The sequence below is a fragment of the Clostridium sp. Marseille-Q2269 genome (assembly GCF_943736985.1).
In the GTDB taxonomy this organism is placed as follows: Bacteria; Bacillota; Clostridia; order Clostridiales; family Clostridiaceae; genus Clostridium_F.
Window position 1 is genome coordinate 115,343 of the sequence record NZ_CALSFS010000006.1, and the last position, 101,880, is coordinate 217,222.

General features: G+C 28.1%; 83 protein-coding genes, 4 tRNA genes, 3 rRNA genes, 4 pseudogenes and 2 riboswitches. Of the genes and pseudogenes, 67 read left to right on the top strand and 27 right to left on the bottom strand.

What is annotated here, in order from left to right; all coding sequences use genetic code 11:
* Nucleotides 1-422: 422 nt before the first annotated feature.
* Genes NGI68_RS09440 through NGI68_RS09450 form a run of 4 tightly spaced genes read right to left on the bottom strand, consistent with a single transcriptional unit; the run spans nucleotide 423 to nucleotide 3,397 of the window.
* Nucleotides 423-1,151, bottom strand: coding sequence for a type 1 glutamine amidotransferase (locus NGI68_RS09440; RefSeq protein ID WP_251861224.1), 729 nt, complete (start codon nucleotides 1,149-1,151; stop codon nucleotides 423-425).
* Nucleotides 1,152-1,210: 59 nt separating this feature from the next.
* The gene (locus NGI68_RS09445; RefSeq protein WP_251861226.1) at nucleotides 1,211-2,572 is read right to left on the bottom strand and encodes a Mur ligase family protein; all 1,362 of its coding nucleotides are present in this window, start codon (nucleotides 2,570-2,572) and stop codon (nucleotides 1,211-1,213) included.
* A 56-nt stretch (nucleotides 2,573-2,628) separates the two neighbouring features.
* Nucleotides 2,629-3,039: a CapA family protein gene (locus NGI68_RS17085; protein WP_353505374.1), complete on the bottom strand. Its 411-nt coding sequence runs from the start codon at nucleotides 3,037-3,039 to the stop codon at nucleotides 2,629-2,631.
* A complete protein-coding gene (locus NGI68_RS09450) occupies nucleotides 3,014-3,397 on the bottom strand; it encodes a CapA family protein (RefSeq protein ID WP_251861316.1) in 384 nt (127 codons plus the stop codon). Before NGI68_RS09450 ends, NGI68_RS17085 begins: the two co-directional genes overlap by 26 nt.
* Nucleotides 3,398-3,782: 385 nt before the next feature.
* Between NGI68_RS09450 and NGI68_RS09455 the strand changes: the two genes are divergently transcribed.
* The 8 genes from NGI68_RS09455 to NGI68_RS09490 all read left to right on the top strand — a co-directional run bounded on the left by NGI68_RS09455 (nucleotide 3,783) and on the right by NGI68_RS09490 (nucleotide 11,426).
* A complete protein-coding gene (locus NGI68_RS09455; RefSeq protein ID WP_502799381.1) occupies nucleotides 3,783-4,856 on the top strand; it encodes a transglutaminase domain-containing protein in 1,074 nt (357 codons plus the stop codon).
* Between the two features lie 105 nt (nucleotides 4,857-4,961).
* Nucleotides 4,962-5,816, top strand: coding sequence for an undecaprenyl-diphosphate phosphatase (locus NGI68_RS09460; RefSeq protein ID WP_251861229.1), 855 nt, complete (start codon nucleotides 4,962-4,964; stop codon nucleotides 5,814-5,816).
* 402 nt (nucleotides 5,817-6,218) lie between these two features.
* Nucleotides 6,219-7,729: ribosomal RNA gene (locus tag NGI68_RS09465) — 16S ribosomal RNA — on the top strand.
* Between the two features lie 142 nt (nucleotides 7,730-7,871).
* Nucleotides 7,872-7,947, top strand: a tRNA-Ala gene (locus NGI68_RS09470).
* A gap of 5 nt (nucleotides 7,948-7,952) precedes the next feature.
* Nucleotides 7,953-8,029: transfer RNA gene (locus NGI68_RS09475), tRNA-Ile, on the top strand.
* A 128-nt stretch (nucleotides 8,030-8,157) separates the two neighbouring features.
* Nucleotides 8,158-11,058: ribosomal RNA gene (locus NGI68_RS09480) — 23S ribosomal RNA — on the top strand.
* 168 nt (nucleotides 11,059-11,226) lie between these two features.
* A 5S ribosomal RNA gene (gene rrf, locus NGI68_RS09485) occupies nucleotides 11,227-11,343 on the top strand.
* The 16S, 23S and 5S rRNA genes sit together here with 3 tRNA genes alongside, the layout of an rRNA operon.
* 8 nt (nucleotides 11,344-11,351) lie before the next feature.
* Nucleotides 11,352-11,426: transfer RNA gene (locus NGI68_RS09490), tRNA-Asn, on the top strand.
* Between the two features lie 176 nt (nucleotides 11,427-11,602).
* Here NGI68_RS09490 and NGI68_RS09495 read toward each other — a convergent pair.
* Nucleotides 11,603-12,454 carry a ComEC/Rec2 family competence protein gene (locus NGI68_RS09495; protein WP_251861230.1) on the bottom strand — a complete coding sequence of 284 codons (852 nt, stop codon included), beginning with the start codon at nucleotides 12,452-12,454 and terminating at the stop codon, nucleotides 11,603-11,605.
* 137 nt (nucleotides 12,455-12,591) lie between these two features.
* Between NGI68_RS09495 and NGI68_RS09500 the strand changes: the two genes are divergently transcribed.
* The 6 genes from NGI68_RS09500 to NGI68_RS09525 all read left to right on the top strand — a co-directional run bounded on the left by NGI68_RS09500 (nucleotide 12,592) and on the right by NGI68_RS09525 (nucleotide 21,525).
* A complete protein-coding gene (locus tag NGI68_RS09500) occupies nucleotides 12,592-13,329 on the top strand; it encodes a lysophospholipid acyltransferase family protein (protein ID WP_251861231.1) in 738 nt (245 codons plus the stop codon).
* A gap of 363 nt (nucleotides 13,330-13,692) precedes the next feature.
* Entirely contained in the window at nucleotides 13,693-15,054 is a 1,362-nt protein-coding gene (locus tag NGI68_RS09505; RefSeq protein ID WP_251861232.1) for a hydroxymethylglutaryl-CoA lyase-like TIM-barrel protein, read from the top strand.
* 175 nt (nucleotides 15,055-15,229) lie between these two features.
* Nucleotides 15,230-17,146 (top strand): aconitate hydratase, encoded by a 1,917-nt coding sequence (locus NGI68_RS09510; protein ID WP_251861233.1) that lies wholly within the window; start codon nucleotides 15,230-15,232, stop codon nucleotides 17,144-17,146.
* Nucleotides 17,147-17,164: 18 nt separating this feature from the next.
* Entirely contained in the window at nucleotides 17,165-18,163 is a 999-nt protein-coding gene (locus tag NGI68_RS09515; RefSeq protein ID WP_251861234.1) for an isocitrate/isopropylmalate dehydrogenase family protein, read from the top strand.
* A gap of 330 nt (nucleotides 18,164-18,493) precedes the next feature.
* The gene (locus NGI68_RS09520) at nucleotides 18,494-19,276 is read left to right on the top strand and encodes an amino acid ABC transporter ATP-binding protein (RefSeq protein ID WP_286010100.1); all 783 of its coding nucleotides are present in this window, start codon (nucleotides 18,494-18,496) and stop codon (nucleotides 19,274-19,276) included.
* Nucleotides 19,277-19,421: 145 nt separating this feature from the next.
* A riboswitch (Lysine riboswitch) is annotated at nucleotides 19,422-19,596 on the top strand.
* A gap of 165 nt (nucleotides 19,597-19,761) precedes the next feature.
* Nucleotides 19,762-21,525, top strand: a complete 1,764-nt coding sequence (locus NGI68_RS09525; protein WP_251861235.1) for a Na+/H+ antiporter NhaC family protein — start codon at nucleotides 19,762-19,764, stop codon at nucleotides 21,523-21,525.
* A 29-nt stretch (nucleotides 21,526-21,554) separates the two neighbouring features.
* Here the strand turns inward: NGI68_RS09525 and NGI68_RS09530 are convergent, their stop codons facing one another.
* From NGI68_RS09530 to panB, 4 genes are all read right to left on the bottom strand, one after another.
* Complete coding sequence (locus NGI68_RS09530) at nucleotides 21,555-21,764, bottom strand: DUF378 domain-containing protein (protein ID WP_251861236.1); 210 nt, start codon at nucleotides 21,762-21,764, stop codon at nucleotides 21,555-21,557.
* Nucleotides 21,765-21,844: 80 nt separating this feature from the next.
* Entirely contained in the window at nucleotides 21,845-22,228 is a 384-nt protein-coding gene (panD, locus tag NGI68_RS09535; RefSeq protein ID WP_251861237.1) for an aspartate 1-decarboxylase, read from the bottom strand.
* A 190-nt stretch (nucleotides 22,229-22,418) separates the two neighbouring features.
* Nucleotides 22,419-23,264, bottom strand: a complete 846-nt coding sequence (gene panC, locus NGI68_RS09540) for a pantoate--beta-alanine ligase (RefSeq protein WP_251861238.1) — start codon at nucleotides 23,262-23,264, stop codon at nucleotides 22,419-22,421.
* Between the two features lie 109 nt (nucleotides 23,265-23,373).
* Complete coding sequence (panB, locus tag NGI68_RS09545; RefSeq protein ID WP_251861239.1) at nucleotides 23,374-24,201, bottom strand: 3-methyl-2-oxobutanoate hydroxymethyltransferase; 828 nt, start codon at nucleotides 24,199-24,201, stop codon at nucleotides 23,374-23,376.
* Nucleotides 24,202-24,707: 506 nt separating this feature from the next.
* Here panB and addB point away from each other — a divergent pair.
* Complete coding sequence (gene addB, locus NGI68_RS09550; protein ID WP_251861240.1) at nucleotides 24,708-28,151, top strand: helicase-exonuclease AddAB subunit AddB; 3,444 nt, start codon at nucleotides 24,708-24,710, stop codon at nucleotides 28,149-28,151.
* Between the two features lie 284 nt (nucleotides 28,152-28,435).
* Here addB and NGI68_RS09555 read toward each other — a convergent pair whose 3' ends face one another.
* Nucleotides 28,436-28,876 carry a hypothetical protein gene (locus NGI68_RS09555; RefSeq protein ID WP_251861241.1) on the bottom strand — a complete coding sequence of 147 codons (441 nt, stop codon included), beginning with the start codon at nucleotides 28,874-28,876 and terminating at the stop codon, nucleotides 28,436-28,438.
* 222 nt (nucleotides 28,877-29,098) lie between these two features.
* Between NGI68_RS09555 and NGI68_RS09560 the strand changes: the two genes are divergently transcribed.
* Both NGI68_RS09560 and NGI68_RS09565 read left to right on the top strand, forming a co-directional pair.
* Nucleotides 29,099-29,749, top strand: coding sequence for a hypothetical protein (locus NGI68_RS09560; RefSeq protein WP_251861242.1), 651 nt, complete (start codon nucleotides 29,099-29,101; stop codon nucleotides 29,747-29,749).
* 2 nt (nucleotides 29,750-29,751) lie between these two features.
* Nucleotides 29,752-30,438 (top strand): hypothetical protein, encoded by a 687-nt coding sequence (locus tag NGI68_RS09565; protein ID WP_353505370.1) that lies wholly within the window; start codon nucleotides 29,752-29,754, stop codon nucleotides 30,436-30,438.
* Nucleotides 30,439-31,076: 638 nt separating this feature from the next.
* Here the strand turns inward: NGI68_RS09565 and NGI68_RS09570 are convergent.
* Complete coding sequence (locus tag NGI68_RS09570) at nucleotides 31,077-31,685, bottom strand: TetR/AcrR family transcriptional regulator (RefSeq protein ID WP_251861245.1); 609 nt, start codon at nucleotides 31,683-31,685, stop codon at nucleotides 31,077-31,079.
* 259 nt (nucleotides 31,686-31,944) lie between these two features.
* On the opposite strand from NGI68_RS09570, the gene hypB reads away from it, so the two are divergent.
* The 10 genes from hypB (at nucleotide 31,945) to pepT (ending at nucleotide 45,282) form a co-directional block, all read left to right on the top strand.
* On the top strand, nucleotides 31,945-32,616 hold the full coding sequence (gene hypB, locus NGI68_RS09575) for a hydrogenase nickel incorporation protein HypB (RefSeq protein ID WP_251861246.1): 672 nt from the start codon (nucleotides 31,945-31,947) through the stop codon (nucleotides 32,614-32,616).
* A gap of 99 nt (nucleotides 32,617-32,715) precedes the next feature.
* Entirely contained in the window at nucleotides 32,716-35,394 is a 2,679-nt protein-coding gene (locus tag NGI68_RS09580) for an FAD-dependent oxidoreductase (RefSeq protein WP_251861247.1), read from the top strand.
* A gap of 50 nt (nucleotides 35,395-35,444) precedes the next feature.
* On the top strand, nucleotides 35,445-35,786 hold the full coding sequence (locus tag NGI68_RS09585; RefSeq protein ID WP_251861318.1) for a hydrogenase maturation nickel metallochaperone HypA/HybF: 342 nt from the start codon (nucleotides 35,445-35,447) through the stop codon (nucleotides 35,784-35,786).
* A 39-nt stretch (nucleotides 35,787-35,825) separates the two neighbouring features.
* On the top strand, nucleotides 35,826-36,812 hold the full coding sequence (locus NGI68_RS09590; RefSeq protein ID WP_251861248.1) for a DUF5692 family protein: 987 nt from the start codon (nucleotides 35,826-35,828) through the stop codon (nucleotides 36,810-36,812).
* Nucleotides 36,813-37,171: 359 nt separating this feature from the next.
* Nucleotides 37,172-37,426, top strand: a complete 255-nt coding sequence (locus NGI68_RS17090) for a response regulator (protein WP_251861249.1) — start codon at nucleotides 37,172-37,174, stop codon at nucleotides 37,424-37,426.
* Nucleotides 37,427-37,564: 138 nt separating this feature from the next.
* Entirely contained in the window at nucleotides 37,565-37,774 is a 210-nt protein-coding gene (locus NGI68_RS17095) for a winged helix-turn-helix domain-containing protein (RefSeq protein WP_251861250.1), read from the top strand.
* Between the two features lie 295 nt (nucleotides 37,775-38,069).
* Nucleotides 38,070-38,234, top strand: coding sequence for a hypothetical protein (locus NGI68_RS09605; protein WP_251861251.1), 165 nt, complete (start codon nucleotides 38,070-38,072; stop codon nucleotides 38,232-38,234).
* 61 nt (nucleotides 38,235-38,295) lie between these two features.
* The gene (gene addA / locus NGI68_RS09610; RefSeq protein WP_251861252.1) at nucleotides 38,296-42,132 is read left to right on the top strand and encodes a helicase-exonuclease AddAB subunit AddA; all 3,837 of its coding nucleotides are present in this window, start codon (nucleotides 38,296-38,298) and stop codon (nucleotides 42,130-42,132) included.
* 155 nt (nucleotides 42,133-42,287) lie between these two features.
* Nucleotides 42,288-43,979, top strand: a complete 1,692-nt coding sequence (locus NGI68_RS09615) for a methyl-accepting chemotaxis protein (RefSeq protein ID WP_251861253.1) — start codon at nucleotides 42,288-42,290, stop codon at nucleotides 43,977-43,979.
* 76 nt (nucleotides 43,980-44,055) lie between these two features.
* A complete protein-coding gene (gene pepT, locus NGI68_RS09620; protein ID WP_251861254.1) occupies nucleotides 44,056-45,282 on the top strand; it encodes a peptidase T in 1,227 nt (408 codons plus the stop codon).
* 282 nt (nucleotides 45,283-45,564) lie between these two features.
* Here pepT and NGI68_RS09625 read toward each other — a convergent pair whose 3' ends face one another.
* Nucleotides 45,565-46,497 (bottom strand): patatin-like phospholipase family protein, encoded by a 933-nt coding sequence (locus NGI68_RS09625; RefSeq protein WP_353505375.1) that lies wholly within the window; start codon nucleotides 46,495-46,497, stop codon nucleotides 45,565-45,567.
* Between the two features lie 287 nt (nucleotides 46,498-46,784).
* On the opposite strand from NGI68_RS09625, the gene NGI68_RS09630 reads away from it, so the two are divergent.
* The 3 genes from NGI68_RS09630 (at nucleotide 46,785) to NGI68_RS09640 (ending at nucleotide 49,159) form a co-directional block, all read left to right on the top strand.
* Complete coding sequence (locus tag NGI68_RS09630; protein ID WP_251859887.1) at nucleotides 46,785-48,002, top strand: IS701 family transposase; 1,218 nt, start codon at nucleotides 46,785-46,787, stop codon at nucleotides 48,000-48,002.
* 271 nt (nucleotides 48,003-48,273) lie between these two features.
* Nucleotides 48,274-48,489: a hypothetical protein gene (locus NGI68_RS09635; protein WP_251861256.1), complete on the top strand. Its 216-nt coding sequence runs from the start codon at nucleotides 48,274-48,276 to the stop codon at nucleotides 48,487-48,489.
* 151 nt (nucleotides 48,490-48,640) lie between these two features.
* Nucleotides 48,641-49,159: a hypothetical protein gene (locus NGI68_RS09640; RefSeq protein WP_251861257.1), complete on the top strand. Its 519-nt coding sequence runs from the start codon at nucleotides 48,641-48,643 to the stop codon at nucleotides 49,157-49,159.
* A 421-nt stretch (nucleotides 49,160-49,580) separates the two neighbouring features.
* On the opposite strand, the gene NGI68_RS09645 is transcribed toward NGI68_RS09640, so the two are convergent.
* Nucleotides 49,581-50,216 (bottom strand): amino acid ABC transporter permease, encoded by a 636-nt coding sequence (locus NGI68_RS09645; protein WP_251861258.1) that lies wholly within the window; start codon nucleotides 50,214-50,216, stop codon nucleotides 49,581-49,583.
* 12 nt (nucleotides 50,217-50,228) lie between these two features.
* Nucleotides 50,229-51,032: an amino acid ABC transporter substrate-binding protein gene (locus NGI68_RS09650; RefSeq protein ID WP_251861259.1), complete on the bottom strand. Its 804-nt coding sequence runs from the start codon at nucleotides 51,030-51,032 to the stop codon at nucleotides 50,229-50,231.
* A 220-nt stretch (nucleotides 51,033-51,252) separates the two neighbouring features.
* On the opposite strand from NGI68_RS09650, the gene NGI68_RS09655 reads away from it, so the two are divergent.
* Nucleotides 51,253-51,981, top strand: a complete 729-nt coding sequence (locus NGI68_RS09655; RefSeq protein WP_251861260.1) for a class I SAM-dependent methyltransferase — start codon at nucleotides 51,253-51,255, stop codon at nucleotides 51,979-51,981.
* 288 nt (nucleotides 51,982-52,269) lie between these two features.
* Here NGI68_RS09655 and NGI68_RS09660 read toward each other — a convergent pair whose 3' ends face one another.
* The 4 genes from NGI68_RS09660 to thiD form a co-directional block, all read right to left on the bottom strand.
* Entirely contained in the window at nucleotides 52,270-53,478 is a 1,209-nt protein-coding gene (locus NGI68_RS09660) for an EAL and HDOD domain-containing protein (RefSeq protein ID WP_251861261.1), read from the bottom strand.
* Nucleotides 53,479-53,832: 354 nt separating this feature from the next.
* Nucleotides 53,833-54,450 (bottom strand): thiamine phosphate synthase, encoded by a 618-nt coding sequence (gene thiE, locus NGI68_RS09665; RefSeq protein ID WP_251861262.1) that lies wholly within the window; start codon nucleotides 54,448-54,450, stop codon nucleotides 53,833-53,835.
* On the bottom strand, nucleotides 54,441-55,232 hold the full coding sequence (gene thiM, locus NGI68_RS09670; protein ID WP_251861263.1) for a hydroxyethylthiazole kinase: 792 nt from the start codon (nucleotides 55,230-55,232) through the stop codon (nucleotides 54,441-54,443). Before thiM ends, thiE begins: the two co-directional genes overlap by 10 nt.
* 195 nt (nucleotides 55,233-55,427) lie before the next feature.
* Nucleotides 55,428-56,228 carry a bifunctional hydroxymethylpyrimidine kinase/phosphomethylpyrimidine kinase gene (gene thiD, locus NGI68_RS09675; protein ID WP_251861264.1) on the bottom strand — a complete coding sequence of 267 codons (801 nt, stop codon included), beginning with the start codon at nucleotides 56,226-56,228 and terminating at the stop codon, nucleotides 55,428-55,430.
* A gap of 112 nt (nucleotides 56,229-56,340) precedes the next feature.
* A riboswitch (TPP riboswitch) is annotated at nucleotides 56,341-56,446 on the bottom strand.
* Between the two features lie 322 nt (nucleotides 56,447-56,768).
* On the opposite strand from thiD, the gene NGI68_RS09680 reads away from it, so the two are divergent.
* From NGI68_RS09680 to NGI68_RS09695, 4 genes are all read left to right on the top strand, one after another.
* The gene (locus NGI68_RS09680) at nucleotides 56,769-57,671 is read left to right on the top strand and encodes a D-alanine--D-alanine ligase (RefSeq protein WP_251861265.1); all 903 of its coding nucleotides are present in this window, start codon (nucleotides 56,769-56,771) and stop codon (nucleotides 57,669-57,671) included.
* 225 nt (nucleotides 57,672-57,896) lie between these two features.
* Nucleotides 57,897-58,592, top strand: coding sequence for a YeeE/YedE thiosulfate transporter family protein (locus tag NGI68_RS09685; RefSeq protein ID WP_251861319.1), 696 nt, complete (start codon nucleotides 57,897-57,899; stop codon nucleotides 58,590-58,592).
* A 12-nt stretch (nucleotides 58,593-58,604) separates the two neighbouring features.
* Complete coding sequence (locus tag NGI68_RS09690; RefSeq protein WP_251861266.1) at nucleotides 58,605-58,832, top strand: sulfurtransferase TusA family protein; 228 nt, start codon at nucleotides 58,605-58,607, stop codon at nucleotides 58,830-58,832.
* A 21-nt stretch (nucleotides 58,833-58,853) separates the two neighbouring features.
* Nucleotides 58,854-59,381: a YeeE/YedE thiosulfate transporter family protein gene (locus NGI68_RS09695; protein ID WP_251861267.1), complete on the top strand. Its 528-nt coding sequence runs from the start codon at nucleotides 58,854-58,856 to the stop codon at nucleotides 59,379-59,381.
* A 25-nt stretch (nucleotides 59,382-59,406) separates the two neighbouring features.
* On the opposite strand, the gene NGI68_RS09700 is transcribed toward NGI68_RS09695, so the two are convergent.
* The gene (locus NGI68_RS09700; RefSeq protein ID WP_251861268.1) at nucleotides 59,407-60,297 is read right to left on the bottom strand and encodes a LysR substrate-binding domain-containing protein; all 891 of its coding nucleotides are present in this window, start codon (nucleotides 60,295-60,297) and stop codon (nucleotides 59,407-59,409) included.
* Nucleotides 60,298-60,880: 583 nt separating this feature from the next.
* Here NGI68_RS09700 and NGI68_RS09705 point away from each other — a divergent pair.
* From NGI68_RS09705 to NGI68_RS09725, 5 genes are all read left to right on the top strand, one after another.
* Nucleotides 60,881-61,639, top strand: coding sequence for a threonine/serine exporter family protein (locus NGI68_RS09705; RefSeq protein ID WP_251861269.1), 759 nt, complete (start codon nucleotides 60,881-60,883; stop codon nucleotides 61,637-61,639).
* A complete protein-coding gene (locus NGI68_RS09710) occupies nucleotides 61,633-62,079 on the top strand; it encodes a threonine/serine exporter family protein (RefSeq protein ID WP_251861270.1) in 447 nt (148 codons plus the stop codon). The genes NGI68_RS09705 and NGI68_RS09710 overlap by 7 nt, the downstream gene beginning before the upstream one ends.
* 20 nt (nucleotides 62,080-62,099) lie before the next feature.
* Entirely contained in the window at nucleotides 62,100-63,536 is a 1,437-nt protein-coding gene (gene pdxR / locus NGI68_RS09715) for a MocR-like pyridoxine biosynthesis transcription factor PdxR (RefSeq protein WP_251861271.1), read from the top strand.
* 74 nt (nucleotides 63,537-63,610) lie between these two features.
* On the top strand, nucleotides 63,611-64,180 hold the full coding sequence (locus tag NGI68_RS09720) for a LemA family protein (RefSeq protein WP_251861272.1): 570 nt from the start codon (nucleotides 63,611-63,613) through the stop codon (nucleotides 64,178-64,180).
* A gap of 165 nt (nucleotides 64,181-64,345) precedes the next feature.
* A complete protein-coding gene (locus tag NGI68_RS09725) occupies nucleotides 64,346-65,179 on the top strand; it encodes a TPM domain-containing protein (protein ID WP_251861273.1) in 834 nt (277 codons plus the stop codon).
* 102 nt (nucleotides 65,180-65,281) lie between these two features.
* Here the strand turns inward: NGI68_RS09725 and NGI68_RS09730 are convergent, their stop codons facing one another.
* Nucleotides 65,282-65,695 carry a hypothetical protein gene (locus NGI68_RS09730; RefSeq protein WP_251861275.1) on the bottom strand — a complete coding sequence of 138 codons (414 nt, stop codon included), beginning with the start codon at nucleotides 65,693-65,695 and terminating at the stop codon, nucleotides 65,282-65,284.
* Between the two features lie 392 nt (nucleotides 65,696-66,087).
* On the opposite strand from NGI68_RS09730, the gene NGI68_RS09735 reads away from it, so the two are divergent.
* Nucleotides 66,088-66,570 (top strand): DUF5673 domain-containing protein, encoded by a 483-nt coding sequence (locus NGI68_RS09735; protein WP_251861276.1) that lies wholly within the window; start codon nucleotides 66,088-66,090, stop codon nucleotides 66,568-66,570.
* Between the two features lie 148 nt (nucleotides 66,571-66,718).
* Here NGI68_RS09735 and NGI68_RS09740 read toward each other — a convergent pair.
* Nucleotides 66,719-66,826 (bottom strand): annotated as a pseudogene (locus tag NGI68_RS09740) (helix-turn-helix domain-containing protein); the annotation flags it as partial.
* A 379-nt stretch (nucleotides 66,827-67,205) separates the two neighbouring features.
* Here NGI68_RS09740 and NGI68_RS09745 point away from each other — a divergent pair.
* The 4 genes and pseudogenes from NGI68_RS09745 (at nucleotide 67,206) to NGI68_RS09765 (ending at nucleotide 74,222) form a co-directional block, all read left to right on the top strand.
* On the top strand, nucleotides 67,206-68,435 hold the full coding sequence (locus tag NGI68_RS09745) for a metallophosphoesterase family protein (protein WP_251861277.1): 1,230 nt from the start codon (nucleotides 67,206-67,208) through the stop codon (nucleotides 68,433-68,435).
* Nucleotides 68,410-71,937 (top strand): annotated as a pseudogene (locus tag NGI68_RS17250) (AAA family ATPase). The gene NGI68_RS09745 and the pseudogene NGI68_RS17250 overlap by 26 nt, the downstream one beginning before the upstream one ends.
* Before the next feature lie 28 nt (nucleotides 71,938-71,965).
* Entirely contained in the window at nucleotides 71,966-72,514 is a 549-nt protein-coding gene (locus NGI68_RS09760; RefSeq protein ID WP_251861281.1) for an NUDIX domain-containing protein, read from the top strand.
* 856 nt (nucleotides 72,515-73,370) lie between these two features.
* Nucleotides 73,371-74,222, top strand: a complete 852-nt coding sequence (locus NGI68_RS09765) for a YitT family protein (protein ID WP_251861282.1) — start codon at nucleotides 73,371-73,373, stop codon at nucleotides 74,220-74,222.
* A 59-nt stretch (nucleotides 74,223-74,281) separates the two neighbouring features.
* Here NGI68_RS09765 and NGI68_RS09770 read toward each other — a convergent pair whose 3' ends face one another.
* A complete protein-coding gene (locus tag NGI68_RS09770) occupies nucleotides 74,282-74,443 on the bottom strand; it encodes a DUF1540 domain-containing protein (protein ID WP_251861283.1) in 162 nt (53 codons plus the stop codon).
* 208 nt (nucleotides 74,444-74,651) lie between these two features.
* On the opposite strand from NGI68_RS09770, the gene NGI68_RS09775 reads away from it, so the two are divergent.
* The 3 genes from NGI68_RS09775 to NGI68_RS09785 all read left to right on the top strand — a co-directional run bounded on the left by NGI68_RS09775 (nucleotide 74,652) and on the right by NGI68_RS09785 (nucleotide 77,748).
* The gene (locus NGI68_RS09775; protein ID WP_251861284.1) at nucleotides 74,652-75,017 is read left to right on the top strand and encodes an ArsR/SmtB family transcription factor; all 366 of its coding nucleotides are present in this window, start codon (nucleotides 74,652-74,654) and stop codon (nucleotides 75,015-75,017) included.
* 57 nt (nucleotides 75,018-75,074) lie between these two features.
* Nucleotides 75,075-77,351 carry a heavy metal translocating P-type ATPase gene (locus tag NGI68_RS09780; RefSeq protein WP_251861285.1) on the top strand — a complete coding sequence of 759 codons (2,277 nt, stop codon included), beginning with the start codon at nucleotides 75,075-75,077 and terminating at the stop codon, nucleotides 77,349-77,351.
* A 322-nt stretch (nucleotides 77,352-77,673) separates the two neighbouring features.
* Nucleotides 77,674-77,748: transfer RNA gene (locus NGI68_RS09785), tRNA-Glu, on the top strand.
* Nucleotides 77,749-78,402: 654 nt separating this feature from the next.
* On the opposite strand, the gene NGI68_RS09790 is transcribed toward NGI68_RS09785, so the two are convergent.
* Nucleotides 78,403-79,611: a hypothetical protein gene (locus tag NGI68_RS09790; protein WP_251861287.1), complete on the bottom strand. Its 1,209-nt coding sequence runs from the start codon at nucleotides 79,609-79,611 to the stop codon at nucleotides 78,403-78,405.
* 262 nt (nucleotides 79,612-79,873) lie between these two features.
* Between NGI68_RS09790 and NGI68_RS09795 the strand changes: the two are divergent.
* From NGI68_RS09795 to NGI68_RS09820, 6 genes and pseudogenes are all read left to right on the top strand, one after another.
* A pseudogene (locus tag NGI68_RS09795) lies at nucleotides 79,874-80,062 on the top strand (DUF2935 domain-containing protein); the annotation flags it as partial.
* A 158-nt stretch (nucleotides 80,063-80,220) separates the two neighbouring features.
* Complete coding sequence (locus tag NGI68_RS09800; RefSeq protein WP_251861288.1) at nucleotides 80,221-80,403, top strand: hypothetical protein; 183 nt, start codon at nucleotides 80,221-80,223, stop codon at nucleotides 80,401-80,403.
* A gap of 329 nt (nucleotides 80,404-80,732) precedes the next feature.
* A complete protein-coding gene (locus tag NGI68_RS09805; RefSeq protein ID WP_251861289.1) occupies nucleotides 80,733-81,503 on the top strand; it encodes a recombinase RecT in 771 nt (256 codons plus the stop codon).
* On the top strand, nucleotides 81,484-82,287 hold the full coding sequence (locus NGI68_RS09810) for a PD-(D/E)XK nuclease-like domain-containing protein (RefSeq protein WP_502799382.1): 804 nt from the start codon (nucleotides 81,484-81,486) through the stop codon (nucleotides 82,285-82,287). Before NGI68_RS09805 ends, NGI68_RS09810 begins: the two co-directional genes overlap by 20 nt.
* A 10-nt stretch (nucleotides 82,288-82,297) precedes the next feature.
* Nucleotides 82,298-82,582 (top strand): hypothetical protein, encoded by a 285-nt coding sequence (locus tag NGI68_RS09815; RefSeq protein WP_251861291.1) that lies wholly within the window; start codon nucleotides 82,298-82,300, stop codon nucleotides 82,580-82,582.
* A gap of 522 nt (nucleotides 82,583-83,104) precedes the next feature.
* Complete coding sequence (locus NGI68_RS09820) at nucleotides 83,105-84,055, top strand: GH25 family lysozyme (RefSeq protein ID WP_251861292.1); 951 nt, start codon at nucleotides 83,105-83,107, stop codon at nucleotides 84,053-84,055.
* Between the two features lie 1,110 nt (nucleotides 84,056-85,165).
* Here the strand turns inward: NGI68_RS09820 and NGI68_RS09830 are convergent.
* Entirely contained in the window at nucleotides 85,166-85,348 is a 183-nt protein-coding gene (locus NGI68_RS09830; RefSeq protein ID WP_251861293.1) for a hypothetical protein, read from the bottom strand.
* A gap of 161 nt (nucleotides 85,349-85,509) precedes the next feature.
* Between NGI68_RS09830 and NGI68_RS09835 the strand changes: the two genes are divergently transcribed.
* The 13 genes from NGI68_RS09835 (at nucleotide 85,510) to NGI68_RS09895 (ending at nucleotide 99,018) form a co-directional block, all read left to right on the top strand.
* Nucleotides 85,510-86,886 (top strand): PhoH family protein, encoded by a 1,377-nt coding sequence (locus tag NGI68_RS09835; protein ID WP_251861294.1) that lies wholly within the window; start codon nucleotides 85,510-85,512, stop codon nucleotides 86,884-86,886.
* A gap of 259 nt (nucleotides 86,887-87,145) precedes the next feature.
* The gene (locus NGI68_RS09840) at nucleotides 87,146-88,150 is read left to right on the top strand and encodes a phosphodiester glycosidase family protein (protein WP_251861296.1); all 1,005 of its coding nucleotides are present in this window, start codon (nucleotides 87,146-87,148) and stop codon (nucleotides 88,148-88,150) included.
* A 9-nt stretch (nucleotides 88,151-88,159) separates the two neighbouring features.
* Nucleotides 88,160-89,179 carry a hypothetical protein gene (locus NGI68_RS09845; protein ID WP_251861298.1) on the top strand — a complete coding sequence of 340 codons (1,020 nt, stop codon included), beginning with the start codon at nucleotides 88,160-88,162 and terminating at the stop codon, nucleotides 89,177-89,179.
* 360 nt (nucleotides 89,180-89,539) lie between these two features.
* Nucleotides 89,540-89,698, top strand: coding sequence for a clostridiolysin S (gene closA, locus NGI68_RS09850; protein WP_251861299.1), 159 nt, complete (start codon nucleotides 89,540-89,542; stop codon nucleotides 89,696-89,698).
* A gap of 194 nt (nucleotides 89,699-89,892) precedes the next feature.
* Nucleotides 89,893-90,849 carry a SagB/ThcOx family dehydrogenase gene (locus NGI68_RS09855; protein WP_251861300.1) on the top strand — a complete coding sequence of 319 codons (957 nt, stop codon included), beginning with the start codon at nucleotides 89,893-89,895 and terminating at the stop codon, nucleotides 90,847-90,849.
* A 3-nt stretch (nucleotides 90,850-90,852) separates the two neighbouring features.
* Nucleotides 90,853-91,935, top strand: coding sequence for a streptolysin associated protein SagC (locus NGI68_RS09860; RefSeq protein WP_251861302.1), 1,083 nt, complete (start codon nucleotides 90,853-90,855; stop codon nucleotides 91,933-91,935).
* A 15-nt stretch (nucleotides 91,936-91,950) separates the two neighbouring features.
* The gene (locus NGI68_RS09865) at nucleotides 91,951-93,309 is read left to right on the top strand and encodes a YcaO-like family protein (protein WP_251861304.1); all 1,359 of its coding nucleotides are present in this window, start codon (nucleotides 91,951-91,953) and stop codon (nucleotides 93,307-93,309) included.
* On the top strand, nucleotides 93,284-93,922 hold the full coding sequence (locus NGI68_RS09870) for a CPBP family intramembrane glutamic endopeptidase (protein WP_251861305.1): 639 nt from the start codon (nucleotides 93,284-93,286) through the stop codon (nucleotides 93,920-93,922). The genes NGI68_RS09865 and NGI68_RS09870 overlap by 26 nt, the downstream gene beginning before the upstream one ends.
* A 7-nt stretch (nucleotides 93,923-93,929) precedes the next feature.
* Complete coding sequence (locus tag NGI68_RS09875; protein ID WP_251861306.1) at nucleotides 93,930-94,661, top strand: SagF family protein; 732 nt, start codon at nucleotides 93,930-93,932, stop codon at nucleotides 94,659-94,661.
* A 100-nt stretch (nucleotides 94,662-94,761) separates the two neighbouring features.
* Nucleotides 94,762-95,694 (top strand): ABC transporter ATP-binding protein, encoded by a 933-nt coding sequence (locus NGI68_RS09880; protein ID WP_251861307.1) that lies wholly within the window; start codon nucleotides 94,762-94,764, stop codon nucleotides 95,692-95,694.
* 11 nt (nucleotides 95,695-95,705) lie between these two features.
* Nucleotides 95,706-96,830, top strand: coding sequence for a SagH family ABC transporter permease subunit (gene sagH / locus NGI68_RS09885; protein ID WP_251861308.1), 1,125 nt, complete (start codon nucleotides 95,706-95,708; stop codon nucleotides 96,828-96,830).
* A 1-nt stretch (nucleotide 96,831) separates the two neighbouring features.
* Nucleotides 96,832-97,974, top strand: a complete 1,143-nt coding sequence (locus tag NGI68_RS09890) for an ABC transporter permease (protein ID WP_251861309.1) — start codon at nucleotides 96,832-96,834, stop codon at nucleotides 97,972-97,974.
* A gap of 393 nt (nucleotides 97,975-98,367) precedes the next feature.
* Nucleotides 98,368-99,018 (top strand): site-2 protease family protein, encoded by a 651-nt coding sequence (locus tag NGI68_RS09895; RefSeq protein ID WP_251861310.1) that lies wholly within the window; start codon nucleotides 98,368-98,370, stop codon nucleotides 99,016-99,018.
* Nucleotides 99,019-99,517: 499 nt separating this feature from the next.
* On the opposite strand, the gene NGI68_RS09900 is transcribed toward NGI68_RS09895, so the two are convergent.
* From NGI68_RS09900 to NGI68_RS09910, 3 genes and pseudogenes are all read right to left on the bottom strand, one after another.
* Nucleotides 99,518-99,988 carry a hypothetical protein gene (locus NGI68_RS09900; RefSeq protein ID WP_251861311.1) on the bottom strand — a complete coding sequence of 157 codons (471 nt, stop codon included), beginning with the start codon at nucleotides 99,986-99,988 and terminating at the stop codon, nucleotides 99,518-99,520.
* A gap of 97 nt (nucleotides 99,989-100,085) precedes the next feature.
* A complete protein-coding gene (locus NGI68_RS09905) occupies nucleotides 100,086-101,348 on the bottom strand; it encodes an ArsB/NhaD family transporter (protein ID WP_251861321.1) in 1,263 nt (420 codons plus the stop codon).
* 240 nt (nucleotides 101,349-101,588) lie between these two features.
* Nucleotides 101,589-101,880: pseudogene (locus NGI68_RS09910) on the bottom strand (hypothetical protein); the annotation flags it as partial.

The window sequence follows — 101,880 nt, forward strand, 5'->3', positions numbered from 1 at the left end:
TATGATTTATGAAATTTATACAAGTATTATTAATACTAAATATTTATGCGTTAGCAATGAAATTTCCTATGGATTAATTTCCTGGCTACGCAAATTATTTTATATTTAAATTTAAAATATTTATGTGAGACTAAAAATTTATATAACAGTCTTTAAGTGGATTAAAACAAGGAGTACTTTTAGGGAAAATAGATATCTAGAAAAATAATTAGAATACTTTATTTGTAAACTAAGATTTAAGCGTAAAGTAAACAGGACGTTTACTTAGGCCTAGTTGCCACAGGAAGTGGCATTAGGTCGTTAGCTTAAATCCCAGGATACAAATATTAGTATTCTTTATTTTTATAGCTATCTATTGACTAAAAGTATTCCTTGTTTTAATTTTAATCCTTTAAAGTCTGTTATGTCGTAATTTTATTATATTATGATTTACTTTCTCTATTTATTATAAATTCTTTTGCTTTAAATTCTAGCTTATCATCTAAAGGTTCTAGTTCTATATCTTCATCATATTTATTTTTTATTGCAATAGAAAGTAGTCTATCTGCTAATTCAGGATTTTTAGAAAGTAGAGAACCATGAAAATAAGTTCCGAATGTATTTTTGTAAATACAACCTTCTTGCTTATCTTCACCGTTATTACCATAACCAGCTATAACAGATCCTAAAGGTTTTAAATTTCCTATATAAGTTCTTCCAGAATGATTTTCAAAACCTACATAGGTTTCATTAAATTCCTCATTTTTTATTACTGTATTTCCTATAAATCTAGTGCTTCCACCTTCAGTGTATATATCTAATATATTTAGCCCTTCAAGTTTTTCACCTTCTGGAGTGGTATAATATTTACCTAATAATTGATATCCTCCACATATAGCCAATAAAACTTTACCTTGCTCTATATATCTACTAAGATCATCTTTTTTAGTTTTCATCATATCTTGTGAAACTATGGATTGCTCATAATCTTGGCCACCACCAAATAAAGCTATATCACAGTTATCTACAGGAAATTCATCATTAACAGAAATATTTGATACATTTAATTTTATGCCTCTTTGTTCCGCTCTATATTTCAATACTAAAATATTACCTATATCTCCATACACATTCAATAAATCAGGGTATAGATGACATATATTAAGTTCCATGTATTTCACCTTCTTTTTATATTATTAAAATATTTGATTCAAATTATTTTATATGAAAATTACCATAGTTTTTTTATATAACCTTTAGAATTCAAGAATTTTCTAAAGGATGTCATAGCTGTATATGTAGCTAAAATATATACAGTTTCTTCTTTACAGCTTTTTATATCTTCTAATAAATTTTCATAGTTTAGAGAAAGTTTGAATTTATCATATGAAAGACCACATATTTTTAATCTTATGGCCATATCATATAATCTAACACCTGATACTAATACATTATCTATATTTAAAGAATTTAGTTTTTCAAACTTAACATCCCATATCCAAGATACATCTCTACCATCTGCATAGTTATCATTTAATAGTAGGGCCAGATTAATTTTTCTTTTATCTAAAACTATAGTATTTATAGCTTGGTCATATCCAGCGGGGTTTTTAACTAATATTATTTTAACATCTTTACCTTCTATATTTATAGTTTCTTGTCTACCAAAACTGCTTTTCTGACTTTTTAGTGAATTAAATATGATAGATTTTTCTATACCTAATGTTTTAGCTAGAGAATATGCACATAGGGCATTGTAAACATTGTATAATCCAGGTTGATTTATGTAATATTCTTGATTATCTATTATAACTAAAGAACCTTCAGGAGTTAAATCTTCAACTTCATCTAAGGAGAAGGTTATGTCAGGCCTTTTATAGCCACAACTTTCACAATAATAGCTTCCTAAATGATTGTAAGTTAAAAATTCGTAGGAATATGGATGTTTACACTTTTTGCAAAATTTTGAGTCTGCATTTACATCTATTACAGTATCAGCATTTTTAAAGTGTGAAAAACCATAATATAAAATTTTGTTAGGAAGAGAAGTGCTTAAATCACCTAAAAGAGATTCATCTCCATTTAATATAAGTTTTGAATTAGGAGATTTCTCTATACCTTCTAATATTTTTTTTAAAGTTGTGTAAACTTCACCATATCTATCCAATTGATCCCTAAATAAGTTTGTTATAGTTATTATTTCTGGAGATACATATTCCGTAACCAATTTTACATTTGCTTCATCTACTTCTACAATTGCATATTTTTCTTCTTTATTACTGAAAGAAAAATTTTCTACAAAGCAAGCAACTATTCCTGGAAGCATATTTGCACCAGTATTATTTGATATTACAAATTTATTACTATCTTTAAGCATATTATATATCATACTAGTTGTAGTAGTTTTCCCGTTAGTTCCTGTAACAAGAATTATTTTATAATTCTTAGCCACTGTTTTTAATATTTTTCTATCTAATTTTAAAGCAACTTTCCCTGGAAAGTTGGTTCCTCCTTTAAAAAGTGTTTTACATAGCTTTAATACTATTTTCGAAGTTATTATACTGAAAAAAGATTTTATATTAATTTTACACACTTCCTTTTTAAGTTTTTAAATAAATAATATTACAATTAACTATTATAATATAATTTTTATTTTTTTACATTAATATTAATAAAATCATTATTCAAATTTTCCGGTAAATTTTTAGATAATCCGTTTATTTTTGTTAGAATTCTCTCCTTTTCATCATTTTCCACTGGCGTTGGACAATAATCATTTATATTATTAACAGATGATATTTTGCAAGGTATTATTCTTATTTTCCTATCATTTATATCATCATTCTTAAAGGCGTATTTTATTTGAAATATAAAAGTATCTTTATCTCTGGGATTAAAATTACCTAAGCTATAACATATAATCTTATTATTGTAAAGTTCTAATCCTTCAACTACATGTGGATGATGACCTATAATTAAATCAGCACCATTATCTATAGAAAAGTGAGCTAAATTTTTTTGAGTATCAATAGGATTATAGTTGCCTTCTACCCCCCCAATGAAAAGTAACTATAACAATTTTACAATTATTGTTCTTTAAATCTGAAATATGATTTTTTATTTTGCTTTTAATTTCATCTGTATTTTCAAAACCCATATAACCTAAAAATCCAAATTTGATACCTTTAATATCTTTAATTGTTTTATTTCCCTCACCGAAAAAGGTAATATTATTATTTTTTAGCGTATTCATAGTATCCTGGAGACCTTTTTCACCATAATCATGGATATGGTTATTAGAAATATTAACCATATCTATATTTCCTAAAGTCAAAGCTTTAGCATATTCAGGATCAGCTTTAAAATTAAAAGTTTTAGGAACTTTTTTTGTGGCATTAGTAAAAGTAGTTTCTAAAATTTACTATGGTATCATCATCACTTTTAAATATACTGGATACATTTTTAAAAAGGTATGAATAATCGTTACCATTATTTTGTAGTACTGCAGGCATACTTTGATTATAAGAAAATGAATTATTGGAAATTTCATAATATATTTATTAAAATCATGTATTGTATGAATACAAGCTCAATATATTAAAACGAAAATTTTTAGTGTATTGAATGATTTTTACAATACATTTTTGTTATAAAAGATATTATATATATTTTACAAATTAAAGAAAGACTAAATTAATTTTGTACACTTAATATACGATAAATATATTAATATGTTCATATTAGGACAGGAGGAATAAAAATTGTATAGAAAAAGATCAAAATTTAAAATTCTAAGCTTTTTTATGCTTATATTTTTCATTAATATATTTCTTGTTTCTTGTAAAGCTGGAGATAAAAATAAAGGTGTTATAGTAGAAAAATGGGATAATATTTATGAAGGAGATAATATACATTTCTATTATAGTGATGGTAAAAGCCCAAATACTCAACAATTAAAGTCAAAGTATTCTTTAGATAAGCTTGTAATAAAAGAAAAAGATGATATAGGAAAAGCTTTAAAAATAACTAATTGGTTAAATAATAAATTGAAGTTTGCTAAAAATAGTATAAAAAAAGAAGAGGATATTTTAACTATATTAGAAGAATATAAAGAAGGGGAAACTGTTTCAGACAAAGAGTTTAATGAAATATTTACAGAGGGTATTTCTTCGGTAGGAATATATTGTAGAATGGGACAATTTAGAGTTAAGGATGCCCAACATAGTAATAAAGACGATTTTTATATAGTTTCAGAAATTTGGAGTGACAAATATAAAAAGTGGATAATGATAGATGTAGTTAATTCATGTTATATTAGTAAATCTGGAGTGCCATTAAGTGCTGTAGAAATTTTAAAGAATGGTATAGATTCTGTAGAAATAAATGGAGTTGAAAATAAAAATAAATACAAAAAGAAAATGGAAAGATACTTTCATAGTTATAGTATAGCAATTGATAACAATATTCATGATGGAATTAAGAGCAATTCTTATATCACATATATAAAAAAGGGAGAACTACCAGAAATAAAAACTATTAAAGGATATATTAAGCCAAGTATTTTTGTAAATGATGATTCTTTATTTAATATATCTCCTAAATCTCAATACAAAGATACAGAAAATGATAAAAAGGCTACTATAATAATTTCTAAAAAAAATATGGAAGGAAAATCAGAAGTAAATCCAAGTTTTTATGTAGCTGCCTTTAAAAATAGTGTTATGGTTAGAGAATTTTATATAAGTGTTAATGGCGGAGATTTCGGCAAAGTAAATGCCATTTTTGAATTAAAATTAAAAGAAGGGCAAAATTCTATAAAGTTATCAGAAAACGGTAAGGATGTAATAAGAGAAGTAATAATAGATTATAAAAAGTAATAAAATTATTATTTTCTTATATATTTATTAATGTATTTGTACAAGTTATAAAAAATAGTATAATATAGTGGTATTAAATAAAAAAGAGAGTGAGGAGTTAGGTTAATGCTATTAATATTAAAAGCAATAATAATAGGAATAGTAGAAGGTATAACAGAATTTTTGCCAGTATCATCTACAGGGCATATGATAATAGCTGGATCCCTTATAGGATTTAATGGATCAATGTATAGAAAAGAGTATACAGATATGTTTAGTGTGGTTATACAATTGGGAGCTATACTGGCTATAGTAGTTTTATATCGAGAGAAAATACTTAGTACTTTAAAAAACTTTTTCCCTAGTAGTACAGTACCAGTAAAAAAATGTGGATTAAAATTTTGGATAAATATAGTGATTGCATCTATACCAGCAGCAGTTATAGGATTACCTCTTAATGATAAGATTGAAGAAAAATTATTTTTCCCATTACCTGTAACTATAGCTTTAATTGTAGGAGCTATATGGATGATATATGCAGAAAATAAATATAGAAATAATTCTAAGAGAATTAGTATAGATGATATAAATGCTAAACAAGCAATTATTATAGGATTATTTCAATGCTTATCACTATGGCCTGGTATGTCAAGGTCTGCATCTACTATAATAGGTGCATGGATAGTTGGGTTATCTACAGTGGTAGCAGCAGAATTTTCATTCTTTTTAGCTATACCAGCAATGATAGGGGCATCAGGTATATCATTAATAAAGCATAATGTGTTTAGTACATGCTCTTCTATAGAGCTAATAGCTTTAGCCGTTGGATTTATAGTATCCTTTGTAGTAGCTCTTGTAGTAGTAGACAAATTCATAGCATTCTTACAGAAAAAACCTATGAAAGTGTTCGCTATATATAGAATAGCTTTAGGAGTAATTTTAATTATTCTTTTCTATTTAAAGGTAATAAGTTTTCATTAAATGTCTAAAAGCATTGTTATTAAGACTGTTAGCAGAACTAGATTTGCTAATAGTCTTATATTTTTATGTGAAATTAAAGATAACTGTACCAAGTGTGTCAATATATAAAAACATAAAAAACATGAAGAGAAATGAAGAATTATAAAAATAATCTTACTATACTATATATTATGAAGTATACAAGCCTAAAGTTTGTGATAAAATACTAATTGTCGTCGAGAGATGGCAGGTCAACAAAAATAAAAAAGTGTTGACTTAATCACAAAAAATGTGCTATTATTATTAAGCACTGAGAAATGGTCTTTGAAAATTAAACAGAGAATTAACAAGAAACATTCTTGTAACAGCCAGTAAGATAAGGTAATAAACCTTGTCAATGAATTTGAGAAGAGATTAAACTTTAAAATTGAGAGTTTGATCCTGGCTCAGGACGAACGCTGGCGGCGTGCTTAACACATGCAAGTCGAGCGATGAAGCTCCCTTCGGGGAGTGGATTAGCGGCGGACGGGTGAGTAACACGTGGGTAACCTGCCTCAAAGTGGGGGATAGCCTTTCGAAAGGAAGATTAATACCGCATAACATAGGAGAATCGCATGATTTTCTTATCAAAGATTTATTGCTTTGAGATGGACCCGCGGCGCATTAGCTAGTTGGTAAGGTAATGGCTTACCAAGGCGACGATGCGTAGCCGACCTGAGAGGGTGATCGGCCACATTGGAACTGAGACACGGTCCAGACTCCTACGGGAGGCAGCAGTGGGGAATATTGCGCAATGGGGGAAACCCTGACGCAGCAACGCCGCGTGGGTGATGAAGGTCTTCGGATTGTAAAGCCCTGTTTTCTAGGACGATAATGACGGTACTAGAGGAGGAAGCCACGGCTAACTACGTGCCAGCAGCCGCGGTAATACGTAGGTGGCGAGCGTTGTCCGGATTTACTGGGCGTAAAGGGTGCGTAGGCGGATGTTTAAGTGGGATGTGAAATCCGCGGGCTTAACCTGGGGGCTGCATTGCAAACTGGATATCTAGAGTGCAGGAGAGGAAAGCGGAATTCCTAGTGTAGCGGTGAAATGCGTAGAGATTAGGAAGAACACCAGTGGCGAAGGCGGCTTTCTGGACTGAAACTGACGCTGAGGCACGAAAGCGTGGGTAGCAAACAGGATTAGATACCCTGGTAGTCCACGCCGTAAACGATGGATACTAGGTGTAGGGGGTATCAACTCCCCCTGTGCCGCAGTTAACACAATAAGTATCCCGCCTGGGGAGTACGGTCGCAAGATTAAAACTCAAAGGAATTGACGGGGGCCCGCACAAGCAGCGGAGCATGTGGTTTAATTCGAAGCAACGCGAAGAACCTTACCTGGACTTGACATCCCTTGCATAGCCTAGAGATAGGTGAAGCCCTTCGGGGCAAGGAGACAGGTGGTGCATGGTTGTCGTCAGCTCGTGTCGTGAGATGTTAGGTTAAGTCCTGCAACGAGCGCAACCCTTGTTATTAGTTGCTACCATTAAGTTGAGCACTCTAATGAGACTGCCTGGGTAACCAGGAGGAAGGTGGGGATGACGTCAAATCATCATGCCCCTTATGTCCAGGGCTACACACGTGCTACAATGGTAGGTACAGAGAGACGCAAGACCGTGAGGTGGAGCCAAACTCAAAAACCTATCTCAGTTCGGATTGTAGGCTGCAACTCGCCTACATGAAGCTGGAGTTGCTAGTAATCGCGAATCAGAATGTCGCGGTGAATACGTTCCCGGGCCTTGTACACACCGCCCGTCACACCATGAGAGCTGGTAACACCCGAAGTCCGTGAGGTAACCGTAAGGAACCAGCGGCCGAAGGTGGGATTAGTGATTGGGGTGAAGTCGTAACAAGGTAGCCGTAGGAGAACCTGCGGCTGGATCACCTCCTTTCTAAGGAGAATAGAAAGAAGAAAATTCTTTCTAAAAGGCTGAATTCTCTGTTTAATTTTGAGAGACCAATATCTTTTATATAATTAAAACAAGTTAAGATTAATTTATCTTAACTATTAGTTATGAAATATAACTTAAACGTGGGGGTATAGCTCAGTTGGGAGAGCACCTGCCTTGCAAGCAGGGGGTCAGGAGTTCGAATCTCCTTATCTCCACCATTTGAGGGTCTATAGCTCAGCTGGTTAGAGCGCACGCCTGATAAGCGTGAGGTCGATGGTTCGAGTCCATTTAGACCCACCATGTTCTTTGAAAATTGCACAGTGAATAAAGTAAAGGTATAAAATCCTTTGTAATTAAAATGAAACTCACTCAGTAATGCTGAGGAGTACAGAATTCTAATAAATCTAAGATTTAAAGAATTCTTAATAGGTCAAGCTACAAAGGGCGCATGGTGAATGCCTTGGCACTAGGAGCCGAAGAAGGACGCGATAAGCTGCGATAAGCCTTGGGTAGCCGCAAATAGGCTGAGATCCAAGGATTTCCGAATGAGGAAACTCACATGGGTAACCCCATGTATTATGCACTGAATACATAGGTGTATAAGGGTAAACCCGGGGAACTGAAACATCTAAGTACCCGGAGGAAGAGAAAGAAAAATCGATTTCCTAAGTAGCGGCGAGCGAACGGGAAAGAGCCCAAACCAGAAACTTGTTTCTGGGGTTGCGGATAGATCATAAAAGAAGAGGTATCTTAATCGAAAAGGGCTGGAACGCCCTACCACAGAAGGTAATAGTCCTGTAGATGAAAAGAGAAGACTTTAAGATCTAATCCAGAGTACCACGAGACACGTGAAACCTTGTGGGAAGCAGGGAGGACCACCTCCCAAGGCTAAATACTACCTAGTGACCGATAGTGAAGCAGTACCGTGAGGGAAAGGTGAAAAGAACCCCGGAAGGGGAGTGAAATAGAACCTGAAACCGTGTGCCTACAACCGATCGGAGCACGTTAAAGTGTGACGATGTGCTTTTTGTAGAACGAGCCAGCGAGTTACATTATGTAGCAAGGTTAAGTACTTAAGGTATGGAGCCGAAGGGAAACCGAGTCTGAAAAGGGCGAAAAGTTGCATGGTGTAGACCCGAAACCGGGTGACCTATCCATGGCCAGGTTGAAGCGAGAGTAAAATCTCGTGGAGGACCGAACCACGTTGGTGTTGAAAAACCATGGGATGAGCTGTGGATAGCGGAGAAATTCCAATCGAACTCGGAGATAGCTGGTTCTCCCCGAAATAGCTTTAGGGCTAGCGTCGTGTAATTAAGTAATGGAGGTAGAGCACTGAATGGGCTAGGGGCTATAGTAGTTACCGAACCCTATCAAACTCCGAATGCCATGTACTTGTATCACGGCAGTCAGACTGCGAATGATAAGATCCGTAGTCAAAAGGGAAACAGCCCAGACCATCAGCTAAGGTCCCAAAGTGTAAGTTAAGTGGAAAAGGATGTGGGATTTCTAAGACAACTAGGATGTTGGCTTAGAAGCAGCCACTCATTTAAAGAGTGCGTAATAGCTCACTAGTCAAGAGATCCTGCGCCGAAAATGTCCGGGGCTCAAACTTACCACCGAAGCTATGGATGTATACTACGTATATATGGTAGGGGAGCTTTCTGTATGGGTTGAAGTCGTACCGTAAGGAGCGGTGGACTGTACAGAAGTGAGAATGCTGGCATAAGTAGCGAGAAATAAGTGAGAATCTTATTGGCCGAAAACCTAAGGTTTCCTGAGGAAGGTTCGTCCGCTCAGGGTTAGTCGGGACCTAAGCCGAGGCCGAAAGGCGTAGGTGATGGACAATCGGTTGATATTCCGATACCGCCTATTTACGTTTGAGAAATGGGGTGACGCAGAAGGATAAGATGTGCGCACTATTGGATGTGCGTCTAAGCACTTAGGCATGCTTGATAGGCAAATCCGTCAAGCTAAGCTGAGGTGTAATGGGGAGCCATTATGGCGAAGTATCTGATTCCACACTGCCAAGAAAAGCCTCTATCGAGTGAATAGGTGCCCGTACCGCAAACCGACACAGGTAGGTGAGGAGAGAATCCTAAGGCCATCGGAAGAATTGCTGTTAAGGAACTCGGCAAATTGACCCCGTAACTTCGGGAGAAGGGGTGCCTACGAAAGTAGGCCGCAGAGAATAGGCCCAAGCAACTGTTTAGCAAAAACACAGGTCTCTGCTAAAGCGAAAGCTGATGTATAGGGGCTGACGCCTGCCCGGTGCTGGAAGGTTAAGGGGAACACTTAGCGTAAGCGAAGGTGTGAACTTAAGCCCCAGTAAACGGCGGCCGTAACTATAACGGTCCTAAGGTAGCGAAATTCCTTGTCGGGTAAGTTCCGACCCGCACGAATGGCGTAATGATTTGGGCACTGTCTCAACAGCAAATCCGGCGAAATTGTAGTGCAAGTGAAGATGCTTGCTACCCGCGATTGGACGGAAAGACCCCGTAGAGCTTTACTGTAGCTTAGCATTGAATCTCGGTATTGTCTGTACAGGATAGGTGGGAGACTTGGAAACTTGGGCGTCAGCCTGAGTGGAGTCAACCTTGGGATACCACCCTGACAGTACTGGGGTTCTAACCGGCGGCCATGAATCTGGTCACGGGACATTGTTAGGTGGGCAGTTTGACTGGGGCGGTCGCCTCCTAAAAAGTAACGGAGGCGCCCAAAAGTTCCCTCAGCGCGGTCGGAAATCGCGCGAAGAGTGCAAAGGCAGAAGGGAGCTTGACTGCGACACATACAGGTGGAGCAGGGACGAAAGTCGGGCTTAGTGATCCGGTGGTACCTCGTGGGAGGGCCATCGCTCAACGGATAAAAGCTACCTCGGGGATAACAGGCTGATCTCCCCCAAGAGTCCACATCGACGGGGAGGTTTGGCACCTCGATGTCGGCTCGTCGCATCCTGGGGCTGAAGTAGGTCCCAAGGGTTGGGCTGTTCGCCCATTAAAGCGGCACGCGAGCTGGGTTCAGAACGTCGTGAGACAGTTCGGTCCCTATCCGTCGCGGGCGTAGGAAATTTGAGAGGAGCTGTCCTTAGTACGAGAGGACCGGGATGGACCAACCTCTGGTGCACCAGTTGTCACGCCAGTGGCACAGCTGGGTAGCTATGTTGGGACTGGATAAACGCTGAAAGCATCTAAGCGTGAAGCCAACCTCAAGATTAGATTTCCCATAGCGTAAGCTAGTAAGACTCCTGGAAGAACACCAGGTTGATAGGTCAGAGATGTAAGCATGGCAACATGTTAAGTTGACTGATACTAATAAGTCGAGGGCTTGACCAAAATAAAATTCACTGTGTAATTTTGAAAGAACATTCTTTCAATAGAAACTCATTATATTAATGAGTACTAATTTAAAACGAAATCGTAGATTATAGAATTACGGGAAACTCCTCAGCGGAGCTGATGAGTATTTAACTTCTAGAAATCGAAGATTTAAGAATTTAAATATCTGGTGATTATGGCTTGAAGGTAACACCCGTTCCCATGCCGAACACGAAGGTTAAGCTTCAAAGCGCCAATGGTACTGCAGGGGAAGCTCTGTGGAAGAGTAGGTCGTTGCCAGATAAAAATATTCCGCGATAGCTCAACGGTGGAGCACTCGGCTGTTAACCGATAGGTTGAAGGTTCGAATCCTTTTCGCGGAGCCATTTTTATTTTTTGACTAATAATATTAATATAAAAAAGATGTTGGTGTATTTTATTCCAACATCTTTATTTGCATATAAAAGTTTAATTTTAATATTCATATTTAGAACTACTCAGAAGAATCAATAATTTATTAATCTGTTTTTTATTTTTAGGGTGTTAAAATTAAATCTATATTCTAATTCTTTTTAATATTCTTCCCATCACTTGTTAAAACTATATTATCATCTATATCTGTTCTATAAATTTTAATATTTCTTTTTTGTAACTCTTTCATAGTTTCTTTGTGAGGATGTCCATAATCGTTATTTTTGCCACAACTTATTATAGCTATTTTAGGATCAACTTTATCCAAAAATTCTTTAGATGATGATGAATGACTGCCATGATGACCTATTTTAAGTACATCTGAAGATAGATCAGCATTGGAATTTAACATGTCTTTTTCACTGTTTTTTTCTGCATCGCCTGTGAATAAAAATTTTGTATTGCCATCAATTATTTTTACTACTGCAGAGTAATCATTTAAATTATTATAATTATTCTTAACTGGAGCTAAAAAATTTAATATCACATTATTTGATAGATTTAAAGATACCCCAGCTTTAGCTACATTAATTTTTAAATTTTTCTTTTTAAGTCCTAATATCATGTCTTTAAAGATTTTAGTGTTTGTTGTTTTCTTAGGAGCATAAAAATTTTTTATTTCGAATTCATCAATAACTTTTGGCATTCCACCTATATGATCTTCATGAGGATGAGTAGCTATTACATAATCTAATTTTTTTATATTTTGTTTTTTTAAATAATCTATTACACTATGAGAATCCTTTCTGGTACCAGCATCTATTAATATGTTTTCATTCTTTGTTTGGATTAAGATACTGTCCCCTTGTCCAACATTTATATAATGAACTTTTAATTCAGATGTATTATTAGTGCTAATGGATTGTGGGGAACAAGCTGTGAATATAATTGATAAACATACCAATAAACATACAGTTATTAAATTTTTTTTCTTAAGTTTCATAAGTTCAACTCCTTGTGTTATGTTAAATAAAGCATATATTATTTAATTTTAACATAAATTAACCAGAAGTAGATAAGTTTTTACATATATATTATAATAATATAGGGAAATTACATAACAAAAGGAGAGAATTAAAAATGAAATCATTTATTTTATATTTGGGTTTTGGATTCTATATGCTTTTATCCCTTTTAAGGATAATAAAATTAAAATACTTGAAAATAAAAGGGAATAAAGAGGAAATAGATAAATACATTAATAAGAGCGTTTTAGGTTGGGCTAATTTTATAGTTAAAGGGATAGGGATAAAAATAAATAAAAAGGGATTAGAAAATATTCCAGAAGGTTCGTGTTTATATGTTGGAAATCATCAAGGATTGTTAGATATTCCAGTTGTAATTTCATCTTTAGATAAATATGTGGGTTTTGTAGCTAAAAAGGAAATGCTAAAGCTTAGAATACTAACATATTGGATGAGGCAAATGAAATGTGTATTTATTGATAGAGAAAATATTAGAGCAGCAATAAAAACCATAAATGAAGGTGTAGACAATTTAAAAAATGGATATAGTATGTTGATATTTCCAGAAGGCACAAGAAGTAAGGGTGAAAAATTAGGAGAATTTAAAAAAGGAAGTATGAAGTTAGGAATAAAAGCAGGAGTGCCTATAGTACCTATAGCTATTGATGGGACATATAAGGTAAGAGAAGTTAATGGCGGTAAAATAAAGGCCGCAGATGTAGATTTAATAATATGTCCACCAATAGATCCTAAGAAACTTTCTAAAGAAGAACAAAACAATTTATCTGAGACTATTAAAGAAATTATACAAAAAGAATTAGATAACGTAAGGAAAAAAAAGTGTAAGGATTAATCCTTATGCTTCTTTTTTTATTTTAAAGAAGAAATTTTGCAAGAATAAAATAAAAAATATCAATTGTAAGATTTTTAAAGCAAAAACATACAATTGCAATATAATTATTTTAAATTGCAAAATTGAAGAAAAAATATGGTTGATTAATTTCTGAACCAATGATAGAATACCAATTATACAAATAATATATGACTTTAGATTAGGTCTTTAATGGGAAGTGGTATTAATAAATATTTAATATGGTGTTTAATTATAATATGATATGTAAAATTCACAAAATGAATGAAAAAAAATAAAAAATTCATAATATAGCTTTAAGGAAGACATATAGGGGAATATGTATAAATAAATTTAGGGGGAATTATGATGGTTAAAGTAACTAAGTCTTCATATAATCACTGGCTTCAAAATATATCAAGTCCTAACTTGTATAAAGATTTGTTTCCATATGATAAAATACCCAAGGTAACTTTTAATGATATACAGGTGCCTATGGATTTACCAGACAATATATGGATTACAGATACAACATTTAGAGATGGACAGCAATCAATGCCACCATATACTACAGAGCAAATAGTAAAAATATATGATTATCTTCACAAATTAGATAATGGATCTGGCATAATTAAACAAACAGAGTTTTTCTTATATTCACAGAAAGATAGAAAAGCAGCAGAAATATGTTTAAATAAAGGGTATGAATTCCCTGAAATTACATCCTGGATAAGAGCAAATAAGGAAGATTTTAAATTGGTTAAGGAAATGGGAATAAAAGAAACTGGTATGCTTATGTCTTGCTCAGATTATCATATATTTAAAAAACTTAATACTACTAGAGAAAATGCTATGAATATGTATTTGGAAATTGCTGAGGAAGCTTTAGCTAATGGTATTGTTCCAAGGTGTCATTTAGAAGATATAACAAGGGCAGATTTTTATGGATTTGTAGTTCCTTTTGTAAATAAGTTAATGGAGCTTTCAAGAAAAGCTAATATTTCTGTTAAAATAAGAGCTTGTGATACTTTGGGATTAGCAGTACCTTATAGTGGTGCTTCACTTCCAAGGAGCGTTCAAGGAATTATTCATGGACTTAAGTATTGTTGTGATATTCCTTCTGAAAGAATAGAGTGGCATGGACATAATGATTTTTATGGAGTAGTAGCTAATGCTTCTACATCATGGCTTTATGGATGTTCATCTGTAAATACTTCTCTTTTGGGTATAGGAGAAAGAACAGGAAATTGTCCATTAGAGGCTATGATTATAGAATATGCACAATTGAAGGGGAATACGGCCAATATGAATTTGCATGTTATAAACGAAATAGCAGAATATTTTGAGAGAGAAATGAAGTATAACATACCTCCTAGAGCACCCTTTATTGGAAGTGAATTTAATGTTACAAGGGCTGGCATTCATGCAGATGGAATATTAAAAAATGAAGAAATATATAATATTTTCAATACAGAAAAAATTTTAGATAGACCAGTTGTTGTTGCAGTAAATCAATATTCAGGATTGGCTGGAATTGCGGCATGGATAAATACTTATTTCAAATTAAAAGGTGAAAATAAGATAGATAAAAAAGATGAAAGAATCTTTGCTATAAAAGAATGGGTAGATAATCAATATGAAAATGGCAGAACAACTATAATAGGAAATAATGAATTAGAGATTATAGTGAAACAACTTATACCAGAATTGTTTCAAAGAGCCAGCTAATTGTTAATGTATACTTATAAAAAACGGTCTATAGAAAATATAATTAAATGAAATATAGAACACAATTTTAAAAAGTATATCAGTATTAAGGAAGAAAAAATAAGTTAGAAGATATAAATAAAAATCAGTTATATAAATAAAATATAGAAATACAAATTGATTGGGGGAATAACCTTTGGGTTTAACTTTAACAGAGAAAATAATTAAATCTCATTTAATAAAAGGAAGTATGGTTAAAGGACAAGAGATTGCAATTAAAATAGATAATACATTAACTCAAGATTCTACTGGAACCATGGCTTATCTTCAGTTTGAAGCATTGGGTATAGATAGAGTAAAAACTAAAAGATCTGTAGCCTATATAGATCATAATATGTTACAGTCAGGGCCAGAAAATGCTGATGACCATTTATATATACAAACTGTTGCTAAAAAGCATGGAATTTATTTTTCAAAGCCGGGTAACGGTATATGTCATCAGGTTAATTTAGAAAGGTTTGGTGTTCCAGGAGAAACTTTATTAGGCTCTGATAGCCATACTCCAACGGGAGGTGGAATAGGAATGCTAGCAATAGGGGCCGGTGGGCTAGATGTAGCAGTGGCTATGGCTGGTGGAGAATATTATATAAATATGCCTAAAGTAGTTAAGGTGAATTTAACAGGAGAATTAAGACCTTTTGTATCTGCAAAGGATGTTATATTAGAACTTTTAAGAAGATTATCTGTAAAAGGTGGAGTGGGAAAAATATTTGAATATGTAGGAGAAGGAGTAGAAACTCTTACGGTTCCAGAGCGAGCAACTATAACTAATATGGGAGCGGAATTAGGTGCTACAACATCAATATTCCCATCAGATAATATTACTAGAGAGTTTTTAAGGGCTCAAGAAAGAGAAGAAGATTATAAGTATTTAGTAGCAGATGAAGATGCCATTTATGATGAAGAAGTAGAAATAAATTTATCAGAGTTAAAGCCTTTAGCAGCTTGCCCCCACAGTCCTGATAATGTGGTTCCTGTATCAAAACTTAAAAGTATAAAGGTTAACCAAGTTGCTATAGGTAGCTGTACAAATTCTTCTTATACAGATATGTTAAGAACAGCTAGTATATTAAAGGGAAAAACTATATCAGAAAATGTATCTTTGGTTATAGCTCCAGGGTCTAAACAAGTTTTAAATATGATGGCTGACAACGGAGCTTTGACAAATCTAGGTATGGCAGGAGCAAGAATATTAGAATGTGCCTGTGGGCCATGCATAGGAATGGGTCAATCTCCTTGCACAGATGCGGTATCTTTAAGAACTTTCAATAGAAATTTTCAAGGGAGATCTGGAACTAAATCAGCTAATGTATATTTGGTAAGTCCAGAAGTAGCAGCCGTTTCAGCATTAACAGGATATATAACAGACCCTACAGAATTAGATACTTTTGAAGATATAAAAATGCCTAATAAATTTTTGATTAATGATAATTTAATAGTGCCACCAGCAAAAGAGGGAGAACATATAGAGGTTAAGAGAGGCCCTAATATAAAGCCTTTCCCTAAATCAGAAGCATTAAAAGAATTAGTAGTGGGAAAGGTGTTAACTAAGGTAGAAGATAATATTACAACAGATCATATAATGCCATCTAACGCTAAACTTTTACCTTATAGATCTAATGTTCCATATTTATCAAACTTCTGCTTAACTCCTTGTGATGAAAAATTCCCTGAAAAAGCAAAGAAAAATGGTGGAGGTATAATAGTGGCAGGTACAAATTATGGACAAGGTTCTAGTAGAGAACATGCAGCTTTAGCCCCTTTATATTTAGGAATAAAAGCTGTTTTAGCAAAATCTTTTGCTAGAATTCATAAAGCAAACCTAATAAATAATGGTATATTACCTTTAGTTTTTCAATGTGAGGAAGATTATAACTCTATTGATGAAATGGATGAGTTAATTATAGAAGACACATTAAGTCAGGTGGAAACAGGAAACATAGAAGTAATAAATAAAACTAAAAATATAAAATACAAAACTTTATTGGAATCAACAGGCAGACAAAAGAACATGATCTTAAATGGAGGATTATTAAACCTGATAAAAAAATAAATATTTGGAGGGTACATGGTGAGATATAATATAACTTTAATACCAGGAGATGGTATAGGACCAGAAGTAACTGAAGCTGCAAGAAAAATTATAGATGCAACAGGAGTAGATATTAATTGGCATATAGTAGAAGCGGGAGAAAAAGTTTTAGATGAATATAAAACTCCTCTTCCAGAATATGTTTTAGATAGTATAAAAGAGAATAAAGTAGCACTTAAAGGACCTATAACTACTCCTATAGGAAAGGGATTTAGAAGCGTAAATGTTACATTAAGAAAAAGTTTAAATTTATATGCCAATATAAGACCTGTAAAAAGTTATAAAGGAATAAAATCTAGATATGATAATGTAGATTTAATAATTGTAAGAGAAAATACAGAAGATTTGTATGCAGGCATTGAGCATATGATTGGTGATGATGTTGCAGAAAGTATAAAAGTAATTACTAAAAAAGCCAGTGATAGAATAGTAGAATATGCTTTTGATATAGCAAGAAAAGAAAATAGAAATAAAGTTACTGCAGTGCATAAAGCCAATATAATGAAGTTATCTGATGGATTATTTTTAAAATGTTCAAGAGAGGTTGGAAGTAAAAATAGTGATATAGAATTTGATGATGTAATAGTAGATGCTATGGCTATGAAATTAGTTTTAAATCCAGAAAAATATGATGTTTTAGTAATGCCTAATCTATATGGAGATATTTTATCAGATATGGCAGCTGGTTTAGTTGGTGGATTGGGATTACTTCCTGGAGCTAATATAGGTGATAAAGGAGCGGTATTTGAATCAGCTCATGGTGCAGCTCCTGATATTGCAGGACAAAATAAAGCTAATCCAACAGCATGCATATTAAGTGGAGTTATGATGCTTAAATATCTTGGAGAAAATGAAAAAGCTAAAAAAATTGAAGATTCAATAGAGAAAGTATTTAGAGAAGGTAAATATTTTACAGAAGACTTAGGTGGAACTTCTACCACAGAAGAGTTTACAAAAGCAGTTATAAGGAATCTTTAAATTTAAATATAAATTTTTAATATGCTAGTATCTTTTAATTTGATATATATAACTTCTATGATCCCCTTTACAATTTTACTTTGGTTTTTCTTATAATTTTATTTTTATAGGAAGAACTTTTTTTATATTACAAAACTCATTGCTATGATGCTGTGTTTAAAGTGATTTTAGGGAATATATATAAAGAAACTTGATTTGTTTATAAAAATTTTATTTTGTTATTTTCAAATAGAACTTAATATGATAAAGTATTAGTATATATTTTATTGCTGTATTAAGATAAAGTGATGAAATGCATTAATGAACAGTAAATTAATGGGAGGAATAATTATGGAACAATCCTTAAATATAAATGAGTATAATAAAGTTACAAATGAAAATCAGGTTATGATAGAAACTAAAAATATAAAAAAAGTTTTTGGTGATTTAGTGGTTTTTAAGGATTTAAACCTTAAGATTACAAAAGGAGAAGTTGTAGTAATAATAGGATCTTCTGGTTCAGGTAAAAGTACTTTTTTAAGATGTTTAAATGCATTAGAGGAAATAGATAATGGATCTATAGAAGTTGAAGGAAGGCTTTTAGATGCTAATAATAAGAAATCCATGAAAGAAGTATGTTCTAAGATGGGGATGGTGTTTCAAAATTTTAATTTGTTCCCTCACATGACTGTATTAAATAATGTAATGATAGGACCTTTAGTTTCTAAAGGTGAAAATAAAGAAGAAGTTTTAAAAAGAGCTAAAGATCTACTTAAAAAAGTAGGACTTCAAGATAAGATGGAGTACTATCCTAGCAAATTATCTGGAGGGCAAAAGCAGAGGGTAGCCATTGCAAGGGCTCTAGCTATGAATCCAGATATAATGCTTTTTGATGAACCAACTTCCGCTTTGGATCCAGAATTAGTAGGAGAAGTTTTAACTGTTATGAAAAATTTAGCAGAAGAAGGTATGACTATGGTGGTTGTAACTCATGAAATGGGATTTGCAAAGGAAGTTGCAGATAGAGTTATTTTTATGGATGGTGGGAATTTTATAGAAGAGTCTAGTCCAGATATATTCTTTACATGCCCTAAGGAAGAGAGAACCAAAGAGTTTTTAAAAAAAGTGTTATAAAAAAATAAATTCAAACAATAATATTAATAAATTTATACTGTTTTTATTGGTTAAATTAAAAAATATTATAAAAGTATGAAAATCATTTCCAAAAATACCTTGACTATGGTATGAATTAATAATATAATATATTAAAAGTGAATAGTAAGTAGATAGAGGTGCGGTATTGATTAGTACTTTTACAGAGGGAAGCACTATGAAGTAAAAGGAAAGGAAATATGGCCGAAGTATACAACTGAGACTTTAAAGTTGTACGCTGGGGTTGCATAGAATATGTGTAACACTGTCACAAATTTATTTTGTGGAGAGCTATCATTCAAAGTATTCGTACTGTTTTATTCATGTGGCACAACTAAAGTACGTTTATATGCCTTGAGTGTAAAGCTTAAGGCTTTTTTGTTTTTGATGATGGTTTTCCTCCCCGTATTCACTTAAATTTTTAAGCTTATATAGCTTAAAATTTATAAATAGAGGAGGAGATTTTTATGAGAAAAAATAGGGGAATATTATTAACTTTTTCATTTGTTCTAATGATATTATTGTTTAGCAACATGTCAGTATTAGCCGCAGATCTAGATCCTAAGGTGGTAGCACAAAATGCTGGTAGACTTGGCATATGGACCATTTTACCACCAGTAATAGCTATTGTGTTAGCATTTATTACAAAAAATGTAGTTATCTCTTTAGCACTAGGTGTTTTTAGTGGAAGTCTTTTATTACACATAAATGGAAACAACATATTCGGTGCTATTTTCAAAGCTTTTTTAGATTTAATAAATAGAATACTGGGCTCTCTTGCAGATCCTTGGAATGCAGGAATAATACTTCAATGTATGGTTATAGGTGGACTTATTGCAGTAATTTCTAAAATGGGTGGGGCTAAAGCCGTTGCGGAGTCTTTGGCTAAAAAAGCTAAAACACCAAGAAGTACTCAAATTATAACTTTGATTTTGGGTATATTAGTTTTCTTTGATGATTATGCTAATGCTCTTATAGTAGGACCTATAATGAGACCTGTTGCAGATAAAATGAAAATATCTAGAGAAAAATTATCCTTTATAATAGATGGTACAGCAGCACCAATAGCTGGTATAGCGGTTATATCTACATGGATAGGATATGAAATAAGTTTAATAAAAGATGCCTATGCAGGTATAGGTCAAAGTGTAAATGCTTATGGTTTATTTTTGTCAACTATACCTTATAGATTTTATAATATATTAATATTAGTATTCATATTTTTTATAGCTTTAATGGGAAGAGATTTTGGACCAATGCTTAAAGCTGAAAGAAGAGCAAGAATTACAGGTAAGCTTTTATCTGATACAGCAAAGCCAATGGTTTCTGAAGAGACTACAGAACTCGAACCAGCAGAAGGAATAAAATTAAGTATTTGGAATGCTATAATTCCTATAGCAATATTAATATTTGGAGCTTTTGCTGGCTTTTATTATAATGGTTATCAAGTTATAATGGCTGGAAAAGATCAATCATTAATACAATTGCTACAAAATTCACCGGCATCATTTGATGCTTTAAGAGAAACTTTTAGTGCATCAGATGCCAGTATAGTTTTATTTCAATCAGCAGTACTTGCAAGTATCGTAGCAATATTAATGGGAGCTTCACAAAAGATATTTAAAGTAGGAGAAGCTATAGAGGTTTGGGTTACAGGAATGAAGTCTTTAATTATAACAGCAGTTATATTACTTCTTGCTTGGTCTTTAAGTGCAGTTATAAAAGAACTTGGAACAGCTACATTCTTAGTTTCAATTTTATCTCATTCTATACCAAAATTTTTGTTGCCAAGTATAATATTTATATTCGGATCTATTATATCTTTTTCAACAGGATCGGCTTATGGAACAATGGGTATATTAATGCCTTTAACTATACCATTAGCTTATGCTATATCACCAGAGTCAGGTTACGTAGTATTAAGTGTAAGTGCGGTTTTAACTGGGGCAATATTTGGAGATCACTGTTCTCCAATATCAGATACAACTATAATGTCTTCTATGGGATCTGCTTGCGATCATTTAGATCATACTTCAACACAAATTGTATATGCTTTAACTATAGCAGGATGCACAATAGTATTTGGATATCTTCCGGCAGGTTTAGGATTACCAATATATATGCTTCTGCCATTGGCAATAGCTGTAGTTGGAGTATTGGTTAGATTTATAGGTAAACGAAATGATGTAGAAGAAGAAAATTTTCAACAAAATTTAGAAATAGATGCATAAAAAAAAGGAAAGTGCTTTTAGCACTTTCCTTATCTTTCTTCTCTGGTTTCTCTATCTTTTCCGAAGAATGAAATTGCGTATAAACCTGCTATACCTACAAGAGCATATACAACTCTTGAAAATGCAGACATAGTTCCGAATAAAGCTGCAACTAAGTCAAAGCTGAAAAATCCTATAAGTCCCCAATTTATAGCACCAATTACTACTAATATAAGGGCAATAATATCTAATGTTCTCATATTTACATCTCCTTATGTGATTTATATATTGTTAGTATTTCCAAAACTATATAAAATATAAGTAAAAGATGTAAAATTTTTTATTTTATTTCTCCATGTCTTTCATAATTTGAAATTTCTCTAATAGAATTATCCTCATTTACAAATAGTACTGTAGGATTAAAATGTTTTGCTTCTTCTATAGATAAATCACAATAGCTCATTATTATCACCCTATCTTCAGGCTGAACCATTCTAGCGGCAGCACCGTTTAAACAAACTACACCACTATTTTTTTTACCAGCAATTACGTAGGTTTCAAATCTATTTCCATTGTTTATATCTACTATTTGGACTTTTTCGTATTCTAAAATATTAGCTTCGTCCATTAATTTTTTATCAATAGTTATGCTTCCAATATAATTAAGATTAGCTTCTGTTACAGTAGCTCTATGAATTTTTGATTTTAACATAGTTATTGTCATTTATTTATACCTCACTTTAAATATACTCTCACTCTGTATGGACTATACAAAATATATATTAATAATCTTTATACATATGGACTACATATAGAGAATAGTACATATTTTTTATCATGAATAAATTATCAAATAATATTAGTAAAACTTATATAAAATTAAAAACTAACCAAAATCAGAACTTAATCCAATGTTATATGTTAAAGGTAAAGTTGTCTATAAGTCTTGTTTTACCAATATAAACTGCTAGAGCTACTAATATTGAAGAGTTAATTTCTTCAATAGGTTGCAGATTAATGCTATCTACTATACTTACATAGTCTATTTTTGCTAATGGCTCTTTATTTATTGTATCTAATATGATAGTTTTTATATTATTTGAATTTCTCTCTCCAGATTTTAATGCATTTAAAGCTTTTTTTAAGCTTTCATTTAATACTAATGCAGATGTTCTTTCCTCATTATTTAAGTAAGTATTTCTTGAGCTTTTTGCTAGTCCATCCGGTTCTCTAACTATAGGACATCCTATTATTTCTATAGGAAAATTCAAGTCTTGCACCATTTTTTTTACTACAGCTAGCTGCTGAGCGTCTTTTTCACCAAAATAAGCTTTTGTAGGGGTAATTATATTAAAAAATTTACTTAAAACTGTACACACTCCTCCAAAATGACCAGGTCTTTTTGTTCCACATAGATTTTCTGTAATAGTATCTACATTTACGTGGGTATATATTTTGTTAGGATACATTTCTGAAACTTCAGGATTAAAAATTAAATCTGCTCCAGATTTCTCACAAAGGGAGGAATCTTTATTTAAATCTCTAGGATAACTAGAATAATCTTCATTTGGTCCAAATTGAATTGGATTTACAAAAATTGAAACTATAACTTTATCATTTTCTTCTCTAGATTTTTTTATAAGAGAGGCATGACCTTCATGTAAATATCCCATAGTAGCTACATATCCTATAGATAAATTCTCATGTTTCCATTTTTTTATTATATCTCTAACATCTTTTGTTGTATGAACTATATTCATATTGTATAGCTGACAAAATCAGCTTTCACCGTCCCTTCAATTATTAAATAAATATTTAAATAATTTATTATGTTAAAATTTATTAGCTTTTTAAAGTAACTAATAAAAACTAATACAATTTATTTATTACATCATCATCTATTTTAAAACCATGTTTTTCTTCAGGAAATTTAGTTTCCTTAACTTCTTTTATATATTCTGATACACCGTCTTTTATAGATTCTCCTACATTTGCAAAGGATTTAACAAATTTAGGTTTAAAATCTGAAAACATAGAAAGCATATCTTGATAAACCAATATTTGGCCATCACAATATTTTCCTGCTCCTATACCTATAGTTGGAATAGATATAGATTCTGATATTATTTTTGATAATTTTTCAGGAATACATTCTAAAACTATAGAAAAAGCTCCTGCATGTTCTAAAATTTTAGCATCTTCTATTAGTTTTTTTGCCACTTCTTCGTTTTTTCCTTGTACTTTAAATCCTCCAAACATGTTTACAGATTGAGGTGTTAGACCTATATGTCCCATTACAGGAATTTGAGCTTTAACTATAGCTTTAACTTCATCAGCTACAGTAGCACCACCTTCTAATTTAACAGCGTGAGCTCCTGCTTCTTTTATAAATCTTCCTGCATTGTAAACAGCATCGTAAGTAGAAGTTTGGTAAGACATAAAAGGCATGTCCCCAACAACTAAGGCATTAGAAGATCCTCTTACTACAGCTTTTGTATGATGTAGCATATCCTCCATAGTTACACTTAATGTGTTCTCATATCCTAGACAGACCATCCCTAATGAGTCACCAACTAGTATTCCATTAATACCAGAGGAGTCCATTAATTTTGCCATAGAATAATCATAGGCAGTTAACATAGTTATTTTTTCACCTTTATTTTTTAATTCTTGAAAAGTTGATACAGTATTACGCATGTGGTATCCCTCCTAAAATATTAGTATTATAAATAAATTTGTAAAAATTTATTAGGATGGATAGAATACCAATGTGCATCCGAATTGTTTTTATGAAACGATTAGATAATTGGATAAAATACTTTAAATATATTAATTTAAAGTATGATAAGGTTATGAATTGTAATAGTGATAAAATGTGATAACAAACATACTGTTTCGAGAAAATATATCCCAAATATAGTTGTTAATATCATAATTTATCATAATAAAAATACAATTTTTTTTAAAATTTTGATGATATGATAAATTTGTATATGAATTTTAAAATAAAAACAATCAGGTGCAGTTCCATATTGGATACTACCCAAATTTATTTTAGCACAAATAATATTAATAATAAATATAAGTAATTCATAAGAAAATAAAAAAATTAACATATAAATATGAAGTTTAATTTATTTAAATTTGATAGAATATATATAGATGAAAATTATTTAAATCTATAAAATTTAGGAGTGGATTTAATGAGCGTAAGGTTTATATATGGAAGAGCTGGTAGTGGAAAGAGCAATTATTGTTTACATAGCATAAAAAAAAGAATAGAAGAAGATGTAAAGAGACCACTTATATTATTAGTACCAGAGCAGTTTTCTTTTCAAGCAGAAAAAAATTTAGTAGAAGTTTTAGAGGAAAGAACAAATTTTAAAGTTCAGGTATTAAGTTTTAAAAGAATGGCTTATAAAGTTTTTAATGAGGTAGGAGGAATCACTGCAAAGCATATGAATGAATCCGGTAAAAGTATGCTTTTATACAATATAATAGAAGACAATAAAAACAGTCTTAAGGTATTTAAAAAAGCTGCTAAAAGACAAGGATTTATTACTACTGTTTCAGATATTATAACAGAATTTAAAAGATATAATATAACTCCGGAAACTATATTAAATAACTTAGATAATATTGAAGAAGATAATTTAAAATATAAAATGGAAGACTTATCTTTAATATTTTCTCAATTTCAAAAAAGATTACATAAAAATTATATAGATAGTGAAGATGATTTAACTATATTAAAAGATAAATTAGATGAGAGTAAACAGTTTGATAATGCAGAAATATGGATAGATGAATTTTCTAGTTTTTCTCCTCAGGAGTATTCCGTATTAGAAAAATTGCTTTTAAAATCTTATAGAATAAACATAACCATGTGTACGGATTATTTAAATGAAGGTGGATTTGTAGATACAACAGATGTATTTTCTCCTATTAAAAATACAGAAAATAAATTATTGAAAATAATGGAAGACAATAATATAAAATTAGATAAACCAATAGCACTTAAATGTGAACCTTGTGCAAGGTTTAAAAATAGTATAGAGCTTCAGCATTTGGAGAAAAATATGTTTTCTTTTCCTTACATTGAATATGAAAATAAAACAAAAGATATTTGTATGCTTACAACTTTAAATCAGTATACAGAAATAGAAAACACTGCAAAAGATATTATAAGACTTTGTAGAGATAAAGGGTGTAGATTTAAAGATATAGCAATAATTACAGGGGATTTAGAAGGATATGAAAATATAATTAGATCAGTTCTAAAACAATATAATATTCCATTTTTTATAGATAAAAAGATAGAAATAAATAGTAATCCTATAATAGTATTAATACTTTCTGCTTTAGAGGTTTTATCTAAAAATTGGACTTATGAATCTGTATTTAGATATTTAAAAACAGGTCTTTTAGATATTAAGAATGAAGAAATAGATATCTTAGAAAATTACGTTTTGGCTAATGGTATTAAAGGATATGGATGGACTAATGATAAAGCTTGGGAATCTAAATCTCTTAGTAATTATGAATTAAAAGAAGAGGCTGAAAAAGAGTTATTAAACAAGATAAATAATATAAGATATGAGGCTATGGGGCCCATTGTATCTCTTAATGAGAACTTAAAAAATAAAACTACAGCAAAAGAATACTGTGAAGAACTATATGAGTTTTTATGTAATATAAATTTGCCAGATAGGATAAATAACATAATAGAAAATTTTAAATTACAGGGACAAGTTGAAAAAGCTAGCGAATATAATCAAATATGGAATATAGTAATAGAGGTTTTAGATCAAATAGTTGAAGTTATAGGAAATGAAAAAGTATCTTTAAAAGAGTTCTTTAAAATACTTGAAACAGGATTTAAAGAATATGAAATTGGTATAATACCACCCACATTAGATCAAGTAATAGTAGGAAGTATAACAAGACTTAGAAGTCATAATATAAATACTTTGTATATAGTGGGAGTAAATGATGGAATATTTCCTTCACCATTAAAAGAAGAAGGAATATTAAGTGATGATGATAGAGAACTTTTAGAAAGTAAAGGGTTAGAAATAGCAAAAGATACTAAAAGCATAGCATTTGAAGAGCAATTTTTAGTGTATTCTACATTAACTACCGCCAGCAAATATCTAAGATTAAGTTATCCTATAGCAGATGGAGAAGGAAAAACTTTAAGACCATCTATAATAATATCAAGGATAAAAAAGATATTTTCTAATATATGTGAAGAAAATGATATAGTAAGATTTAATAATGAAGAAGAAGAATTAAAAAATATATCATCTGCAAAACCAACCTTTAATTATTTAATATCTAATTTGAGAAAAGATGTAGAGGAAGTAAAAATACATAATATATGGGGAGATACTTATAAATGGTATTTAGAAAATGAATTTTGGGTTGGAAAATTAAATAGATTAATTAAAGGATTCGATTACACAAATCAAAGTAAATATATAGAAACTAAAAAAATAAGAAATCTTTATGGTAAACCCTTAAAGATGAGTGTATCTAGGGTAGAAAAATTTTCTCAATGCCCATTTGCCTATTTTGTACAATATGGATTAAAGGCTAAAGATAGAAAAATATTTAATTTAAGTTATCCTGATTTAGGAATCTTTATGCATAGTATATTAGAAAAATTTTCTGGGCAGCTAGAAAAAGAAGGATTAGATTGGAGTACAATGGATGTAAAATGGGCAGAAGAAGAAATAGATAAACTAATTAATGAAGAATTGGATAACAAATCCCTAGAAATACTAAACAGCTCCAAGAGGTACGAATATGTAACAAATAGTGTAAAAAAGATTTTAAAAAGATCTGTATGGCTTATAGGAGAACATATAAAAAGAGGTAATTTTAAACCTAGTTTTTATGAGCTATCTTTTGATGTGGATGGAGACTATCCCCCTATAGCAATGGAACTTCATTCAGGGGAAATTGTGAATTTAATAGGTAGAGTGGATAGGGTAGATCTTTTGCAAAAGGATGGAGTTACCTATTTAAAGATAATAGATTATAAATCCGGTACAAAAGAATTTAAATTATCAGACGTTTATTATGGGTTACAACTACAATTATTAATATATTTAGATGCTATACTTACAGAGTTAGCAGAAAGATCTGGAATAAATGGAGAACCAGGAGCACTTTTATATTTAAAATTAGATGATCCCATAGTAAAAAATACGGTGGATATGAGTGATGAGGAAATTGAAAAAAATATAATAAAAAATTTAAAAATGAAAGGCTTAATATTAAATGATCCTAATATTATAAAAGATATGGATAATATAATATCAGGAATATCTGATATTATACCTGTTATGGTTAAGAAAGATGGTGGAGTATCAGAGTCTAAATCTTCTGTAGCCACAAAAGAAGAGTTTGATACCCTTAGAAAATATGTAAGATATACAATAATTGAGATTTGTGAGGAAATGTTAGAAGGAAATATAGAAATAAAACCATATAAAAAGAAAGATGGGTCATCTTGTGATTATTGTATATATTCTTCAGTTTGTAAATTTGATACAGAAATAAGAGGGAATAAATATAATATATTAATAGATAAAAAAGATGAGGAAGTGTGGGAGACTATTGATAAGAAATTAAATAGCTAAATTTGAAAAGTGATTTTTTAAAGAGTAGATATAGTAATAGTTGATTTATAAATATATTTTAATATTCATATTGAAATATAATAGAATTGTAAATAAGTTTTTATTAAAAACAATAAAAGGGACTGTCGCATTAAAAAATTTAAGAACAATATATTGTTTTACAATTTTAAAGTTAACACAATATATTGTATAACTTATTTTTAGTGCGATAGCCCATTTTTAGGTTATAGGAAATGGCGTAATTATTTTTTTATAATAGTTATAAGTAAGTATAATATAAATTATTAATAACCATAGCCAGGTCTATGAGGTCTTCTTCTCCTTCTCCTTCTTAAAAGTTCGTTTAAGAATAATATTCTTATAATATCTCTTACAGCGTGACGTCTTCTATAACGACGTTGTCTAGTACAATCACAATCATCGTCATCATCATCTAATTGAGATTTAATTTTTTTATAGATTTCTTTACAAGTGGAATCTAATTCTTTTTCTGAAGGACAATAATCTTTACCTTTTTCTCTTTCCATTAAGTCACAATGATGAATAACTACAGGATAGATTTTAAAATAAATTCTTGGTAATAATCTTTTTAAATCCTCATCATGATCAACAGTACATTTGCTTTTTTTCATGCAATCATGTTTATAAGGTGAAATTGGTTGAGGATTCTTAATATAGACAGGAACAGGTATGCACATAGAGCAAGGATTGTAATAATTGAACATTCATGAACCTCCTAAAACATAAATATACTATACTTTAATTTATGCATAAAAAGAATAAATGTTAATGATAATATAAAGAAGTAAAAACAAAGTGGATATATTTAACGGATATTATAGTATAAAATAACTAAAAAAATACATAAATTTTTGCATATAAATCAGAAAATATTGTATACTTATATGTGTTATACTATTAAATTTGAAGGGAGAATAGAGGGCTAGATGAAGAAAAACTTAAATAAGAAGTATGAAAAGCTTCTTTTAGACAATTATAGAGAAACTATAGATGATTCAAATTATAAAGAGTTAATATTAGACAAAATGGAAACTCACAAAGCTATACATAGATATTTAAAAGATTATATAAAGAGTAACGAGGAATATTTAGATTTAAACTGGGGTAAGCAAATGCTTCTATTTATATATTCTTTTAACTCAAAGAATTTAGAACTTACAGAAAATTTTTATAAAGCCTTAAAAAAATATCCAGATAATTATTTTATAGAGTGTGTAATGGCAGATATAGACTTAAGATTTTATGGAAATTTATTTAAAGCTAGAGATAAATATTTAAAAGCTTTAAGTTTATATGATAGGGATGCTCTTGTTTACTATAATTTAGGGCTAATATATAACTTACTAGGTATGTTTGAAAAGAGTATGGATTTTTATAATAAAAGTTTAAATTACATAAATAAAATGGATAATAAGGAATTTATAAAATCTAAATGTTTATATAATATTGCGGTTTCTGAGATTAATTACAATAGTAATTATAAAGAGGGAGAAAAGTTACTTAAAAGAAGTTTAAAATTAAATCCAAATTATAAAGAAGCCAATGATTTATTAGAAAAATTAAGAGGTGAAAAATAGACATGATGTCAAAGCAAAAGGAGTTATGGATACCTAATGATGAGGTAGCAGAAAAAATAATATTAATACAAATAGAATGTTCATTAAATGAAAAATATGAAAAATTTCATAACAATACTATGTTTATAGAGTCAATGAAAAGAAAAGATAGTTCTCCAGTATTAGAAATAGCACCTAAATTAAAAAATACAAATATATTAGATTTATATAAAAGAATGTTGCCACTTACTAATGGAGATTTCATATATGCTTCTGTTTATTCTAAAACAGGTGGAGTGCTTAATTTGTTTAATGAAAAGGTTTCTGAAAACATAGATATACAATTTAAAGAGTTAAGTGGAAAATTTCAAGATAAAAATGAAGTTGTAAAAAATTGGATAAATGAACCTTCAGAACTATGGAGTGGGTTAACACCTGCACAAATATGGTCAGGTGGAGGAAAGGTAGAGAAAGCTTTATTAATGGATTTTTTAAATAAGCTTACAGAGTTAATGAATGGGAAACAATTCAACTCAAAGGGAGCAGCTTTTATGAGTTCCATAGATGTATTAAGAGCTTGGCAACTTAATAAAAATGATATTTGTGAAGGTAAAACTCCTATGGAAGCCATAATAGAAGAAAGAGATATAATATTAAAAGAAAAAATAGAGTTTATAAAATCAAAAAATATAGAATGTGATTTTATATAAGAAAATTACATAAAACAGAATCTAAGGGATAAAAATCAGAACAAGAAATATTTTTATTTAATAGCTAGTTATAAAAAATATTTGTCCTTTTATTTACTGCTTTTTTGGTATATGTACTTATTAGTTCCATTGGAATAGGAGTCATTAGTATATATCCTATATCATCATTAATATTTAACTTGATTTTAATAATGTTGCTAATACCTATAACAATTGAGCATTTACCAAAGAAAGTAAGAAAAGTTCAGGATTAAAATCTTATTTTCTAAAAGAAGTAAGAATGTTATTTAGAACATGAGCTTTTGCTTATAATTGTATTTTCCAAAATTTAATCATTGTAGTATTTATGATATATCAATATCTAGAGGAACTTTGCTAGTAAGTAAAATCAGAATAGGAAAAATCATTATTTTAAATAATCCAACAACAACTTATGTAATATTATTTATAGTTTATTTAATACTAACTATTGTAGTATTCCAATATATTAATAAAAATGCAGATAAACTATTTAAGTAAATAAATTTTTTATTTACTCACTCATAGGCTTTTGTCTGTGAGTTTTTTTATATTTTTCATTATAATATATGTTAAATTTTCTATGTAATGTATAGTAAAAATAACTACAAAAATTTAAGTTAAGATTTGTTTTTTTGCATAAAGAAAGGAATACTTTCTGTAAAAAAATTAACAAAAGTGTCTTTAAATCTTTCATCTTCTTGCTTTAAAACTCCAAGAGAATATTGCATTGCAACACCATCTAGAGCAGCTACTAAAATAGAAGCAAGGCTTTTTTTATAGTATTCATTTTCAATACCAAATGCAAAAAAGTACATTTCTGATACTTTTGTAATAATTTCATTATAATCTTGTTTTAGGCTGTCATTAAGCTGGCCACCTTTTGATAATACATAACCTATTAATAGAATTAGAAGACGTTGTTCATCAATCTTTGACATACGTTCTCTAACTTTAATACTAATTTCATCTAACATACTTTCAGAACTTTTAATATTGCTATTTTCATCTTTTTCAGATAGCTTTTGGGCAAAGTACATAGCTTCTTTTACCGCATGATAAAACAATTCGTCCTTATTCTTAAAATGATGATAGATAGCACCAGTAGTTAGCCCAGCAGCAGAGGCTATTTCCCTTAAACTTGTTTTTTCAAATCCTTTTTCTGTGAATTTACTAATTGCAGATTCTAAAATATGCTGTTTTTTTTCATTGTGATTATTAGCGATCATATTAGTCACCTCATTCATATGTAGTATAGCATATTTTTATAGAATTGGTGGTAAATAATTGAAGCATAAGGTTTTAAAAAATGTATGATTTTATGTTTTCAAAATATAATTATTATTCAGAATGTTAAAGCATTGACAAAGTGTAATAGGTATTATAATATAAACATAACAGTTGTTATGTTATATTATGGTATATATGTATATATCATTATTTTAATGAAATACAATTTAAATTATGTATAAAATGGGGGGGTATTATATGAACACATATAAAGTTTTAGAGATTAAGCAAAGTGTTTTCCAAAACAATGATCACCAAGCAGACTTACTTAGAGAAGACTTAAAAAAGCAAGGAGTATTTTTATTAAATCTTATGTCATCACCCGGTTCAGGAAAAACAACAACTCTTCTAAGAACAATTAAGTCTTTAAAAGATGAAATGAATATTGGAGTATTAGAAGCTGATATTGATTCAGAAGTAGATGCACATAAGGTTTCACAGCCTGGTGTTAAAGTAATTCAATTGCACACTGGGGGGATGTGTCATCTTGATGCTGATATGACTAAACAAGGTTTGAAGGGGCTAGGTACTGAAAATATTGATTTTGCAGTATTGGAGAATGTAGGAAATTTAGTGTGTCCTGCAGAATTTGATACTGGTGCATCAAAAAATGCTATGATTTTAAGTATACCAGAAGGAGACGACAAGCCTTTAAAATATCCTTTAATGTTTTCAATAGTTGATGTTCTTCTAATTAATAAGATAGATGCAAAGGATTATTTTGAATTTGATATAGAGGCAGTGGAAGAAAGAGCAAAAAGATTAAATCCTAATATCAAAGTTATTCCAATATCAGCTAAAACAGGAGAAGGTATGGATGAATGGTTTGATTGGATACGTAAAGAAGTAATGAATTGGAAGAAAAATTAATTGAAAATTTGTAATATTATTAATTAAACTTTTTATTTCTATGATTTAATATCTATATATTTTATAGATTACACATAATTATTTTTAGGGGGATAATATATGATTAAGGAAAAAGTGCTTGATCTTGCAAATCATATAAGTAATAAGAAGCGGGGATCAAAAAATGAGATTAAACCCACAGATCCAGAATATATGATTCTTGAGCCTGTTGTTACAAATGAAATGGCAGAAGTAGCACTTTGTATGAATATACGTAAGAAAGTTACAGCTAATGAACTGTCTATTTTATGTGGCAAAAGTGTAGAAGAAACAAAAAAACTTTTATTAGAGTTGGCAGATGCAGGAGTTTGCTTTGTAAATACAATCAATGGGGAAGATGTATTTTGGTATGATACATGGGTTCCCGGTATTATGGAAATGATGGTTAATAATAAAAATAATGTTAAGAAGTATCCTCAAATAGCCAGAGCTTTTGAAGCTTATGGAAGAGTAAGAGGCCCTAAAACATCAGGTAATTTCCCAGTAGGAGTAGGTCTTATGCGTGTTATTCCCATAGAGCATGCCATTTCAGGGGAAACTAGAAGAGCAAGTTATGAAGAAGTTTCAAAATATCTAACTGAAAATGAGATTTTTTCAGTTGCAGATTGTTCTTGTCGTACAGCGCGAGAAGCTATGGGAGAAGGTTGTGGGCACCTTAAGGAAGATATGTGTATTCAAATGGGACACGCTGCAGAGTATTATATTCGTACAAAAAGAGGCAGGCAGATTACCCGTGAAGAAGCCTTTGAAATTATTAAAAGAGCAGAAGAAAACGGTTTAATGCACCAAATACCAAACTTAGATGGATCAGGTAAAACTCATGCTATCTGCAATTGTTGTGGATGCTCTTGTCTTTCATTAAGAACTGCTAGTATGTTTATTAATGCTGATATGGTACGTTCAAATTATGTTTCTAAAGTTGATACAGATAAATGTGTTGCTTGTGGTGAGTGTGTTGAAAATTGTCCTGTTAATGCACTACAACTAGGGCAAAAATTATGCTCTAAGACTCCAGTTACCACTGAGATAAAAAGAACTGAAACTCCACGGGATACAGAGTGGGGGCCAGACAAATGGAATACTGATTATAGAATAAATAGGAAAAATGTAGTTGATACTGGCACCAGTCCCTGCAAAACTCAATGTCCAGCACATATTGCAGTTCAGGGTTATATTAAGCTTGCAGCACAAGAAAAATATAAAGAAGCTCTTGAACTTATAAAACATGAAAATCCATTTCCAGCTGTATGTGGACGTATTTGTCCAAGAAAATGTGAGTCAGAATGTACAAGAGGAGATATTGACAACCCAGTTGCTATCGATGAAATTAAAAAATTTATTGCAGAGCAAGATCTAAATGTTAAATATCGTTATGTGCCTAAACATAAACATGAATATGGTAAAAAAATTGGAATTATAGGAGCTGGACCTTCAGGCCTTAGCTGTGCTTATTTTTTAGCTATTGATGGATATAAAGTAACAGTTTTTGAGAAACAGGAAGTTCTTGGTGGTATGTTAACTTTAGGAATTCCTTCCTTTAGACTTGAAAAAGAAGTTGTAAATGCAGAAATTCATATATTAAAAGAATTAGGTGTGGAATTTAGAACAGGCATTGAAGTTGGTAAAGACGTGACTCTTAATGAATTAAGAGATGAAGATTTTAAAGCTTTTTATATTTCCATTGGTGCTTCTATAGGAAGGAAACTTGGCATAGAAGGTGAAGATGCTGAAAATGTTATTACAGGTATAGATTTTATGCGAGATGTAAACTTAGGTAAGGAGTTGAAACTTAAAGGCAATGTAATTGTAATAGGAGGAGGCAATGTTGCTATAGATGTTGCAAGAACAGCAACTAGGCTAGGTGATACAAAAGTTAAAATGTACTGCCTAGAGAATCGTGATCAAATGCCTGCTCTTCCAGAAGAAATTGAAGAAGCTTTATCAGAAGATATTAAAATTAATAATTCATGGGGACCAAAAAGAATTATTCTTAAAAATAATCGTGCTACAGGTATAGAATTTAAAAAATGTATTTCTGTATTTAATGAAGAAGGAAAATTTAACCCAATATATGATGAGGACAATACCATAATAGTTAAAGCAGATACCATATTGCTTTCAATAGGTCAAGGAATAGATTGGGGTAAACTTTTAGTAGATAGTAAAATTGAATTTAATAGAAATAACACCATTAAAGCAAATTCAGTTACACTACAAACAGCTGAGAAAGATATTTTTGCCGGTGGGGATGCACTAACAGGTCCTAAATTTGCTATTGATGCCATTGCTTTAGGTAAAGAGGGAGCGATTTCAATTCATCGTTATGTTCAACCAGGGCAAAGTCTAATTATAGGTCGTGATAGGAAAGAATATCAGGCCTTAGATAAAGAAAATATAGAGATTGAAGGATATGATGGCACTCCAAGACAAAGCGTAGGTCATGTAAATGGGGATAAATCAAAAAAAACCTTTAAAGATTTACGAGGTACTTTTACTAAAGAACAAGTAAAAAAAGAAACAGAACGTTGTCTTAGTTGTGGAGCCACTGTTGTAGATGAATTTTTGTGTGTAGGATGTGGTCAATGTACAACTAAATGCAAGTTTGATGCCATTTCACTTGTCAGAAAATATGATGGTGAAGGTGTGGCATACGAAGATTTAAAACCAGTAGTTGTAAAACAAGTTCTTAAACGTAAAGTAAAGATAACTGCTAAAAAGGTAAAAACATTATTTAAATAATGTTATACAAATAATGTAGTTTAAAGTTTAACTATAGGGGGTGTGTTTTGTTGCATGAACTTGGAGTAATTCTCGAAGTAGTAAAAACTGTAGAGGATATTGCTATAAAAAACCATCTAACAAAAATCGATACTATTGTCTTGCAAATTGGAGAGTTATCTTCCATGATTCCTAAATATATTAAAGCCTGTTATCCCGCTGCGGTAGACGGCACTGCAATGGAATTTACAAAGTTGAAAATTGATGTATTGCCAGCAAATGCTTTATGTAAACACTGTAATAAAGTTTATAATATCTTAAAAAATAGGGAAGGATGTCCTTATTGTGAAGGTAAAGATTGGGACTTATTATGTGGCAAAGAATTTTTAATTAAAGAAATAGTAGCCTATTAAATAATTTTTAAATTTTTAGAGGTGAAAAGGGGGAGAAAAATGTTTGAATTTAACTATGCTGAAGGAGCAACTATATTTAGTTCATTGGGGATATGGTTTATTGTTTTTGCATCACTGTTTTTATTCAACGAATTTGCAAGAAAGAAAAAATGGATAGGATTTTTTAGCTTTGTTATTTTACCTATTATTTTAACAATAACTTGGTTTACTGTTTTAAAGGATGAGACTTATACAGATTGGTTTCATTTAGCAAAAGTTTATTCTGCAACAGCAGGATGTATTGGTTTTTGGTTTATTCGACATTTTGAAAAGAAAGATAAAGCTACTGGTGAAGTTGTTTGGAGATTAGCAGATAATAAAATTGCTTTATGTTTTCCACCATTAATTCTAGCTATTAATATTTTAGAAGCAGTTGGAAGAGATTTTGAAGTGGGATCTTTATATTGGATGATGAACTCAGGATCTATTGAAGGTGAAATAGTAGGGGTTATGGGTGGCCCTTGGAATTATATAAATGCAATTGCCGGCATATTAAATATTATTACAATAACAGGGTGGTTTGGAATAGTAATTAGAAAAGAAACTAAGAAGGATAAAAGTAGGGATATGCTATGGCCAGATATGCTTTGGTTTTGGATTATTGCATATGATGCATGGAATTTTGTATACACTTATAACTGTATACCTACTCATTCTTGGTATGCAGGTATTGCATTACTTTTGGCTCCAACCCTTTGCGCTTTTACCGTTGGAAAAGGTGCTTGGTTACAACACAGAGCCCAAACTTTAGCAATATGGTGTATGTTCGCTCAAACTTTTCCAAGTTTCCAGCATAAAGGAATATTTTTAATTAAATCAACCTATAATCCTACCATTTATACAATTTTTAGTGTAATAGCTCTTGGAATTAACATAGCTGTATTTATTTATATGATATATAAAGTAAAGAAAACAAAGAGAAATCCATATAAGAAAGAACTTTATAGTGATCTTGATAAATTTAAAGAAGTTAAAATTATGGCTTAAAATAAAATATATTTACATTAAAAAATGTAGGCTAAAAACCTACATTTTTTATATACAATTAATTATTTTAGAAAATGTAGTTTTTAATTGGAAAGATAAATTAATGTGATTTTGTAGTAAAATATGGTTATGTAGGATTTTTACTAATAATTTTGTATAAGTCTTTTAATTATATAGTTGAATAGTATAATCAATTTGGATGTACCATTAATAATAGAATATAAAAAATATCAAATATATAGATTCCTTTTTTTATCGAAATGATTATTTTTTAGCTAAGTTATTATATTTCAATAGGTATAGCAAATTTAATATCTATATAACTTAACAGAACTGACATAATTTTATGGAGGAGAATTATGAAAAATATTTTAATTATAGAAGATGATATAAATTTAAGAAAGTATATGAAAGATTTTTTAACAAGTTATGAGTATAATGTTGAACTTGTAACGGATTTTGATAAAGTTAAGGAGAAGGCTTTAGAGTCCTCTATAGATCTAATACTTTTAGATATAAATCTTCCTAAATTTGATGGGTTTTATTTTTTAAAGGTAATAAGAAAAAAAGTTTCTACACCTATAATTATAATTTCCTCAAGAAGTGAAGAATAGGAGCAAATTAGAGGAATAGATTTGGGAGCAGATGATTATATAGCTAAGCCCTTTGGAATTTAATTACTTATTGCAAAGATAAATGCAGTACTTAGAAGGGTTAATTCTGGAGAAACAAAGATTATAAAAGTAAATGAAATGAATCTTATATGTGAAAGTATGCAGCTTAAAATAAATGAGCAAATAATAGAGCTTTCAAGAAATGAGTACAAGCTATTAAAAATTTTTATGAGGAATTATAGAAAGGTTGTTCCACGAGAAGTACTTTTAGAGGAACTTTGGGATGATGATGTATTTGTAGATGATAACACATTAACTGTAAACATAACTAGACTAAAAAAAGATTAAAGGAAATTAATGCTGAAGTTTCAATTATAACTAAAAGAGGTGTGGGATATACACTTCAGTAGAAAATTTTCCATGGAAACAGCTGTATTGTATTTTGTAAATAAAGTTTATAATATATATAGACTTAATAGTATTTAAAACCAGGTGAAATATGAATAAGAGAAAGAAATTAAGTTTCATAATGCCTTTGTTTCTAATATTGAAATCTTTATTATGTTTTAAACTTTATTTTAAAAATACGGGTTATAATATAGATAGTTATATAAAGTATTGTGAAATATGAAGGATGTGTTTTATGTTTAGCGTAATTATGTCCATAATACTATGTCTTGTTGGTATGTTTTTAGGAGGAATATTTAATTCAGATTTGTATATATTCATGTTTGGATTATTAGGTATATTAATACCTCCAATATATTTATTAGAAAAAATATATTTTTTACTTAGGTCTAAAAAATAAATATTAATACTATAACTTATGGAATAAAAACTATATATAATGCGTAAAATGAGGTGAAAAAATGGGTAATACTAGATGGACAGAGGAACAAAGACAAGCTATTTCTACTAAAGATTGTAATCTACTTGTGGCAGCAGGGGCAGGGGCTGGTAAGACTGCTGTTTTAGTTCAAAGAATAATTGAAAAAATTTTAGATAAAGAAGAGCCTATAGATATAGATAAATTATTGGTAGTTACTTTTACTAATGCAGCTGCAGCAGAAATGAGAGAAAGAATAGGGGATGCTATTTCTGAAGGATTAGACGAAAATCCAGAGTCTAAGGTACTAAGAAAACAACTTACTTTACTAAATAAATCTAATATAATGACTATCCACTCCTTTTGTCTTCAAGTTATAAAAAATAATTTTCACACTATAGATATAGATCCTAATTTCAGGATATGTGATGAAACAGAGGGAGTACTGATGAGACAAGAAGCTATGGATGAGCTTTTTGAAGAATTATATGAAGAAGATAATGAACAATTTATTAATTTAGTAGAAAGTTATGCCAGTAGAAAAGATATTAGATTACAAGAGATGGTTTTTGAGTTACATAGATTTGCTAAGAGTGCTCCACTTCCTTATAAATGGCTTTTAAATATGGCGGAAGAGTTTAATGTGGGTAAAGAGTTTGATTTTGAACACACATCATGGGCAAATATGATCATGGAAGATATGAAAGTATTATTGTATGGATTTAAAAATATTTTAGAGCAATCCATAGATTTAATACTAAATTCTATAGGCATAGATTATTATTATGAGCCTTTTAAAAATGATTTGTATTTTATAAATGATTTAATTAAAGCATCAAAATTTAAAGATTTTAGAGAAAAAGTAATAGGTTATGATTTTGATAAATTACCTGCAAAACGAAATAAAGATGCAGATAAAGAAGCTAAGGAAAAGGTCAAGAAATTAAGGGACAAAGTAAAGAAAAAGATATTAGAGTTAAAACATATACTACATTCCTATGAAAATGAATTTATAAAAAATGAATTTATATTTTTGTATCCATATATGAAAGCATTATCTGATTTAACAATATTGTTTGACAAAAAATATGAAGCTAAAAAAAGAGAAAGAGATTTGATTGACTTTAACGATATAGAACATTTATGTCTGGCCATATTAACAGATAAAGATGAAAATGGGGATATAATTCCTTCAGATATTGCGTTAGATTATAGAAAGAGATTTAAAGAAGTACTTATAGATGAATATCAAGATAGTAACTTGGTACAAGAAGTTATTATGAGTATGGTATCAAGAGTAAAAGGGCATTGGAGTTTTTTTGATGGTCAATTAGTATTTAATGAAGAAGAAATAAATTTTCATGAACCTCAAACACAAGAGAATATACCTAATAGATTTATGGTAGGAGATGTAAAACAAAGTATTTATAGATTTAGACAGGCAAAACCGGAAATATTCTTAGAAAAATATAATAAGTATAATGAAGAAGAGGTCTCAAAATATAGAAAAATAAAGTTGTTTAAAAACTTTAGAAGTAGAGAAGAAGTAATTAATGGTGTTAACTATGTATTTAAACAAATAATGTCTAAAACCATAGGAGAATTAGATTATACAGAAGAAGAGGCTTTATCTGTTGGAGCTAGTTACGGTGAAGAGGTAAAAGGTGAGCCTATAGAATTATGTTTGATGGATAAAAAATATGAAATAAGTGAAGAAGTTTTGAAAGAATACAATATGGGCGAAGAAGAAGCATTAGATAATATACAATTAGAAGGAAGATTAGTAGCTAAAAAAATACAGGAAGTAGTAGGAAATAATTTGGAAGGTGGATTAAAAGTATTTGATAAAAAATTAGGTGGATATAGAGGAGTCCAATATAGAGATATAGTAATTCTTATGAGAGCTACATCCAATTGGGCACCAGTATTTGTAGAAGAACTGGCAAAGGAAGGTATACCAGTTTTTGCAGATACTAATTCAGGATATTTTGATACAACAGAAATAAAAACTATTATATCATTGTTACAAATAATAGATAATCCGCTTCAAGATATACCATTACTTTCAGTATTAAGATCTCCTATAGCTTCCTTTACAGATGATGAACTTATAGATATAAGAATGATAAACAAAAATATAGCATTTTATGAATGTATGGAAATAATATATAGATTAGATAAAAATTTAGATGATTCATACTATAATCTTTATGTGGAAAATGAAGAGAAAACAAATAGAGTATTAAAAGATATGAATGATGAATTAAAAAATAAAATATGTAGTTTTATAGAAAAATTAAACTCATGGAGAAAAAAATCTATCCACATGGATATAGATGAGTTTATTTGGTTTTTATATGTAGAAACAGGCTATTATGGATATGTAGGGGCTCTCCCTGGTGGAGAACAAAGACAAGCAAACTTAAGAATACTTTTTCAAAGAGCAAGACAATATGAGAAGAGCAGTTATAAGGGACTTTTTAATTTCATAAATTTTATAAACAAATTGAAATTTAGCAGTGGAGATATGGGAAGTGCAAAAATTCTAGGAGAAAATGAAAATGTAGTAAGGATAATGAGCATTCATAAAAGTAAAGGTCTAGAATTTCCAGTAGTAATATTAAGTGGCACAGGCAAAAATTTTAACATGACAGATCTTAATAAAAGTATATTATTTCATAGGGATTTGGGCTATGGTCCAGATTATGTGAATACAGAAAGAAGAATAGCGTACCCATCTTTAGTTAAAAACATTATAAAAAATAAGATTAAGTTAGAAACTTTATCAGAAGAGATGAGAATATTATATGTAGCTTTAACAAGAGCAAGAGAAAAACTTATAATCACAGGTTTAATTAATAATATAGATAAAACTGTGGACAATTGGTTGAGTTTATCAGAGGACAAAAATAGTGTACCAGAATATGCTGTTATTAGTGGAAAAACTTATTTAGATTGGATAGGACCAGTTATTATAAAACATAAAGATGCTATAAGTTTCAGGGAAGAATTAGATATAGTATCAGAGCTTTCAAATATAGTAGATGATAAGTCAAAATGGAAAATACAATTATGGAACAAAAAAGAACTGTTAAAGGAAAAAATTGAAGATAATGAAGAAGGAATTAGTGAAAAAATAAAAAAAACATTACTGGAATTAGAAGAAAGTAATTATAAAGAAGAAATATATAGAAGGCTATCTTTTAACTATAAATATGATAGTGCATCAAATATACCAACAAAGCTATCAGTTTCAGATGTGAAAAAACAGTTTATAGTAGATGAAGAAGATAATACAGAAGAATTATTTAAAAAAGTAGAGCTTAGAACACCTATGTTTATGGAGGGCAAAAAGAAAATATCTGCATCTGAAAGAGGAACTATTATACACTTGTTTATGCAGCATCTAGATTTAAAACAGGTAGAAAATCAACAAGAGATAAAAGCCCAAATAGATAGATTAATAAAGAGAGAGTTTATAACTTATGAACAATCAAAGGTTATAAAGCCTTATAAAATATTAAAGTTTTGTAAAAGTGAATTAGGAAAAAGAATGATTAAATCTAATAGTATTAATAGGGAAATGGCTTTTTCTATTGAAGCACCACCAGGAGAAATTTATAAAGAACTAGATAAAGAAAAGTATAAAGAAGAAAAAGTAATAATTCAGGGGATAATAGATTGCTATTTTGAAGAGGAAGATGGGTTAGTATTGATAGATTATAAAACAGATTATGTAGAGAATATAGAAGAAATAAGAAATAGATATAAAATACAAATTAAATATTATGAAGAAGCATTAAATAAAATAACAGGAAAAAGCGTAAAAGATAAATATCTATATTTATTCTCCATAGATGATTATATAAAAATCCATTAATTAATTAAACAATTATTAAAAATAGATCTAATTATACTTTATATTAACATTAGAAAAGTTAAGGATTTCAATAAATTAGAAGGAAAAAAAACTATATTGTAGAAAATTATATATATTATGCAAAATAAAAATGTTCACAAATTTAAGGAAAGTTGGTGAGTGGATTGAAAAATAAGCTTATAAAGCAAATAGCTATTTTGTTTAATATACTAATACTTATATTATGTGGCACTTTTTTTATTGGAACTAAATTTATATTAAAAGGCTTAGGAAGTAATAACTCTACTCTAATAGCAAGCTTTAATAGTTTTTATCTAAAATTTATAATCCTAATGTTTATATTAATGCTTGTAGTTTCATATATAGTAGTTAGGGTTTTTGTAAGTAAAGCTTATAGTTCTATAGAAAAGGTAGCAGAAATAACGGATAGAGTATCAAAAGGTGAATTTGCAACTAGAGTTCCAGAAACAGGACTTTTAGAACCTATTGGAGCCAGCGTAAATGGTATAGTTCAAAATACTAAAAAAATATTGTCAGATTTATTACAGATATCACAAAAAAATAGAATTATATCAAATACACTAAATCAAAATGCACTAGATACTAATCAAGCTTCAGAAAATATAGCATCTTCTGTAACATCTGTAGCTGAAACAGCCACAACTCAAGCAGATTCAGCCACATCTACAAGAAATAATACTAGTGACATGGCAGAAAACTCAGCTGTAATAGCAGAAAAAGCCCAAAATACTAAAGATATAGCTGGACAAATGGTTGAAACAATAAAAGAAAATCAAAAAACTTTTGAAACTATGATATATAAAATAAAAACCACAGAAGAGGTAAGCAAGAAATTAGCTACTAATGTAAGAATATTAGAAGATGAAGCAACAGAAATAAGTAAAATAACAGATGTAGTAACAGAAATAAGCGAAAGAACTAATTTACTTGCATTAAATGCAGCTATTGAAGCTGCTAGAGCAGGAGAACATGGCAAAGGATTCTCTGTAGTAGCAGATGAAGTAAGAAAATTGGCAGAACAATCATCACAATCTGCTGGAGAGATAAGAAAATTAATAGAAAAGATTACTTATCAAATAAGTAATATAACAGAAGAAGCAGAAAAGCAAAGTAAAGAAGTGGAAGAGGATATAATCTATGCAGATGAATCAAAGCAATCATTTGGAAGAATAATATCTGCTACAGATGAAACTTATAGTTCAGTAGAACAAATATATGATTTGGCACATAAAAATACAACCATATCTAAAGAAGTAGATCAGTTAATGGAAACTATAGCTTCAGGAGCTCAGCAAAGTGCTTCTATGACAGAAGAGATTTCTGCAGCAGCAGAAGAGCAAGCTGCATCTATCAATGAAATAACAGAATTAATAAAAGAAATGAATGGATGTACAGATAAGATAGACAGCCAATTAAAGGCTTTCGTTACAGGAATAACTATAAAAGAAGACCAAATACAATTGGTTAATGATGGATTTAATATATTAAAAAATATTGGTGGAGAAATAAGTTCTAGCGGATTAAATGTGGATTCTTGCTCTAATGTATGTAAAAAATATGCAGATGAAAATATTCAATTCGAATATATTGGAATAATAAATAAAGATGGAATAATGAAGTCTGCTAATATTCCTATAACAAAAGGAAATGATGATTTTTCCCATAGACCATATTTCAAAAAAGCTATTTTAGGGGAAAAATACTCCAGTGAACCTTATATATCTAGTGTTAGCTACAATTATTGTATAGCTATAGCAATTCCACTTAAAAATAAAGATGGAAATATCGATGCTGTAATCATGGGGGATGTTTGCATAGAGAGATAGTATATTGTAGAATATAAGTAAACAATTTCAAAAAAATAAAATAAAAACCATAATATATTATAGAGGGGGACTATAAATGCAAAATGTATTAGACAGATTTTTAGGGTATATAAAAATAGATACTCAATCATCTGAGGAATCTGAAACTGTACCAACAACTAAAACTCAATTGGAATTTGCAAAAAAATTAGGGGAAGAGTTAAAGAAAATAGGCCTTAAAGATGTATCTGTAGATGAAAATGCATATGTTATGGCTACATTAGAATCTAACATAGACAAAAAAGTGCCTACAATAGGATTTATATCACATATGGATACAAGTCCAGATATATCAGGAACTAATATTAATCCTAGAATTGTAGAAAAATATGAAGGACAAGATATAGTTTTAAATAAAGAAAAAAATATAATTCTAAAGGTTGAAGAATTCCCAGAGATATTAGATTATAAGGGACAAGACATAGTAGTAACAGATGGAGATACTCTTTTAGGAGCAGATGATAAAGCTGGAATAGCAGAAATAGTTACTGCTATGGAATATTTAATAAATCATCCAGAAATAAAACATGGAACTATAAAAGTTGGATTTACTCCAGATGAAGAAGTAGGTAAGGGAGCAGATTACTTTGATGTTAAAAAATTTGGAGCAGATTTAGCTTATACGTTAGATGGCGGTGGCATAGGAGAATTAGAATGTGAAACTTTTAATGCTGCAAAGGCTAAAGTTATTATAGAGGGAAGAAACGTACATCCAGGCTCAGCAAAAAATAAAATGACTAATTCAGTATTAGTAGCCAATAAATTTATAAGCATGCTTCCACAAAATGAAGTACCAGAAAGAACAGAAGGATATGAAGGATTTTTCCATTTATTAAGTGTAAATGGTGGAGTAGAAACAACAGAACTAAATTATATTATAAGAGATTTTCATAGAAATAAATTTGAAGAAAGAAAAAAACAAATTGAAGAAGTAGGCAAAAAAATAAATGAAGAATACAATAAAGAAATAGTATGTGTGAAAGTAGAAGATCAGTATTACAATATGAAGGAAAAAATAGATGAAGTAAAATATGTAGTGGATATAGCTCATGACGCTATGAAAGCTATTGATATTGAACCAAAATTAGTTCCTATAAGAGGTGGTACAGATGGTTCAAGATTATCCTTTATGGGATTACCAACTCCAAATTTATTTGCAGGTGGTCATAACTTCCATGGAAGATTTGAATTTGTTCCAGTTCCATCAATGGAAAAGGCAGTACAGCTTGTAGTTAAAATAAGTGAACTATTTGCTAATAGATAATAATATATTTTAATTTATTGATTGATGTTAATTCTTTAGGGTAAACATAGGATATATAAGAATAGATTTAATTTTAATATAATAAAGATAAAAATATACCTAAATAAATGGTAAAGTTTATACAGAGTATTGTAAACTTTTATAAAAAACTTTCAAATTAACAAAAGAGTAAATTTATTTATAAGGTATATTTTTATCTTTGTAGTGTTAGAGTTAGATCTATTATATTTTTAAATATTAATGTGGTTTGCTGACTAATAGCTAGTAAATTTTATTATATATTTAAGCTGTGCCTTCATTTTTATACTTATTTTTATACTCTTGAAAATCCCAAGTTTTAAGAAACTTTTCAGCAGATTTGTATCCAGATTTATATAATTTTATAGTTTCCTGTTTAGATAAATCAAAGTCTGTAGCGCTAATACCTAAAGTAGGTATCAGTATACTTCTGTCTATATTTTTATCTATCATCCATCTTCTAGAATCCTTCTTATTCATAGTATCAGCAATATCAAATAGAAAAGATAAGGGATCATTTTTACCCTGTTTAGTATTACTTATTTCAACATTGTCAAACTTAAATCCAATAGTAGGAATGTTTTCTTTACCATCTAAGTTATCAAAAATAGAAATAGGATAGCCGGAGCAAACACTTCCATCTACTATGTAACTAACACCATTACCATGAATAAATTCCACAGGTTTAAAGAAAAAAGGTATACTTATACTCATTCTAATGGCTTTAGAAACTCTAAAATTACTTAGGCTAAAACCGTAAGTATATAGATCATCAGGAAAAGTAATCATTTTTTTTTCTGTAATGTCTGAGGCTATTATCTTTAATTTACAAGTATCATTATCCATAAGATCATTAAAAGTATTTATTCCCTTTACCTTAAGCATATCATCAATCCATTTTTCTATGGAATCTCCAGAGTAAATACCGTTATATTTAAAAAAGCTTAATGCTTTACTTACTAGTGTAAATTTTTGAAGACTTTCTTTATTAATAAGCTCCATAAAATTAGTGTTTGCAGTTATATTTTTTAAATCTTTTGCAGTGTATCCTGAAACTAATAATGCTCCTAATAAAGCCCCAACAGAGCTTCCAGCAACATTGTTCCAAGTGAAATTTTTACTTTCCATATAGTTTAAAGCACCAATTATGCCAATACCCCTGATACCACCACTATCCAATACAGCATTACACTTCAACATAAATTCCTCCCTTAGTTTAAGTATATATAATATAATGGTAACAAAACCTTATATAGATTATACAATAAAAATCCAATATAAGGAAATTATAAATTATTTATAAGTATTTTTCATATAGAATAACATTAGAAAAATTCAACTAAAAATAATATATAATTATAACTTTAGTTATGCAAAATAAAAATCTAAATTGGTAAAACTACCAAAAAATAAATATGGCATACTTTCTCTCACTGTGTTATATAAAAGTTACCATACAAATATAAACACAGGAGGTAAAAAGTATGCCAAGTACTAATATTGTATCCATTAATAATGAACTTTACAATTACTTAAATGATGTAAATTATGGAATGTCTAAGCCTCAATTTAATCATTTAACCAATATTGCCAATGGATTAATTAATTTACCTGGCACTAAAACTTTATCTGAAATTGCTAAAAATGTGTTGCATTCAAAAGACAAAAGTTGTATTTATAGATTTTTAAGCCATTCTAAATGGGACCATAGTCTTCTGAACAACAATAGAATTAGCTATTTAAACTTTTTCCTTGAGCATAATATTAAACCTAAATCCGTAGGGTTTTTGATTATAGATGATACTGTAAATCCCAAGAAATCAGCAAAGAAAATGCAAGGATTATCTTATAATTACTCTCATACAGAAGACAAAAATATTTGGTCACATTGTGTGGTTACTTCAAATTTTGTTGTAAATGATAAATCTATTCCTTTACAATATAAACCTTACTATAAAAAGGAATTTTGCAAAGATTTAAATAAAAATTTTAAATCTAAGATTGATATTGCAAAAAATTTTATAACTTCTTTTAAAACTCCATCTAATTGTGAAAAAATGTATTGTCTTATGGATTCATGGTATACAAATAATAATTTAATAGAAGCATCTTTAGCAAAGGGCTACCACCTAATAGGAGCAATTAAATCTAACAGAAAAATATCTCCATTAGGAATTTCAATGCAGTTATCAAAATTTGAAAAATTCCTTAGTCCTAACACCTTAGACCTTGTTACAGTTGAAGGTAAGGACTATAGAGTATATACCTATGAAGGTAATGTTTCTAAATTCCCTTATGCTAAAATACTTATTTGCTATGAAGTCACCCATGATGGATTCAAGAACCCAGTATATTTGCTGTCTACCGACATCTTATTAAATGCAGAAACTATAATTAAATATTATTCTCACAGATGGACTATAGAAACTTCATATAAATATTTAAAAAGCAATTTAGCTTTTGATAAATATAGAATGCGTAGCATTTTGTCTATAGAACGATATTTTCTTATAGTATTCTTAATCTATAATTTTTTAGAATTATTTAGAGTTAGTTCCAACCACGGAGATTTTAAGACTATAGGTGAAACTCAGAAATATCTAAACAGCCTGACGGCAAAAGCACTTGTGTGCTTTATATATGAAAAATCAAAACAGAATATTGAACTAAAAGATATTTTATGTGAGCTAAAAATCCCTTAGAGTTTTTAAAAATTCATCATATAAAATTGGGCAAGTGTTTTCATATTATATGGATAATATATCATAATAAGTATAATATAGTCTCAATAGGTAATTTAGCTTTTGAAATTGCCTAACTAAAGTTATAACTAAAATTTTTTTAAAATTATTAATGAAAACAATATAAATAACTAAAAATTTTTAAAACATATATAATTAAAAATATATATTGTATTGAATTTAATGCTTAAAATAAAAAATATAAATATTTTACGTTAGGAGGAAAAAGATTTTGAATTCTTTAGAAAACAATAATCAAGATAAAGAAGTATTAAGAAAACTTCAGGAATTGCAGACTAAATTTAATAAAGATGATGAGAAAAAAGGTGTAATGAAAAAACTAATAGATAATTTTAAAGAGTTGGAAGTAAGTGCTCCAGAAACTGATCCTAAGAAGATAATAAAAGACTTAATTCCAGCAATATTGGAGATACTATGCTGGATATAAATTTAATATAATATCATATAAAAAGTTAGAAATTTATTCATTGTTTTACTATAATATAATGAATTTATTGGGAAATATAACTTAAATAAAAATAAATATTCAATTTAAATCAATATATTCACAAAAAATATACTAAAGAGGAGTTTTAAAATTGAAAAAAACAATTAAACTATATAATTTAATCTTTCCTATTTGGATGGTATTATTTTTTCCACCGGTTATATTTATATCGCTTATTGGTAATTACATAATTGATTCATTAGTAGTAATAGGGTGCTTTTTTGCATATAAACTAGCAAATAAAGATTTTAATCTAAAAACGATTTATAAGAAGAGAATATTAAAAGTTTGGTTATACGGGTTTTTATCAGATTTTATAGGAGCAGCAATACTATTAATATTATATTTTTTAGTAGGCATATTAAATTTGTCAGGATTACCTGCAGAAGCAATATTAGCAACAGCATATGATCCATCTGTACAGCCTTTAGCATTTATAATAATACTATTGTGTATTTTTATATCAGCTGCATTTATATTTTTATTTAATTATAAATTTGTTTTTAAAAATCAAATTAAGGAAAAGATTATAAGATTCAAAATTTCACTTACTATCGCAATTATAACTGCTCCATGGACATTCTTATTGCCAACAAAGTGGTTTTATTAAATTACTCTTAGAGTATAATTTTAGTAGGGAAAGATAGCAAAACTTCAATTTTTACTATCAGAATCTTTTTATAATGAAAATAAAAAGAAAACATATAAAGGAAGAGAATTAGCTAAAGCTAGAATAATTAGAATATTTTATTTACAAACTAATATTTAAGCGTAAAGTAACCGTCCCGTTTAATTTACGCTTAAATATTACAGTACCTGGCACCTGGCATTATGACGTTAGTTTAGATATTAGAATACTTTATTTTTATAGCTATCTATTGACTAAAAGTATTTCTTGTTTTAATATCTTAAAAATTATAAAAAACACAGTTTTTTCATATAAAAGGTATAAATTCTTAATAAAAATTTTTTTCAAATCTATACCCTATACTCTGTTCTTTGTACTCTAATAAAAGTTCGTTGCACTTTTATTAATATGCACATTTTTTTTCTAAAGCTCTAAATATTAGTACTAAAAATGCTGTTATTAATAAATATATAGCAGCAGCTATAAAGAAGGGTGTTATAGTAAAATCTCTTGTTACTACTTCCTTTGCGGCTCTTAGCATATCACCTATACCTATGGCAGCTACTAGAGCAGAATCCTTAATTAGATTTATGCTCTCATTACATATTGGTGGTATAACGTTTCGTATAGCCTGTGGTATAATTATTTTAAACATAGTTTGACTATAAGTAAAACCTAATACCTTAGAAGCTTCAAATTGTCCTTTATCAATGGATTCTATACCTGCTCTAAAAGTTTCTGCTAAGTATGCTCCATAATTAATTATAAATGTTAAATAAGCTGCTGTTAAAGGTTCTAATCTTATGCCTATTACAGGAAGTCCAAAATAGGCAAAGAATAGTTGGAGCATCAGGGGAGTACCCCTAAATATCCAAGTATAAATATTTAATATAGCCTTTAGTGGTTTTATTTTAGAACCCTTTCCCATAGCTATTAAAATTCCAAGTGGAATAGAAAATATTATTGTTACTATAAATAATTTAAAAGAAATAATATTACCTTTCAATATAAATATGGTTATATCAGAAAGATTAGACACATTAATCACATCCTATTTTTTCAAAATTCCTTTGCCAAACCATTTGTTTGATATTTTATCTGCAGTTCCATCTTTTATACATTCATCTAAAGCTTTATCTACTGCTTCTCTAAAACTATTATCAGTTTTTCTAAAACCTATTCCATAGGACTCTCCACCAAAGTTTTCATCTAGTACTTTAAAAATATTAGGCTTTTTACTTATATAATATCTACCAACTACTTCATCCACTACAACTGCATTTACTCTTTCAGCCTGTAAGTCCATAAGTGCTTCAGTGTTATTTGAGTATTTTTTTAGTTCTTTTAAAGATTTTGAAACATCTTTATCAGATTCTAAGGCAGTTTCACTACTACTTCCTAATTGAAGTCCTACAGTTTTACCACCTAAATCTTTCTTAGATTTTATATTAGATTTATTATTAACTACTATTATCTGTTTATTTTCTACATAAGGCTTTGAGAAATTTATTTGTTGTTTTCTTTTTTCAGTAATTGTAAGTCCGTTCCATATAACATCAATATCTTTATTATTTAAACTAAGAACTACACCATCCCATTGAACTGGTTTAAAAACTACTTTAACCCCCATTTTTTTAGCAACTTCTTTTGCTAAATCAATATCAAAACCAACTATTTCACCTTTATCATTTTTAAATCCCATAGGAGGGAAACTATCGTCCAATCCTACTACAAATTCACCTTTATCCTTTATATCTTTAAGTGAAGTATCTCCTTTTGATTTGTTACCACAACCTGTTAGCATAAAAATTAAACTTAATATTACAATTGAAAATAATACATTTTTTTTCTTCATATAAAAATCCCCCTTGCTTTAATTTATTATATTATACTTTAGCAAAGTGAATTTGTAAAGTGATAAAATTAAAAAAGTTTTTGTAACATAATTTTAAATTTTTCATATATATAGTAGTTACAGTGAGAAACAATCAAAATTTTTCTTGAAAAATCCCTTTATTAATGATAAAATCTACAATTATCAATGGGAGAAAATTAAGAAGGGAGCGTTATATAATATGAAAAAATATACAAAGCCCTATTACGGTCCGAATAATTATTTTAGTGCTGTTAAATTTTTTTCTGCAGGAATTTTAGGATTAATAGCTTTTATATTTAATCTTCAGCATAAAGAAATACAAAATTATATGGCTTATTTGATATTAATTATATCTATAATATTTATATTCAATGGATTAAGAATAATAAATTTCATATTTATAGGAAGATTTAGACATATAAATAGAATACTTTCTAAAGTAAATTGGACAGGAAATGAAAATGTATTAGATGTGGGTATTGGAAAAGGAATCTTGGCTATAGCAGTAGCTAAGAAATTAAAGAGCGGTTCAGGAAAAGTAACGGGTATAGATATATGGAATAGTGAAGGAATATTAGATAAAACTAAGTATTATATTAATCAAAATGTAGAATTAGAAGGTGTGAAGAATAAGATAAAGGTAAAAACTCAAAATGCTTCAGCATTATCCTTTGAAGATCAATCCTTTGATATAATTGTGAGTAAACAGTGTATTCATAATATAGAAAGTGCTGAAGAAAGAAAAATGGCTATACTAGAAATGCTAAGGGTTTTAAAAAAGGGCGGAAAGTTAATTATTTCTGATTCTATGTATATGGATGAATATGAAAAAATATTATTGGATAAAAAATTGCAGGTTACCATGTCTCCAAAATATTTTTTAGACACTTATCCAGCTTTAAGTATATTAGAAGTTATTAAAAAATAACTAAAAGTTTAATTATTATATTTTTAAATAAGGTAAATACAAATTTAATTTGAAATAATAAAATATATAAAAAATGGGTTGCTTTACTTAAATTTTCAGGCAACCCTTATTAATTGTTTTAGAAAAATAATTAATATAAACCCATTAAAGTGAGGTTCTATAGCCATATTTATAATACTAATATTTATATAATGTTTTCATAGAAAATAAATTTATACATAATAATTTTTAAAAAATCACATGTTATATTTCATATATAAGTACTCAATATATAATTACATCCAATAGTCAAATATTAAATTTATTTACCCAATTTAAGGCACAAATATATAAGTTTGTTAAATCAGTAGGTAATATATTTAGATCTTTGCACAAAACATTTATATTATTCCAAGAACCTTTTTCGTAGCATAATGCAAGATGTAATATATTAGTTAATTTATTTATTCTTTTATCAAGAGCATGCTGCGGACTTTGTAGATTAGGATCATATAAAACAGTTCTTAAAGGATTATGCAAAAAGTTTTCTATTCCATAAAATAATCCAATGAAGAATAATTCATCTGTTTCATCTATATAATTTATTTTTTTGGCCAAAAGATCTAAAAATTTTGCTCTTAATAAGATTAGTTTGATGTATTCTTTATTGTTACTTGTTATATCGTATAATAATATAAATGATACTATTGTTATGGTGGATTTTTCTCCAATCAATGATATACACTTATTTAAAGAGGTTATATTTTGGCTAAAAGAAAAATAGGTGTTTATAAATTTAAATAGTTTATTATATAAAGATTGATCTGTTTTAATTAATTCTTCCAAATAAATAAAATCTATACTTGTTTTATTTAGTTCTTTTAGTATTTTATATTTAGTAAGATTATGTATAGGTATATTGTTACCATCAAATATAGTAGGTTTACTAAAAAAGTATCCTTGAAATAAAGAACAGCCCATAGATATAGATTCATAGAATTCTTCTTTAGTTTCAATTTTTTCAGCTAGAAATTTTATATTGCTATTTATTTTAAGTACTTTGTCTATGACTTTTTTTCTGTTATTACCTTTAGTGATTTTAAAATCTATTTTTACAATATCTGCTAATTCTACTAATTCTTTTAAATTGTCCATTAAAACAAAATCATCTAATGCTATAGTATATCCATCTTGTTTTAACTTTTTACAGGAATATATTATATCGTTAGATGGAGTTACATTTTCTAAAATCTCTATGGTTACGTATTCTTTTGGGAGAAGTGAGGCTACATTATTTAAAATAAGATTTTCTGTAAAATTAATAAAGGCCTTTTTACCATCTGTTAATTTTTCTATACCTATCAATAAAAAGCTATTAATTATTACTTTGGCTGTTGCTATATCTCCATTTATATTACCAAATTTGTTATCTCTATTATTAGTTCTAAATAGCAATTCATAGGCTATTACATTTTCATTTATATCAAAAATGGGCTGTCTAGCAACAAATGTATCCAAAAAAATTCTCCCAATAAAACTATATATTAAGTATATTCTAATATATATAATAAACATAAGTCTACTAAATTTATATAAATAATTATTAACAATTCTCACATTTATATTTAGCAGTGGTTTAATGTGCAAAATATTAATCTGTAAGCTTAATTTAACTAGCACAACAAGTTAAATTAATATGTGAGTAAAAAGTTAGTAAAGCATAATATATCATATTAATCTTTAGATATTATGTTAATGAGAATAATAAATGTTTTTAAATATTAAAGGACACTAGATTTAATTAAGGTATTTATTAAGTCTAGTGTCTTAATTGTTATATTAAAACTATGATCAATTAATAAGTAGAGATTATTATTTATTTAATAAAAGATTTTTGGCAGCAAGTTTAATATCATTTTCATTTAGTATAGCAGAAATTACAGAGATTCCATCTACACCAGTGTTTAAAATGTCTTTAAAATTAGATTTATTTATTCCACCTATGGCTACAGATGGAATCTGTATACTATTTTTTATTTTTGATAATCCATCAATGCCTATAATTTCATCTACATCTTTTTTGCTACCAGTAGGGAATATTGTTCCTATTCCTAGGTAATCTGCACCATTATTTTGAGCTTCTAAAGCTTCATGAATATTTCCCGCAGATATACCTATTATTTTATCCTTACCTAATATTTTTCTTGCAATAGTAAGATTCATATCCTTTTGGCCTAAATGAACCCCATGAGCATCTATGGCTTGGGCAATATCTAATCTATCATTTATAATTATAGGTACATTATAATAATCTGTTATTTCCTTTACTTCTTTAGCTACATTAAAGAATGCTCTAGTTGATACATCTTTTTCTCTAACTTGTACCAAAGTAACGCCACCTAAAATAGCTTGTTCTAATACTTTTTTTAATTCACGTCCTCTTAGAAATCTTCTATCTGTAATTAAATAAAGTTCATAATTTATTTCCATTCTACATTACCTCTTTTCCAAACTTCTTCATCAGATAGTGTATATATAATATCTATTAAAGCAATTCTAAAACTGCCTGGTAATTGTGATTTTTCAAAGGCTTTTTCTCCAGCAATATTCATAGATAATATAGCAGATGTAGTAGAGATTAATTTATCTTCAAAGTTGGCACAGGTGGCAGCACATAGAGCACCTAGCATGCAACCTGCTCCAGTTACTTTAGTCAACATTTCTGTACCATTTTTTATTATGCATCCTCTGTTACCATCAGATATATAATCTTTTTCACCAGTAGCTGCTACAATACAATTATATTTTTTAGCCAATTTATCACAAGCTTCTAAAGCATTTTCTCCATTATCTAGAGAATCTACACCTCTAGTTTCAGAATTCATACCAGCTAAAAATTTAATTTCCCCTATATTTCCTTTAATAATATCTATTTTACCAACTTTAGCAATTCTATTTATAACTTCAACTTTTCTTTTAATGGCAGGGCATCCTACTGGATCTATAACTACGGGAACATTATGATTTTTTGCAGATATTGAAGCAAGCACTGCTGCTGCTTCTTGTTCTTTAGTTAAAGTTCCTAAATTTATGTATAGAGCAGATGATATACTTGCAAAATCATAAACTTCGTCGTAGGCCTCACACATAGCAGGGGATGCACCAAATGAAAGAAGAATATTAGCGCAATCATTTATAGTAACATAGTTAGTTATACAATGAACAAGCGGTGTTTTGGCTCTCATCTTTTCAATAACATTTTTATTTTCCATAAAAACTCTTCCTTTCTTTTTTAATACTGTATTTTTACAGTATAAATATTTAGTAATATAAGGTTTATCTTTTATATTAAATCAACAATATATTATTAAAATATTAGAATTTTAATAATTTAAATATTTACTAAAGTACAACTTTTAATAAATAATTTTAAAATATTTATTTTTAAAGAATGACTTATAATATTTCTAAAAATCTAGATGAGCTTCTTTGTAAAGTTCTATAAAATGACCTACAGGGCCTACGCCTTCACCAATAGGGAAGGAATTTTCTATGGCTTTTGTAATATATTTTTTTGAAAGGCATACCGCTTTATCAACTGTAAGTCCTTTAGCTAAATAAGAAGCTATAGCAGAGGATAGTGTACATCCAGTTCCATGGGTATTTTTAGTTTCTATTCTGCTGCCAGGTATTGTAATAAATTTATCATCATAAAGAAGTATGTCATTTGCATCATTGCATCTATGTCCTCCTTTTACCAGAACGTTTTTAACACCCATAGATTGAATTATAGTAGCAGCTTTTTTCATAGTATCTTCTGAATCTATTTTTATACCACTTAAAACTTCAGCCTCTGGAATATTAGGAGTTACTATACTAGCTATAGAAATTAAATTTTTAAGTTCTTCTACAGCGTCTTCTTTAAGAAGAAAATAACCACTTTTTGATACCATAACAGGATCTAGAACTATGTTTTTAACATTGTATTTTAGTAAATATTCCTTTATAGATCTAATAGTTTCTGAATTAGAAACCATTCCTATTTTAGTTGCATCTACAGATATATCATCAAATATAGATTGGATTTGACATTCAACCATACTTTTGGGAATTTCATGAACATCTTGTACGCCTATTGAATTTTGTGCTGTTACAGCAGTTATTACGCTCATGGCATATACACCTAAGGCACTCATAGTTTTTATGTCTGCTTGAATACCAGCTCCTCCACAACTATCTGAACCAGCTATAGTTAAAACTTTTTTCATATAAAAACCTCCTATATAACAATTGATAAATTAAGCATTTTTTTAAAAACAAAATAAAAACAAGATGTATTTAAAAGCAATACATCTTGTTAATAAATTTTATAAAAATCTATTATTTAGACATGTTGCTTCCCTACGCCAGTATTAGCTGGATCAGGTTATCAGGGTTAGATATTTTAAATTCTTCTCAGCCACAATGGGCACCCCTACAACATAAGGCTTATTTATATTTTCATTTTATACTTAATATGGGGAATTTGCAATTTTAAATGTATATATTTATAATTAAACAATAAATAAGCAAGTATATTGTTTGCATACCACTTGCAGATTAAAAAATAAGTAGGGTGGTACTTTATTATATTTATAGAATGTATAAAATATAGTAAGAGGACAAAGAAGGACACATATGGTAAAGTTTTATTATATTAGCTATGAAATAATAACATCATTATTAATTAAGAAAATAATAAACATATAAAATATTTATCTAGAAGTTATGAAAAATAAGTTTATAAATAGATATGGGAGGAATATATAATGAAAATTGGAGTTATAATGGGGGGAATATCTACAGAAAGAGAGGTTTCCTTGAATTCTGGTAGAGAAGTTATAAAGTATTTAGAACTTTTAAAACATGAAATTATTCCTATTATTATAGATAAAAAAGAAGATATTGTTGAAAAAGTTAAAGGTATAGATTTTGCTTTTCTAGCATTACATGGTAAATTTGGTGAAGATGGAACAGTTCAATCAGTTCTTCAAACTTTAGATATACCATATTCAGGTTGTGGTCCTTTGACAAGTGCTATATGCATGGATAAAGATATGACTAAGAAAATTTTAAAATATGCTAATATAAACACAGCAGATTGGGTAAATGTATCTAGTGTAGATGATATAGATTATGAAGCTATTGAAAAAATAGGATATCCAGTGTTTGTAAAACCTAATAGTGGTGGATCTAGTGTAGCTACTAATTTAGTGAAAAACAAAGAAGGAATAAAAGAAGCAGTGGAACTAGCACTTAAATATGATAAAGAAGTTATGATAGAAAATTATACAAAGGGTGAAGAAATAACTTGTTGTATGCTAGATGGAAAAATGTTACCAGTGCTAGCTATAAGACCCCATGCGGAATTCTTTGATTATACAGCAAAATATGCAGATGGTGGATCAGATGAAGTAATTGTAGAATTAGAAGAAAGCCTTCATAATAAAGTAGAAAGAATGGCTGTAGCTTGTTGGAGAGAATTAAAATGTCAGGTTTATGTAAGAGTAGACATGATAGTTAAAGATGGAGTACCTTATGTATTAGAATTAAATACATTGCCAGGAATGACTAAAAATAGTTTATTTCCCAAAAGTGCTAATGCAGTAGGAATATCTTTTGCAGAATTACTAAATTTAATAGTAAAACATTCATTAGAGGTAAGGAGATAGTAAATAAAGTATTTTAAAACAATATAAAATAACTATAGATTAATAAAATAAAATAGAAATTAATAAAACCATATGTTTATAAGCATATGGTTTTACTAGTTCTTATATTTTGGGTAAATATACAATAAATGTATCGTTGATTTGAAATATTTTATATTATATAATTATTTAAAGTAAAATTAAGCAATGATTCTAAGTTTAATACTTTTAAAGGATGATTATATGATATCGAATGAAATGGATGAACTGATAAAACGAAGGCAGGAGGAACAAAAAAGTAAAGGTAAAAATCAAATTCCTTATGCAATATTAATTTTATTTATAGCTTTAATATTGGGAATAGTTTTTTTTAAATGTAATCATGAATATCTTTCCGTATGGTTTGGGGGGATAGCCATAGGTATTATTCTACGATACTCTAGGTTTTGTTTTGCAGGAGCATTTAGAGACCCATTTATTATGAAAAATACCAAATTATTAAGAGGGATGATATTAGGGTTGATAATAAGTACTGTTGGATTTGCAGTAATTCAGTATAGATATACTAGTACTTATACTAGTACTTATTCTTTAGTTTATAGTAAGATTCCTGGATCTGTAGAATCTATAGGAATTCATTTAGTAATTGGTGCATTTATATTTGGGGTAGGCATGGTTTTAGCAGGTGGATGTAGTTCTGGCGTACTTATGAGAATTGGAGAAGGACATACATTGCAATGGGTTGTACTTTTAGGATTCTTTATTGGAACTGTTATGGGAGCTAAAGATTATCCATTTTGGAGTAAATATTCTATAGCTAATTCAAAGGTGATTTATTTACCAGAATACATAGATTTAAAAATAATAGTCATAGTGCAGATTACTGTGTTGATAATTTTATATATAATAGCACTATGGTATGAAAGAAAACACAGTAAATAATGGAGGTTCTATATGTCAGTAAAAGAAGTTGATTGCTTATATGATGCATGTCCAATACCGGTACTTAAGGCAATGAAAGAACTAAAAAAGATGAATCAAGATGATATCTTGATATTATATTGCGATCATAGTTGTGTAGTTATTAGTCTAGAGGAATGGGCAGAGCAAAATAAATATTCCGTAAAATCAGTAGAAACTGAAGATGGACAGTGGGAAGTTTATATACAAAAGTCAAAATAAAAAACAAAGAGAGGTGATAAAATGGGACCCATTCCAAAGTGGCTAAAAAAGCCATGGCCCTATTGGCTAGGAGGAAGCTTGCTTGGAGTAATGAATGTAGTTTTATTAGCTACAAGTGGCATCAATTGGCAAATAACTAGCGGATTTTTATTATGGGCTGTTGGTATTTTAGAATGGTTTGGATTAGAACCATTGAAATGGGAGTACTTTAGTCATTCTAGCTATTATTATGAATTTATAATTAGAAATGAAAGTGTATTTATTAACAAATATACTGTCTTGAATATAGCTGTAATTTTAGGATCTTTAGTAGCTACATTATTAGCATCTCAATTTAAATTTAAAAAAATAAAAGATAAGAAGCAATTCATATTTGCTCTTTTGGGAGGAATTATGATGGGGTATGGCACTAGGATTGCATTTGGATGTACCATTGGAAGCTTTTTTAGTGGTATTCCCTCATTTTCTTTGCATGCTTGGATTTTTGGGATTTTTTTAATTTTGGGCACATGGGTTGGAATTAAAATTTTAGTAAAATTTTTGTTATAGGAGGACTTGAGTCCTCCTTATTTAATTAGCAGAATCCACGTTTATTAGAAATAATAAAGTCTACGAAGGTTTGTTCATAATTGCTAAAATTATAATTTTTTCTAAAAGCTATATAATAGCTAAAATTCATTTTTAGATTATCTACCTTAATTTGTTGAAGATATTCTTTTTTTAATTCTTTTTTTACTATTAACTTAGGTAGAAAAGAAAAACCTTTACCTGAAGAAATAGAAGATTTAATAGCTTCTGGTGAATTTAAATCATAAATAATATTTAAATCATTTATATTTATATTTTTTTCTTTTAAGGATTTTTCAATTAAATGTCTTGTACCAGAACCGCTTTCTCTAAGAATTAAAGGTATATTTTTTAGTTCTTCTATAGATATTGTTTTTTTATCTATAGAAGAATCTCCTACTAAAATTAATTCATCTGAAATTATATTTTTTGTGGCTAAGTTCTTTTCATTAGATTCCCATTGAATAATACCAATATTAATGGTATGGTCTAATAATTTTTCTATAACTTCATGGGAGTTTGCTACTTTCATTTGAATATCTAATTCTTTATGAAATTTTTTAAAAGTATAAATGCTACAAGGTAGAGCATATTCTCCTACACTTTTGCAGGAGCCAACAATTAATTTGGGTATCTCTTTTTGTAGATCCTTAAGGTCTCTTTCTATATTTCCTTTAATAGATAAAATAGTATCTGCATAATTAAAAACAACTTTTCCTTCTTCAGTTAGTTTCACACCTTTATTGCTTCTATTTAAAAGTCTGGCGCCAAATTCTTTTTCTAGATTTTTAAGTTGAATACTAAGTCCAGGCTGAGTTAAGTGAAGACTTTCTGCTGCTTTGGATATGCTATTACATTTTACAGTAATATAAAATGATTGAAGATACTCAAGATTCATATACTCACATCCTCAAAATTTTAAAAATACATATAAAAGGTTTACTACATAATAATATATATAACTTACTATGTAGAACTAATATATGTATATGATACTTTATTATATCACTATAACATATAAAAAAGAACGATAAATTAAATTTTTAACAAGAAGTATATTAATATAAATCCTTATATATCAGTATTTATAGGGAATTTTACAAAATTTATAATATTCTTATAAATACATGTATAGGTTTTAAAAAATGTACTAATAACAAAATTATATAGTGTATAATATATACTCATCATTAAAAGTATTAAATAATAAATTTATAAAGCAGAAATATTATTTAATACTGTTCTAGATTGATTATAATTCATATTAAATAATGAATTTAGTAATATTAATTAATATTCTTCTTATTTTGTAATTTTGAATTATAATAATAAGTAGTATTATACTATTAATGCAATAAGAAATTATTTTATTAAATATATTACAATTAAATAAAAAATTTGATATATTTATAAATATAATATGGTATTAAATAGATTTTTTTAGATATGTGTGTAAAATAAATGGGTGAAGGAGTATAGCTATGGAAGCTAAACAGGTTTTAGAAATTTCACTTTCTGTAGGTAAAATGCTTCTAAGCAATGGAGCAGAATCTTATAGGGTTGAGGAAACAATAGAGAGAATATGTACAGCGTATGATATGCAATGTGAATGCATGGTTACTGCTAAGGGTGTTTTTTTATCTATTATAGATCATAACAACGAAAAAGTAACTTCACTTAAGAAAGTAAAAACAAGAGCGGTAGATTTGGCTAGAATAGACAGACTTAATTCTTTTTCTAGAAGTCTTCAAAATGATCCTATTTCTTATGAGGAAGCTAAAGAAATTTTAAAAGAAATAGAGGTATTACCATTTTTTACTTTGCCAGTGAGAATTGTGGCAGCAGGCATGACTTCTTTTGTTTATTCATTGTTTTTTAATGGTACAATTTATGATTCTATTATTTCAACATTTATAAGTATGGGAATTTATTATATGTTATATAAGGTATCAAGAATTGGATTTTTTCAATTTTTTCAGTTTTTCTTTTCAGGGTTTATTATAGGAATATTAAGTCTAGTTGCAGAAAATGTATTTCCTCTTGTAAATAGAGCTAATGTTATAACGGGAGGAATAATGATATTAGTTCCAGGAGTTCAATTAACCAATGGTATAAAGGATATTATATATGATGATTTTATGTCTGGTATAGTTAAGTTTGGCGAGGCTATGTTAGTAGTAACTGCCATAGGAGCGGGAATCGCTACAGCATTAACATTGGGAGTAGGTGTTAAGTGGTGATAAAGCAAGTTATATTAGCATTCTTTGGAAGTATATTCCCTGTTATACTTTTTAATATTGACAGGAAAAAAATAATATGGACTGGTTTTTCAGGTGCCATTGGATGGGCAACTTATCTTATAGTATATAAGTATATACACAGTCCAGCTATGTCATCCTTTGTTGGAGCTTTTACGGTAGGAGTGTATAGTGAATTAATGGCAAGAAAGCTTAAAACTCCTGCTATGCAATTTTCTATACCGGGCATATTCCCATTAGTGCCAGGAATTACTGCCTATTATGCTATAAATTCTATAGTTGAACAAAATTATAATTTAGCATATTCTAAAGGTCTTCAAACTATAGCTGTAGGTGGAGCTATTGCTTTTGGTATAATGCTTTCCTCCACTACTATTAGATTTATTGCTAAGATAATATATAATTCCAGAAATAAACATTAAAAATTTTTAGGAGGGTTTTAATGTTTTTTGATATAAATTTAGATAAAAATTCCCCAGTATATATACAGATAAGCCATTATATAAGATCTATGATATTAAAAGGAATGATAAGGGCAAATGAAAAACTACCATCTACTAGAGAATTAGCTTCTATACTCAAGGTTAGCAGAAATACTATTATATCTTCCTATGAACTTTTAGAAGATGATGGATTTATATCAATAAAAAAAGGGAAAGGCGCTTTCGTTTCTAATGTTAATATACATGTGGAAGAAAAGTGGACAGTTAATTGGGAAAAAAATATAAATGATTATGCAAAGAAAGCTGAAAATTTAGACATAATAAAACATGAGATACCTTGGGAAAAAGGTATGATATCTTTTAAAAGTATTTCTCCAGATGAAAGTTTATTCGATTTAGATGAGTTTAAGAAAGCTTTTTTAAATAGATTTTCTTTAGAAGGAGAGAAAATATTAAATTATGGTTATGCTATAGGATATAGGGATTTAATAAACTATCTGATGAAATATATGAAAAATAAAGGTGTAGATACTTCAAATAAAAAGATATTGATAACCAATGGTTTTACAGAAGGATTTGATATTGTATTATCGTCTTTAATAAAACCAAGGGATAAGGTATTATGTGAAAATCCTACTCATAATACAGCAATAAAAATAATGAAAATGCACAATGTGGATATTGTAGGCATTGATATGGAGAATGACGGTATAAATATAGACAAATTAAAAGAAACTATAAGTAATAATGATATAAAGTTGACTTATTTGATACCTTCTTATCATAATCCTACAGGAATAGTTATGAGTCCAGAAAAAAGAATAAAAATATATAATATATTAAAAGATAATAATATACCTATAATAGAAGATGGGTTTAACGAAGAACTGAGATATTCTGGTGATCATGTATCACCTATGATTGCCTTTTCAGGCAAAGGTAACAGTATTATTTATATAGGAAGTTTTTCAAAGGTACTTTTTCCTGGTATAAGAATAGGATGGGTATTAGCAGATGAGAACCTTGTGGATTATTTGGAGAGTGTAAAAAGGAGTAGAAATATTCATACATCCTTCTTAGATCAGGCTATATTATATGAATATTTAAACAGTGGAAGCTTTGAAAAATACATTAAAAAATCTAGAAAAATATATAAACATAAATATGAGTTTGCTTTAAAGTGTGCTAAAAAATATATACCTTCAAAATATATAACTGGAGAAGGTGGTCTTCACATCTTTATAAAATTAAAAAATATAAAATCAAGAGAATTGTTACAAGAATGTTGTAAAAAAGGTGTTATTTTTACTCCAGGAGACATATTTTATGTGGATAATAAGGGAGAAGATACTTTTAGATTAGGTATATCTAGAGTTTCCTTACAAGAAATAGAAAAGGGATTTAAAATTATAGGAGATGTAGTTAAAAATCTATAAATAATTATATCTAGTGATAATTTTGGCAAATTAATGTATAATATAATAAAAATATTAATATGGTGGTGAAATTTATGAAAAAAGGGTTAAGAAATGCGCTAATAGTAGTGGGTATACTATTATTAATAATATTTCCGTTAGTGGGAACATATAATAATTTGGTATCTATGGAGCAAAACGTAAATAGAGCAGCTTCTAATATTGATACAAATCTTCAAAGAAGATCTGATCTTATATCAAATTTAGTAGAAACAGTTAAGGGATATGCTGCACAAGAAAAAGATATTTTTAAGGGTGTAGCAGATGCAAGATCAAAATTGGCAGGAGCCCAAAGAATAGATCAAAAAGCTCAAGCAAATGAAGAATTATCAGGAGCTTTATCAAGATTATTGGTAGTAGTTGAAAGATATCCAGATTTAAAATCTAATCAAAATTTTAAGGATTTATCAGTAGCTATAGAAGGAACAGAAAATAGAATAGCTATTGCAAGGCAGGATTATAATGAATCAGTAAATAATTATAATACTAGTATAAGAAAGTTCCCAAACTCTATTATAGCTGGTATGTTTAGATTTAGTGAAAAACCATATTTTAAAGCGGAAGCAGGAGCAAGTAAAGTTCCAAAAGTAGACTTCTCAAAGTAGGTGAAAGACGTGGAAAGTTTTCCACAGCCTACAAATTTAAAATATGTAAATTCTTATATTAGTTATTTGGGTTTTATTAATTAGGAGTTTTTGTTTTTTCACAAAAACTCTTTAATTTTATGGGAACAGCACCTAAAATAGATTTTTAAAAGTAGGTGAAAAAATATGAAAAAATTTTTAAATAAAATAAGACTTACATTTATATTATTAATAACTTTGATTATAGTTTCTCCAACCTTAGTAAATGCAGAGCCAAATTTCCCTAAACCTACTAATTTAAAATATGTAAATGATTATGTAGGAGTAATAGATGATACCACTAAACAATACATTGTGTCAGTAGGAAATGAATTGGAGAGAAAGACAGGAGCTCAGATGTCGGTGGTAGTAATAGATTCTCTACAAGGTTCTGATATAGAATCTTACAGTAATAAATTATTTAGACAATGGGGATTGGGACAAAAGGAAAAAGATAATGGAGTTATGATTCTTTTATCTATAAAAGATAAAAAATGGAGAGTAGAAGTTGGAAGAGGATTAGAAGGTAGAATAACAGACATATATTCTTCAAGAGTAATGGATGATATAGCGAAACCTCTACTTAAACAAGAAAAATATGGAGAGGCTATGAAAAATGTCTATTCTGTATTTGCAGATGATGCTGCTAAAGAGTACAATGTAACATTAGAAAAAAATGAAAAAATTAAAGTTACACAAAGAAGAAAGAAAAGTGGAGGTATAATACCTACTATAATTTTGATCATAATTTTAATGAGTATCTTTGGTGGAAGAGGTGGCAGACGTGGAAGAGGAGGATCTATTTGGGATCTTATATTCTTAAACTCACTGTTTTCTGGATCAAGAGATAGACGAGATGATGACGATGGACCATTCGGTGGTGGCGGCTTTGGAGGCTTCGGAGGAGGCTCTGGAGGCGGAGGATTCGGTGGCTTTGGCGGAGGAAGTTCCGGCGGAGGAGGATCTTCTGGTGGATGGTAGTTAAACCACCGTATGTTACAAAATGTAATTTAGTTAAAAATAAATTTATAAAGAGTCTTTGCTTTAGGGCAAAGACTCTTTAATTATAGGTGTAAGGTTAATTTATTCTATATTTACTTTCCATTGGCTATACATTGAATTAAAAAATTCAATGCCTGTTTTAGTCTTAAACACGTTTGCAAGTACATTAACTGATGCCTTACTGGATAAATCATCTTCTAAAATATTTACAAGAAAATCTGCTTCAAGGAGTATTTGGTAGTCAATGCCATCAACATTTGTATAAGTATGATGATGAACTATAAGATAGCAGACACGCTCAATGACATTTTCATCAAAACCTAATTTTCGTAAAATTGGCTTGGCAATATATGGACCCTCTTTTTCTTGTAACTTACCATTACATTTACCATATTTTTTGTGGTTTATATTAGAGGCTTTATATAAAAATGAAATTTTTATGTTTAAATAAAGAGAATGAATATGGTTTATGTAGATACAATTGTAACTTAACATCAGAAAGCTGTAGTATAAAAGTAAATTTAAAAGAAGTGTTACATATTAAATTACAAATTGTAATAGGGCAAAAAAATTTAGGCATATTTTTGTATAAAAAAAATAATAAAATTTACAAAAGAAATATTAGCATAATTAGCTTGAAAAAAGAAGAAATAATATATGAAAATGGTAGTAGGATAAAATAAGAATGTGTATTAAAAGAAAATATTTCCAGGGAATTAGTTAGAATATTTACATTTATCAAGTATAATACACAAATAAGTTTGTAAAACTAATATTAATGATGATGAAAAACACAGTTAAAAGATATCATTCCATAAAAAGGAAAATATTTTATTTTATAGAAGATTTTAAGAGAAAGCAATTTAAAGTAATTAGGAGGTATTAGAATGAATGTGTTAGAAGGAATATTATTAATATTAGTAGGGGCAACCTTTATATTTTGGATTGTGTTAACTTTTATAAATCTTTGGTACAAAACTAAAGAGGGTGGAAAAGTTCTTTTAAATATAAAAAGAGGCATAGAGAGAAATATTATGATACTTATGTCTTTAACAATAATTTTCTTTTCTTTTTTAAACAACAATGCTAATACTTATATAGAGATGATAATAGGTATAGTTATATTGTATAATGGCGTAGAAAGATTTGAAATAATGGAAAATGGAATATTTGTAGAGGGAAACTTTAAAAAGTGGGAGGATATAGAATCTTGTGATTGGCATGAGAGATTAGATCATACTTTAATAATAAGAGGAAAAGATGATGTAGAGTATTTAAGAAGATTTAACACTATAAAGCTAAAACTTAAAAAGGAAGAACAAGAACAGGTTTTTAAAATGATCAATACAAAAATAGCTAGAGCATCTTAAAAAGAAGAAGGCTCTTTAAATGGCTAGTGGCAGTAATAATATTATTAAAAAATAAGAGTGAGAGTAAATCAATTTACTCTCACTCTTATTTGATTTAATCTAATATATTTTTTTCACTTTTGGATTTCAGTTTTATTCTTTTTATGCTCTAAATATCACCAGGTTGGCAATTTAGTTCTCTGCACATTGCTTCTAGGGTAGAAAATCTTATAGCTTTTGCTTTGTTATTTTTTAAAATTGATAAATTGGTGTTAGTTTTACTCCTTATAATTATTGAATATATTTCCATAATAATTTTATTTATCTCACAAGTAAGAAAAGTTTAAGTTATAATATATATAATAGATTTGATTATTTTATTTTAAAAAAATATTTTATCCGATGACTACACGCTCTAATGCTCTTATCCCACTCTGTGAAAGCGATTGGCACGGAATCGAAGATTTGGACTCTCTGCTTTTCTTCAAAGTGGGAGTAAAGAGCGGGTACGTTCCTGGATAACAATTTCCAAGCTTTAGAGGGAGTAAAAACTCCCTCTGAAGCCAAGAACTTTGTTTATAGTATAGATATTAACTATAATAATTATGAAACAGAAAAGTGAAAACATAACTAGATGTAAAAGGGAGATGAAACATATGAGAATATTGCATACCTCCGATTGGCACTTGGGAAAGAATCTTGAAGGTTTTAGTAGAATGGATGAGCAGGAGAGATTTTTACAAGATTTTATTAACATTGTGGAAAACAATAATATAGATATGGTGATAATAGCCGGGGATATATATGATAATGGTAATCCTCCTGCTAGAGCGGAAAAAATGTTCTATGCTTGCATAAAAAAAGTGAGCAATAAGGGAAAAAGATTAGTATTGATCATAGCAGGTAATCATGATAATCCAGAAAGACTGGTTGCTGCAAGTCCATTAGCTTATGATGAAGGAATAATACTTATGGGAACCCCTAAAACAATAGTGTCAAAAGGAAATTACGGAGATTTTAAGGTTATAGATTCAGATTCATCTTGTTTAGAAATAGAAATAAAAAAAGAAAAGGCTGTAATTATAGCCTTACCTTATCCTAGTGAAAAAAGATTAAATGAAGTATTATCTAAAGAAATAGATAATGATGAGGACAGAAGAAAGACTTATTCAGAAAGAATAGGTGAAATATTTTCTAATTTAGAGGATAAATATTATAAAGATAATACTGTAAATTTAGCTATTTCTCATATATTTATAAACGGAGGAGAAGAAACGGATTCTGAAAGACCTATACAATTAGGTGGTAGTTTGGCTGTGGATACATATAATTTACCTAAGAAAGCTCAGTATATAGCATTGGGACATCTTCATAAACCACAGAAGGTAAGAGGATTAGATAATGCTTATTATTCTGGATCACCATTGCCTTATAGTAAGAGTGAAAAGGGATATAGTAAGGGATGCAAAATAATAGATGTACATCCAGGAGAGAATGCCAAAATTGAAGATATTTATTTTAACAACTATAAACCTATAGAAGTATGGCATTGTAATGGTGTAGATGATGCTATAAATAGATGTGAAGAAAATAAAGATAAGGATATGTGGTTGTATTTACATATAAAAACAGAACAATATATAAGTACAGAAGATATAAAAGCTTTAAAGGAGATAAAAAAAGATATAGTTGAAATTGTACCAGAAATAGAAGAAAAAAAAGAAGAGATCTTTAAAGGGAATATAAAAGAAAAATCTATGGGAGAATTATTTAAATCCTTTTATGTTAATCAAAGGGGAATAGAAGCTAGTGAAGAATTGATGGATTTGTTTTTAAGAATAGCTCAAGAGGAGGATGAATATGAGACCAAAGAAACTTGTGATTAAGGGACTAAACAGTTTTATACAAAAACAAGAAATAGACTTTGAAACTTTAGTTAAGAGAGGTTTGTTTGGTATATTTGGTCCTACAGGAAGTGGAAAATCCAGCATATTGGATGCTATGACTATGGCTCTATATGGAGATATAGCAAGAGACAGTACTCAGTTTATAAACCTAGATACAGACTCTTTATTTGTAAGTTATGAATTTGATATATGTAGAGGAGATAAAAGAGAGGATTATGTTGTTTCAAGAAGCGTAAAAAGGGACAAGAAAGGTGGCTATAAAACCTCTGCAGCTAGGTTAGTTAAAAATATTAATGGTGAAGAAGAAATAATAGCAGACAAACCAAGGGATATACAAAAAAATATAGAAGATATAATAGGATTAACTGCAGAGGATTTTACTCGTTCAGTAGTTATACCTCAAGGAAAGTTTAGTGAATTTTTAAAACTAAGTGGAAAAAGTAGAAGAGACATGTTAGAGAGAATATTTGGACTAGAAAAGTATGGTAAAAAACTTTCAGAGAGAATAAGAAAAGCTAAGAATAAACAGCTATCTTCATTAACACTAATAGAAGGAAGAATGGAACAATATAAAGAGGTATCTAAGGAAAAATTACAGGAATTAAAAAAGCAACATGAAGATTTATTAAAAGAGAAATCTAAAATATTAAAAGAAAAAGATGAAACCAATAAGGTTTATGATAGTTATAAAATCATATGGGAACTTCAAGAAGAGTTGGATTGTTACTTAAATAAATTAGAGAATTTAAAAAAACAGTTAGTGGATATTGAAGGGAAAAAAGTAAGAGTAGAAAAAGGAGAAAATGCGTTAAAGGTTAAGCCCTATATAGATGAGCTTTATAAAATTGAGCAAGATAGAAATGAAAATGAAAAAGAATTAGAATTGGCCTTAAAGGAGCTAAATAATATAGATTTAAACTTGTTAACTATAGAAAAAGAATACAAGAAAGCATTAGAAGACAAAGAAGAAAAAATACCTTTATTATTACAAAAAGAAAGTAATTTATTACAAGCTATGGAGATAAAGAAAAAAGTTGACATTATAAAAAAAGAAAGAATAAATTTAGTAGATAAATATAGAAAAAAGAAAGTGTTATAAAAATAAAAATTAGAGAAAAAACAAATAGAAGATATTATAAATGAAATTCAAAAGGAAATAAAATTAAAAGATGAAGAAATAAATTCTTTAAAAATAGATGGGGATAGAAAAGAAAAAATACAAAAATTATATGAAATAGATAAAGAATATAAAAGATTAAACTTGGAATTTTGCAATGTAATAGAAAAAATAAAAAAGAAATCAAAAAACTTGAAAGAATATGAATTAGAGTATAAAGATACATTTAAAATGCAAAAAGACATAAATAAAGCCTTAGACCACTTATTAAACAAAAAAGAAAATTTGATAAAAAATTTTCCAGGAGACAATGACATACTACTTCATAAAAAGGACTATATAAATAAATTAAATGAGGATTTTAATAATTTACATAAGATAAATAGTAAAAAAGTGGAGCTGAAACATAAATTAAAAGAAAAATTATCTCAAAAATTAGATTTACAAAATCAGTGGGAAAAAATATTAAAAGAATTAAAGAATAAAGAAGAAAAAGCTGGAGAACTATATGAAAAAATAAATAATATAGAAAAAATGGATATGGCATCTATACTAGCATCTAGTTTAAAACAGAAAGAATCATGCCCTGTATGTGGATCTATACATCATGTTAAATTAGCTAAAAAAGTTGATATAAAAGAATTAGAATCATTAAAAGAAGATTATGAAAATATTTCTAAAGAATTAGAAAATATAAAAAAAGAAGAAAATGAAAAAAATATACTTTTAATTTCTATAAAAAAAGAAGAAGAATTAATATTAGAGGAATTAGAGGACTTAAATAAACAATTAGAAAATAGAGATTTAGATGATTTAGTATACAAGCTTAAAAAAGAAAAAGATGATTTTCAAAAATTAAATTCCAATATAAAATTATGGGAAAAAGAAAAATTAGAGTTAGAAGAAGAGATAAATAATATTCAAAAGGAAAAAAATAATATAGATAAAGAGGAAGCTAAAAAAAATGAATCTATATTAAAAGAAAAGGAATTAATAGCTGCTATAGAAAAGGACAAAGAAGAACAAGAAGTATTATTTAAGAAAAAAGAAAACGAATATACAACCTTAAAAGAAGAAATTAAAGTGTATGATGTGGAAGAAGAGATAAATAAAATCAGAGATTATGATAAAAAAATAGAAAAATACAATAACATTATAAAAGATAAAAGAGAGCAGCTAGATTATAAAAATAGTAAGAGAGAAGAAATGGTTAAATATATAAATGCTATAGAAATAGATTTAGGGAAAATAATAGAAGCAGGGAAAGAAAAGAAGAATTTTATAGATAAAGAAGAAAAAGAAATAGAAAAATTAAATGTAGAATACATATGTAAAGAGCATTTAGAAGAAATAAAAAAGGAAATAGAAAATATAAAGATAAGAGAAGAAAAGCTAAGAGTTAAAATAGATATTGAACAGAAAAATAGAGAAATACTATGGGAAAATAAAATAAGTAAAGATCAAATAAAAATTAATTTACAAAAACTTTATAATGAAAAATCTACCCAGTTAAATAAGTCATTTGAGGAAAATAAGTTTAATACTTTAGAAGATGCAAAATTAATGTTAATATGTAAAGAAGAAATAGAGGAGTTACAAAAAGAAATAGAAGAATTTGAAAAAGACTACAACAATTTAAATATGAATATAGAAAGAGTAAATAAAAAGTTGAAGGGAGAAAGGATTGATAAGGAAAGCTGGAAAGAAATAATAGGAAGAAAAGAAAACAAAGAAAAAGAGTTGGAAGATATAAGCAAAACCGTTGTAATTATAGAAAAAACTATAAGTGACATGAAAGATGATATAAAGGCACTAAAAGATTTATTAGATGAGAAAGAAAATGTATGTCATAAAAAAGCTTTATTGGAGGATATGGACAAATTAATTCAAGGCAATAAATTTGTAGAATTTGTAGCTATGAATCAGCTGCAATATATTGCATTTGAAGCCTCTAGACGGCTTAAGGATATAACAAGAGGTAGATATGCATTAGAGCTAGATTGTAATGGGAACTTTACCATGAGAGATGATTTTAATGGAGGAGGCATAAGACCTACAAACACTTTATCAGGTGGGGAAACTTTTTTAACATCATTATCATTAGCCCTATCACTATCTTCTCAGATACAACTAAAAGGAAGAGCACCTTTAGAATTTTTCTTTTTAGATGAAGGATTTGGCAGCTTAGATAGTGAACTGTTAGATACAGTTATGACATCTCTTGAAAATTTGAGAAGTGATAGATTAAGTGTAGGAATTATAAGTCATGTAGAAGAACTTAAAAATAGAGTGCCAATAAAACTTATAGTAGATCCTGCAGTTCCAGGTGAGGGTGGAAGTAAAATAAAAATAGAATATAGCTAGCATTAAGTTGCAGCGTGGAGGTAATTTGATGAAGAAATTAGATGAAAAAATATTATACAAGGGTAAATGGATAAGTTTTAAGGAAATAAGTTATTTAAACAAGGAAGAAAAACTTTTAAAATGGGAAGCCATAGAGAGAACAAACACCACTGCAGCTGTAGTTATTGTGGCAAAATTAGTTCCATCAGAAAGATATATATTTATAAAGCAATATAGACCAGCCATAGATAACTATGTTATAGGTTTCCCAGCAGGATTGGTGGAACAGGAAGATATTGAATTAGAAGCTAAGAGAGAATTAAAAGAAGAAACAGGCTATATAGGAAAAGTTATAGATATAGGACCTAAGGTAAGAGCTAACCCAGCATTATTAACAGATTATACTATATTGGTTCAAATGGAGATTGATGAAAACTGTGAGCTAAATAAAAATCCTAAACAAGACCTAGAACCTTCAGAGGATATAGAAGTTATATTAGTTTCTAAAGAGGAAACAAGAGATTTTTTAATAGAGCAAAAAAATAAGGGGATAGATATAGGTGTAGGACCATGGTACATATTTGGATTTACATTATAATTAATTATTTTTTAGTTTATATAAAACTTTAAAAATATTTTATAAAACCTATATTTTAAAATAGCAATAAAAATAACTAGGAAAAAGTGATTAAGTTAATTCCTAGTATTTTTTATTGAATTTGTAAAATAGTGTGAAAAAATCTTATTTATATTTTAACAAATTATGGGGTGTTTTTATGCGATTATTACAATAAACAATCATAATTAATTATAAAATATATAAAAAATATTTATAGCTAATAAAAAATATATAACTTTTGCATAATTTCCATCAAAAAAAAATGAAATAAAAAATTCATGGGTATATAATTGGAATATGATTAAATATGGCAACAGATTATTAACAGAACCACAATCTATTGATAAATAATTGGTTGACACATTCTTAAAATCTTTATATAGTAAATAAAAAGAAGGTTTTTATTCATTTTGAAAAAATATATATAAAATTTTTTGTTTTTTATATATTTTAATACAAAATAAAAAAAATTTTAAGTGTAAATGCAAGTTTTCATTCAATTTGTTTCATACTTTATAAGAAAAATATAATTTAGCATTAGTAATAAAGTGTTTTATGTAGAATAGCTTATAAAACAAAAGAAACTAAGAGGAATGGAAACGTTAATATACTTGCTGCCTAGTTATAGTAGTTTAAGAAAAAAATGAGGTGTAAACTTTATGTTTGACAGCGGATAATATATTAAATTTCTCCATAAATGAATATAGGCAAATTAATAATTCATTTGCCTAAAAATAATTACTAATAAAAATATTTCTTAAAAGAATAAGCATATAAATTTGTATGTTATAGTAAAAAAATAAGGTTAATTTTATTTTGGAGGTTTTTATTTATTATGCATCTTAAAAAAGAAAATGCAAAAAGATTAATTTTAGTAATGATGGGAAGTTTAATATATGCCATAGGAGTTAATCTGTTTCTTATTCCACATAAATTATTAAGTGGTGGAGTTGCAGGTATTGCTATAATGCTTCAATATTTGACTAATTTGCAATCAGGATACTATATTCTGCTTATAAATATACCAATATTTTTAATAGCGTTTAAAGAAGTGGATTTAGATTTCGGTATTTTTAGTTTTGTTGGGATGATAAGTATGTCTTCTTTTCTAATTTTAAGCAGAAACTATATGGATCTTTATGTTATGAATGATGTTCTACTTTCTTGTATATGTGGTGGAGTTTTAAGCGGAGCAGGAATGGGACTAATATTTAGGAACAGAGCATCCCAAGGAGGAACTGATGTAATATCTGTTTTAGCAAAAAGAAAATTTGGAATAAAAATATCAACTATAGATTTTATGATAAACTGTGTTGTAGTTATAATAGGAGCATTACTTGGAAGTTTTGAAGTAGCTGTTTATACTATGATATCTATGTTTGTAAAGTCACAGGTTATGGGAAAAGTTATAGAAGGTTTTGATGGTAAGAAAATATTATTTGTTGTAACAGATAATGATTTAGAAATAAAAAGACAATTATTAGATAAATTAGGAGTAGGCGCAACTATTATGTACGGAGAAGGAGCTTATTCTGGAGCAAAGAGAAAAATAATATATTGCATTATGACTGCTCCACAAGTAGTAAAAGCTAAAAAGATAATAGTAGATTCTGATGAACATGCAGTAATATCAGTATCTAATACAACAGAATGTCAAGGTGCAGGCTTTAAAGCAACAGCTTTTTAAAATAATAAAGGTTTATATTAAATATATGTTTAATATAAACCTTTATCTTTTATAAAATATTAGTGATTACATTCAAAACTTCCGCAATCTGTACATTCAACACTTTTAGCTTCATGTTCATGTTTAGTTACATGAATATGATCTAATGTACAATAATCCATGTTTTGAGCGTGATACTTACATTCGTGAACATTACATCCTATACTATGATTATGATCCATATTAAATTACCTCCTACAAATTTAAATAATTTTTGTTTCTGTATTATTATTTGATAAAAAAATTTTTTTATGTGTAGAAAAAACAGTAATTTATTTTTATATAATATTGTAATCTAAAAATATTTATGATATATTATACTTAAACATATGAACAATTATTCAAGTGTTCATATATAATATTAAATATGAATGTGGGAGGAGTAATATTATGACTAAAGAAAAACAAACTGATATCTGTGGATGTAATGTGATTCATCATGATGTTATAGATAAAGTTAAAGACAATATGATAAAAGAGGATAAAGTACAGGATTTAGGGGATTTTTTTAAAGTTTTATCGGAACCAACTAGAATAAAAATCTTATATGCATTAGCATCATCGGAAATGTGCGTGTGTGATATATCAAATCTTCTTAATATGACTCAATCAGCAGTGTCCCATCAGCTTAAGGTTTTAAGAACGGCCAGACTTATAAAATTTAGAAGGCAAGGTAAAGTTGTTTATTACTCATTAGATGATCAGCATGTAGAAAATGTGTTCAAACAAGGACTAGAGCATATAATGCATAAATAAGATTAAATTTAATTTTTAAATTTTAATTTTTGACTAATTTAAAGGGATGGTGAGTATATGACTATAAAAAAGAAATTAATTTTAAAAGGATTATGTTGTGCTAATTGTGCAGCTAAAATAGAGAGGGCTGTTCAAAAACTAGATATAATACAATCAGCTACCTATAATTTCAATAATTCAACCTTAATTATAGACTTAGAAGAACAGTATAAAGGTAATATCGTAAAAACAGTGCAAGAAATAGTAGATAAAATAGAGAATGGAGTAAAGGTGGTAGATAAAGAAGATTTAAAAGGAAAGGTACCACATGGATCCATTAGAAGTAGTAATAATTTAAAAATAAAAAATAATAAAGAAAAAAATTTAAAGATAAATGAAGGAAAAATTAATTCTAACCATGATGAAAAGCATAGTGAGGATTACTCTAATATAAAAGGTGATAGTAATAGACATAGTCATGATCATGGACATAGTCATAGTGGGGAAGATAGTGATCAATTAGAAAAGAAAACTCTTATAAGAATTATTTCAGGTGTAGTTTTATTAATATTGGCTACTATGTTTAAATCAAAGGAAGTTGTATCTATACCTTTATATTTAGCTTCTTATTTATTAATTGGAGGACGGGTACTTCTAAGTTCTATAAAAAATATATCTAGAGGGCAAGTATTTGATGAAAACTTTTTAATGTCAGTGGCAACTATAGCAGCAATATTTGTAAAACAGTATCCAGAAGCAGTGGCTGTTATGTTGTTTTATGAAGTGGGAGAGTTTTTGCAAGATAAAGCCGTTAATAAATCTAGAAAATCTATTACAGCGCTTATGAATATAAGACCTGATTATGCAAATTTAGTTAATGGAGAAAATATAGAAGTTGTTTCACCTGAAGACATTAATATAGATGATATTATAATGGTAAAACCAGGAGAGAAAGTTCCATTAGACGGCATAGTAATAGAGGGGCAATCATCTGTGGATACATCAGCCATAACAGGTGAATCTTTAATAAGTGAAGTTTCTAAAGATAGCAATGTGTTAAGTGGATATATAAATAAAAATGGAGTTATAAAAATAAAAGTTACAAAAACTTTTGAGGAATCTACAGTTTCCAAAATATTAGAATTAACAGAAAATGCATCAGCTACTAAAGCAAATACAGAAAAATTTATAACAAAGTTTGCAAGATATTATACTCCTGCAGTGGTTTTTGCAGCTTTAGCTTTAGCAGTAGTTCCTACATTAATATTTAAGGAGCCAGATATATCAAAGTGGGTTTATAGAGCAGCTGTATTTTTAGTAGTATCTTGTCCTTGTGCATTAGTAATATCAATACCTTTAAGCTTTTTCGCTGGTATTGGAGGAGCGTCTAAAAGAGGTGTTTTAATAAAAACAGGAACAGCATTAGAAGCTTTAAATGGTGCAGATACAATAGTATTTGATAAAACTGGAACTTTAACTAAAGGTGTTTTTAAAGTATCAAAAGTTAAATCAGAAGAAGGAATAAATGAGAAGGAATTATTAGAATATGCAGCTTATGTTGAGAGCTATTCTAATCATCCTATTGCAAAATCTATATTAAAATATTATGAAAATACAATAGATAACAAGAGAATAGAAGATTATGAAGAAATAGTTGCAAGAGGCGTAACTGCTTATATTGATGGTAAAAAAGTTTATGCAGGTAATAATAAATTAATGGAAGAATTAAATATTAGCTATAAAAAAGCCAAAGAAGATGGAGTGATTCTTTATATAGTATTAGACAGCAAATATATAGGTTATATAGCTATAAGTGATGAGATAAAATCAGATTCTAAAAATGCCATAAAATCATTAAAAGATATAGGAATAAAGAAAGTAGCAATGCTCACAGGAGATAGAAAATCTACTGCTGATAATATAGGAACTCATTTAGGAATGAATGAAATATATTCAGAACTTTTACCTCAAGAAAAAGTGGAGAAGATGCAGTATTTAAAAAATGGAATGTCTAAGGATGATAAAATTGTTTTTGTAGGTGATGGAGTAAATGATGCCCCAGTGTTAGCTATGTCAGATGTAGGCGTATCTATGGGAGGATTAGGATCAGATGCAGCTATAGAAGCATCTGATTTAGTGCTAATGTCTGATGAACCATCCAAATTAGCGGATGCTATAAAAATAGCAAGAAAAACTCATAAAATAGTATGGCAAAATATAATTATAGTTTTAATAGTTAAGTTTGCTGTGTTAGCTCTAACTATTATGGGAAAGAGTACTATGTGGATGGCTGTTTTTGCAGATGTGGGAGTAGCTTTAATAGCAGTATTAAATGCAGTAAGAATATTAAAATAAAAGTTTAATATACAGGTATTAAGTTCAGATGGGGTTTGTCTGTAAAATTACTTTCTCCATCTGAATATTAGTATTTTTGAATAATATGTTTTAATATAAACTAATTAACATATTAAAATAAATAGCATAATTAAAAAGAAATTATTTAATAATTTGAAAAACTGGAGATAAAACTTTTTGGATATTGGAATAAGACTTAAAACTTAAACATTTAATAATTTAATAGAAAAATTAAAAATAAATGAAGGTATTTCTATAAAAATATTGACTTAAAATTTCCAATGTAATATAATAATAAATGTTCAAGAAAACTAATATATGAGGCTTCTTGGTCAAGCGGTTAAGACGCCACCCTCTCACGGTGGAATCAGGGGTTCGACTCCCCTAGGGGCTACCAAATTTGAAGAAATGCTGTAAACACTAATGTTTACAGTGTTTTTTTATTTAGAAGTGAAAAATTGATGTTGAATTTTTTGACAATTTACATTTTACTTACTGTTGATTAAGGTATTCTAGTTAATTGGGATAATTCATAAGTAAGAGTTTAATTCTATAATGTAATTATAGAATTAAAAAAGTTGGGGAGGAATTTGAAGTATCTCATTATAAATTAGCTAAGCTAACTAAGTCTTGTTCAACCTTAACATAAGATGTATTTAAAAAAAGGTAGCTATCCATTTAGCTACCTTTTTAGGGTGTAAACTTAAATTATTATAATCAATAATTGTTAAAGTTTTCACTAATTTATTGTTAAGAGTTTAATAGAGTTTACACATTTAGAAGTGAGATTATGTTTTTAAGAATTAAATATATTATGAAATTGTTCACAATATATAGTTCTATAACTAATTCATACAGGCTCATAAGAACAAGAGTCACCACCAAATATACTCATATTTCAAGTAGCCTAAGCGCTATTAAATATATATTTTTATCTGTAGAAATATTGTTCCTTAAATTACTTTAATTTGTCATATTAATGCCTACTATTAGGTAAACAATTTACCGTTATATCTTTAAATCATTTTTGATGATAGGTTAATTATATAGATTAGCGATGTGAATACTGTATAGTCATGCTTTTAAATTTAATATCAGATTGTCTATCATTAATTAATTTGAATTCATTTATACCTTTATTTAACCATACATAGATACCTAGATCGTTAGTGAATGAATCATCAACATTATATTCAATAGGTTTTCCGGTGCTTGGATCCTTGGATTTACAAATAAGATGACCTATTCCTTCTACATTACCAGTAACCTTATAAATTCCAGATTCAACAACAGGAATCTTATATGTTAAATAACCACTAGGTTTAATCCCTATTGTAGAGCTATCTACATAATATGCATTATTTTTTCCAATAGTAACATCGGCATTAGCAGTTATAACTCTAGGTTGCATATACATTAGATTTGGAATACCTAAAATTGATAAACTTGCGCTAACAGCCTCTGCCATTTTTAAAAAATTTTCTGGTGGATTATTATCTTTCCAAGCTTTTAGAAGATTTTCCACATCAGAATTTTCAGTAACTTCTGGTAAACTCATATTTCCTTTATAGATTTCTTTACTTTGCCTAAATAATTGATTTCTTACTTCAGGTCGTAATCTTAATATTTCATTTACAAAGTCATCTATTCTAGATGCAAGATAAAAACTACCACGATTATATTTACCATTGGAGTAAAATTCAATCATTTCTTCATTATATACTTTCCCTGTTTCTTTTTGAAGATAGTACACATTATTATTTTGTGCTAAGGCTATACCATAATTACTTTTAAACTTATTTGATAAGTAATAATTTCCGAAAGGTGTTGTTTCTCCTGGTTTGTAAAATTCCAATATATATTCTGGAGTATCTAAACCAGTATTTAATTCAAGCATATCACCTGATTTTAAATTATAAACTGAAGGATTTTTAGGATTATTTTTTGGATATACCTTAACAGTATATATGGTGTCAGTTCCTTTAGGGTTAAAGTAATTGAATGCACTTATACAGAATTTACCTTCTTCAAACTTTGGGGGAATAAAATACTTAAATTCAACATCAGATCCACCATTTGCTTGATCTCTGTTAGCTAATTGATGTAAGTGAGGAATAATAAATTTGTTACCAACATCAACAATAACTCCTCCAAAGTCACTAGGATCTACCGCAGATACTTTTGCAGGATTAAAAGATGTAACTGTACCAATAGAAATAATAGTAGCCAAATACACAGTTAGTAGTTTTTTCTTTAACATTAATACGCCTCCTTTAATTTATGGAATATTTACAGTTAAATATTGAAATTTGATGTCATAGTTTAATTTGACTTAATTAACTGAAAATTTTAAATTTAACAATATTTATTTAAATATAACATTTATTTTGGAGAAAGTAAACCATTTTAGTAAAAAAATGATTGTTTTTGTTGAATTCAATACCATATTTATAAAATAAATATGGTAATAATTTAAAATACAGTTAAATTTGCTTTAAATTCCATAAACATATAAAGAATTTGATAACTTATACTTAAGAAGCATAGAATACAATGGTTATACAAGAATTGGTATTTGTGATTTCCCTGCAATTAATAAACTTAATAGTGATGTAGATAAATCAATGAGTTGTTTTAAGGAATTTTTGAATGAATTAAAAAAACAGATTATAGAAAAGAAAATACTAATACACACCGGTATAATAGATTAAAAAATACTAATACAAATCCATATAATTATAAATTCACATTAGACTGTATGGATAAAGAAAATAAGGAATGTACTAGAATTAATCTATATGCTAAAAACTTATATTTGAATTCTCACTAATAAACTTTGCCCCAAAAATAAAAAAGAGGTGAACAATTAATGGAAAAAAATAATAAGGATATGGAAGATTTAATGAAGATAAAAGAATTAATGGAAAATGAAGATTCTGCTGAATGTAATGATAAAAAATGGGATAGACATGATAGATGTGAAAACTGTGGTAAGGTTAATATATTTACTAGAAACGTTTATTTATCTATAAATTGCTGTCACCATAAATAGTAGAATAATTGTATTTTGAAAAAATTACTTAAAAGTAGTTCTTAATTGAAACTACTTTTTTTGTGTAAATATATTTATTAATTTACTATATAAACATATTTTATTTTTGGCTTTTTTATATTAATCAAAGAGCTCTTATAAAAATTAAAACATGTAAAGATATAATTTAAAGAAAATTATTAAGATGAAAAATAGTATACATATTATAAAATGAATAGTTAATTAAAAGGCTGTATACACTATGAATTAAAGGAATATATACATGATAAAAAATAATATTGCTAGAAGAAATTTATTTATATAAAAAGTGTATTATGGAGGAAGAAAAAATGGCAAATGAAAAAACAATAGTACTTCAAGAAACTGCAAATAATTTAAATACTTTATTAGAGGCCAAAGCAAAAGCGTTGCCAAAGGGATTTAATAAGACTAGATTTTTACAAAATTGTATGACAGTATTGCAAGATACTAAAGATATAGATCAATGTCATCCAACAACCATAGCAAGAACAATGTTAAAAGGAGCATTTTTAGGATTAGATTTTTTTAATAAGGAATGCTATGCAATACCTTATGGCAAAAATTTAAACTTCCAAACAGATTACAAAGGAGAGATTAAATTAGCTAAAAAATATAGCATAAATCCTATAAAGGACATATATGCAAAGAATGTTAGAGAAGGTGATGAATTTACAGAAGAAATAATTAATGGGCAACAAACAATTAATTTTAAACCTAAAAGCTTTAATAATAATGACATTATAGGAACATTTGCAGTATGTCTTTTTAAAGATGGAAGCATGATTTATGAAACTATGAGTAAAGAAGATATAGAAAATATTAGACAAAATTTTAGTAAGGCAAAAAATAGTGCAGCATGGACTAAAACATATGGAGAAATGTGCAAAAAAACTGTTTTAAGAAGGTTATGCAAATTGATAGAGTTAGATTTTGACAGTATAGAACAGCAAAAAACATACGAAGAAACATCAGATTTTCAATTTAAGAAAGAAGAAAAAACAGTAGAAGAGTCACCTTTTGAAAATGTAGATTTTGAAGAAGTAGAAGAGGGTGATAAAACTGAAGTTAAACAAAAATAATTATTTTAATAAAGAAATTCAAAAAAAATATATGTCAGTTAGTTTGTTTAAATCATTTTTACAAGAATATAATGGATGTGAAGCTAGAACCATGGCAATATTAAATGACCAGTGGGAAGAGAAAGAGTCAGATGCTTTTTTAGTAGGAAATTATGTGCATGCGTGGAATCAAGGAATTTTAGAAGAATTTAAAAAAAATCATCCAGAAATTTACTCAAGTAGATCTTCAACTAAAGGACAGCTAAAAAAAGAGTTTCAGATAGCAGATAAAATGATAGAAGCTATGTCTAAAGATAAATTGATACAGAAAATTAGAGAGGGAGAAAAAGAAGTCATAATGTGGGCTAATATATTTGATATTCCTTGGAAATGTTCAATAGATATATACAATCCTAAGATGAAAAGTTTTACTGATCTAAAAACAACTAGATCAATACATCAAAAGTATTGGAATGAATATGAAGGAGTTAAGCAAAATTTTATAGAGTATTACGGATATGATATACAAATGGCTATATATGCGGAAATAGAAAGACTTTATACTGGAGCCAGTGAATATTTATTTCCACATATAATTGCAGTTAGTAAAGAAGATATACCAGATAAGGCCGTTATAAAGATGGGTACAGATTTTATAGAGGATACACTATTGAATGTATCCATGAAAATAGAAAGGATTAAAAAGGTTTGGAAGGGTGAAATAGAACCTATTAGATGTGGCAGATGCGATTATTGTAGATCTACTAAAGAATTAAAAGAAATTATATATTATAAAGAATTATAGGAGGGGTAATGTGTTAGATACAATTTTATATATAGATAAAGAAACTGAAGTGACCATAGAAGAAGAAGATAATGCATTTTTACTAAAACTAGACAAGTTATTTGATTATGATCTGAGCATAGTAGGAGAAAGAGAATTTTTTCAAAAGGTATATGAGGTTTTAGAAAGCAATCTATTTGATTGTCCAAGCTATAAGGAATTAGAGGAAAATCTAATAAATAGAGAATTACTTTTGGAAGAAGCAAAGAACAAAATTGAATCATTACAAAATAAAATAGATTTTTTGCAAAGATAACAATACTTTAGAATAAATCTTTTGATAAACTTTCTAAAACAACTGAAAATGCATGTAGTCAGTTAGTAATTACAAGTAATTCTACAGTAAAAAATAGAATTAAAGTTATACTGGTCGGAGAAAGCTTAGGATTTTAGATTACAATTTGATGAATAAGCTATGCTATTAGGATTAAAAAATAATATAAAATAATCACATAATTTCTAAATTTGCTTATATTATATAGTAGGGTTATTTTAAGTAAAACTCTATGGACAAGCAATTTAACAAGGAAACTTTAAAAGTAGAAATAAGAAAAATATGAGAAGAATATATATAAGACAATAGGTAAGGCAACAGAAACCAAATTTCAATAATATATAATAAGGAAAAAAAAGAAGCATTAAGATAACGTGAAAAATTAAAAAACACTGGATAAAAAAACACAGCCCACACAATCCTCTGCTGAAATAAGCGTTAGAATAAAGTATAGAACAAAAATAATACCTGTTTTTAAAACTAAACTTTCAGGAGGTAATATTTGTGTTAAAGGGAATAGATGTTTCTGAACACCAAGGAAAAATTGATTGGAAGACTGTAAAAAACAGTGGAATACAGTTTGCTATTTTAAGAGCTGGTTATGGTAAAAACAATATAGATAAACAATTTATAAATAATGCTAATGGATGTACAAATGTTGGAATGCCATTTGGTCTGTATTGGTTTAGCTATGCTTATACAGAAGATATGGCAAGACAGGAAGCTAAATATTGTGTAGCTCAAGCAAAAAAATATAAATTGAGTTATCCTATTTGTTATGATCTTGAATATGATACTGTTAGATATGCTCAAAATAATGGAGTAACTATTACAAAATCTTTAGCTACTAAAATGGTAAATGCATTTTGTCAGGAAGTAGAAAAAAATGGATATTTTGCAATGAATTATTCTAATCAAGATTTTCTATTAAATAAATTTGATAGCAGTTTATTAAAGAGATATGCTTTATGGTATGCGTGGTATAATCCAGTTCTAAATAGAGAATGTGCTATATGGCAGTATAGCGAAAAAGGCAGGGTAAATGGAATAACTGGTAATGTAGATATGAATTATAGCTATATGTCTGATATTAATAATCCATCAAATCCAAAGCCTCCTAGTTCTAATATATATGGGAATCACAGTTTAATAGGAGAACTACAACAAGAAATAAACTCCCAAGGATTTGGACAAATTGCAGTTGATGGAATAGCAGGAGATGCCACACTAAATGCATCACCTATGGTTAAAAAAGGTGCAAGGGGTGGAATAACTAAAACAATACAAAAAATGTTGCTTAATATAGGTTATCCTATAGGCCCTTATGGTGTGGATGGCATATTTGGAGATGGTACTGAGACTGCAATAAAGGCATTACAAAGAGATTGTAATCTTATAGCAGATGGAATTGTAGGAAGAGAAACTTGGAAAGCTTTATTTAGAAATTTAAGATAAATTAAAAAACTGTAGTTCCTTAAGGGAAGCTACAGTTTTTCTGGGAAAGTATAAGTTTTGAGTTATAGTAGTAATGAATATATAATAAGTATGTTCAGTTTTTAAAATAATTATTCATATATTTAGAGGAATATTTTAGCATTTGTAGAATATTAAATACTACAGTTTTCTATAAGTTAGTCATAGACCTCATTATTTAGAAAAAGGAGCTGTCGCACTAAGAACAAATTCTAAAATATATTGTGTTAACTTTAAACTTGTAAAACAATATATTGTGCTTAAATTCTTTAATGCGACAGCCTCTTTTGTTGTGTAATTTTTATGAGTATGTTTAGTATATATTTAAATTTAATTAAGCTGTGGCAGTATTTAAAATTTAAAACATATATTTTAAGTTTGCTCTATTTAGGAGTTTTTATTCAAAAATAAAAAAGAGGGATTTTTTTACATTTATAGAATGTTATATATAACGGTTTTCCATAAGTCGTTATTAAATTTCCCTTCTCAAATATAAAAAGAGCTCTATATTTTGTTATAGAGCTCTTTTGGTATGGAATTTTCTATATATTGGTGTAGTGTTTTGGTCTTTTTTAAGTATAACCAATTATTATGATTTTAATCACTATATAGAAATTATATTTTAAATAAGCTAATATTACTGTCAGTTGATTTAGCATTGGTTTAATGTGGAAAATATGATTCTGTAAGCTTAATTTAATTAGCACAAGGAGTTAAATTAATTTATAAATTTATATATAATTAATACTGATAAATGGAAAATATTAATAGAATTTTAATATAATATGTAAAATTAAGAGTGTATAATATTAAGCACAACTGATATAGAAAATTCTTATGATAAAATGAAGTTAAATGGTGTTGAAGTAGGAGAAATTATGAATATGCCTTATGGAAAGATGTTCTCATTTAAAGATCAAGACGAAAATGAATATCTAATTCGTGAAGACAAATAGTAATGTATATAATATAAAATTTATGAGTTTATATGACACAGATATATAAGTATATATTTTTTATAATAAAAAAATATAAGTAGAAACTAGTGCAGATATAAGTGATTATGTAAATCTTTTTGTTTGCATTAGTATGTTATCTTTCAAAAATTTCTTTTTGAGCTCCTATAGTAGTTAAAATACTCCCTATGGTGGAAATAAATCCTCCAAGCAATTCTATCTGCTCACCAGTTTTTCCTTGAGCTAGTTGTATGGCTATTAAGTTGGCAAGTAGTATTAACTCTTCAGGACTTAAAGTATCTATATCTATACCGTTCATTATATATACTCCTTTGTTACTATATACTATATTAAATGATATAAGATAAGGTTTGGTTAACAAAATTTTATTATACATAGTCATAACTTTAATAAAATAAATAATTTAATAAAGTTATAACTTCATTTGAATATAATAGTATAAAGAGAGGAGGAGTAGGTTTGAAATTAACTTATGTATTAGATACTAATGTTATTTTATACTCACCAGGAGCTATATTTTCTTTTGCAGATAACGACGTAGTTATACCAGAAGTAGTATTGGAAGAACTGGATAGTTTCAAAAAGAATAATAATGATTTAGGGGCTAATGCTAGGCATGCAGCAAGAATAATAGATAAATTAAGGAAAAATGGAAGATTAATAGATGGTATAGTATTACCTGGTGGAGGAACTTTTAGGGTGGAAATGAACCATTATGATGTGAAATTACCTCCATCTTGGGATAAAAACAAACCAGATAATAGAATAATACAGGTTTGCAAAGGATTAAAAGAAAAAGGTGAAAATGTAGTATTAATCACAAAGGATATATTTGAAAGGATAAAAGCAGATACAATTAATATAGACGTAGAAGATTTTCATGAAAAAGTAGTACCAGAATATGAAAGCCAGTATAAAGGAAGATGTGAAGCTTTTGCATATCATGAGACCTTAGAAAGTTTTTATAAGAATAAGTTTATAAAGATAGAAGATTTATTTTTCTATTCAGAAGAAAATAATGAGTATTATAAAGCGGAAATTGAGATAAATGAATTTATATTAATTAGATCTATGGAAAATCCAAAACAAACAGCATTAGGAAGATATAATGGAGAAAAAGTTGTCCCTTTATATTATAAAGATGTGAAGCCTTTAGGTATAAGTCCTAGAAATGTAGGGCAAAAATTTATGTTAGAAGCTCTTTTAACAGACTCTAAAAATGCACCGTTAGTTATAGTAAAAGGGCCTGCAGGTACAGCTAAAACACTTTTTTCTTTAGCAGCAGGTCTTCATAGAGTTATAGAAGAAGGAGAGGAGAGTTACAGAAAGCTGTTAGTTTGTAGGCCTAATGTAACTATGGATGAAGAAATAGGTTTCCTACCAGGAACAGAAGAAGAAAAGATAATGCCTTTTATGAGACCTATCTTTGATAATTTAGAAATTTTAGTGGATTCTGATGAAAAAGAAAGATATAAAAATGAAAAAGAATTATATGATAAGATAAGGGAACTATTTGACAGGAGAATTATAACTACAGAAGCTGTAGCTTATTTGAGGGGGAGGTCCATAGTTAAAAATTGGGTTATAATAGATGAGGCACAAAACTTAACACCAAAGCAAGTTAAGGCTGTTATAACTAGAGTAGGACAAGGAACAAAACTTATATTAATAGGGGATCCAGATCAAATAGATCAACCATTTTTGGATTCTAGATCAAATGGTTTGTGCTATGCATCAGAAAAAATGAAAGGAAGTAAACTCTGCTATCAGGTAACATTAAAAGATCATGAATGTGAAAGATCTCCATTAGCTTATGAAGGAGCAAAGAGATTATAAATTTTATATAATAATTAAGTAGAGTTAATATTAAGTATATAAAATTTTAATATTGGCTCTACATTTTTTTGAATTTTAAACTTAACTTTTAGTAAATTTTATATACATAGACACAATTTAGTTAGAATATTATTATTTTTGAGAAAAATAAGAAAAATTTTAGAAAGTTATAGCACATTTCATAAAGGTTACTATTTAAAAAAATATATATTTAGTGTACAATAATGAAAGATGTAAATAAAGAGAAAGGAAATTTTATATGGAAAATAAAGAGAAAAAGTCGAAAAATAAGAAACGCTCTTATAAAATATTTATATATTTTTTAATTTTTGAATTATTTTTTACAGCAGCTACAGCTCCATTTGTAATATTCCATGGACCATTTAAAAATGTTAAAAAGACCATGGTAGGAGCTGCTATGACTACTTTAAAACATCAATATATAGCTAAAATATTTTTATCAGATACCGAAATAAAGAAGATATTAAGCGAAGACTCTATACAAACTGTAACACAAAATAAAAATTCTGTTTTAAAATTTGAAAATAAACATGATAGCACTATAGAAAGATATGATATAAGTTATGGTAAGAAATTTAAAGGATATATGTTAGTAGTTCACGATCCAACTAGAGTAAAAGTTGGATATAGTTCAAAATTAGGGGTACAGGGAGAACTTACAAGTCAGATAGCAAGAAATAAAAGAGCTGTTGCAGCCATTAATGCAGGCGGATTTACAGATAAATCAGCCAATAGTAAATGGACTGGTACAGGTGGCAATGTTGAGGGTGTAATAATTAGTAACGGTGAAGTTAAGTATAACAGTGATAAGGGTGGAAACTTTACTGGAGATGTAGCAGCTATAACTAAAAAAGGAGCTTTACTTGTAGGTAATTATAGTTTAGATAAATTAAAAAAATTAAATGTACAAGAAGCTATAACTTTTGGACCAGCTCTAGTGGTAAATGGTGAAGGAACCATAGATTCTGGAGATGGTGGATGGGGTATAGCACCTAGAACAGCTATTGGACAAAGAAAAGATGGTGCCATACTTATGTTAGCAATAGATGGTAGACAAGCATCCAGTTTAGGAGCCACATTAAAAGATGTACAAGATATTATGTTACAATATGATGCATACACAGCTACAAATTTAGACGGAGGATCTTCAACTACAATGTATCATGAAGGTGAGATTATAAATAATCCTGCTAATTCTTTGGGCGAAAGATCAGTACCATCTATTTTGTATGTTGAGCCTTAGGAGGAAGATATGAAAATAGTAAAAAGATTAATATTATGGGTAATGATTTCACTAATATTACAATTTGCAGGACTGTTTTATATTGATAAATATTTTTTAGCGTCTAACGGATCAAAAATTAAGGCTACAAAAGTTACAAATACAACACCAAAAAATAATGATGCTAATGTAAACATACCAGAAAATGTAGAGGATATTGATGTATCTTTTAATGGCAAATATATATCTTATTTTAAAGATACTAAATTGAATATAATTAATACTAAAAATGGTGATAAAAAGAGCATTAGTTTTGATAGCAAGAAAGATAAGTTAGAATATATATGGCTTTGTGATAGAAATAGAATAATATATACAGAAAACAAAGATGGAGAAGTATTACTAAATTCTTATGATGTAGATAAAGATCAAAAAGATAAAATATGCTCATTTAATTTTGAAGATTCAAGTGCTAAAATTGAGGATATAAAGGCAGCACCACTTATGAATTTAATATATGTTAAAGTAAATGTAGGTGGTAATAGTAATAGAATATATAGTGTAAATATAATGAAAGAAAAAGATCAAGTAGAAGTAATGACAGATTCTGTTGGAGATATTCATATAATTCCTCATGAAGATATATTAATTTATGAAGATAAAATAAGTAAAAAAGTATTCTCTACAAAAAATGAGGCTCCTATAAATATCCCTGGAGTTAAATCTCCTAAAGTATTATCTATAGATGATAATGACAATGTATATATAGGTGAATTAAATGGAGATAAGATAGTAAAAGTTTATTATGGTAGCATAAAAAATAATGTATCTACTTGGAAGTCAGTAGCTATACCTAATGGAGCTAAATTAGAAGATATTTATGTTTCGCCATTAGGAATAGTATATGTAAATGATGATTTAAAGGGAGTTATAAAAGATCTAAGTTCAGGAAAAGAAACTAAATATTCTGGAATAATGCTTAAAATGTATATAGATGGAGTAGCATCTAGCAGTGACGGAAAATTAGTAAAAACTCAATTTGTTAAATAATTATATAATATTATTGACTAAAAAATATAGATTATTATGATTAAAAAATAATTTTTAGATAGTAAAAAAGTGGCTGTCGCATTAAAGAATTTAAGCATAATATATTGCTTTACAGTTTAAAGTTAATACAATATATTGTAGCATTTATTCTTAGTGCGACAGCCACTTTTTTGTGTGCAAAATTTTAACATTATCCGGTAAAAGCATAAAATAGAAGTATACAACAAATTTATTGAAAAAAAGTATAAATGTTCTTTCGAACCCTTCGATATTATAAGTATAAATAAATTTTAATTAAATATTAAATGTGATTTAAAATTAAATTCAACACTTAATATTTAACATTAAGGGGTGAGAGGTATGTTAAAATTTAATGAGCATGTACTAACAACTACTAATAATAACAATAATAAAGTTACTGTAGCTCCAGGAAGTTGTTGTTGTTGTTCTTGTTGTTGTTGCGTTAGTGTTAGCGTAGGTGGAGGATCATCTTCAACAAGTAGTGGAGCAAGTGCTTAAAGATAATTAATAATTTTATCTATTAAAAAGCATTGTAAAAAATTAAATTATTTAAAAATAATTTAAACTAATGTATTAGCCAGGTGATTATAATTTAATAATTAGATTATCACCTGGCTAGTATTGTTTTTAAACGTTTAATTTCGAAAACTCATTCAAACTTAACATTTAAAAATGTGAATAAGGAGCTGAAAATGTTACTAAAAAATTTTAAAAAGAAAAATATAAAAATTAAAAAAAATACAGATTTAGAAAATAAAATGCTAATTCATTTTAATACTCAGTATTCTAGTATTTCACCCTATGCTGATAGTACTGTAGTTAAAACCCCAGATACAGTAATAAAAGGTAGTCTATACTCTAAGTCCAACAGATTTGTAAGTGAAGAATATCTTTTAAATTATAGATCTAATAACAATAATTTAGGATTTAGAACGGGAGTTGCAAATTTTTTTCAAACAGATGCTGCTTTAACTTCTGTAAATTTAGATATGGAAGAAGAAAAGAATAATATTATAGAACTTCCCTCTCCTAAAAATATAAGAGCAGGTTTATCTACTATTATAAAATCTAGGCGTAGTGTAAGAAAATATTCTAATAAAACCATGTCTTTAAATGATGTATCAAATATACTTTATTATACTCAAGGAATATGTGATGAAGTAGAACCTTATAATCTTTCTAATAATGATAAAAAAATTGCATTAAGAGCTAATCCATCTGCTGGAGGCCTATATCCTATACAAATATATATGTATATGAGAAATATAAAAGATTTACGAGATGGTATATATGCGTACTATCCTTATTCTCACAGTTTAAAACAAGTAAAAGTAAAAAGGGAACTTTTAAAGGTAGAAAATTTTGCAGAATTTGCAGTAATAAATGCTGAATGTGCAAACTTAGTTGTTTTTTATGTATATAGCTTTCTAAAGAATTCAAGAAAATATGGAGATGCTGGACTTTCCTATGCTTTAATTGAAACTGGAGAAATGGCTCAAAACTTACAACTTGTATCTACAGCTTTAGGATATGGAGCTTGTGATATAGGTGGATATGAAAAACAATATATAGAAGAGCTTTTAAACCTAGATGGAATTTTAAAGCATGTAGTTCACATGACTGTAGTAGGCTGGGAACAGGAGGCGTAATTTATGAACAATAAAACTATATACACATTAAGTAATAATTTAAGAATATATGATAATGGTAGAAATGAAATAAGATTTAGAAGCGGATTATGGAACTATAATGAAGCAGTCTTGGACCTAAAAGGTGAGACTGAAAATTTTATAACATCATTTAGAAGTATTATAAATAATTTTAAAAACAATAAGGGATTTTCATTAGATGACTTAGATAAACATAATTTGAATAAGGAAGAAAAAAATAACCTTATTAATGTGATAAATTCTTTAGCAGAAGCAGGAATGTTATGTAGTGAAGAGGATAAAGATAATAATTTTGAAATGTCTAAAGTATTATTAGGGGATTTTAGATATACTCTTAATGAAAGTGAACGTAAAGAAGAGAAAGTATTATTTATATCAGATAATGATTATGCTAAGGAAACGGCTAAAAATTTATCAGATTCAATGGGCATGAAATTAGATTTATGTTCAAAAGAAAGTATAGAAAATATAATCTCTAAAGATTTAACATCCAATTTAGATGCCCTACAAAGAAAAAGAGATATAGAAGATATAAAAAGTCAGTTAAAAGATTATTCTTCTGTGCTTATATGTATGGGACACATAAATATGAATTTATTTAGAAATATAAATAGAGTTTCTATAGAACTTAAAAAACCTGTAATCATGTCATTTATAGATGGTCCATTTATAAGTATTTTAAGCACTTTACCACCTAAAACTGGATGCCTAGAGTGCTTTGAACAAAGAATATTATCAAGACTTGAAGATCATGTTTTATATCACAAATTTATAGAAAATGATTTTAAACCTAATGAAAAAGCTCATAAATCTATAATTCCTCTATTAAATATTATGACTAATATGCTAATATCTGAAGGTTTTTTAATAAATAATTTTAATACTTGTAAAATTGAGGGAAGAGTTCTTAGTATCTTTGTTCCTACACTAGAAATACAATGCCAAGACTTATTAAGAGTCCCATTTTGTCCTGCTTGTGGAAATATATCAAAGGCCAAGCTAAGCGAAATAAATATATCTACTAGAAATATGGTAGATGAAATTTTAGAAGATGTTAATTCTTAACTGGGAGGCTTTAAGATGATAAAATTTTCTTCAAGTTTTAATAATATATTAGATAACTTTAAATCTTTATCAGGAAATCAAAGTGGTATATTAGAGGCGTCTTGTATGCCTGTAGTAAATTTTAATGGTGATGTATTTTTAAAAAGTATAACAGGAAATATGCCAGATTATCATAAACAAGTATTTAATAAAGATGTATCTATGCAATACCATATAATGGGATATGGTTCTCATTACGAGGAAGCTTTAGTTAAATATACAGGTGAAAGTATAGAGCGATATTCAAGCATCATGGGTCCTACACTTTTAAAAGATAAGATTATATATGCTAGTTTTAAGGAACTAAGCAAAGATAATAAGGTTATGCCTTTAAAATATATAGATGTATTTACAGAAAATCAAATTAGAAAGGCTAAAGAATTAAATGTAGCCATATGTGATAAAAAAGTAGAAGAAGAGGACATAATAGGATGGATTAAATGTCCTTCATTATTGAGAGAAAATGAGGAAATATATGTTCCAGCAAAAATGATGTTTGTGGGATATGAAGAAGATAAAAGTAAAGGAGAAATAAATTTTATACCATCCTTTAGTACAGGGACTGCATCTCATAAAAGTCTAAAAAAAGCTCTTTTAAATGCTTTAATTGAATATATCCAAATCGATTCTTTTATGATTACATGGTATACAAAAGGGAAATGCTTCCTAGTAAAAATAGATGATGAAAATGTACAGAAAGTTTTAGAAGATGTGAATCTGGGAGAAGATGCTCCCTATGAAATAATACCATTGTATATGGCTTTAGAAGAATGTCCTATTCATAATTTTGGTGTGTTTTTAAGAAGAAAAGATAATAAACTTCCTTATTTGCTATTTGGAGTTCAGGGGGGATTGGATGCATCTCATGCATTAACTAGAGGAATAATGGAAGCTGCCTCTATATCTTATGGAGCATATTTTAACACTATTTATAATAAAGACATGTTAAATAATGTAGTTAAGGAAGATGCAAAATTTTTAGATTTAGACTCTAATGTTTTATATTATTCTCTTCCAAATAACATTGAAGAAAAAAATAATTTGTTAGAAGAATTTTTAGGTGATGATGTTACTTTAAGTTCTTTAAATAAATCAAACGTTAAAGATGTAGATGAACAAATAAAAGTTTTAATAAATTATTTAAAGGATATAAGTGAGTATGCGGTATATTTAGATTTAACTCCACCAGAAACTAGAGAAAAAGGTTGGTATGTTATGAGAGTATTAATACCAGAATTAATTGAAATGTGCATACCAGAGTTCCCTTTTGAAAACCATCCAAGAATGAAAAAATATGGAGGGGTAATTAATGAATATCCACACCCAATGCCTTGATGCACTAATACTCTTAGTTACCTTTAATCCAATAGTGCTAGTTCAATTATTTTTAAATAATAAAAAATCCTCAAGTGAATCTTTAGAAAAAAGTCTTAAAATATTAGCTTCAATTTATATAGTAATACTTATGGGTATATTTATTATGTCCAAAGAAAAATTTTATACAAATATAGATAATAATTATCTTTGGTATATTATAGCAGTTATGTTTGTACCGTTAACTATAATTTTGGAGATAATTGTAGGCTATATTGTAGTGAGCACTACTAATAAAACTATTCCAAAACTAAAAATATCATTAGTATTTAAAAAAGCTAATATTACTGTGGTTATACTATCTGTTTTTATAGGTATTTTTGAAGAATTTGTATATAGACAATTATGGTTCAATATTTTATTTGAGGATTTTAACATTAATATAATAGCAGTTTTAATTATTATAGCTTTTGTATATGGTTTAAATCATATTTTTTTAGGAAAACAGGTATTTTATGAAAAAATACTGGCAGGTATTATTTATGGATGCTTATTCTATTTTAGTGGATTTAATATATTAATCCCTATAATAGCTCATTGTTTAGAAAATATAGTTATTCTCTTGAAAGGTTGATAACTTTATGAAATTAAATTTTAAAATTTTAGTATTCATCTTAATGATGATATATATAGCAATACTTTATATACCTATTAACATTAACTATAAAAAATTTAAATTTATAAAAAAGATGTGTCTAAATGTGGGAAGCTTTTTAGGCATAAAACCAATGGCGTGTTGCAATGTAATAAAAAATATATATTTACTAATAATAGGGGGAATACCTTTAACATACTGCTTTTATAAAGGGTTTGTTAAGGTATACAACATATATACTGAAACTAATATAATTAAATCTATTATGGCTATAGTACTTTCATTTATAGGAGTTCTAGAGATAAGTTTTTTTATAATCATAGTTATTGTTTCATATTTAATGAAAAAAGATAGTAGAAAAGAGATGAGTCAGGTATCTTGGATAAAATTTAATAAAGATAAGCCATTTTATACGGGAATAATTAAACCAATCATATATGCTTTATTTGAGGTAGTTCTCTACTATTATTTAATGTTTTATATACTTAATGATTATTTAAAATTATCTTTTATGTTATCTATAATTAGCATTGCAATACTATACTCTATAAGTAAATTAGTTCTAGTGAGAAATAAAGAGCAAGGTTTAATATATGGAACTTGGTCATTTTCTTTAAATTTTATTGGTTCTTGTGTATTAATTTATACTAATTCCATAACACCTACATTTATTTTGTATTTACTTTATTCATTTTTAATATGTTTTAAAGAAGGATAGAGTAGAATAATGTAGTAAAATAAGTGCCAGTTATTGTAAAAGGTATACATGAAAATAGGATTGTACCTTTAGTAGAACATAATATAAAGGGGATGAGAATATGAATATTGTTGAAATAAAAAAACTTGAAAAAAAGTTCGGTAATAATATTGCAGTTAACAATATAAATTTATCTGTAAAAGAAGGGCAAGTATTTGGATTTTTAGGACCTAATGGAGCAGGAAAAAGTACTACTATAAATATGATTTGCGGTCTTTTAACTCCTACAAAAGGTGAGATTTTTATTTTAGATAAAAAGATGGACAAAAAAGCTAAAGATTTAAAAAATAATATTGGTATTGTACCTCAGGACATAGCTATATATGAAGATTTAACTGCTTATGAAAATGTAGCTTTCTTTGGAGGGCTTTATGGAATAAAAGGACAACAATTAAAGGAGAGAGCTAAAGAAACTTTAGAATTTGTTGGATTATTAGATAGAGCAAAAGATTTTCCATATAAATTTTCTGGTGGTATGAAGCGTAGATTAAATATTGCTTGTGCCTTAGTGCATCAACCTAAACTTATTATAATGGATGAACCTACTGTTGGTATTGATCCTCAATCAAGAAATCATATATTAGAATCTATAAAAAAATTAAATAAAAGAGGATGCACAATAATATATACAAGTCATTATATAGAAGAAGTAGAACAATTATGTACAGACATAGCAATTATTGATAAGGGTACTATTATAGCTCACGGTAAAAAACACCAATTAGTAGAAAAATATTCTGATCTTCATAAAGTAGTAATTAATATAGAAGATTCTACTAAGGTGGATATAAAATCATTAAAATCTATACAAGGTGTAGAAAATGTTAATATAGAAGGAAATACTATAGAAATTACAAATAAATCTTCAGATAAGTTGGATGATATAATTATGTATTTTTTAAATAATAAAATAAAAATAAAGAACATAGAAAATAAACACAGTGATTTAGAAGATATATTCCTTAAATTAACTGGCAAAAAATTAAGAGATTAGAGGTGACCTCTATGAAGATATTAAATATATTAAAAAAAGAGATACTTCAAAATTTAAGAGATAAAAAATCCATGCTTTTAATGACTTTGTTTCCTATGCTTTTGATGACAATATTGGGAACAGTTTTTTCTGGAAATTTTGCATCTACAATTAATATCCCAGAAATTAATGTTATGTATTCTATAAATAAAGATGTTAAATTAGAAAAAAATTTCAAGGATTTCACTAAAGAAATTGAAAAAGATATGAAGGTTAAATTTAAAGAAAATAAAGATGAGAAAGATGCTTTAGAAAAAATAAGTAATGGAAAAATTGACGTATATATAAAAATTCAAGATGATAAAAAAATACATGCTTATGAAAATAATGTACGAGCATTTAATTCTCAATTAGTTAGTACCTTACTTGATACTTTTGTAGATAAAGTTAATATGACAAAGGAAGTTGGAGAAAAAAATCCAATGGCTTTATCTAAAATAAAAGTTAATGATTTTCCTAACTTTGTAAATATTAAAACCATAGATGGCAAGGATTCTCCAAGAGGTATAGATTATTATGCTGTCACTATGTTAACTATGACTATCTTATACGGAACAGCAGTAGGTTCTATGACTATTGCTAGCGAAATAAAAAGAAAAACCTATAGAAGATTAATATGTAGTAATACATCACCTTTAAAAATATTATTTTCAAAGATATTAGCTTCTTTTTTAGTTATAGCATTTCAAAGTTTTTCAATATATTTATTTAGCAGATATATTTTAGGAACTAACTGGGGACATAATAAATTAGCACTAGGTTCTGTAGTGGGATCTTTAATATTTATGGCAGTGTCTGCAGGAGTTTGTATAGCTAATACTGTAAAGAATGAAGGAGTTATGGCAATAGTTATATATATGTTCGTACCTGTTTTGACTTTCCTAGGAGGAGGATATATACCATTAGATTTAATAGGAAGTAAAATGTTAAATCATATATCCAATATATCACCATTAAAATGGAGCAACGACGCCATATTTAAAATTATTTTTGGAAATAGTTTGAGTACATTTCAAACCACTCTACTTATAAATATTGGTTTAGGGGTTGTATTTTTAGCAGCAGCTATCTTATTTCCAAGAAAGGATGTGATATAAGATGAGACAAATATTATTGTTAACCCAAAGTATTTTAAAAAGAACTTTTAGAAAAAAATCCAATATAATAATTTTTATATTACTTCCTTTACTGGCTGTTTTTATAGCGTTATTTCTAAATGCTTCAGGAGCTTCTTATAGTAGAATTGGAGTAGTAGATTTAAATAAATCTTACCTATCTAAAGATATGATAAAGTCTATAGATTCTAAGAAAAATTTTGTAGTAACTAAACTATCACAAAATGATATAAATAAACAACTCTTAGATAAAAAAGTAGATTGTGTGGTAGTTATACCAAAGGATTTTCATGATGAAATAATAAATGGAAAATTTAAAAAATTAGATATACGATCAATTAGAGGAGAAGATATTACATCTTGGATTAAAAACTATTTAAATTATTATATAGATAATTTAAATAATATAAGTGTAGTATCTGATAGAAATGAAAAAACTTTTAAAAATATGTATGATGGATTTAAAAAGCAAGATTTGAAACTTAGCTATAAAACTATAGGGGATAAGACTAAAAGTAAATCAGTAACAAAACAAAGTATAGGTTTATTGTTAGTATTTATGCTTATAGCATCTAGTACAGCATCATCTTTTATATTAAAAGATAAAGGAAATAAAACATACTACAGAATATTTTGCTCTAATACTAGTAAAAGTAAATATATAGTAGCTAATATAATAGCAAGTTTTATAATTTTCTTAATTCAAATATTTGTTATATTATTTATGGCTCTGTTTGTTCTAAAACTTAATTTTTATATAAATACAAGTACAATGTTTATAATATTATGTTCTTTTGGATTTGTATCTATCGGTTTTGGAATAATTATTGCAGCTTTTTCAAAAAATCTTAATCAATCATCATATTTATCCAATATATTAATAACACCAACTTGTATGCTATCAGGATGCTTTTGGCCTTTAGATATGATGCCAAGTTTTATGCAGAAATTTGCTAATATATTTCCTCAAACTTGGATACTTAAAACTATAGATTCTCTTCAACAAGGAATGAGCTTCACAGAGGTTATACCATATATTATGGTGGTTATGATGTTTGCACTAGCATTCTTTATAATAGGAATATTGAAACTAACTAAGGATGAAAATTTAAAGAGTATTTTTTAATATATAAAAGCAAGGTATAAAATAGGTAAGTTAATATAAAGTATAAAAGTATATATTATTTATAAAATGAGTAATTTAAAATAAAAGATAAAATAATTATACTTATAAAAATTAAAAAATTATTTTAATAAATGAAGTAAAATGATGTGTAGCAATGTAGTATGGTTGCTCCATTATTTATATTAATATATTTGAGTTAAACGAAACTAATATTAGATAAAAAATAGTGAAATGAGGAATAGGAAAACTAAAAAGTATGTTTAGATAAAGTTAAAGTTGATATAATTTAGATATACAAATGTTTATTTTATATTAATATTTAGCTAATTGTTGTAGCTATATAAATTTGCTATAATTGTTTTAAAGTTTCAATTTCAGGAGAGGATGAGTTGTTTGGACTTAAACTATAGGATACTTTCAAAAATACTTATAATACCCGCTATATTAATAGGATTTACAGTACATGAATTTGCTCATGCTTATGTGGCGGATAAATTAGGAGATAAAACTCCAAAGTTCCAAGGAAGATTAACGTTAAATCCATTTTCACATATAGATATTGCAGGTTTCATAATGATATTGTTAATTGGATTTGGATGGGCAAAACCAGTTCAAATTAATCCAAGTGCATTAAAAAGAGGTTATAAAGATGAGATAAAAGTATCTGTAGCAGGAATAGTTGCAAATTTAGTAGCGGCTTTTATATTTTCTTTGTTAATAGCATTTCTATTAAAGATGAATTTAATAATATCAGGAGATATAACATCTGTAGGGGGAATAGTAACTGTAATATTAACCTCTATAGTTAGAATAAACTGTATGCTAGCGGTATTTAATTTGATACCAATACCAGGGCTAGATGGTTTTAATATATTAAGAGATCTATGGCCTAGAACTTTCTATAAAATATCTGATATTATGTATAACTATCAAATATTAATTTTAATAGCATTTATATTTTTTGCAGGATCAATAATAGCAAGACCAACTAATTATTTATACAATTCATTTATCACATTGGCTAGGCTTATATTTAGGGTTTAAAAACTATAAGTTTCCAAATGGTAAAAATAGATATATGTTATAAATAAAAAATAGAAATATAGTATAAAAATTAGAAGAAAGAAAAAATAAAACTTATAACAGAACTGCAATGACTCCTGTAAACTCAAAATAATATATGGGTGAAATTAACAATAGGCATTATTATATAAAAAGTCTAGGAACATGCATCATAAATTAGTTCCTAGACTTTAATTTTTATAATATAGTTTGTATAAATCACATATAATTAATTATTTTCACGTTAATAATTTTAAAATATTATCAAAAGTATATTGTTACTATATATGATTTTAGATTAATTCGCTTAATATATTTTTGGTTACACCGCTTTTGCTGATATATAAAATATTTTATTATTTTTATTTAACATTTTAATGGTTATTTACTTAGACAAATTTTATATTAATTAAATCATTTCTCATTAATACTGAAATCATTGTACATATAGAAATTTTTATGTTAATCATATCTAATGGAATTATTCTTCAGATTCTCTATAAACTACATCAGCCTTAGTTGATACCTCATCAAGTTTTTGTTTTAGATTTTCTATATTTTTTTGTATATCAGCTAAATCATATTTTGAAACATTATAGTGTAAATAAAGGTCTTCAAAGGATTTAACTGTAGAAACAAAGTCTTTTCCTGTATTAATAAATTTATTAAACTTATTACTATTCTTTGCATTTTCAAACTTAGATATGTCTCTTTTTATGGTATTTATAACATCTTCTTCTTTTTCAAACTGCCCAATGCTTACGTTGTAGGGAGAAATTCTTTCTAAAAAATATTTGTTTTTCTTGTCTAAGTGGTACATGTATTTTATGTTTACTGAGTCTATAGTAAATTCTACATAGCATACTATTCCTGTAATCCTATGGATCTTGGCCCCCATCTGTTCTAGTAAAAAGGTCAACATTGAATTTTTTACCTTGGTGTAATTATCCATTTTAAATCGCCCCCCCTATAAACTAAGTGAGTTAATCTTTGTTTATATTATAACATTAAAAGAATAACGTTATCCATAATATTCAAAATATTATAAATTATTTTAAAAAGAATATTAAAAGATAAGCAGTACATATTATTATTGATAATAACATCAAAGGAAATCCAAGCTTAAAGTAGTCTTTGAAAGAAATTTTATAACCGCTTTTTTCTGCTATACCAATTACAACTAAATTTGCAGAAGCTCCAATGATAGTTCCATTTCCACCAAGACAAGCACCTAAAGATAAGGCCCACCAAAGTGGAACTATATCCATTCCACCCATTGTACCCATAGCTTTTATTAAAGGTATCATAGTAGCAACGAAAGGAATATTATCTATAAATGCAGAAGCAATGGCAGATATCCAAAGTATAAATACTCCAGTCATAACTAAGTTACCTTTGGTTATGGATAGAGTTTTTTGTGCTAACACTCTCATTATGCCAACATCCTCTAACACCCCAGTCATTATAAATAAACCAATGAAGAAAAATATAGTACCCCATTCTGTTTCTTGCAATATTTCATCTGGTTCAACTTTACTTATAGCTAAGAGTATGGCAGAACCTGCTATTGCTATAGTTGCAGATTCAAATCCTAACAAGCTATGAGTTAAGAAGCCTACTAAAGTTAAAAATAGAATTATTAGACATTTTTTCATTAGAGACTTATCACGAATAGCTTTGCTTTCATCTAAAGCCATAATTTTTTCCTTATCTTCTTCACACGTGTTCATAGAATTTTTGTATATTTGTTTTACAAAAAATAATGTAACTATAAGTATTATAGCTATTACAGGAGCTAAATTTTTAACAAAATCTAAGAAGCTTAATCCAGCTGCACTTCCTATCATTAAGTTTGGTGGATCACCTATTAAAGTAGCAGTACCACCTATATTAGAGGCAAATATTTCACACATTAAAAAAGGGATTGGATTTATTTCTAATGTTTTAGTTATAACCAAACTTACAGGTACTATTAAAAGTACAGTAGTAACATTATCAAGAACCCCTGATAATAAGGCAGTTATTAAGGAAAATAGTATTAATATCTTAATAGGATTTCCTTTGGAAAATTTGGCGGCTTTTATAGCTATATATTCAAAGACACCTGTTCTTTTAGTAATATTTACTATAATCATCATTCCAATTAGTAGACCTATGGTATTAAAATCAATTTTTAAGAAAGCCTTTTCTTGAGTTATTAATTTTAATATGAGCATAATAGCAGCTCCACTTAGAGATGCTACAACCCTGTTTACTTTTTCTGAGATAATTAATGCATAGACTATTATAAATATAATTGCAGGAATTATCATGTTAATATTATTAAATATTTTAATCATCCCCCTATAAAAATTTTTGTATACATCTTTAAATTTTAATACTAAATTTCCAATAAATAAAGTGCTTTTCAATTAATTTAATATTTAACATATAATCTTTATTTTTGTATATTATACAATTAATTTTATATATAACACAATTAATAAAAAATATTATATATAATCCTTATTATGTATTATTGTATAAATGGATAAACTTGGTACCAATATCGTTTAATTTGTCTGTTTTTCTAAGTTATTATATATAGATTTAACACCTATCCACCAATTACTATCTTCTGCATATGTAGCATTTATCCATTTGAAAGGATCTTGTCCTTTAGGTATATTTTTTAATAAATTAAAAATGGTTCTTCCAGCTATTGTAGAAGAATCCTTAATATTAGAATTATATTCCTTCCAACTATGAAAAACATTGAAGGGGTTATTTGCTATTTCTTTAGCTGATTTATTGTTTTTAGGAACAAAAGATTGTTCTTGACCAGTTATTGCAAATAATATTAAG

Bases quoted from the DNA above. Each gene is read 5' to 3' on its own strand.
- NGI68_RS09440 (WP_251861224.1), bottom strand. From the start codon at position 1,151: ATGGAACTTAATATATGTCATCTATACCCTGATTTATTGAATGTGTAT.
- NGI68_RS09455 (WP_502799381.1), top strand. From the start codon at position 3,783: ATGCTTATATTTTTCATTAATATATTTCTTGTTTCTTGTAAAGCTGGA.
- NGI68_RS09460 (WP_251861229.1), top strand. From the start codon at position 4,962: ATGCTATTAATATTAAAAGCAATAATAATAGGAATAGTAGAAGGTATA.
- NGI68_RS09495 (WP_251861230.1), bottom strand. From the start codon at position 12,454: ATGAAACTTAAGAAAAAAAATTTAATAACTGTATGTTTATTGGTATGT.
- NGI68_RS09500 (WP_251861231.1), top strand. From the start codon at position 12,592: ATGAAATCATTTATTTTATATTTGGGTTTTGGATTCTATATGCTTTTA.
- NGI68_RS09505 (WP_251861232.1), top strand. From the start codon at position 13,693: ATGATGGTTAAAGTAACTAAGTCTTCATATAATCACTGGCTTCAAAAT.
- NGI68_RS09520 (WP_286010100.1), top strand. From the start codon at position 18,494: ATGGAACAATCCTTAAATATAAATGAGTATAATAAAGTTACAAATGAA.
- NGI68_RS09525 (WP_251861235.1), top strand. From the start codon at position 19,762: ATGAGAAAAAATAGGGGAATATTATTAACTTTTTCATTTGTTCTAATG.
- NGI68_RS09530 (WP_251861236.1), bottom strand. From the start codon at position 21,764: ATGAGAACATTAGATATTATTGCCCTTATATTAGTAGTAATTGGTGCT.
- panD (WP_251861237.1), bottom strand. From the start codon at position 22,228: ATGACAATAACTATGTTAAAATCAAAAATTCATAGAGCTACTGTAACA.
- panC (WP_251861238.1), bottom strand. From the start codon at position 23,264: ATGAATATAGTTCATACAACAAAAGATGTTAGAGATATAATAAAAAAA.
- panB (WP_251861239.1), bottom strand. From the start codon at position 24,201: ATGCGTAATACTGTATCAACTTTTCAAGAATTAAAAAATAAAGGTGAA.
- addB (WP_251861240.1), top strand. From the start codon at position 24,708: ATGAGCGTAAGGTTTATATATGGAAGAGCTGGTAGTGGAAAGAGCAAT.
- NGI68_RS09555 (WP_251861241.1), bottom strand. From the start codon at position 28,876: ATGTTCAATTATTACAATCCTTGCTCTATGTGCATACCTGTTCCTGTC.
- NGI68_RS09560 (WP_251861242.1), top strand. From the start codon at position 29,099: ATGAAGAAAAACTTAAATAAGAAGTATGAAAAGCTTCTTTTAGACAAT.
- NGI68_RS09565 (WP_353505370.1), top strand. From the start codon at position 29,752: ATGATGTCAAAGCAAAAGGAGTTATGGATACCTAATGATGAGGTAGCA.
- NGI68_RS09570 (WP_251861245.1), bottom strand. From the start codon at position 31,685: ATGATCGCTAATAATCACAATGAAAAAAAACAGCATATTTTAGAATCT.
- hypB (WP_251861246.1), top strand. From the start codon at position 31,945: ATGAACACATATAAAGTTTTAGAGATTAAGCAAAGTGTTTTCCAAAAC.
- NGI68_RS09580 (WP_251861247.1), top strand. From the start codon at position 32,716: ATGATTAAGGAAAAAGTGCTTGATCTTGCAAATCATATAAGTAATAAG.
- NGI68_RS09590 (WP_251861248.1), top strand. From the start codon at position 35,826: ATGTTTGAATTTAACTATGCTGAAGGAGCAACTATATTTAGTTCATTG.
- NGI68_RS17090 (WP_251861249.1), top strand. From the start codon at position 37,172: ATGAAAAATATTTTAATTATAGAAGATGATATAAATTTAAGAAAGTAT.
- NGI68_RS17095 (WP_251861250.1), top strand. From the start codon at position 37,565: ATGAATCTTATATGTGAAAGTATGCAGCTTAAAATAAATGAGCAAATA.
- NGI68_RS09605 (WP_251861251.1), top strand. From the start codon at position 38,070: ATGTTTAGCGTAATTATGTCCATAATACTATGTCTTGTTGGTATGTTT.
- addA (WP_251861252.1), top strand. From the start codon at position 38,296: ATGGGTAATACTAGATGGACAGAGGAACAAAGACAAGCTATTTCTACT.
- pepT (WP_251861254.1), top strand. From the start codon at position 44,056: ATGCAAAATGTATTAGACAGATTTTTAGGGTATATAAAAATAGATACT.
- NGI68_RS09630 (WP_251859887.1), top strand. From the start codon at position 46,785: ATGCCAAGTACTAATATTGTATCCATTAATAATGAACTTTACAATTAC.
- NGI68_RS09650 (WP_251861259.1), bottom strand. From the start codon at position 51,032: ATGAAGAAAAAAAATGTATTATTTTCAATTGTAATATTAAGTTTAATT.
- NGI68_RS09655 (WP_251861260.1), top strand. From the start codon at position 51,253: ATGAAAAAATATACAAAGCCCTATTACGGTCCGAATAATTATTTTAGT.
- thiE (WP_251861262.1), bottom strand. From the start codon at position 54,450: ATGGAAATAAATTATGAACTTTATTTAATTACAGATAGAAGATTTCTA.
- thiM (WP_251861263.1), bottom strand. From the start codon at position 55,232: ATGGAAAATAAAAATGTTATTGAAAAGATGAGAGCCAAAACACCGCTT.
- thiD (WP_251861264.1), bottom strand. From the start codon at position 56,228: ATGAAAAAAGTTTTAACTATAGCTGGTTCAGATAGTTGTGGAGGAGCT.
- NGI68_RS09680 (WP_251861265.1), top strand. From the start codon at position 56,769: ATGAAAATTGGAGTTATAATGGGGGGAATATCTACAGAAAGAGAGGTT.
- NGI68_RS09690 (WP_251861266.1), top strand. From the start codon at position 58,605: ATGTCAGTAAAAGAAGTTGATTGCTTATATGATGCATGTCCAATACCG.
- NGI68_RS09695 (WP_251861267.1), top strand. From the start codon at position 58,854: ATGGGACCCATTCCAAAGTGGCTAAAAAAGCCATGGCCCTATTGGCTA.
- NGI68_RS09700 (WP_251861268.1), bottom strand. From the start codon at position 60,297: ATGAATCTTGAGTATCTTCAATCATTTTATATTACTGTAAAATGTAAT.
- NGI68_RS09705 (WP_251861269.1), top strand. From the start codon at position 60,881: ATGGAAGCTAAACAGGTTTTAGAAATTTCACTTTCTGTAGGTAAAATG.
- pdxR (WP_251861271.1), top strand. From the start codon at position 62,100: ATGTTTTTTGATATAAATTTAGATAAAAATTCCCCAGTATATATACAG.
- NGI68_RS09720 (WP_251861272.1), top strand. From the start codon at position 63,611: ATGAAAAAAGGGTTAAGAAATGCGCTAATAGTAGTGGGTATACTATTA.
- NGI68_RS09725 (WP_251861273.1), top strand. From the start codon at position 64,346: ATGAAAAAATTTTTAAATAAAATAAGACTTACATTTATATTATTAATA.
- NGI68_RS09730 (WP_251861275.1), bottom strand. From the start codon at position 65,695: ATGTTAAGTTACAATTGTATCTACATAAACCATATTCATTCTCTTTAT.
- NGI68_RS09735 (WP_251861276.1), top strand. From the start codon at position 66,088: ATGAATGTGTTAGAAGGAATATTATTAATATTAGTAGGGGCAACCTTT.
- NGI68_RS09745 (WP_251861277.1), top strand. From the start codon at position 67,206: ATGAGAATATTGCATACCTCCGATTGGCACTTGGGAAAGAATCTTGAA.
- NGI68_RS09760 (WP_251861281.1), top strand. From the start codon at position 71,966: ATGAAGAAATTAGATGAAAAAATATTATACAAGGGTAAATGGATAAGT.
- NGI68_RS09765 (WP_251861282.1), top strand. From the start codon at position 73,371: ATGCATCTTAAAAAAGAAAATGCAAAAAGATTAATTTTAGTAATGATG.
- NGI68_RS09770 (WP_251861283.1), bottom strand. From the start codon at position 74,443: ATGGATCATAATCATAGTATAGGATGTAATGTTCACGAATGTAAGTAT.
- NGI68_RS09775 (WP_251861284.1), top strand. From the start codon at position 74,652: ATGACTAAAGAAAAACAAACTGATATCTGTGGATGTAATGTGATTCAT.
- NGI68_RS09780 (WP_251861285.1), top strand. From the start codon at position 75,075: ATGACTATAAAAAAGAAATTAATTTTAAAAGGATTATGTTGTGCTAAT.
- NGI68_RS09790 (WP_251861287.1), bottom strand. From the start codon at position 79,611: ATGTTAAAGAAAAAACTACTAACTGTGTATTTGGCTACTATTATTTCT.
- NGI68_RS09800 (WP_251861288.1), top strand. From the start codon at position 80,221: ATGGAAAAAAATAATAAGGATATGGAAGATTTAATGAAGATAAAAGAA.
- NGI68_RS09805 (WP_251861289.1), top strand. From the start codon at position 80,733: ATGGCAAATGAAAAAACAATAGTACTTCAAGAAACTGCAAATAATTTA.
- NGI68_RS09830 (WP_251861293.1), bottom strand. From the start codon at position 85,348: ATGAACGGTATAGATATAGATACTTTAAGTCCTGAAGAGTTAATACTA.
- NGI68_RS09840 (WP_251861296.1), top strand. From the start codon at position 87,146: ATGGAAAATAAAGAGAAAAAGTCGAAAAATAAGAAACGCTCTTATAAA.
- NGI68_RS09845 (WP_251861298.1), top strand. From the start codon at position 88,160: ATGAAAATAGTAAAAAGATTAATATTATGGGTAATGATTTCACTAATA.
- closA (WP_251861299.1), top strand. From the start codon at position 89,540: ATGTTAAAATTTAATGAGCATGTACTAACAACTACTAATAATAACAAT.
- NGI68_RS09855 (WP_251861300.1), top strand. From the start codon at position 89,893: ATGTTACTAAAAAATTTTAAAAAGAAAAATATAAAAATTAAAAAAAAT.
- NGI68_RS09860 (WP_251861302.1), top strand. From the start codon at position 90,853: ATGAACAATAAAACTATATACACATTAAGTAATAATTTAAGAATATAT.
- NGI68_RS09865 (WP_251861304.1), top strand. From the start codon at position 91,951: ATGATAAAATTTTCTTCAAGTTTTAATAATATATTAGATAACTTTAAA.
- NGI68_RS09870 (WP_251861305.1), top strand. From the start codon at position 93,284: ATGAATATCCACACCCAATGCCTTGATGCACTAATACTCTTAGTTACC.
- NGI68_RS09875 (WP_251861306.1), top strand. From the start codon at position 93,930: ATGAAATTAAATTTTAAAATTTTAGTATTCATCTTAATGATGATATAT.
- NGI68_RS09880 (WP_251861307.1), top strand. From the start codon at position 94,762: ATGAATATTGTTGAAATAAAAAAACTTGAAAAAAAGTTCGGTAATAAT.
- sagH (WP_251861308.1), top strand. From the start codon at position 95,706: ATGAAGATATTAAATATATTAAAAAAAGAGATACTTCAAAATTTAAGA.
- NGI68_RS09890 (WP_251861309.1), top strand. From the start codon at position 96,832: ATGAGACAAATATTATTGTTAACCCAAAGTATTTTAAAAAGAACTTTT.
- NGI68_RS09900 (WP_251861311.1), bottom strand. From the start codon at position 99,988: ATGGATAATTACACCAAGGTAAAAAATTCAATGTTGACCTTTTTACTA.
- NGI68_RS09905 (WP_251861321.1), bottom strand. From the start codon at position 101,348: ATGATAATTCCTGCAATTATATTTATAATAGTCTATGCATTAATTATC.